Below are 115,343 nucleotides of genomic sequence, written 5' to 3' on the forward strand. Positions count from 1 at the left end.
TGCAACGTACACAGGCATAATCGCCAGCCTCCGGCACCACCGTAAAGCGTGGCGTACAGTGTTCAGGAAGAATGCTTAATCCCGGCTTCACGTCTTTATCTTCAAAGAAATAGACGCTAATTTGACCATTCGTCTCAAGGATGGCCAGCCTGATCTGCCCCAGTTGTTCAACGCCATTCAAACGAAGCTCCATAAAAAATTCAAACTCTGTCATATTCGAGCGTTGCAGTTTTTCCCACGCCAGTTCGCCGTCTTCAACAACGACCACTGACTTACCTTCCAGTAGATCCTCCAACTTTTCACTATGCGCCATCAGCCACATGACCAGACGATAGAGCAGCGCCAGGGTGATGAATACCACCAGAACGGGAAGCATCGGAACATCATCATAAAACGCGACGTCGCCTGCCGCAGATCCCAATGTCAAAATGATCAACACTTCAAAAAGCGACATTTGCCGCACGCCGCGTCGTCCTGTCACCTTTAAGAAGAGAAAGACCAGGACAAAGGTGTAAAAGCTACGTAGCGCCACTTCCCCCAAAAATGCTACCGGCACGTTATCCAGCGCCATTCGTTGCAAATCAAATGCCTTCATTTTTTATGCTCTTCCTGTGAATTCCTGTGTAAAAGCATAGCCAATACTTTTATTTCCGCCGATGTCCCGGCGAGATAGCGCCCGTCACATAAAACCCGTATCATTGCGCGCTTTCCGTACGACAAAAGTGATTTTCATGACGCAAACATTTATTCCCGGCAAAGACGCCGCGCTGGAAGACTCCATCGCCCGCTTCCAGCAAAAGTTACTCGACCTCGGCTTTCACATCGAAGAGGCCTCCTGGCTGAACCCGGTGCCAAACGTCTGGTCAGTGCATATTCGCGATAAAGAGTGCGCGTTATGCTTTACCAACGGAAAAGGCGCGACCAAAAAAGCGGCGCTGGCCTCGGCGCTGGGCGAATACTTCGAGCGTCTGTCAACCAACTACTTTTTTGCTGATTTCTGGCTTGGTGAAACGGTCGCCAACGGGCCGTTCGTGCATTACCCGAACGAAAAGTGGTTCCCGCTGACTGAAAATGACGACGTGCCGGAAGGCCTGCTTGATGCCCGTTTGCGCGCGTTTTACGATCCGGAAAATGAACTCACCGGAAGTCAGTTGATTGATCTTCAGTCCGGCAATGAAGCACGCGGCGTCTGCGGCCTGCCATTTACCCGTCAGTCCGATAACCAGACCGTGTATATTCCGATGAATATCATCGGCAACCTGTACGTCTCTAACGGGATGTCTGCCGGCAATACGCGTAATGAAGCCCGCGTTCAGGGACTGTCGGAGGTCTTCGAGCGCTATGTGAAGAATCGTATTATTGCGGAAAGCATCAGTCTGCCGGAGATTCCTGCAGAGGTGATGGCGCGTTATCCGGCGGTAATGGAATCAATCGCCACGCTGGAAGCCGAGGGTTTCCCGATTTTCGCCTATGACGGCTCGCTGGGCGGTCAGTATCCGGTTATCTGCGTCGTGCTGTTCAACCCGGCTAACGGTACCTGCTTTGCTTCTTTTGGCGCGCATCCTGACTTTGGCGTTGCGCTGGAACGTACAGTGACCGAGCTACTCCAGGGACGCGGTCTGAAAGATCTTGATGTCTTCACCCCGCCAACGTTCGATGATGAAGAAGTCGCGGAGCACACTAATCTGGAGACCCACTTCATCGACTCCAGCGGTCTGATCTCCTGGGATCTGTTCAAACAGGACGCCGATTACCCGTTCGCGGACTGGAGTTTCTCCGGCACTACCGAAGAAGAGTTCGCCACGCTGATGGCCATCTTCGCTGCTGAAGATAAAGAAGTTTACATTGCCGATTACGAGCATCTCGGCGTATACGCCTGTCGTATTATCGTACCGGGAATGTCTGATATTTATCCTGCCGAAGATCTGTGGCTGGCCAACAACAATATGGGTAGCCATCTTCGTGAGATTCTGCTTTCGCTGCCCGGTAGCGCCTGGAATAAAGAAGACTATCTCAATCTGATTGAACAATTGGATGAAGAAGGTTTTGACGATTTCACCCGCGTGCGTGAACTGCTGGGTCTGGCGACCGGAGCGGACAATGGTTGGTATACACTGCGTGTCGGCGAATTAAAAGCAATGCTGGCGTTAGCGGGCGGCGATTTGGAGCAGGCGCTGATCTGGACAGAATGGACGATGGAGTTCAATTCGTCGATCTTTAGTCCGACACGCGCGAACTATTACCGTTGCCTGCAAACGTTACTGTTACTGTCGCAAGAAGACTCGCGTCAGCCGCTGCAATATCTCAATGCTTTTATAAAAATGTATGGCGCAGAGGCTGTAGAAGCCGCCAGCGCCGCGCTTAGCGGTGAAGCGGCTTTTTACGGACTACCGACTGTCGACCACGATCTGCAAACGTTCCCGGCCCATCAGTCCTTGTTAAAAGCTTATGATAAATTACAGCGCGCGAAAGCAGCATACTGGTTAAAATAAGGCCATATGAGTGTCTTAGGGTAGGTTTACACTATCGGCTGCGTTATATTACGGGGCGCTTTCGGGCCCCCGTAATATTTATTTTCGATAGGCGGCAAAAATGTAATAACAAGGTTAAATATTGGTAGTTAATATTAAATTAATTAACATAGTGATGTTACTTTATTTGTTGATTACTCCATTTTAATTAACCGTGTAACAGGAGGATTAGGGAAAAGATTCAACTCACATTATAATTTTTAAAATTTATTTTTATTTGGATAATCAAAAAGTTACACCGTAATTGCATAAAAACCATGCGTCTTACGGGCCTATAAGCCAGGCGAGATATGATCTATATCAAATTCTCATCTATAATGCTTTGTTAGTATCTCGTCGCCGACTTAATAAAGAGAGAGTTAGTGTGAAAGCTGACAACCCTTTTGACCTTTTACTCCCTGCAGCAATGGCCAAAGTGGCTGAAGAAGCAGGCGTCTATAAAGCAACGAAACATCCGCTTAAGACTTTCTATCTGGCGATTACCGCCGGTGTATTCATTTCAATTGCCTTTGTTTTTTATATTACTGCGACAACCGGTACTGGCGCGATGCCTTATGGCATGGCAAAACTTATCGGGGGTATCTGTTTCTCTTTGGGACTGATTCTCTGTGTTATCTGCGGCGCTGATCTTTTCACCTCCACCGTTCTGATCGTTGTGGCTAAAGCCAGCGGTCGCATCACCTGGGGGCAACTGGCTAAAAACTGGTTAAACGTCTATTTTGGTAACCTGATTGGCGCTCTGCTTTTCGTGTTACTGATGTGGCTTTCCGGCGAGTATATGACTGCCAACGGTCAATGGGGACTGAACGTCCTGCAAACCGCCGACCACAAAATGCACCACACTTTTATTGAAGCTGTCTGCCTCGGTATTCTGGCGAACCTGATGGTTTGTCTGGCCGTGTGGATGAGCTACTCAGGTCGTAGCCTGATGGACAAAGCGTTCATCATGGTACTGCCCGTCGCCATGTTTGTCGCCAGCGGTTTTGAGCACAGTATCGCAAACATGTTTATGATTCCTATGGGTATTGTAATACGCGATTTCGCTACACCGGAGTTTTGGACCGCAGTCGGTTCGTCTCCGGAAAGTTTTTCTCACCTGACCGTGATGAGCTTCATCACTGATAACCTGATTCCGGTCACGATCGGTAATATTATCGGCGGCGGTTTGTTGGTCGGGTTGACATACTGGGTCATTTACCTGCGTGGTAACGATCATCATTAATCGTGATGTTCGCTATACGCAGTAAATAAAAAATCCACTTAAGAAGGTAGGTGTTACATGTCCGAGCTTAATGAAAAGTTAGCCACAGCCTGGGAAGGTTTTACCAAAGGTGACTGGCAGAATGAAGTAAACGTCCGTGACTTCATCCAGAAAAACTACACTCCCTATGAGGGTGACGAATCCTTCCTCGCTGGCGCTACTGAAGCCACTACCACTCTGTGGGACAGCGTAATGGAAGGCGTTAAACAGGAAAACCGCACTCATGCGCCTGTTGACTTTGACACCTCTGTTGCTTCTACCATCACTTCTCACGACGCTGGTTACATCAACAAAGCGTTGGAAAAAATTGTTGGTCTGCAAACTGAAGCTCCGCTGAAACGTGCGATTATCCCGTTCGGCGGCATCAAAATGGTTGAAGGTTCCTGCAAAGCGTACAATCGCGAGCTGGACCCGACTATCAAAAAAATCTTCACTGAATACCGTAAGACCCACAACCAGGGCGTATTCGACGTTTATACTCCGGACATCCTGCGTTGCCGTAAATCCGGCGTTCTGACCGGTCTGCCGGATGCGTATGGCCGTGGTCGTATCATCGGTGACTACCGCCGCGTAGCGCTGTACGGTATCGACTACCTGATGAAAGACAAATTCGCGCAGTTTACGTCTCTGCAATCCGATCTGGAAAACGGCGTAAACCTGGAAGCGACTATCCGTCTGCGTGAAGAAATCGCTGAACAGCACCGTGCTCTGGGTCAGATCAAAGAAATGGCGGCTAAATACGGCTGCGATATCTCTGGTCCGGCGACTAACGCTCAGGAAGCGATCCAGTGGACTTACTTTGGCTACCTGGCTGCGGTTAAATCTCAGAACGGCGCGGCAATGTCCTTCGGTCGCGTATCCACCTTCCTGGATGCGTATATCGAACGTGACCTGAAAGCAGGCAAAATCACCGAGCAAGACGCTCAGGAAATGATTGACCACCTGGTCATGAAACTGCGTATGGTTCGCTTCCTGCGTACCCCTGAATACGATGAACTGTTCTCCGGCGACCCAATTTGGGCAACCGAATCTATCGGTGGTATGGGCGTTGACGGTCGTACTCTGGTCACCAAAAACAGCTTCCGCTTCCTGAACACCCTGTACACTATGGGGCCGTCTCCGGAGCCGAACATCACTGTACTGTGGTCTGAAAAACTGCCGCTGAACTTCAAGAAATTCGCCGCTAAAGTATCCATCGACACCTCTTCTCTGCAGTATGAGAACGATGACTTGATGCGTCCGGACTTCAACAACGATGACTACGCTATCGCGTGCTGCGTAAGCCCGATGATCGTTGGTAAACAAATGCAGTTCTTCGGCGCGCGTGCAAACCTGGCGAAAACCATGCTGTACGCTATCAACGGCGGCGTTGATGAAAAACTGAAAATGCAGGTGGGTCCGAAATCCGAGCCGATCAAAGGCGACGTTCTGAACTTCGACGAAGTGATGGAACGTATGGATCACTTCATGGACTGGCTGGCTAAACAGTACGTCACTGCGCTGAACGTTATCCACTACATGCACGACAAGTATAGCTACGAAGCCTCTCTGATGGCGCTGCACGACCGTGACGTTATCCGTACCATGGCGTGTGGTATCGCAGGTCTGTCCGTTGCTGCTGACTCCCTGTCTGCCATCAAATATGCGAAAGTTAAACCGATTCGTGACGAAGATGGTCTGGCTATCGACTTCGAAATCGAAGGCGAATACCCGCAGTTTGGTAACAACGACGCTCGTGTAGATGACATGGCGGTTGATCTGGTAGAACGTTTCATGAAGAAAATTCAGAAACTGACCACCTACCGTAACGCTATCCCGACTCAGTCTGTTCTGACCATCACTTCTAACGTGGTTTATGGTAAGAAAACGGGTAACACCCCAGATGGTCGTCGTGCTGGCGCGCCGTTCGGACCAGGTGCTAACCCAATGCACGGTCGTGACCAGAAAGGTGCTGTCGCCTCTCTGACTTCCGTTGCTAAACTGCCGTTTGCTTACGCTAAAGATGGTATCTCTTACACCTTCTCTATCGTTCCAAACGCACTGGGTAAAGACGACGAAGTTCGTAAGACTAACCTGGCTGGCCTGATGGATGGTTACTTCCACCACGAAGCGTCCATTGAAGGCGGTCAACACCTGAACGTGAACGTCATGAACCGTGAAATGCTGCTGGACGCGATGGAACATCCGGAAAAATATCCGCAACTGACCATCCGTGTATCTGGTTACGCAGTACGTTTTAACTCCCTGACGAAAGAACAGCAGCAGGACGTTATTACTCGTACCTTCACGCAGACCATGTAATGGGTTTGACTGAAATTACGCCATAAAAAGCGTACAAAAAAGGCTCCATGTCAGTGGGGCCTTTTTAATTTTTTATAAAAGCATATTACGACAACCAGAATTTTTACTTATAAATAAAGTGTTATTATGTGATCTATATATTTTTTCCAGAATAGAATCAATTTCTCTTTTATTATTGTGATAATCATCATCATCCTTATTTAATGCATCAGATAACAGCATGGTGTTAGCTTCTGTAAAATCACATGACAATGACGGTGTATATCCTTGTAGCAGATAGATAAGTGTTGGATGAAACATATCAAACAGGACTTCCCCCTCTAATTCCCAGTAACCTATTTTAAAAAATTGGGTAGAAATCTCAAAAGACCCCATTTGAAGACAGCGTAGTTTATCCATCTCATCCTCAGTAAGCGTACCATTCCATTCAACACATGCCATTTTTCGATCTTCTCCAGACCGCATAAGCTTATAAACTTCATCCTTAATTTCATCATCCTCATTAACTTCCTGTCTAAGTTTAAAAGCAAAGTTTTGTAATAAGTCTGGATAGAGAGAAATTTTTTCTCCATACTTAATACATATTTTAAAAAACAACTCTTCTTCATCTTCTTCCATCACTTTAAAAATACAGTTTTCTGAAACATTGAGGAGACGATACAAATTACATTTCTCAATAACCTTGCCATCAATCTCAAATAAAACTTGTGTCTGACTCAGATCAAAACGCATAACAAAGCGGTCTTGTTGAGATGGATTAGTATATTTTTTTAATTGTACAAAGGCATGTATCTTATCCATGCCGTCTGTATCAACATTAAGTTCAGCTTGATTTTCACGTCTACATCCATGGATGAGTGTATATAATGCCTCCAGTGCCTCTTGTTTTTTTGTGTCCTGAAGTTGTCCTTAAATCTATCCCATACCCCCATATATAGCGCTTCTTGTTTGTCAGAACTCATCAAATGGGCTAGCCGTGAAGCATTAATTTCATAGTTATGATGATTACCAAAACTTAACGTAACTGGCATAATAACTCCTTTGATTATTTACCGCGAAAGCAAAATTCAATCCGTTGCTCTCATTTTTTGATTAAAGCCACACTCTATTTTAAGAGATTGAATCAGTCCGGCTTTAGAAATAACATCAGATTTAGACCTGATTGCATGTTGAATGCGACGCCAGGCGCTGGACAGGCATAGCGTTCTTTGGACGCATCTGAATTATGTTGAGAATTATTTTCGTTCTGACCAGGACAAAACGGCGCCAACCATTCGAAAAAAGAGGCGGGTCATAAACAGCAAAACCAGCACGCTATGGATGATACGCTTGCAGTATGTATTGCGGTTCAGGCGTTAAACAGAGGTTCAGAGCGGGTTAATGAACCAGAATTTCTGGCAGTGCAAGTTATGCAGCATAGATTTGCCGTATATTTTATACTGAATAGAGGTAAAATAGCGCCATTGCAGTACATTCTGGAACAGCCACACATTCTGTAGTCCAAAATTTACGCTCGCAGTACCGCTTTTTTACAGGATGCAACCCCCTTACCAGGGTGCTCAACATGCCCGGAATGTGTCCATAAACCCCACGTTATTTAGAGCTAGCCGAAGCGATATGAGTAACTTAACCAATTGTATTACAAAAGAAAATGTTGCAGTAACTGCTGATGAAAAGCCGGTTATTGGTCGCATTCACTCCTTTGAATCCTGTGGCACTGTTGATGGCCCGGGCATCCGCTTTATTACCTTTTTCCAGGGCTGCCTGATGCGCTGCCTGTATTGTCATAATCGCGACACATGGGATACGCACGGCGGTAAAGAAGTTACTGTTGAAGACTTAATGAAAGAGGTAGTGACCTATCGTCACTTTATGAACGCATCCGGCGGCGGTGTGACGGCATCCGGCGGCGAAGCCATTTTGCAGGCAGAATTTGTGCGCGACTGGTTTCGTGCCTGTAAAAAAGAAGGTATCCATACCTGTCTCGACACCAACGGCTTTGTGCGCCGTTATGACCCGGTGATTGATGAACTACTGGACGTTACCGATCTGGTGATGCTCGATCTCAAGCAGATGAATGATGAGATCCACCAGAATCTGGTCGGTGTCTCCAACCACCGGACGCTGGAATTCGCTCAGTACTTATCAAAGAAAAATGTGAAGGTCTGGATCCGTTACGTTGTGGTTCCCGGCTGGTCTGACGACGATGATTCCGCGCATCGCCTGGGCGAGTTTACCCGCGATATGGGCAATGTCGAAAAAATCGAACTGCTGCCCTATCATGAGCTGGGCAAACATAAATGGGTGGCAATGGGCGAAGAATATAAGCTGGATGGCGTGAAGCCGCCGAAGAAAGAGACCATGGAGCGCGTAAAAGGCATCCTTGAGCAGTATGGTCATAAAGTGATGTATTAATCGACAACTGTCTTATCCGCTTTTAAACGGCTACCTATAACGGTAGCCGTTTTGCTATCTGGATAACGCTCTTACCGCGAAAACACCAGTGACCTTAAAAGGCGCTCATATAACAGGAGCGCCGTGGAAAAGCGTATCGTTATGCGTGTCTACGCGCCAGTAACGGGAAAATTAAACCCAACCCGACCAGCACAAAAGGCGTCACAATATTCAACGTAAGCTGGAATATCCACTCCGGCGTGAACGCCTCCATTTTGGGGAAAATACCGGTAAGGCAGGCAAACGCAGTGAAGGAAAAACACCAAATCCCCACGGTTAACGCCAACGCCCGGTTGCGAATAAACACATATTCGGGTTTGTACTTTTGCGCCAGTCGAATGACGGCAATAAAGGCGACAAATACCCACAGATAGCGCAGCGGCATAACGACAGAGTTGAGATTAAGCAGCCATTTGTACAGGTTGTTCATATCGCCGATGCCAAGTGTTGGCAACATAATCAAGATAGCGACCAACACTAATGTCAGCAAATAACCGTTAACTGGCGTACCTGAAGCGTTAGTTCGACATAAGCGCTGCGGGATATATTTACTGTCTGCGTCACCCAGCAATACTTTCAGTGGTGCATCAATAGAAAACACCAGCGCGGCGATTTGACCCAGAGTATTGGCAATAGCATAAATCACCATTAATGTATTACCCATATGGTAATACTCACCCAATTTCTGGAACGCATAATACTGCCCATTGGTCATTAAATCGTCAGGTATATGCCGGGAGTCAAACATCATTCCCATCGCCAACGAACCGAGGATAGCGCAGACCGCAACCATGACGGCTAAAAAGAGCATCCCTTTCGGAAACTCTTTTCCTGGGTTCCGCGTCTGGTTGACGTAAGGTGAGATCTTCTCCGCCCCGCCAACCGCAAAGACCAACATAGATATGGTGGTGATATAGGTAAAATCGATATGGGGAATAAATGACTGCCAGGTGATGTTAGCGGTCGCAATTTCAACGTTTGTAATGGCCGGCGCGGTCACTGCCATCACAACGTATAAAATTGACATGATAAACATGGCAATCCCGGCCACAGACCCAACAACCTTTAGCGATTTCATCCCCCGGGAAGCAACCCACATAAAGAAAACAAACAATGCCAGCGTCAGCCCCTGCAAGGCAACGACGGTATACTCTTTTATCAACGAGCCGTCGCCTTTTAACGCCCATCCCAGAGCAATGAGTATCGCCTGCGGCTTTTGCGCCAGGTAGGGAATATGCACCACCCAATAGGTCCATGCCGCAAGGTAAGCCAGCCCCGGCCCCATCGTATGCTTAATCCAGGTACTGACGCCCCCTTTTCCCTCTTTGAAGGTTGAGCCCAGTTGGCCCACGATCAAGGCATAAGGAATAAAATAGAGCGCAAAAATAAACACCCAGGAGAAGACAACCACTAACCCCTGGTTAGCATAGTTATTGACAACATTGCCGAATCCCCAAACGGTAATAAACGACATCAAGGCAATGTTGTACCATCGCAACTGTTTTTCCTGCACATTCGGCATAACGCGATCCTTCGTGAATACAATGTTATTACTATAAATGAAGCGGGGAATTATGCGCGGTAAAGACGAGGAGAGAAAATAGAGGAACGCAAAATTATAACCTTCGACACATTTTATTTTTTAGCAAAGCAAGAAAATTATGCAGGTCAATTATTCTACGTAAAACATAAATAAAGAGTATGCAAGACTCACGTCCTGCATACGATTCAGAGAACAGTTAGATGTGGGCGACAGGATTGGGCGTCTGACCGGCGTTACGTAACAGCATCAGCAGATAAATAAACGATACGCTGGCGATCATAATAAACAGCAGATTATCTGAATAATTCTGCATTAACATCGCAGTAAAAGACGGCCCTAACAGGCTTCCTACCGTATAACTTAACAACAGCGCCTGGTTCATTGCCACAAGCTGGTGGTGTTCGACTTTTTCACAGGCCCAGGCCATTGCGACGGGATAAAGCGTAAAACCCGCCGCCCCCAGAATAAACAGAGCCGGCGCCATCGCCGCCTGGGTTAACATGGCGATACTGCCGAGTATTACAACGAATACCTGTACGCGTAACACCAGCAAGCGACCAAATTTGTCCGCCAGACGTCCCATTGGCCATTGCCCCAAAATACCGGCGCTAACCAGCACCGCCATCCAGAAACCGATGCTGGCGTTAGCCATCCCCTGATGCTTCAGATATAACGGCATCAGGCCATATAATGAACCAAGAACAATGCCGGAAATAATACAACCATTCACGCCAAGACGCGCCTGGCGTAGCTTCAGCATGGCGCTAATAGAAGTGGAATGACGCGCCTCCGTTTGCTGATTTACAATCCGGGTAAAGAGTAGCGGTAGAATTCCCGCCAGAATCATACCCGTAACCCAGGGAAGGACGTGCAGCAATTCACCAGACACTTTACTGACCAGTAATTGTCCAAGAAAGGTCCCCACGTAATAGACCATCATATAGGCGGCAAGCAGGCGCCCGCGATTATGCGAGGTTCCGCTGCACATCAACGCGCTTTCGACAACAACCCAAATCATGGCACAGCCGATGCCGGCAATAAAACGCCAGCTCATCCAGCTCCAGAACCCCACCATCACGCCCAATCCGACACAACCTGCGGCGAAGATCAACGAGGCAAGATAATAGCTACGGTTAAACCCAATGCGTTTAATTAAATACCCGGTAAATAATGTCCCGACCAGATTGCCGGTAAAATAAGACGAGCTGACCATCCCCACCTGCCAGGTAGGAAGGTTTGCCTGGGCAAGCCACAACGGAACAAGCGTATTCAGTACCGCAATGGCCAGAGTCAACAAAAGTAGCCCGCACAGCAAAAGCATGACGGGACGGGTATAGGTGGACATGAATAAAAACCGTGAGGAAGTTCAAATTTCATGCGCATCATGCCACCGCCAAAAACATTGTCAATCGGCTCCGCATGGGCGATCCGCAAGTTTTGAGACTATCGATTTGATTTACTGATTCTGAACGTGAATATATTGAACGGTTAAAAATTCATCTCCTTGTTTTTATTGATCTAACCCACAAAAGCGGCGTTTCGCTCAGTCGAAAAATTTCATGGTTCCTGCAGACGCATTTTTCCGGTCTATGCTTTCAGAGGAGGACTGCATCGCAAGGCTTTTGTTACCCCACTCCCCTTCCAATGGAGAAGATAATGGCCAGACCTTATGTTCGTCTCGATAAAAATAATGCCGCCGTGCTACTGGTTGATCATCAGGCGGGTTTACTTTCGTTGGTTCGGGATATCGAACCGGATAAATTTAAGAATAATGTGCTCGCTCTCGGCGATTTAGCAAAATACTTTAACCTGCCAACCATTCTGACCACCAGTTTTGAAACCGGGCCCAACGGGCCACTGGTCCCGGAGTTAAAAACACAGTTTCCGGATGCCCCTTATATCGCACGCCCCGGGAATATTAATGCCTGGGATAATGAAGATTTCGTCACTGCCGTCAAAGCAACCGGCAAAAAGCAATTAATTATTGCGGGCGTCGTCACCGAGGTATGCGTGGCATTTCCCGCGCTGTCGGCCATTGAGGAGGGTTTTGAGGTCTTTGTTGTGACCGATGCTTCGGGCACATTTAATGAAATTACCCGCCACTCCGCGTGGGATCGTATGTCTCAGGCTGGCGCTCAGTTGATGACGTGGTTTGGCATCGCATGTGAATTACACCGGGACTGGCGAAACGATATTACAGGCCTGGCTACGCTGTTTTCCAATCACATACCGGATTATCGCAATTTGATGACCAGCTATGATACGTTGACGAAACAGAAATAGAAAACCGGGGCGAAAGCCCCGATTTTACTCCACTGCCGGATAAAAAGCAGTATGTTAACTGGCTACTGCCATGCCCACAGTCATATGCAGACCATAGAATACGCCGCGGCCAATCAATTCCCCCGCCAGCATCAGAATGAAGGCGACAGAGAGCAACGGTACCGCAGGTTGATACCCTTTTAACTGCGGCACAATCCAGCAGCACAGCGCCGCCGCCAGCAGCACCATACGCCATGCCATCAGCGAACCATAATCCGGCACCAGCGCAGACGCCTGCTGAATGGAACTGTGAATCGTCGCCAGTTCCGCGCCCTGCATGGCCGCCATAATAGCGCTGACCACCAGCGCCAGCACCGAAACCGCAGGCAACAGGCGCATCGCCCAACCATTCACGCCCGCGATACGCAGCAGTAGATAACCCAGCAGCGGCCCCCCCATAAAGAGCGTCAGGAAGAAGCCTAGCGGCGTCCAGATGCTATACCATGTCGGTACTGTATCGATGCTGTTATACACGCGAACCATCATCCAGACGAAGACGACGCCCAGTACCATCGTGATAACCAGCCAGAGTACACGCAAGGCCGACGGCAGCTTTTTCAGTACCGCCAGCAGCCAGCCAATCCCGCCGATCGCAAAAAACACCGAGCCGCTGGCAATTTCATTGCTCAGTGCGGAAGCGCCCACGCGGTTAAGCGAGTTAAAGGCGCGCATCGGCGAACCCAGATGCAGCATCGAGGCGATAAAGCCAATCCCCATCAGCACCCACAGACCAAACATACAGGCGATTACCCGCTGCTGCGTTTCCGCGCGCAGATCGCCTTTCATCAGCGCCAGGGCCAGAACAATAAAACCACCAGCCACGCACTGACCAAAGACCGTGAAGATCATCAACGGCCATTCATGCCATCCACTTCCCATCTTATACCTCCTTCGGATTGGCCAGATAACCGGTGGTGTCCCCGGTCGGGCGGCTGTTGGCGTTGGGTTTTATCACAATATTCGGCTTCGTGAAGTGCGCGCGCGGCAACGGCGCAACGGCGGCCAGCTCACCGTGTTTTTTACGCAGTTCGTCTATCGGGCCGAAATCCAGCGCCCGCAGCGGGCAGGATTCCACGCAAATCGGTTTCTTGCCTTCCGCCACCCGGTCATAACAGCCGTCGCACTTGGTCATATGACCTTTGGCCGCGTTGTACTGCGGCGCGCCGTACGGGCAGGCCATGTGGCAGTAGCGGCAGCCGATACAGACCTCTTCGTTCACCACCACAAAACCGTCATCGCGCTTGTGCATCGCGCCGCTCGGGCAGACTTTGGTACAGGCCGGGTCTTCGCAGTGGTTGCACGAAATGGAGAGATAATAGGCAAAGACGTTCTGGTGCCAGACGCCGTTATCTTCCTGCCAGTCGCCGCCCGCATACTCATAAATGCGGCGGAAGCTGACATCCGGAGTCAAATCTTTGTAGTCCTTGCAGGCCAGTTCGCAGGTTTTGCAACCGGTGCAACGGCTGGAATCAATAAAAAATCCATACTGGGTTGTCATCGGTTACTCCTTACGCCTTTTCAACCTGAACAAGGTTCGTATGTGACGGGTTCCCCTTCGCCAGCGGAGAAGGACGTTGGGTCGTCAGTACGTTAATACATCCGCCCTGATCCACGCGTTTTGCATCCGGGTCGTACCATGCGCCTTCTCCCAGGGCGACCACGCCCGGCATCATGCGCGGCGTCACTTTAGCCTCGATATGTACTTCGCCGCGATCGTTGAAGATGCGGACTTTATCGCCATTGTTGATACCGCGTTTCTGCGCGTCCATTGGGTTAATCCACATTTCCTGGCGACAGGCAGCTTTCAGGACGTCTACGTTGCCATAAGTGGAATGAACACGCGCTTTATAGTGGAAGCCCGTCAACTGCAACGGGAATTTATCCGTTAGCGGATCGTTATAGTTTTCAAAACCTGGCGTGTAGATCGGTAATGGATCGATCACGTCGCCTTCCGGCAACTCCCAGGTGGCGGCGATATCCGCCAACGCCTGTGAATAGATTTCAATCTTGCCCGATGGCGTTGTAAGTGGATTCGCCTGCGGATCTTCGCGGAAGTCTTTATAGGCAACATGGTGGCCTTCGGGGTCGCGCTGTTTGAAGATGCCTTGCTTACGGAACTCCTCAAAGGTGGGCAGATTCGGAATGGATTTACGCGACTGTTCGTACAGATGACGCATCCACTCTTCTTGCGTCCGTCCTTCGGTAAACTGTTGCTCCACGCCAAGACGTTTCGCCAGTTCGCTGGTCATCTCATAAATCGTTTTACACTCGAAGCGCGGTTTAATCGCCTGGTCAGTGAAGATAACGTAAGACATGTTCCCGCAGGAGGCATCCAGCGCAAAGTCCATCTGCTCAGAAGCGGTGCAATCCGGTAACAGAATATCGGCGTATTTTGCCGACGAGGTCATATGACAGTCGATAACGACGATCATTTCGCACTTCTTGTCATCCTGTAAGATTTCGTGGGTGCGGTTAATCTCAGAGTGCTGGTTAATCAGACAGTTGCCAGCATAGTTCCAGATCATTTTGATCGGCACATCCAGCTTATCTTTACCCCGCACGCCATCACGCAGCGCCGTCATTTCCGGGCCGCGCTCAATGGCATCGGTCCACATAAACATGGAGATGCTGGTTTCAACCGGGTTTTCCAACGTGGGCATACGTTCAAATGGCAGGTCATAAGACCCTTCGCGCGCGCCGCTGTTACCGCCGTTAATCCCAACATTACCCGTCAGGATCGCCAGCATCGAGATGGCGCGCGTGGCGATTTCTCCATTAGCGTGACGCTGTGGTCCCCACCCCTGGCAAATATAGGCGGGTTTAGCGCTGCCGATTTCTCGCGCCAGCTTAATAATGCGATCCGCCGGGATACCGGTAATTTGCGCCGCCCACTCCGGCGTCTTCGCGACACCGTCTTTACCCTGGCCCAGAATATAGGCTTTATAGTGGCCGTTTTTCGGCGCGCTGGCAGGCAAGGTTTTTTCGTCATAACCGACGCAATATTTATCCAGGAACGGCTGATCGACCATGTTCTCGGTAATTAATACATATGCCAGGCCATTGACCAGCGCCGCATCGGTACCTGGGCGAATCGGAATCCACTCATCTTCACGACCGGCGCCGGTGTCGGTGTAACGGGGATCGATAATGATCATCCGCGCGTTTGATTTCTGCCGCGCCTGTTCAAGATAATACGTTACACCGCCCCCGCTCATGCGGGTTTCGCCTGGATTATTGCCAAACAACACCACCAGCTTACTGTTTTCAATGTCGGATGGACTATTGCCATCCGCCCAGCCGCCATAGGTGTAGTTCAGACCCGCTGCGATTTGCGCGGAAGAGTAATCGCCGTAATGGTTGAGATAACCGCCGCAGCAGTTCATCAGACGGGCGACCAGCGTTTTTCCCGGCGGCCATGAACGTGTCAGCGTACCGCCCAGAGTTCCCGTGCCATAGTTCAGATAAATGGACTCGTTGCCATACTCTTTGATAAGACGCTGCATATTGGTGGCAATGATATCGTAGGCTTCGTCCCAGCTAATACGCTCAAATTTACCTTCGCCGCGCGCGCCGACGCGCTTCATCGGATACTTGAGCCGATCCGGGTTATAGACGCGACGACGCATAGAACGACCACGCAGGCAGGCGCGAACCTGGTGCAGACCATCGTAATCATCGTTTCCGGTATTATCTGTTTCTACATATTTGATTTCGCCATCCATAACATGCATACGTAGCGGACAACGGCTGCCGCAGTTTACCGTACAGGCGCTCCAGACGACTTTCTCGCCCGTTTTCGCCGGGCTTATCGCCTCTGCGGCGTTAGCGATGCGGGTAAATGGCAGGGTAAATGCGCTACTGGCCATCGCCAGGCCGCCTATCGCAGTGGTTTTGACTAAACCACGACGGCTCACCTCGGCTGCCAGCACGGCATCAGGGATCTTAGTTTTCATAAGGGCTCACTCTGCTGCTCACAATAAAAACAATAAGTCGATGTATAGATTTTTATATAGCGATGACACCGTTATAAAGTCTGATATATATCGAAAAAGTAGAAAAATAGCGTTAAAAACTGACCTTCATTCGAAATCAGTATTACCCCTAATAGAGTAGGGATTATTGTCCGGTATCAAACTGGCATAAAAAAAGCGCCCGAAGGCGCCTTTTAGAAGAGGAGAAAGCGAGGATTAGCCGATATATTCCAGTCCGTTCATGTACGGACGTAATACTTCCGGCACTTCAATGCGACCATCAGCCTGCTGATAGTTTTCCATCACGGCTACCAGGGTACGGCCTACCGCCAGACCAGAACCATTCAGGGTATGGACCAGGCGGGTCTTTTTGTCGGACTTACTGCGACAGCGTGCCTGCATACGACGCGCCTGGAAGTCCCAGATGTTAGAGCAAGAAGAGATCTCGCGGTAGGTATTCTGCGCCGGAACCCAGACTTCGAGGTCATAGGTTTTGCAGGCGCCGAAGCCCATATCACCGGTGCACAGGATGATTTTACGGTACGGCAGTCCCAGTAGCTGGAGCACTTTTTCCGCGTGGCCGGTCATCTCTTCCAGCGCCGCCATGGAATCTTCCGGGCGAACGATCTGCACCATCTCAACTTTGTCAAACTGATGCATACGAATCAGACCACGGGTATCACGACCATAAGAACCCGCTTCAGAGCGGAAACAGGGCGTATGCGCCGTCATTTTAATCGGCAACTGATCTTCGTCGATGATTTCATCGCGTACCAGGTTGGTCAGCGGAACCTCCGCCGTCGGGATCAAAGCATAGTTGCTGCTGTCTGCTTCTTCTTCCAGCGGGCGAGTATGGAACAGGTCGCCTGCGAATTTCGGCAATTGACCGGTGCCATACAGCGTGTCGTGGTTAACCAGATACGGCACGTAGTTTTCGCTATAGCCGTGCTGTTCCGTATGCAGATCCAACATGAACTGCGACAATGCGCGATGCATACGCGCAATCTGTCCTTTCATCACCACAAAACGGGAGCCGGTCAGCTTAACCGCAGCGGCAAAGTCGAGGCCGGAGTGCATTTCCCCTAAGGTGACGTGATCGCGGATTTCAAAATCAAACTCACGCGGCGTACCCCAGCGGCTGACTTCAACGTTGTCGTTTTCATCTTTGCCTACCGGCACTTCATCCGCAGGCAGATTTGGAATGGTTAGCGCGATATCGCGGATCTCCGCCAGCAAGGAATCCAGCTCGGCTTTCGCCGCATCCAGCTCTTCGCCCAGTTTATTCACTTCCCGGCGTAAAGGCTCAATATCTTCCCCGCGCGCTTTCGCCTGGCCGATGGATTTCGATCGAGAATTACGCTCTGCCTGCAGGTTTTCCGTGTTGACCTGCAAAACTTTACGACGCTCTTCAAGAGCGCGCAGCTTATCTACATCCAGCTTAAAGCCCCGGCGTGCCAGTTTTTCAGCGACTGCGTCTGGCTCATTACGCAGCAGATTGGGATCGAGCATGCTTATCCTGTGCTTATCGAATAATAAAAGGAAACGCGATCAATTGATGATCGCATCTGATTATATTGATGAACGTAAAACCCGTTTATTTGATGGCGACGTTTTCGCCTTATCTGACCGACAACAGCAATAACGCATCCATTGCGCCATACCCGCGGACCTCATAAGCAACGCGCTATCAGGCATAACGAGATTCATCATCAACGCCATGATACCTGGAGCATCATATTTAGAGATAACCTTACCGCAACGTTTACCCTAGCGGTAGCGTTTTGTGGGGCTATTTTGATCCTGTTCAGCCAGCCAGGCGAGCTTTTCGCCAATCTTGCCTTCCAGACCACGATTTGTCGGATGATAATAGCGCGTTTGCGCGATTTCCGGCGGGAAGTACACTTCACCCGCAGCATAAGCATTGGGCTCATCGTGGGCATAGCGGTACTCCTGGCCATAGCCCATCTCTTTCATCAGTTTGGTTGGCGCATTACGCAGATGGACAGGAACGTCATAATCAGGACGTTCGCGCGCGTCGGCCAGCGCAGCCTTAAAGGCGGTATAGACGGCGTTGCTCTTCGGCGCGCAGGCGAGATAAACGATAGCCTGCGCGATCGCCCTTTCGCCTTCAGCCGGGCCAACGCGAGTGAAACAATCCCAGGCGGCAATGGCGACCTGCATCGCGCGCGGATCGGCATTACCAACATCTTCCGAGGCGATAGCCAGACAGCGACGCGCCACGTACAGCGGATCGCCTCCTGCGGTAATAATTCGGGCATACCAATAGAGGGCAGCATCCGGCGCGCTACCGCGCACTGATTTATGTAAGGCGGAAATAAGATCGTAGAAACGATCGCCTTTGTTATCAAAACGCGCGCTGCGCTCGCCGGCGATCTCGGTCAATAAGGCGGGTAATAAAACCCGTTTACCGCTGTCATCCGCCTCCGCCATATCGGCCATCATTTCCAGCGTATTTAAGGCGCGTCGCGCGTCGCCATTGACCAGCTCAGCAATCGCTCGCCGTGTCTCATCCGGTAACACGATATCCTGATCGCCGTAACCACGCGTTTTGTCCTGCATCGCCTGGTCCAGCACTTGCTCAATATCGTCGGTGGTCAATGATTTCAGCAGATAGACCCGCGCTCGCGACAATAGCGCCGAGTTCAGTTCAAAAGAGGGGTTTTCCGTGGTCGCGCCGATAAAGGTGATAGTGCCATCTTCGATATGCGGTAAAAAGGCGTCCTGCTGGCTTTTGTTAAAGCGATGCACTTCATCGACAAACAGGATGGTACGGCGTCCGGCATTACGATTCTGGCGGGCACGCTCGATAGCTTCACGGATCTCTTTCACCCCGGAAGTAACAGCGGAAATACGCTCGACATCAGCGCTGGCGTAGCGGGCGATCACTTCGGCGAGCGTGGTTTTTCCCGTGCCTGGCGGCCCCCATAAAATCATAGAGTGCAGATGTCCGGCCTCAATAGCGCGAGGCAACGGTTTACCTGCGGCCAGCAAATGCTGCTGGCCGATATACTGCGCTAAATTTTCCGGCCGCATCCGCGCGGCCAGCGGTTGAAAGGTATTATCAGAAAAATCGAGCGACAGATTGCTCACTCATCGCCTCTACTTACGTTGGTCGTCTATCGTTACCCCTTGCGGCGGAGTAAACGTAAATTTTGATGGATCAACAGCGCCGTTTTGCTGGGATTTTAACTGATAGGCGCTACGCTGATCGTCTTGTTCTATGGCGCTAAACTGATGGATAGTCCCGTCGCGTCCCACATTGATGGTGAACTGTTTCAGATTGCCGTTGCTGGCTTTCGGCGTCAGCACAAAATTATCGCCATCCTGCTTAATATTATACTGCTGCCAGTCGCTGGCCTGGTTGCGGGCAATTAGCATAAACGGTGTATTTCCGGTGGCATCTTTCAACCACGTGGCGGTAGCCTGTTCTACAAACGGGTTATAGAACCATAACGTTTTGCCGTCAGAAACCAGAATACTCTCGTCGGGTTGCGTCATATGCCAGTTGAATAAATTTGGCCGCTTAACCCATAAATCACCTTGCCCCTCCTGCACCGCAGCGCCGCTGCCATCGGTGACTTTTTGAGTAAAGCTGGCGTGAAAGCTGCTCACTTTATCCAGACGGCTTTTCAGAGAGCTGGCGGCGTCAGCCCATACGCTGCTGGCTACAACGCTTGAAAGTAATGCACAGGCGATTGCCATTTTTTTCATCATTATTCCTCAAGTTTCGACACTCCCGACCAGGAGCGCCTTTTGCTTTCTATTCCAGGCCAAAAATCAGCATGAGGAAAGAAGAAAATACTGAATTTTGTTACCGGATGGCAGCCTGAACGGCGCCATCCGGCTTACAGGTTTACTCAAAAGGCGGCGGAGCCAGCACTTCACGATTACCGTTATGTCCCTGAGCGCTGACAATACCCTGCGCTTCCATCTGTTCGATAATACGCGCCGCACGGTTATAGCCGATGCGGAACTGACGCTGAACGCCGGAAATGGACGCTTTACGCTTCTGGGTGACGAAATTAACAGCCTGATCGAATAGCGCATCTAATTCTTCGCCGCCGTCAAAACCGCCGCCACCACCTTCGCTTTCGCTGTCGGAGGTAATGCCATCCACATATTGCGGACGACCGCGCGCTTTCCAGTCCTGGACCACCGCATGGACTTCCTGGTCACGTACAAACGCTCCATGGACACGTACCGGCATGGTGGAGTTTGGTCCGGAGTAGAGCATGTCCCCCATCCCCAATAGCGACTCAGCGCCGCCCTGATCAAGGATGGTGCGGGAGTCGATCTTGCTGGATACGGTAAAAGCAATACGGGTTGGAATGTTGGCTTTAATTAAACCAGTAATCACATCGACCGACGGACGCTGCGTCGCCAGTACCAGGTGAATCCCCGCGGCGCGCGCTTTCTGTGCCAGACGCGCGATCAGTTCTTCAACTTTTTTACCGACGGTCATCATCAGGTCGGCAAATTCATCGACCAGTACCACGATATACGGCAGTTTTTCCAGAACCGGATGCTGAATATCCATACTGTCGCCCGGCTTCCAGTACGGGTCCGGAATCGGACGTCCCATGCGGGCCGCTTCGGCGATTTTCTCGTTGTAACCGGCCAGGTTACGCACGCCGAGCGCGGACATCAGCTTATAGCGACGTTCCATCTCATTGACGCTCCAGCGTAACGCGTTAGCCGCGTCTTTCATGTCGGTGACAACTTCGGTCAGCAGATGCGGAATACCTTCGTAGACCGAGAGTTCCAGCATTTTCGGGTCGATCATGATAAAGCGAACGTCTTCCGGCTGCGCTTTATACAGCATACTGAGGATCATGGCGTTAACCCCGACCGACTTACCGGAACCGGTCGTACCAGCCACCAGCAGGTGAGGCATTTTCGCCAGATCCGCCACTACCGGATCGCCCGCGATATCCTTACCTAACACCACGGTAAGCGGTGACGGATTCTCGCGGAATTTGGCGTTATCCAACACTTCGCGCAGATAAACGGTTTGCCGTTTCTTGTTCGGCAATTCCAACCCTACGTAAGGTTTGCCTGGAATGACTTCCACAACGCGTACGGCTACGGTTGACAATGAACGCGCCAGATCGCGGGAAAGGTTGGAGATACGCGCCGCTTTAACGCCCGGCGCCAGATTCAGTTCAAAGCGAGTAATGACCGGGCCTGGCGAATAGTTCACCACATCAGCTTTAATGCGGAAATCCGCCAGGCGCGCTTCAACCAGACGCGCCATTTGTTCCAGCGCAAAGGTATCTACCGGTTCAACTTCGCTCGGCGGCGGCGTCAGAAGATCTAACGAAGGCAGCGGCGTCGTCGGACGCTGTAATGGACGGCTGTCGCCGTTACGCATCAACAGCGGGTGGATCAGGCTGTCTTGCGGCGCTGCCGGTTGTTGCGGCTGCGGCGTAACCGACTGTTGCGGCTGCTGATAATGCGGCTGCGGCGCTACCGGCTGTTGCGGCTGCTGATAGTGCGGCTGCGGCGCTACCGGCTGTTGCGGCTGCTGATACTGCGGCGGCTGCGCTACCGGCTGTTGCGGCTGCTGATAGTGCGGCTGCGGCGCTACCGGCTGTTGCGGCTGCTGATACTGCGGCGGCTGCGCTACCGGCTGTTGCGGCTGCTGAACAGGCGCTGACTCGGGCATTACGCCCGGCGTGAACAACGGTTCGTGCGGGCCTTCATCAACCAATACTTTCATTGGCGAGAAATCAAGATCGTCCAGTGAGAACGGCTGCGCGCCAGCGGGTTGCTCGCCGGAATAGCGCTGCTGTTGCGAAGCAGCAAACTGACGGGCCAATTCAGCTTCCGCGGCGGTATCGTCATCATCTGTCTGCTGCGTATCGTGCTGATACGCCTCACCATAACGATGCTGCTGCGACTGCGCAAACTGACGGGCTAACTCGTCCTGATGCATTGCATCTATTTCTTCATCTGTTAACTGCGGGCCCGTCTCGTACTGATTGCGCTCCGCCTCGCGGGCTTTTTCTTCTGCAATCCTCTGCGACGGCAGTTTAATACCGTACGACGCCAGTTCCCGACGAGTCGGCACGCGAACGCGGTTCGGACGCGGCAGTTGCGGACCAATCCCCTCTTTCACCTGCGAACGCGGCGCGCCGCCGGTAGCCAGACCAAATGCAGGCGCAGCGGCTGCGGCGCCTGCTGCCAGGGCGCCACTCTTGATACCTGCGGCAAGCGGCGCGGCGGCGGCTACCGCTTCTACTGGCGGTATGGATGGCGCGACAGATACCGAAGGTTTGACCGGCGTGCTCTCTTTTACCGGCTCCGGAATCGGTTGGTACCATGCCGCCAGTTGTTCGCGCTCACGGGCGCGTTTCTCTTCCACCTCTTCAAAATAGTAAAGCGGAGGACGGGCGGGTCTGGTCTCTTCTATGCCAGGTTCAGGCTCGGTGGCAACCTGCTGTTCGATAACCGGCGGTGGCATGTGGGAAGGTTCAGCCGCTATCGGCTCCGGCTGATAAACTGGCGTCGGCTGATGGGTCGGCTCCGACTGCCAGTGTTGTTCGGCATCCGGCGCCTGCCATTGCGGCTGTGTTTCCTGCGGCGCAAGAGATTCATATTCTGCTGTGGTCGCTGGCGTCGCGGCGTATTGCGGCGCGGAGGCGACAGGAACAGGTTGCTGCCACGGCGCACCTTGCGCCTCCTGCGGTTGAGCATATTGCGGATGCGGCGGATACCCCTCCGGCGCAGGCGCGATAACCGGTTCGCCAGTTTGCGGCCCCGGTACGGGCTGCCACTCCACGGTCGGTTGCGCAGCAACCGGCTCCGCCCCCGGCATGGACGGCATTTGCATGATGGGATCGGCGGACGCCGCCCACGTCTGAGTGGCTGCGGTTGCGGCCGCAGCGGCGGCGACAGGTTCAACCACAGAGTGACCGTTTAGCAGAGGATCATAGTCATCATATTCCGACTGCGTCGCACGGTTGCCCGAAAACAGAACATCGTCGGGATCGGCAGCGACGCCGCGCGCGCTATACTGGATATCATCGTCATCATCCATCCGTTTGCCGGAAAAGAGCGCGGCATCGGTCTGACGGCCCCGTGGATTGCTGAATTTTTCAGCCAGTCGTTTACGACGCGCCAACGCGCCGCGCAGAATACGCGCCCGGCGAGATTCACGCTGCACACCGTCTGTTTCTTCATCGTATTCGTCATCATACTCTTCGTCGTCAACCCACGTATCATCACGCCGGGTACGGTTGCTGGCGAAAGTCAGTATATTAAGCAACCAGCCGCCTAATTTTTCGGCGATACTAACCCAGGACCAGCCGGTAAAGAGCGTCAGCCCGGCAGCCCAAATACAGAGAAGCGTTATCGTTCCGCCGCTACTATGCAGCAACGGCTGCAGCGTGGTGCTTAACAGGCTGCCAATTACGCCGCCGGAGGCGAAATACCAGATATCGTCGGCGTTAATGGCCGCCAGACCGCAGGAGGTGAGAATCAGCGCCAGCACGCCGATAAGGCGTAGCGACACGGCGAAATAATCGATGTAATCATCCGTAGACTGGTGACGCCACGCAAACCAGCACCCACCGGCAATAATGACAGGGATGGTGTAGGCCATCACGCCAAAAATAAAGAACAGAGTATCGGCCAGCCACGCGCCCGGCGCACCGCCTAAATTATGGATGGGTTCATGCCAGGCGGTTTGCGACCAACTGGGGTCCGAAGGGTTAAAGCTCAACAAGGCCGCCATCAACCAGACGGCAAAAAGGGCAATAAGTATCAACAACGCTTCCAGAAGTCGGCGCCCGCTGCTTAACTTCGTCAATGTGACGTCTTTGTCTTCAGTATATTCCTGGCTCAAAAAAGGCTCTCCAGGTTCCGGGCTTTTCCCGCCCGATGCTAAAACGGACAACAGCACCGGGTTACCCCGGCACTGTTGCTGTATGGATTAACAGGAGTGTAATCAAACTACGGCGATTTTGCACCTGTTCCGTGTTAGCGTGTCTTAATAACCAGACGATTACTCTGTTTTACCTCTTCCATCACTACGTAAGTTCGGGTGTCGTTCACACCTGGCAAGCGCAGCAACGTCTCTCCCAATAATTTTCGATACGCTGACATATCCGGTACACGGGTTTTCAACAGGTAATCGAAATCGCCGGAAACCAAATGACACTCCTGAATCTCTTCAAGCTTTTGCACGGCGGCGTTAAACTGTTCAAACACGTCCGGCGCGCCGCGATTTAAGGTAATCTCAACGAATACCAGAAGTGACGCATCCAGATAATGCGGGTTCAGCAGCGCCGTATAGCCCTGGATAAACCCCTGTCGTTCCAGCCGACGTACACGCTCAAGGCAAGGTGTCGGCGAAAGTCCTACTCGTTTAGAAAGCTCGACGTTGGAAATACGCCCATCCTTTTGCAGTTCATTAAGAATGTTACGATCGATACGGTCGAGATCTTTGCCAGGGCGCTTCTTGCTATCTACCATTATTATTGTCTCTCTGTATTCCTTCCCTACTCCTGCCTGACTCTACTCACATCACTGTTCAGAGTCGCTGCCCATCACAATAGACCGAAACCCAGAGGGATTAACGGCGCGCAATGCCTGGGTCTATGGTGAGAAGACCGTTGCCTCGCGGCAGCTATCAACATCACGAATGGCGTCTGTCCACGCCATGCGTAGATTTCACTAGCCCGGTAAACATGGTATTTACATGCATGATTATGCAGCACATACATAACACAGTTTTTTTCTTCCTCGAATGTTTTCGCAAAACAGCAGGTGATTGTCAAAGCAAAACATCGTTTTTTAGTACAACATGCCAGTTATTCATTAGAGAGGGCGGTAAACTGTCATTTTGTCACCTTATAAGTCACCGATTTTAAGTAAAATTTGTGATAATCACGCCGCTGTAGTGGTCGTTCATCGGTTCATGCTATTACACGTATTGTTAACAAAATCGTTATGCTCTTTTTTTACGTCTGTAAATTCCCTACAATTCTGCCCATTGTCTGCCAACAACTATGGGGATCTCATGGGCACGACCAAACACAGTAAGCTGCTTATTCTGGGCTCAGGACCGGCGGGATATACCGCGGCGGTGTATGCCGCGCGCGCAAATTTACAGCCGGTACTTATTACCGGTATGGAAAAAGGCGGTCAACTGACTACCACGACGGAAGTGGAAAACTGGCCCGGCGATCCAAACGATCTAACCGGTCCTCTGCTGATGGAACGCATGCATGAACACGCGGAAAAATTTGCTACTGAGATCATTTTCGATCACATCAATAGCGTGGATCTGCAACACCGTCCCTTCCGCCTGAAGGGCGACAACGGCGAGTATACCTGCGATGCGTTAATTATCGCGACCGGCGCTTCCGCGCGCTATCTGGGTCTGCCGTCTGAAGAAGCCTTTAAAGGACGCGGCGTTTCCGCCTGCGCAACCTGCGACGGTTTCTTCTACCGCAATCAGAAAGTGGCGGTGATCGGCGGCGGCAACACAGCGGTTGAAGAAGCGCTTTATCTGTCCAACATCGCTTCGGAAGTGCACCTTATCCATCGCCGTGACGGTTTCCGCGCTGAAAAAATCCTGATTAAGCGCCTGATGGATAAAGTCGAAAATGGCAATATCATCCTGCACACCAACCGGACGCTGGAAGAAGTGACCGGCAATCAGATGGGTGTCACCGGTCTGCGTCTTCGCGACACGCAGCAGAGCGATAATATAGAGACTCTGGACGTCGCCGGACTTTTCGTGGCCATCGGTCATAGCCCAAACACGGCGATCTTCGAAGGGCAGCTTGCGCTGGAAAATGGTTATATCAAAGTTCAGTCCGGCACCCATGGCAACGCCACACAAACCAGCATCCCTGGCGTATTCGCGGCGGGTGACGTCATGGATCATATTTACCGTCAGGCGATCACCTCTGCAGGTACGGGCTGTATGGCGGCGCTGGATGCCGAACGCTATCTCGATGGTCTGGCCGACGCGAGCAAATAGTTTTTACAAATCAGTAACAAAAGTAAAAAAGGCGACTATAAGTCGCCTTTATTTTTGCGTCGTTGTAACATTGCCCCAGCCTGAAATTCCAATAACTCACCTGCTAAGCGTGCAATGAATAAAACCCGTCAAAAAGAGCTGACCCTCTGGTTAAAACAGCAAAGCGTAATCTCCCAACGGTGGTTAAATATTTCCCGCCTGTTGGGGCTCATGAGTGGCGTATTAATTGTCGCTCAGGCCTGGATCATGGCGCGTATCCTGCAGCATATGATCATGGAGAATATTCCACGGGAAGCGCTGTTGCTCCCTTTTATCCTGCTGATACTGGTCTTTGTCCTCCGCGCCTGGGTGGTGTGGTTGCGCGAGCGCGTCGGTTTTCATGCCGGGCAGCATATTCGCTTTGAGATCCGCCGTCAGGTGTTGGATCGTCTGCAGCAAGCCGGCCCCGCCTGGATTCAGGGCAAACCCGCCGGGAGCTGGGCAACGCTGGTGCAGGAGCAGATTGACGATATGCATGACTATTATGCGCGCTATCTGCCGCAAATGGCGCTTGCCATTTGCGTACCGCTCTTAATCGTGGCGGCGATTTTCCCGTCAAATTGGGCGGCGGCGCTGATTCTGCTGGGTACCGCCCCGCTCATTCCCTTATTTATGGCGATGGTGGGGATGGGCGCGGCTGACGCCAATCGCCGCAATTTCCTGGCGCTTGCCCGACTAAGCGGCCATTTTCTTGACCGTCTGCGCGGGATGGAAACGCTGCGAATTTTCGGTCGCGGCGAAGCGGAAACCGACAGCATTCGCGCAGCATCACAGGATTTTCGTCAGCGCACGATGGAAGTACTGCGCCTCGCCTTTTTATCTTCCGGCGTGCTGGAGTTTTTCACCTCGCTTTCTATTGCGCTGGTCGCCGTTTATTTTGGCTTCTCTTACCTGGGCGAACTGAACTTTGGTCATTACGGTACCGGCGTGACGCTCGCCGCCGGGTTCCTCGCCTTAATCCTCGCGCCGGAGTTTTTCCAGCCGTTACGCGACCTCGGCACGTTTTATCATGCTAAGGCGCAGGCGGTTGGCGCGGCGGATAGTCTGAAAACTTTTCTGGAAACCCCCCTCGCCCACCCGGCGCGCGGCGAAGTTGAGTTGGCGGAAAACGAACCTGTAACCATTGACGCGATCGATCTCATTATCACCTCGCCAGAAGGCAAAACGCTTGCCGGGCCGCTGAATTTCTCATTAGCGGCAGGAGAACGCGCCGTCCTGGTAGGACGCAGCGGTTCCGGTAAAAGCTCTCTGCTGAATGTACTATCCGGTTTTCTCTCCTATCAGGGATCTTTGCGTATTAACGGTGTCGAGCTTCGCGAGCTCTCGCCGGAATCCTGGCGCCAGCATCTCTCCTGGGTCGGACAAAACCCGCAATTACCTGCGGCGACGCTACGCGAAAACGTATTACTGGCGCGCCCGGATGCCAGTGAGCAGGAACTTCACGCCGCGCTTGACGCCGCATGGGTAAGCGAGTTTTTACCGCTGCTACCGCAGGGAGTGGATACTCCGCTCGGCAATCATGCCAGCAGACTTTCTGTCGGCCAGGCGCAGCGTGTAGCGGTCGCCCGTGCGCTACTTAACCCCTGTCAACTGCTGCTGCTGGATGAACCGGCGGCAAGCCTGGACGCTCACAGCGAGCAGCGCGTCATGCAGGCGTTAAAAGCGGCGTCAAAACGCCAGACCACATTAATGGTGACGCATCAACTGGAAGACCTCGCCGACTGGGATGCTATCTGGGTTATGCAAGATGGCGCGATTGTCGAACAAGGCAGTTATGCCGAACTCAGCGCCGCCAACGGCGCTTTTGCGACGTTATTGGCTCACCGTCAGGAGGATATTTAAATGCGCGCGCTACTCCCTTATCTGACGCTTTATAAACGCCACAAATGGATGCTAACGCTGGGAATTGCGCTGGCAATCCTGACCCTGCTTGCCAGTATCGGGCTACTGACGCTTTCCGGCTGGTTCCTGTCTGCGTCCGCTATTGCAGGCTTCGCGGGAATTTACAGTTTTAACTATATGCTCCCGGCGGCAGGCGTTCGCGGCGCAGCCATTACCCGTACCGCCGGTCGTTATTTTGAACGTCTGGTAAGTCATGACGCCACCTTCCGCGTGCTGCAACATCTGCGTATTTATACCTTTAGCAAACTTTTACCGCTCTCCCCCGCGGGTCTGGCGCGTTATCAGCAAGGTGAACTGCTGAATCGCATCGTTGCCGACGTCGACACGCTGGATCATCTCTATTTGCGCGTCATCTCCCCGCTGGTCGGCGCTTTTGTGGTGATTATGATTGTCACCCTGGGGCTCAGCATTCTCGACGTTACGCTGGCGATCACGCTGGGCGGCATTATGCTGTTGACGCTGTTTATTATGCCGCCAGTGTTTTATCGCGCCGGCAAAAATACCGGCCAAAATCTGACGCATCTACGTGGTCAGTATCGCCAGCAACTCACGTCATGGTTACAGGGCCAGGCGGAACTCACCATTTTTGGCGCCAGCAAACGCTATCGGGCGCAAATGGAAGCCACCGAATTACAATGGCATGAGGCCCAACGCCGGCAGTCTGAACTGACCGCCTTATCGCAGGCGTTGATGCTGCTGATTGGCGCGTTGGCGGTGATGTTAATGTTGTGGATGGCCTCCGGCGGCGTTGGCGGCAATACGCAGCCCGGCGCGCTCATCGCGCTGTTTGTCTTCTGCGCGCTGGCGGCTTTCGAGGCGCTTGCGCCCGTTACTGGTGCATTTCAGCATCTGGGACAGGTTATCGCCTCCGCACTTCGTATTACTGAGTTAACGGAGCAAAAACCGGAGGTGGCCTTTCCGCAGACAGAATCTCTCGCGCTGGAAAAGGTCACGCTCACCCTGCGGGACGTTTCGTTTCGTTATCCCGACCAGCCGATTAATGCGCTCAGTGCCCTTTCATTACAGGCTACCCCTGGCGAACATGTCGCTATTCTGGGGCGTACCGGCTGCGGAAAATCAACGCTGTTGCAGCTACTCACCCGCGCCTGGGACCCGCAACAAGGCGAAATTCTGCTCAACGATCTTCCGCTATCCTCGCTGAGCGAATCCGCCTTACGCCGGACTATCAGCGTGGTGCCGCAGCGTGTCCACCTGTTCAGCGCCACGCTGCGTGATAATTTATTACTGGCGGCGCCCAATGCCAGCGACGAAGCCCTTTCCGACATGCTGCGTCGCGTCGGCCTCGAAAAACTGCTTGAAGATAGTGGGCTTAATAGCTGGCTCGGCGAAGGCGGTCGACTGCTATCCGGCGGCGAACTTCGTCGTCTGGCCATCGCTCGCGCGCTGTTGCATGATGCCCCGTTAATGCTGTTGGATGAACCTACTGAGGGATTAGATGCGACCACCGAGAGCGAAATGCTGGAATTACTTGCCGATGTGATGCGCGAGAAAACCGTCCTGATGGTGACTCACCGTTTGCGCGGTCTGGCCCGTTTTGATCAAATTATCGTAATGGACGACGGACGCATCATTGAGCGGGGTACTCATGCAGAATTGTTAGCCGGACAAGGGCGCTATTATCAGTTTAAACAACGTCTGTAAGCTATTATTGAACGATCCGACTTGCGTACTGGAGTTTCGCCGTCATGCGTCTGGTTCAGCTTTCCCGACATTCTATCGCCTTCCCTTCGCCTGAAGGCGCTTTACGCGAGCCTAACGGTTTACTGGCGCTGGGCGGCGATCTCAGCCCTGCCCGGTTGTTAATGGCCTACCAGCACGGGATTTTTCCGTGGTTTTCGCCGGGCGATCCGATTCTGTGGTGGTCGCCCGATCCGCGTGCCGTGCTGTGGCCTGAAAAGTTTCACCTCAGTCGCAGCATGAAACGCTTTCACAACGCCTCCCCTTACCGTGTGACGCTCAATTATGCTTTCGACCGGGTCATTGATGGATGCGCCAATCACCGTGACGAAGGCACCTGGATAACGCGCGGCATTGAGGAAGCCTATCGCCGATTACATGAATTGGGCCACGCGCACTCCATTGAAGTGTGGTGCGATCAGGAATTGGTCGGCGGGATGTATGGCGTCTCGCAGGGGGCGCTGTTTTGCGGCGAATCGATGTTTAGCCGCCAGGAGAATGCCTCTAAAACCGCACTGCTGGTTTTTTGCGCTGAATTTACTCATCACGGCGGAAAACTTATTGATTGTCAGGTACTTAATAGTCATACCGCCTCGCTCGGCGCAATTGAAATTCCACGTCGCGACTACCTCGATCACCTCGTGTGCTTACGCCAACAGCCGCTGACCTCCCATTTTTGGGTACCACGTACATTATTTTTGCCCCGGAAGTGAATGTTTTCGGCACATTTTTTATTGGGGTGTTATAATTGCTGCCGCAGAATTGGTTTAGCTCATTATCCCGCAGCCCGCTGTCAGGTAACGCCCATCGTTTATTTCACCGTTCCCTTATATGTTGCGCTTATGTCGATACATCAGGCGGTAGTATCAGGGAAAAGGTGTATAGCGCGGCGTTGTCGTGTGTCGCGGAATCATGCGCTAAACCTGGTTTGCTGTGTTTTAAACGCACAAATCTTTACTTATCAAAAGAACTTCGGCATTATCTTGCCGGTTCAAATTATGGTAGTGATACCCCAGAGGATTAGATGGCCAAAGAAGACAATATTGAAATGCAAGGTACCGTTCTCGAAACGTTACCTAATACCATGTTCCGCGTAGAGTTAGAAAACGGTCACGTGGTTACTGCACACATCTCCGGTAAAATGCGTAAGAACTACATCCGCATCCTGACGGGCGACAAAGTGACCGTTGAGCTGACCCCGTACGACCTGAGCAAAGGCCGCATTGTCTTCCGTAGTCGCTAATTGTCCCCCTACGCCCTGAAGGGCGACTGGATAAAAGGTCGGTTTAACCGGCCTTTTTTGCGTCCATTAAATAGATGAATGACGAGCAGGTTACTCTTCCACCATGCGCGCATACTCTTCTGTCAAAAAATCGACCAACGCGCGTACGGAAGGTAATAATCCTCGCCGGGATGGAAACACAGCATGAATCACCTCCCGCCGGGGCTCCCACTCTTCCAGCACTGCGACCAGTTCACCGGCGGCCAGTTGTTCTTTCACCATTAAAATAGGCAACTGAACAAGTCCCACGCCCGCCATCGCCGCCTCGCGTAGCGCCAACATGTCGGTGGTAATCATACGCGGGGTGAAATGGACTTCCGCACGCGCGCCCTGCGGGCCATAAAGTTCCCAGCGGTGGATATGCTTACCTGATGCAAGACTTAGCCCTGGCCAATGGCTCAACTCCGCCGGGGCGGAAGGGCTTCCCATCCGTGCGATGAGATCCGGGCTGGCAAACAGACGATGCCCTCTGTCGGCCAGGACGCGCATCACCAGATCGCTATCCTCAAACGGGCGTGGCCTGACGCGAATCGCCACATCCACCCCCTCCCCTACGACGTCCACCCGACGATTGGTCGCTTCAAGTTGTAGCGAAACATCAGGATAGCGCGCCATAAACTTCGCCAGCATTGGGCCGATGTGTACATGCAGCAGCGTCACTGGGCAGGTCAGCTTCACGATACCGCGAGGTTCTACCTGCAACGCGGCAATGGCATCCTGCGCCGCCTGAGCTTCCACCAGCATCGCTTTACAGTGCTCATAGAATGTTTGCCCCACTTCGGTAACGTTAAACTGCCGCGTGGTTCGCTGAATCAATCGCACGCCCAGCCGCTCCTCCAGTTGCGCAATACGCCGACTCAGTTTTGATTTTGGTTCATCAAGCGCCCGCCCCGCCGCAGCAAACCCCCCCTCTTCGACCACATGTACAAACCACGCAAAATCATTGAGATCCGTTTTTATCATTACATTGTCCTATTAATGGAACGGTATGAGCCATTTTAGCCACTACCGAACCTTTTGTCATGAATATAAGCTTATTCACATCAAGACAGCGCCATTGAGGAGAACACCATGAAACAGATTACAGGCGTCTATACCGCACCTCGCCCGCACTGGGTTGGCGATGGATTTCCGGTTCGTTCACTCTTTTCTTATCAGTCACATGCGCAGCAGTTGAGTCCATTTCTGCTGCTGGATTATGCCGGGCCGCACTCATTTACGCCAGGTAATGAAAAACGCGGCGTTGGAGAACATCCACACCGCGGTTTCGAGACCGTGACGATTGTTTATAGCGGCGAAGTCGAGCATCGGGACTCTACCGGTCGCGGAGGCGTTATCGGCCCGGGCGACGTTCAGTGGATGACCGCAGGCGCAGGTATTTTGCATGAAGAGTTCCACTCCGACGCCTTTACCCGTCAGGGTGGCGAACTGGAAATGGTGCAGTTGTGGGTCAACCTTCCAATGAAGGACAAAATGACCACCCCGGGTTATCAAAGCATCAACCACGATGTTATCCCGACCGTTACGTTGCCGGATGACGCCGGAACCGTGCGCATCATCGCGGGGCGTTATGAAGAGACAAAAGGCCCGGCGCATACTTTCTCGCCGCTCAATGTCTGGGATATGCGCCTGCAACGCAATCGCCAGCTCACGCTGTCTCAGTCGGAAGGATGGAGTACCGCGCTGGTGGTACTGAAAGGCAATATCACGGTGAACGGCACGACGCCGGTCAACGAAGCGCAACTGGTGGTATTGAGCCAGCAAGGGAAAACGCTGCACCTTGAGGCCAGCAGCGACGCCAGCGTATTGCTGTTATCAGGCGAGCCGCTGAATGAACCGATTGTGGGTTACGGCCCATTTGTTATGAACACGAAACAAGAGATCGCAGAAGCAGTACGCGATTTCAACTCCGGCCGTTTTGGCCAAATCTGAAAACATGAAGGAGAACACGATGTCCAGTCCTGCTAATTTTAATGGTTTGCGCCCAGTAATTGATGTTAACGATTCCGTGATGCTTTTAATCGATCATCAAAGCGGTCTTTTCCAGACCGTAGGCGATATGCCAATGCCGGAATTACGCGCTCGCGCAGCGGCGTTGGCGAAGATGGCGACGCTAGCGAAAATGCCGGTCATCACCACAGCATCCGTACCGCAAGGTCCGAACGGCCCGCTGATCCCGCAGATCCACACTAATGCGCCGCATGCGCAGTACATTGCGCGCAAAGGTGAAATTAACGCCTGGGATAACGAAGATTTCGTTAACGCGGTAAAAGCGACCGGTCGTAAGACGCTGATCATTGCCGGGACGATTACCAGCGTATGCATGGCATTCCCGGCCATTAGCGCGGTAGCGGAAGGTTATAAGGTATTTGCCGTGATCGACGCCTCCGGCACCTACAGCAAGATGGCGCAGGAGATCACCCTGGCACGTATCGTGCAGGCTGGCGTCGTACCGATGGATACCGCCGCGGTCGCCTCTGAGCTGCAAGGCACCTGGAACCGTGAAGACGCCGCCGCGTGGGCCGACGTTTATACTCAGGTATTCCCGGCATATCAACTGCTGATCGAAAGCTACAGCAAAGCGCAGGATGTGGTGAAAAACAACGAGATGTTGGATTCACAGCGCTAATTTGCCTCCCCGCGCCAGTTTGGGCGGGGATTATGTCTATTGCATGAGCAAACGACAGTGAATATGTAAATTCTGCTTGACCGTTTTAGCGCAACTCCCTATAGTAGCGCCCCGTTGCCCCCAAGCGGTCAGGCAGCAATACAATATGGTGAGGTGTCCGAGTGGCTGAAGGAGCACGCCTGGAAAGTGTGTATACGGCAACGTATCGGGGGTTCGAATCCCCCCCTCACCGCCATATTAAAGAAAGAGCTCGTACGAAAGTACGGGCTTTTTTTTCACATAAAGCCACCCTACAGGGGGGATGAGAACACCCGACCGGGGTTCGACAACTGGCGCAGCCAGTTGGACAGACGACGAGCCTGCGAGGAGTCTGCCCGCAGGGCGAGCGCAGCGAGTCAATCCCCCCCTCACCGCCATCTTAAAGAAAGAGCTCGTACGAAAGTACGGGCTTTTTTTTCGTATATTGCCCCATCATTGCCGGATGGCGGCACAGGCGTCTTATCCGGCCTACCGCGAGCACAGCGCCATCAGACATGAATACTATTATCCGGCGTAAAAAAACCGGGCGCTAAGGCCCGGTTTGTACGACAGTGAAACGAAGATTAATGCGCGGCTTCCGGCTTATGCTTTTGCGCACTCTGAAAGCCATACGTCAACGCATTTTTCTCTTTATCCAGCGCGACGGTGACCTGTCCGCCGTCAACCAGCGATCCAAACAGCAACTCATTGGCCAGTGGTTTTTTCAGGTTATCCTGAATCACACGCGCCATTGGTCGTGCGCCCATCGCCCGGTCATAGCCCTTTTCCGCCAGCCAGTCGCGCGCTTCCTGACTAACTTCCAGGGAGACGCCTTTCTGATCCAACTGAGCCTGCAACTCGACGATAAACTTATCGACAACCTGATGAATCACCTCGCCAGACAGATGATCGAACCAAATAATGTTGTCGAGACGGTTACGGAACTCCGGCGTAAACACTTTCTTGATCTCACCCATCGCATCGGTACTGTTGTCCTGATGAATAAGACCAATAGATTTACGTTCGGTTTCTCGCACGCCGGCGTTGGTGGTCATCACCAGCACCACGTTACGGAAATCCGCCTTACGGCCGTTGTTATCGGTCAGCGTACCGTTATCCATCACTTGTAGCAGCAGGTTAAAGACATCCGGGTGTGCTTTTTCGATCTCATCCAGCAGTAGCACCGCATGAGGATGCTTAATCACTGCATCCGTCAGCAGCCCGCCCTGGTCGAAACCGACGTATCCCGGAGGCGCGCCGATCAGACGGCTCACCGTATGACGTTCCATATATTCGGACATATCGAAACGCAGCAGCTCAATACCCAGCGCTTTTGAAAGCTGTACCGTAACTTCGGTTTTCCCTACGCCAGTTGGCCCGGCGAACAAGAACGAGCCGACAGGTTTATGCTCATGGCCCAGCCCCGCACGACTCATCTTAATAGCTTCGGTCAACGCCTCAATCGCGTTATCCTGGCCGAAAACCAGCATTTTCAGTCGATCGCCCAGATTCTTCAGCGTATCGCGATCGCTCTGCGAGACGCTCTTTTCAGGAATTCGCGCAATTCGCGCCACTACGGACTCAATATCCGCCACGTTGACCGTTTTCTTACGTTTGCTCACCGGCATCAGACGCGCCCGAGCGCCCGCTTCGTCAATCACGTCAATGGCTTTATCCGGCAGATGCCGGTCATTGATATATTTTACCGCCAGCTCAACCGCAGCACGCACCGCTTTCGCGGTATAACGCACGTCGTGGTGCGCTTCGTACTTAGGTTTCAAGCCGTTGATAATTTGCACCGTCTCTTCCACCGAAGGCTCGGTAATATCAATTTTCTGGAAACGGCGCGCTAATGCGCGGTCTTTCTCAAAGATATTGCTGAATTCCTGATAGGTTGTTGAGCCGATCACCCGGATCTTGCCGCTGGAGAGCAGCGGTTTAATCAGATTTGCCGCATCCACCTGTCCGCCAGACGCCGCGCCCGCGCCGATAATGGTATGGATTTCATCGATAAACAGGATGCTGTTGGTATCCTGCTCAAGCTGTTTCAGCAACGCCTTAAACCGTTTTTCAAAATCGCCGCGATATTTGGTGCCCGCCAGCAGCGAACCGATATCCAGCGAGTATAGGGTGCAATCGGCCATCACTTCCGGCACATCACCCTGTACTATACGCCAGGCCAGTCCTTCGGCAATCGCCGTTTTGCCGACGCCGGATTCCCCCACCAGCAACGGGTTATTTTTACGGCGACGACACAATACCTGGATCGCGCGTTCCAGTTCTTTTTCACGACCAATCAGCGGATCGATGCCGCCCACGCGAGCAAGTTGGTTAAGATTCGTCGTGAAGTTTTCCATACGTTCCTCCCCGCCAGCTTGTTCGTCGCTAGTTGGCTGATTGCCGAGATCGGAAGATTGGCTCGGTTCGTCTTTTCGCGTCCCGTGAGAAATAAAGTTCACGACATCCAGACGGCTCACTTCATGCTTACGCAGCAGATAAGCCGCCTGTGATTCCTGTTCGCTAAAGATAGCCACCAGCACATTCGCGCCAGTCACTTCACTGCGCCCGGAAGACTGAACATGGAAGACAGCGCGTTGCAGGACACGCTGGAAACTTAACGTCGGCTGCGTATCACGCTCTTCTTCACTGGCAGGCAGTACGGGTGTGGTTTGTTCAATGAAGGCTTCGAGTTCCTGACGGAGCGCCACCAGATCCACGGAGCATGCTTCCAGCGCTTCGCGAGCCGATGGGTTGCTGAGTAGCGCCAGCAACAGATGCTCGACGGTCATAAACTCATGACGGTGCTCGCGCGCTCTGGCGAAAGCCATGTTTAAACTGAGTTCCAGTTCTTGATTGAGCATAGGCACCTCCCCCAATTTTTATACCTGCATTCAGGCTTTTTCCAGCGTACACAGCAACGGATGCTCGTTCTCCCTTGCATACTTGTTCACCATCGCCACTTTGGTTTCCGCCACTTCGGCGGTAAACACGCCACAGATGGCTTTGCCTTGATAGTGAACTGCAAGCATCAATTGCGTTGCACGTTCTACATCATAAGAAAAGAATTTTTGTAACACGTCAATAACAAACTCCATCGGAGTGTAATCATCATTGACTAATATCACTTTATACATAGATGGTGGTTTCAGCGCGTCGCGCACGTTATCTTCCACCAACTGGTCAAAATCCAGCCAATCGTTCGTCTTACCCATTGTCAGTCGTCATTATCGGTTACGGTTGCCGGCAGGAAAATCTGCCGCTGACCAGAGTCTATGCACACAATCAATCTACCTCAATTGATAGATAACTAACATCTATCAGTACCATCCGCGACCTCTGTCACATTCCCGGCAATAGCGTTAACTGCTTCAAATTTTTGATTCATTTTTACCCGTTTCCCCCTGCCTGATGCTTGACGCCTCGCCTGATTTCTCTAAATTGTACTGTCGAGAGTTGGTGAGGTTTTGAACAGCCCCCACTCCGTCACCGGTTCATTCCATCTTACTTATATAAGATTTACGAAGGATGTCGAAGCATGGAAACGGGTACTGTAAAGTGGTTCAACAATGCCAAAGGGTTTGGTTTCATCTGCCCTGAAGGCGGCGGCGAGGATATTTTCGCCCATTACTCCACCATTCAGATGGATGGTTACAGAACGCTTAAAGCCGGGCAGTCTGTCCGGTTTGATGTACACCAGGGGCCAAAAGGCAATCACGCCAGCGTCATCGTGCCCATCGAAGCAGAGGCCGTTGCATAGCTCCTCTGTCTCATTGTGTACATCCAGGAGGCAAAATGCCAGCCCGATCGGCTGGCATTTTTATTTCTGGCTGATAACGCCATTGCCTGAAGGTGACGCTATTGCGTCTTGTCAGACCTACAAATGACGTCAGCAAGATTACTCCCTTGCCAGCGCATCCACCGGGTCCAGTCGCGCCGCGTTTCTCGCCGGTAGCCAGCCAAACAGTATCCCAGTAAACGTCGAACATAAAAACGCGCTCGCCAGCGCAGTCAGTGAAAAACCGATCTCCCAGCCGGGCAGGAAAAACTGTAGCATAAATGCGATTAACATCGACACGCTAATCCCCAGCGCCCCGCCAACCAGACAGACCAGCACCGCTTCAATAAGAAACTGCTGTAGCACATCGCTGGCGCGTGCGCCTACCGCCATACGGATGCCGATTTCACGCGTTCGCTCGGTGACGGAAACCAGCATAATATTCATAACGCCGATGCCGCCGACAACCAGCGAAATGACGGCCACCAGCGTCAGAAATAACTGAAGAGTATAGGTGGTTTTTTCAGCAGTTTTCAGGACGCTGTCCATATTCCAGGTGAAGAAGTCTTTTTTACCGTGACGTAATGTGAGCAGGCGGGTAAGCTGCTGTTCAGCCAGATCGCTATTAACGCCATCCTTCACACGAACGGTGATCGAATTAAGCCATGACTGACCCATTATGCGATCTGACATCGTGCTGTAGGGCAACCAAACTTGCAACAGATTGCTATTGCCGTACATGGACTGTTTCTCTTTCGCCACGCCAATAACAATAACCGGCATATTACCCACCAGCACCACTTCCCCTACGACATTCGCTTTATTTGGAAATAGCTGGCGTCGCGTGTTGGCATCCAGCACCACCACCTGCGCGCGATCCCGTTGCTGTACCGTATTGAAGGTATTCCCCTCGCTAAAGGACATGCCGTAAACGTTAAAATAATCGCCACTAACGCCATTAGCATTTACGGCAATATCAATATTGCCATAGCGAAGACGTAAGCTCTTTGAAACGCTGGGCGTCGCAGAGTTAACCCACGGCTGTTTCTGAATAGCGACCAGATCATCATATTTCAGCACCTGGCGATACTGTGGGTTGTCGTCACCGAAATCTTTGCCCGGATGAATATCAATCGTGTTAGTGCCCATTGCGCGGATATCCGCCAGCACCATCTGTTTTGCGGCGTCGCCGACCACCACAATCGACACCACCGACGCAATACCGATAATAATTCCCAGCATGGTAAGTAAAGTACGCATTTTATTAGCAGCCATTGCTAACCACGCCATCGCCAGCGCTTCGCGAAAGCTGCTGGCAAATTGACGCCAGCCGGAAGCCATATTAACCGCGGCAGTGGTAACGCCTTGTTCGCGTTTCTTTTCCTGCGCGAGCGGGTTATGGACAATCTTGCCATCGTGAATTTCAATAACGCGCTCAGCCTGGGCGGCAACCAGCGGATCATGCGTCACAATGATCACCGTATGTCCGCGATCGCGCAGTTGGTGCAAAATCGCCATCACCTCTTCGCCGGAGTGACTATCCAGCGCGCCGGTCGGCTCATCCGCCAGAATCACTTGTCCGCCGTTCATCAGCGCGCGGGCAATACTGACACGCTGCTGCTGTCCACCAGAAAGCTGCGAAGGATGATAATCGACGCGATCGCTTAGTCCCAATCGCTGGAGCAACTCCCTGGCGCGTGCCTGTCGTTTTTTGCATTCAATGCCAGCGTAGACGGCAGGGATTTCAACGTTTTGCGCCGCCGTTAAATGCGACAACAGATGGTAGCGCTGAAAGATAAAGCCAAAATGCTCACGCCGCAGCTGCGCCAGCGCGTCCGGGTCCAGAGTCGAGACGTCCTGCCCCGCCACCCGATAAGTGCCGCTGGTCGGTTTATCCAGGCACCCAAGGATATTCATCAGCGTTGATTTTCCAGAACCGGAAACGCCGACAATCGCCACCATCTCCCCGGCGTGGATTTGCAGGGAGATATCTTTCAACACCGCCACCTGCTCTTCTCCGGAGGGGTAGCTGCGGCTCACATTGCACAGTTCAAGCAATGCCGTCATGGCGTCGCTCCCGGCCTGTCCTCGCCGATGATCACTTCATCGCCCGCTTCCAGACCTTTAACCACTTCTACGTCTGTATCATTACGCTCGCCAATGACGACTTCACGCTCACGTTTTTCGCCGTTACGCAACAGCGCCACTTTATAACGATTGTCGCCCACCGGTTCGCCAAGCGCGGCGAGGGGAATAATCAGCACATTTTTTACATCCATGAGTTGAATATAAACCTGCGCGGTCATATCAAGACGCAAAATTCTTTTGGGGTTCGGGACTTCAAACCGGGCGTAATAAAAAATAGCGTCGTTGATCTTTTCCGGCGTCGGCAGAATATCTTTTAAAACGCCTTCATAGCGCGTTTGCGGATCGCCTGCAATGGTGAACCATGCTTTCTGCCCCGCTCGAAGGTGGATCACGTCCGCTTCTGAGACCTGCGCTTTTACCAACATGGTGCTCATATCCGCCAGCGTCAGAATATTAGGCGCCTGCTGAGCTGCAATCACCGTTTGTCCTTGCAGGGTAGTGATTTGCGTCACTTCCCCCGCCATCGGGGCAACAATACGGGTATATTCCAGGTTGGTTTTCGCGGTGTCCAAAGAGGCCCGATTACGTTTGATCTGGGCATCAATGGTGCCAATACGCGCCTGTTTAACCGCCATCTCCGTCGCGGCGGTATCCAGATCCTGTTGCGATACCGCCTGAGTCTTAGCTAACTGCTGCTGGCGCGTCAGCGTAACCCGCGCCAGTTTTAACTCAGCGGCCGCCTGCTGACGCTCCGCGTTCAGCTCCATCAGGGTGGCCTCGACCTCTTTTATCTGGTTCTCCGCCTGCTCGGGATCAATCACGCCGAGTAGCTGATCCTTTTTAACGTTATCGCCAATAGAGACCAGCAGCGTTTTCAACTGGCCGCTCACCTGCGCGCCGACATCCACTTTACGCAACGCGTCCAGTTTTCCAGTCGCCAGTACACTCTGTTCAAGATCGCCTGGCCGCACGATTAATGTCTGATAAGTTGGCAGCGGCGCATTTAGCATTCGCCAGCCAGCTATCCCCCCTACTAAAAGAATTAAAATAATGACCAGATAACGCTTTTTAAATTTCTTTCCCTTAGCACGCATAGAAATCCTGACGGCAAAATTTTAACCAGAAAGTAAACCGAATCTAAACAAACCTAACGTAATAAAGATAACGCCGGCCGTATTGACGATTGGTTAATGTTTCCTGTGGTTCAATCTCGACAATCTTATGTCGCGGATTACGATCATGACACAGCTTACAGATAATACCTGGTACACTTCAGATTACATCTCTCCTTTACAATTATTTATTCGTCTGACGCGCGGGCAATTACAGCCAGGAAAATTCTGGCGTAAAGCCAGCTTTCGTCGCAAGTTTTTAATCCGCTCATTAGTCATGCCGCGTGCGACCAGCCAATTACTGACGAATCTTACCCAGTGGCCGGAGTTAAATACTTTACTTGCTCGTCAGCCGCGTTTGCCTATTCGGCTACATCGTCCTTATATGGCTGTAAATATTAAACGCGATTTCGCCTTAGATGCTCTGTGTTTTCATTATCAACAGATGCGCCAGCTTTTATCGCGGGAACAACAAGTTAGCTATTTAAGTCAGTATGGCCTGAATCTTGCTAAATTTGAAACTAAAACCGGCGAGTTGTTTCAACTTGATTTAGTCAGTCTGGTCTCACTGGATAAAGAAGGTGAAAGCACCATTGTTGTTCGCGACGCACAGTTACGTATTCTGGCAGAGATCACATTTACCCTGTGTCGCTTTAATCAACAACGCACACTATTTATCGGCGGATTACAGGGCGCGGCAAACGACGTCCCTCACGATGTTATCCAGCAGGCGACCAAAGCCTGCCATGGTCTTTTTCCTAAACGCATCGTGATGGAGGCTCTCTGTCAGTTTGCGCAAGTCTTTCAGGCAGAGCAGATTATAGCCGTGAGTAACGATGCGCACGTTTACCGTAGCTGGCGATACATGGATAAAAAGACGCAAATGCATGCCGACTATGACGCGTTTTGGGAATCGTTAGGCGGTGAACGGATTAAAGGGAATTACTATGCACTACCGCTGGCGATCGCCCGAAAAAGCGAAGCGGAGATCGCCAGTAAAAAACGGGCCGAGTATCGTCGTCGCTATGCTTTACTCGATAGTATCGTCGAACAGGTTCCGGCCATATTCAAACGCTAATCCGCCCGGCCTCGCGCCAGCCAAACCACGCGCGAAAACATCTTTTTGAACAGCGGCGGCACGGCGTCAATTCCCCGCCGCCCGGCTTCCATCGCGACTTCAATCGCCAAATCCGGCTTTGACGAGCGATGGATAGCTTTAGTGATAATTTTTCGGGTATTCATCGGCACATTAGGCGGTAGCTGCGCAACCCGGTGAAAAACATCGGCAAAGCCCTGGCGGTACATAAAATGCTCCATATCCAGTGCAGGCAGCGCGGTGAGATGCTCGCGCTCTTCTTCCCGATCGTTATTGAGCAGGCTGCGGACCGTCGCGGCATATTTTTTCCCCGCTTCGTCGCCATCCACCAGGACATGCCACTCGATTCCCATACGACGAGCAAACTTCACCAGCGGTTTCAGACCGGACTGAGCAAACTCAATGACTTTAATGCCTTCCGCATCAAAATGATGTCCACACTGGCGCGCCAGCTCATTAATAACCCAGGTCTCCGTCTCGCCTTCCACCAGCAGCCAGCAACGCGCAAACAGCGACGACGCGCGATTAAAGCGGATATGAAAGGCGATGCGCCGTCCATCTTCTGCGCTTAATCCCCCCGGGCCCAGGCGCCAGGCGGCGACACGGGAAGACTCGCGCACCAGCCGTACGACATGCTCCACCGGCGTTAGCGAGAGCAGTTCGCCTGAGTTGGTTGTCGCTATCCGCTGTAGCGGTAACAGATTGAGCAATTGCCAGGCGACCGAGAGCATAATGGGATGTAAACGGGTTTCCGGATCTTCCACCAGCAATAACGGTCGCGCGTCTTTATGTAACCGCAGTGTCCCCTTCGCCTGTAACAACGTGGAGAAAAGCCCCAGCAGGATCACCCGATGCGACCGGCTGCCCGGTTTGTCGATCATCCGATTAATAATATCCAGATAGCGCCAGCTACGCTGTTCATTTTGCGAACGCCGGCGCATGAGTCGGTGACGGGCCTGTCCTGCGCCCTGCTCTGAAAAATAGTGTTCAAGCAGTTGCACCATCGCGGACAGTCCCTGACGAATCTGTCCATCGGTTAAATTTTGCGGCCGGGTCGCCAGCTCACGCGCCAGAAAATCCAGTTGCCGGGCCGTGACTTCAACATCCGGCACATTGGGCACCGTACCGTTGCGAATACGTCGCATAAAACGCGCATCGCGCAAGCGTAGCACTGGCATCAGACGAACCAGGTGGCGTACCTGATTGTTAATATTTTCAACCGGCAATGGCTGCCCATCGCTATTGAGAAAACTGCGCAGCGTCATCACGCTGCCATCGGCGCCGCATTCGCCCTCAAGCCGATAAAAAATACGATGAAAATCATCCTGGCAAGGCGACCAGCATGCTTCCAGCGCCCGATAACGACGTACCCGATGCCGCCCTGGCTGCGTTTCGCGAAAAGTCAGAATAATATGCAGGTGATGCTCGCGTCCTTTTATGTCGCCAGGCGGAAACCAGAAATCCTCACGGACAAAATGGTAGAGATCGAGTTCCGGAGACAGTAACAGAGTCAGCGCATCCAGCAGGCTGGATTTGCCCCAGGCGTTCTCCCCAATCAGCACGTTGTTTTGCTCCAGCATCAACGACAGCCGGTTGATACCGCGAAATCCTACTATTTCAACGCGTTCGAGAATCATACTTCCTCCAGAAAAGCGTCACCACTCCATTAAACTCACCGCAGTATAACGGCAAATGCTTCCGCCTGGCGTGATATTCCCCCCTTTGCCCGGGGCAACTGTCTGATAAATGTACGGCTGACGGTGTCGCTTTACTGATAGTCTGGAATTCGGTAGTGTCATGTACGCTACTCAAACAATAAAAAAGGGCCCGGCTGTTCATGTTTTCAGGACTTTTAATCATTCTGGTTCCACTGATTGTGGGCTATCTCATTCCACTGCGACATAAAGCCGCATTACAACTCATTAATCGACTACTGAGCTGGATCGTGTACCTTATTCTCTTTTTTATGGGAATAAGCCTGGCGTTTTTGGATAACCTCGCCAGTAATCTGGTCGCGATTTTTCATTATTCCGCCGTCAGTATTACCATCATTTTATTGTGCAATATCGCCGCATTATTCTGGCTGGATCGTACCCTCCCGTGGCGTCACCATCATCAGCAGGAAAAACTGCCTTCGCGTATTGCCATGGCGCTGGAGTCGCTGCAACTGTGCGGCGTGGTGGTATTGGGATTTGTTATCGGCCTGAGCGGACTCTCTGTTTTACAACACGCCACGGAAGCCAGTGAATATACGCTGATCTTTTTATTGTTCCTGGTGGGGATTCAGCTACGAAATAGCGGCATGACCTTAAAGCAAATTGTGCTTAACCGCCGGGGAATGATTGTCGCGGTCGTTGTCGTGGCAAGTTCATTACTGGGCGGCGTGATTAATGCGTTTATCCTCGACTTACCGCTAAAAACCGCTCTGGCGATGGCGTCAGGTTTCGGCTGGTACTCTCTTTCCGGTATTTTGCTGACGGAGTCGTTTGGACCGGTTATTGGTAGCGCGGCATTTTTTAACGATCTGGCCCGCGAACTTTTGGCCATTATGCTTATTCCCGGTCTGGTTCGCCGCAGCCGTTCAACGGCGTTGGGCCTGTGCGGAGCAACCTCAATGGACTTTACGTTGCCGGTATTACAGCGCTCCGGCGGCGTAGAGATTGTTCCGGCGGCCATCGTTCATGGCTTTATCCTCAGCCTGCTGGTACCACTCTTAATGGCGTTCTTCTCGGCCTGATACCTCTCTGGCGGTAGGCATCTACCGCCAAAATTGCGCTAAATCAATCTCCCTGCAAATTATGGCAGAAATCCCTTTTATCCCTTTGTTCACAGGCATAACCTTAAACATGTATATTAAATATAACTTTAAAGGGTGTGACCATGTTTTGTGTGCAATGTGAACAAACCATCCGTACGCCAGCCGGAAACGGCTGCTCCTACGCGCAGGGAATGTGCGGTAAAACGGCTGAAACGTCCGATCTGCAGGATCTGCTGATTGCGGCCTTGCAGGGTTTGTCTGCCTGGGCGGCGAAAGCCCGTGAATATGGCATCATTAATCACGACGTTGATAGCTTTGCACCGCGCGCGTTTTTCTCCACGCTGACCAACGTTAACTTCGACTCTCCGCGTATCGCCGGCTACGCCCGTGACGCTATCGCCATGCGTGAAGCATTGAAAGCCCAGTGCCTGAGCGTGGATGCCAATGCGTATTGCGACAATCCGATGGCTAATCTGCAACTGGTTAGCGACGATCTGGGCGAGCTGCAACGTCAGGCGGTAGAATTTACCCCGAATAAAGATAAAGCCGCCATTGGCGAGAACATCCTCGGCCTGCGTCTGCTGTGCCTGTACGGTCTGAAAGGCGCGGCGGCTTACATGGAGCACGCGCACGTTCTTGGGAAGTCAGACAACGATATCTACACCCAGTACCACAAAATCATGGCCTGGCTAGGCACCTGGCCTGCCGACATGAACGCGCTGCTGGAGTGCGCAATGGAAATCGGTCAGATGAACTTTAAAGTGATGAGCATTCTGGATGCCGGTGAAACCAGCAAATATGGACACCCGACGCCGACTCAGGTCAACGTCAAAGCGACTGAAGGCAAGTGCATTCTGATCTCCGGTCACGATCTGAAAGATCTCTACAACCTGCTGGAGCAGACCGAAGGCACCGGCGTTAACGTCTATACTCACGGTGAAATGCTGCCCGCACATGGCTATCCGGAATTGCGTAAATTCAAGCATCTGATCGGTAACTACGGCAGCGGCTGGCAGAATCAGCAGGTCGAGTTCGCCCGCTTCCCTGGCCCAATCGTGATGACCTCGAACTGCATTATCGACCCGACCGTGGGCAGCTATGACGACCGTATCTGGACCCGTAGCATCGTCGGCTGGCCGGGCGTTAGCCATCTTGAAGGCGACGACTTCGGGCCGGTAATCGCCCAGGCGCAGCAGATGGCGGGCTTCCCGTATAGCGAAATCCCGCATCTCATCACCGTCGGTTTTGGCCGTCAGACCCTGCTCGGCGCTGCCGATACGCTGATCGATCTGGTCAGTCGTAAAAAACTGCACCACATCTTTCTGGTCGGCGGCTGTGACGGCGCGCGCGGCGAGCGCAACTACTTTACCGATTTCGCCACCAGCGTACCGGATGACTGCCTGATCCTGACTCTGGCGTGCGGTAAATACCGTTTCAACAAACTGGAGTTTGGCGACATCGAAGGGCTGCCGCGTTTGGTCGATGCCGGTCAGTGTAACGATGCTTACTCCGCGATTATCCTGGCGGTGACGCTGGCGGAAAAACTGGGCTGCGGCGTAAACGATCTGCCGCTATCACTGGTGCTCTCATGGTTTGAGCAGAAAGCGATCGTTATTCTGCTGACGCTGCTGTCATTAGGCGTGAAAAATATTGTCACCGGTCCGACCGCGCCGGGCTTCTTCACGCCGGATCTGCTGGCTATCCTCAACGAGAAGTTCGGTCTGCGTTCCGTGACCACCGTTGAAGAAGACATGAAGCAATTGCTGAGCGCGTAAGGAGGTCAATGATGACGATGCCAGCCTCACAATGTCCCTGGCGAATGCAGGTGCATCACATCCGCCAGGAGACACCAGATGTATGGACGATTGCGCTATTATGCCATGACTACTACCCTTACCGCGCCGGGCAGTATGCGCTGGTGAGCGTACGTAACTCAGCGGAAACGCTGCGCGCCTACACCCTTTCATCTACGCCGGGCGTCAGTGAATATATTACGCTGACCGTTCGTCGGATTAAAGATGGCACGGGTTCACAGTGGTTGACCCATGACATCAAGCGCGGTGATTACATCTGGCTGTCTGATGCAATGGGCGATTTTACCTGTGACGATAAAACAGAAGATAAGTTTCTGCTACTCGCCGCCGGTTGTGGCGTGACGCCAATCATGTCGATGCGTCGCTGGCTGGCGAAATACCGCCCGCAGGCCGACGTACAGGTCATTTTTAACGTCCGCTCGCCGGAAGATGTGATTTTCGCCGACGAGTGGCGGCAGTACCCGGTCACGCTAGTGGCGGAAAATCATGCCACGGAAGGTTTTGTTGCGGGCCGTCTGACCACGGAATTGTTACAGCGCGTACCGGATTTGGCGTCGCGCACCATCATGACCTGCGGCCCGGCGCCCTATATGGATTTCGTCGAACAGGAAGTGAAAGCACTTGGCCTAACGCGCTTCTTTAAAGAGAAGTTCTTCACTCCGGTGGCGGAAACAGCAACCAGCGGCCTGAAATTCACCAAACTACAGCCAGCGCAGGAATTTTATGCCCCGGTCGGTACTACGCTGTTGGAGGCGCTGGAGAGTAATAAAGTACCGGTTGCCGCTGCCTGCCGGGCAGGCGTTTGCGGCTGCTGTAAAACCAAAGTCGTTTCCGGCGACTATACGGTGAGCAGCACCATGACGCTGAGCGAGGCGGAGATCGCCGAAGGTTACGTACTGGCCTGCTCCTGCCATCCGCAGGGCGATCTTGTTCTCGCATAATCGGTAAACGTTCCATCATAGGCCCGGTAAGCGTTAGCGCCACCGGGCGATTTGCCGCTCGCTTCATCCTTTCGCTCCTCTCTCTCCGCCAAAGAAAAACGTCATCGCCATCTTCAACTAAACTTGTAACCGTTATCACATTTAAGGAGATGGAAAACCATGAAACAAACCGTTGCCGCTTTTATCGCCAAAACGCTGGAACAGGCTGGCATAAAACGAATCTGGGGCGTCACTGGCGACTCCCTGAACGGCCTGAGCGATAGTCTTAATCGTATGGGAACCATTGAATGGATGCCAACCCGCCACGAAGAGGTCGCCGCTTTCGCCGCCGGCGCGGAAGCGCAGCTTACCGGCGAGCTGGCGGTATGCGCCGGCTCATGCGGCCCCGGCAACCTGCACCTGATCAATGGCCTGTTTGACTGCCACCGTAACCACGTCCCTGTTCTGGCGATCGCCGCCCATATTCCGTCCAGTGAAATCGGCAGTGGTTATTTCCAGGAGACCCACCCGCAGGAGTTGTTCCGTGAATGCAGCCACTATTGCGAGTTGGTTTCCAGCCCGGAGCAGATCCCGCAGGTACTCGCCATCGCCATGCGCAAAGCGGTGCTAAACCGCGGCGTCTCCGTGGTGGTACTTCCGGGCGACGTGGCGCTAAAACCCGCGCCTGAAAACGCCGTCACCCACTGGTATCATGCCCCGCACCCCCTCGTCACGCCGGCGGAGGAAGAGCTGAAAAAACTGGCGCAACTGCTGCGCTACTCCAGCAATATCGCATTGATGTGCGGTAGCGGCTGCGCGGGCGCGCATGAGGAGTTGGTCGAGTTTGCGGCAAAACTAAAAGCGCCAATCATTCATGCCCTGCGTGGCAAAGAGTACGTTGAGTATGATAACCCTTATGATGTGGGAATGACGGGCCTGATTGGCTTCTCTTCTGGCTTCCACACCATGATGAACGCCGATACGCTCATCCTGCTCGGCACCCAGTTTCCCTATCGCGCCTTTTATCCGAGCGATGCCAAAATCATTCAGATTGACATCAACCCAGGCAGTATTGGCGCCCATAGCAAAGTCGACATGGCGCTGGTGGGCGATATTAAAGCCACGCTTCACACTCTGCTGCCGCTGGTGGAAGAAAAAAGCGATCGTAAATTCCTCGATAAAGCTCTGGAGCACTATCGGGACGCCCGTAAGGGGCTGGATGACTTAGCCAAACTCAGCGATAAAGCCATCCACCCGCAATATCTGGCGCAACAAATTAGCCATTTCGCCGCTGACGACGCCATTTTTACCTGCGATGTCGGTACGCCGACCGTCTGGGCGGCCCGCTATCTAAAAATGAACGGCAAGCGCCGCCTGCTGGGCTCGTTTAACCACGGGTCAATGGCCAACGCCATGCCGCAAGCGCTCGGCGCTCAGGCCACCGCGCCTGGCCGTCAGGTTATCGCGATGTGCGGCGATGGCGGCTTCAGTATGCTGATGGGCGATTTTCTCTCGGTGGTACAGATGAAGCTGCCGGTAAAAATCGTGGTCTTTAATAACAGCGTGCTGGGCTTTGTGGCGATGGAAATGAAAGCCGGCGGCTACCTTACCGACGGTACGGAACTGCACGACACCAATTTCGCGCGTATCGCCGAAGCCTGCGGCATTACTGGTATTCGCGTGGAAAAAGCCGCAGACGTGGACGGAGCGCTACAGCGCGCGTTTTCCATCGACGGCCCGGTACTGGTTGACGTGGTCGTGGCAAAAGAAGAGCTGGCGATCCCGCCACAGATCAAACTGGAACAAGCTAAAGGATTTAGCCTGTACATGCTACGCGCCATTATTAGCGGCCGCGGCGATGAAGTGATCGAACTGGCGAAAACGAACTGGCTAAGGTAAAACAGTGCACATCACCTTTTAAAATCCAGGGATGTGCCATGATTGATTTACGCAGTGATACCGTTACCCGACCGGGCCGCGCCATGCTTGAGGCTATGATGGCCGCCCCGGTCGGGGACGACGTATACGGCGATGACCCTACCGTTAACGACCTTCAGCACTATGCTGCCGACCTTTCCGGCAAAGAAGCGGCGCTTTTTTTACCCACCGGCACCCAGGCCAATCTGGTCGCTCTGCTTAGCCATTGTGAACGCGGCGAAGAGTATATCGTCGGTCAGGGCGCGCATAATTATCTCTATGAAGCTGGCGGCGCTGCGGTACTCGGCAGCATTCAGCCGCAACCCATCGATGCCGCCGCAGACGGCACGCTGCCGCTGGAGACCGTGGCGGCGAAGATTAAAGCGGATGACATCCACTTCGCGCGCACGCGCTTGCTCAGTCTGGAAAATACGCATAATGGGAAAGTGCTGCCGCGTGCGTATCTGAAAGACGCCTGGACGTTTACCCGTGAACGTGGGCTGGCACTGCACGTTGACGGCGCCCGAATTTTTAACGCGGTGGTCGCCTACGGCTGTGAGCTAAAAGAGATTACGCAGTACTGCGACTCTTTTACCATCTGCCTGTCAAAAGGTCTCGGGACGCCGGTCGGTTCGCTGCTGGTCGGCAACCGCGACTACATTAAACGCGCGACGCGCTGGCGTAAAATGGTCGGCGGCGGAATGCGTCAGGCAGGGATTCTGGCAGCGGCCGGACTGTATGCGCTAAAGCATAACGTAACGCGCCTGCAAGAGGATCATGATAACGCCGCCTGGCTGGCGCAGCAGCTTCGCGAAGCGGGCGCGGAGGTCATGCGCCACGAAACGAATATGCTATTTGTTCGCGTTGGCGAAGCACAAGCCGCCGCGCTTGGCGACTATTTGCGGGAACGGAATATCCTGATTAACGCCGCGCCGATTGTGCGTCTGGTAACGCATCTGGATGTCTCTCGCGAGCAGCTTGTCAACGTCGTCGCCCACTGGCGCGCCTTTTTAGCCCGCTAAGGAGAGCAACGTGGCGCAACGCATTCTGGTTCTCGGCGCCAGCGGCTATATCGGCCAGCACCTGGTCTTTGCGCTAAGTCAGCAAGGGTATCAGGTGCGGGCAGCGGCGCGGCGCGTCGAACGTCTGGAAAAACAGCGCCTTGCCAACGTCAGTTGTCATAAGGTCGATCTGCACTGGCCGGAGAATTTACCCGCGCTGCTTCGCGACATTGATACCGTTTACTATCTGGTACACGGCATGGGGGAAGGCGGCGATTTTATCGCCCATGAGCGCCAGGCGGCGCTCAATGTGCGCGACGCGCTGCGCCAGATGCCGGTTAAACAACTTATTTTCCTCAGTTCATTGCAGGCACCGGAGCATGAGCAATCCGATCACCTGCGCGCCCGCCAGCTTACGGCTGACACGCTGCGCGACGCGGGCGTACCGGTGACGGAATTACGCGCCGGGATCATCGTCGGTGCAGGCTCCGCCGCCTTCGAAGTCATGCGTGACATGGTTTACAACCTGCCAATACTCACGCCGCCACGCTGGGTGCGTTCGCGCACCACGCCTATCGCCCTGGAAAATTTACTCAACTACCTGGTCGGCTTACTGAACCATCCCGCGTGCGAGCACCGCATTCTGGAAGCCGCCGGGCCGCAGGTATTAAGCTATCAGCAGCAGTTTGAACGTTTTATGGCGGTCAGCGGTAAACGGCGTCCGCTGATCCCGGTTCCTTTTCCGACCCGCTGGATTTCGGTCTGGTTTTTAAACGTCATTACCTCCGTGCCGCCGACTACCGCAAAAGCGTTAATCCAGGGGCTAAGGCACGATTTGCTGGCCGATGACGCCGCGTTAAAAACGTTGATCCCCCAAACGCTTATCACCTTTGACGACGCTGTTCGCCGCACGCTGAAAGAAGAAGAAAAACTGGTGAACTCCAGCGACTGGGGCTACGACGCGCTGGCCTTCGCCCGCTGGCGTCCCGAATACGGCTATTTTCCAAAGCAGGCGGGCTTTACCGCGCAGACTCCGGCCAGCCTATCGGCGCTGTGGCAGGTCGTAAACCGGCTGGGCGGCAAAGAGGGCTATTTTTTCGGCAATATTTTGTGGAAGACGCGCGCCGCGATGGACCGTCTGGTGGGGCATAAACTGGCGAAAGGCCGCCCGTCGCATCCCTTTCTCAAGCCTGGCGATACGGTAGATAGCTGGAAAGTGATCATTGTCGAACCAGAAAAACAGCTCACGCTCTTGTTTGGCATGAAAGCGCCGGGTCTGGGGCGGCTTAGCTTCACGCTGCACGATAAAGGCCGCTATCGCGAAATTGACGTGCGCGCCTGGTGGCATCCACACGGAATGCCGGGCCTGATTTACTGGCTACTGATGATCCCGGCGCACCTGTTTATTTTCCGGGGAATGGCAAAGCGTATTGCCAGACTTGCAGAACAAATCACAGAAAAATGAGAAAAACTTGCTGTATTCTTTCATGTTTCCCATTGCATACAGACGTAATTCACGGAAGAATGCGCACGACGGTTTATTAAACACAGTGGATTGATATGAAGGTACTGGTTACCGGCGCCACCAGCGGCTTAGGTCGAAACGCGGTTGAATTTTTGCGCAATAAAGGCATCAGCGTCAGAGCGACGGGTCGCAATGAAGCGATGGGTAAGTTGCTTGAAAAAATGGGCGCGGAATTCGTCCATGCGGACTTAACCGAACTGGTCTCCTCACAGGCTAAGGTGATGCTCGCCGGAATCGACACGTTGTGGCACTGCTCCAGCTTTACCTCGCCCTGGGGAACCCAACAAGCTTTCGATCTGGCGAATGTTCGCGCCACTCGCCGTCTGGGTGAATGGGCAGTCGCCTGGGGTGTGCGTAATTTTATTCATATCTCCTCTCCCTCGCTCTATTTTGATTACCACCATCACCGTGATATCAAAGAAGATTTCCGTCCACATCGGTTTGCTAATGAGTTCGCCCGCAGCAAAGCCGCCGGCGAAGAGGTGATTAATCTGCTGGCGCAGGCCAATCCGCAAACACGTTTTACGGTATTGCGTCCGCAAAGCCTGTTTGGCCCGCACGATAAAGTATTTATCCCGCGTCTGGCGCATATGATGCACCATTACGGTAGCGTCTTATTACCGCACGGGGGCAGCGCGCTGGTCGATATGACCTATTATGAAAATGCGATCCACGCCATGTGGCTGGCCAGCCTGCCGGGTTGCGATCATCTGCCTTCTGGCCGCGCTTATAACATCACTAACGGTGAAAATCGCACCTTACGCAGCATCGTACAAAAGTTAATTGATGAACTCACTATCGACTGCCGCATTCGCTCTGTGCCTTACCCGATGCTGGATATGATCGCCCGCAGTATGGAGCGCTTCGGCAAAAAATCCGCCAAAGAGCCCCCGCTAACGCATTATGGCGTGTCAAAACTGAATTTTGACTTTACGCTCGATACGACTCGCGCGCAGGACGAACTGGGCTACCAGCCCATCGTCACGCTGGACGAAGGCATTGAGCGCACCGCCGCCTGGCTGCGCGATCACGGAAATTTACCGCGTTAATCCTGGCCGTACTTCTCCAGTAATGCTTCGGCAATCGCCTGCGTTTCGGCATCTGCGATACCGTTCCATTGCGCCGGACGGAAGTGCATCTGGAACGCCATAATCACCCGTTGCTGCTCGCGCGCCGTCATATCGGCTTTGACTTCATAGCCATAGCGCGAGAGTAACGCAAGCATCGTTGCGGTATCGACTGGCGTATACGGCGCGCGTCCGGCCAGATAAAACGCCACACGCTGGGCGTCAGGCCAGGCGCCAATACCCTGCGCCGCCAACTCGCGCCACGGGAAGCGCGGGCCGGGATCATCTTTACGCTGCGGCGCGATATCCGCATGGGCCACCACGTTCTGCGGCTTGATGTCATAGCGCGCGATAATGTCCTTCGCTAACGGAATTAATGCCTGAATTTGCGCGGATTCAAACGGCGCGAAAGATTTCACCCCGCCGGACATTCGCCAGCCGCGATTTTCCAGCTCAATGCCAATAGACGTATCATTGAGACGCGTGGCGCCTCGCCAGAAACTGACGCCCGCATGCCAGGCCTGATCCTGTTCCGGCACCAGTTGCCAGATGCGCGGTTTACCGCCATATAATGGCGGGATCGCGGGAATCAGGTAATGCGAACTAACGTTGCGACCCGTTAACGTCGCCAGCGAAACGTCAAAGTTTTCCGCCGTATAGTGAATAACCAGGACTTTAATGCGCGGATAAGCCGCCTGCGCCCGATGTCGGGTATCAAGCTGATATCCGCCTTTGTCGATAATCCCTTTTTCGCTCGCGCAACCCGTTAGGAGCAACGCGAGACTGACCAGCCACAGTAGCGCTTTCATCGGCGCGTTTTCACCGCCGTTCCGCTGACGCTGACCATGAGCATACTGCCATCCTTGCCGACGGTTTCGTAATCAATATCAATGCCCACAACGGCATCGGCGCCCAACGCTTTAGCCTGCTCGCCAAGTTCCTGAAAAGCGATTTCACGCGCTTTACGCAGCTCTTTCTCATACGCGCCGGAACGTCCGCCGACGATATCCCGAATGCCGGCGAAAAAATCGCGGAAAATATTAGCGCCTAAAATGGCTTCGCCCGTCACCACACCGCAATACTCTACGATGCTTTGTCCTTCCAGCGTTGGGGTAGTTGAAAACTGCATAGTGAATCTCCCGGGTTAGCTAAGCACACGATCTCAAACGCATTATCAAGCTGATACGCTATCATTGAAAGGATATAATTGATTATCGTAGATCGGTTTTTGCTCGATCGCCTATAAGGAAATCATCATGCGCTATTCTAAACTCTCTTTGCTCATCCCGTGCGCGCTTCTGCTTAGCGCCTGTACGACCGTCACTCCCGCCTACAAAGATAATGGCCCGCGTATCGGCGCGTGTGTAGAAGGTGGCCCGGACAGCGTGGCTCAACAATTTTACGACTACCGTATTCAACACCACAGCAACGATATCACCGCGCTTCGCCCTTACTTGAGCGATAACCTGGCGAAATTGTTGACCGACGCCAGCCGCGATACGGAACACCGTCAGTTGATGAGCAGCGATCCGTTCTCCAGCCGCGCTACGCTGCCGGATAGCGCCAACGTCGCCAGCGCATCAACCATTCCGAACCGAGATGCGCGCAATATTCCTCTGCGGGTGGCGTTAAAACAGGGCGATCAAAGCTGGCAAGATGAAGTGCTTATGATTCACGAAGGCTCATGCTGGGTGATTGACGACGTTCGCTATCTGGGCGGAAATGTCCATGCCCCTGCCGGTACGCTACGCCAGTCGATAGAAAACCGTTAACAGACAGTATTCCCCGCTTCTGCACTCATAACCCCCGTAAATTGTCTGGCATTCTGCACGGAATGCCGACAATTCTTCTTACCGTCTATCCCTCCTGCTATTTTGTGCTATGTTTAGGGAAGAATGTGGGATATATTTAACTTTTAACGCATAAATATTGCATAACTATTCTGTCAAAGGTACTATCTGCGGCTTCAATAGCTATCAGACTGCCAGTATACGAGTGTCAATGAGTATTCAATTAAACGGCATTAATTGCTTTTACGGCGCGCATCAGGCGCTGTTCGATATCACGCTGGATTGCCCCGAAGGCGAAACGCTGGTGTTGCTTGGCCCAAGCGGGGCGGGTAAAAGTTCGCTGCTGCGTGTACTCAATCTGCTTGAGATGCCGCGCTCCGGCACTCTGACTATCGCCGGGAACCATTTTGACTTTACGAAAACGCCGTCCGATAAGGCGATTCGTGAGCTGCGTCAAAATGTTGGAATGGTCTTTCAGCAATATAATCTTTGGCCGCATCTCACCGTTGTGCAGAATCTGATTGAAGCGCCCTGCCGCGTACTGGGTCTGACAAAAGATCAGGCGCTGGCGCGCGCAGAAAAGCTGCTGGAGCGTCTGCGTCTGAAGCCATATAGCGATCGTTATCCGTTGCACCTTTCCGGCGGTCAGCAGCAGCGCGTCGCGATTGCCCGCGCGCTGATGATGGAGCCGCAGGTGCTGCTGTTTGATGAACCGACCGCCGCGCTGGACCCGGAAATTACTGCTCAAATCGTCAGTATTATTCATGAACTGGCAGAAACGAACATTACTCAGGTGATCGTTACGCATGAAGTCGAAGTGGCGCGTAAGACCGCCAGTCGTGTGATTTATATGGAAAATGGTCACATCGTCGAGCACGGTGATGCGGGTTGCTTTGCCCACCCTCAGACCGAAGCATTCAAAAACTATCTCTCTCACTAAGATTCGGGACAATGACAATGAAAAAAGTTCTGATTGCCGCGCTAATTGCAGGCTTTAGCCTTTCCGCTACAGCAGCCCAGACCATTCGTTTTGCGACCGAAGCATCCTATCCTCCGTTCGAATCGATGGATGCTAATAACAAGATTGTCGGCTTTGACGTCGACCTGGCCAACGCGCTATGTAAAGAGATCGACGCCACCTGTACCTTTACCAATCAGGCGTTCGACAGCCTGATCCCCAGCCTGAAATTCCGCCGCTTCGACGCTGTAATGGCGGGAATGGATATCACGCCGGAACGTGAAAAGCAGGTGCTGTTTACTACGCCATATTACGACAACTCCGCGCTGTTTATTGGTCAGCAGGGTAAATATACCAGCGTCGATCAACTGAAAGGTAAGAAAGTCGGCGTACAGAACGGTACGACGCACCAGAAATTCATCATGGATAAACATCCGGAAATCACCACCGTACCGTATGACAGCTATCAGAACGCGAAGCTGGATCTACAAAATGGCCGTATCGACGCCGTTTTCGGCGACACGGCGGTCGTGACCGAATGGCTGAAAGCCAATCCTAAGCTGGCACCGGTCGGCGATAAAGTCACCGATAAAGATTATTTCGGCACTGGTCTGGGTATCGCGGTACGCCAGGGCAATACCGAGCTGCAGCAGAAATTCAATACTGCGCTGGAAAAAGTGAAGAAAGATGGGACTTACGAGACCATCTATAACAAATGGTTCCAGAAGTAATCTTTGATGAACGAATTTTTTCCTTTAGCAAGCGCCGCCGGGATGACCGTCGGCCTTGCCGTCTGCGCGCTGATCATTGGCCTCGCGTTAGCCATGTTCTTTGCCGTCTGGGAGTCCGTAAAATGGCGCCCGATTGCCTGGATGGGTTCCGCGCTGGTTACTATTTTGCGCGGCCTGCCGGAAATTCTGGTGGTGCTGTTTATCTATTTCGGCTCCTCGCAGCTCCTGCTTACGCTGTCTGACGGGTTTACCCTCCATCTCGGCTTTGCACAGATCCCAGTGCAAATGGAGATTGAGAACTTTGATGTCAGTCCTTTCCTGTGCGGTGTGATTGCGTTGTCCCTGCTGTATGCGGCCTATGCGTCGCAGACGCTACGCGGCGCGTTGAAAGCCGTTCCGTCGGGTCAGTGGGAGTCGGGTCAGGCACTGGGATTATCAAAGACGGCAATTTTTTTCCGTCTGGTGATGCCGCAGATGTGGCGTCACGCCCTGCCAGGGCTGGGTAATCAGTGGCTGGTGTTGCTAAAAGATACGGCGCTGGTCAGCCTTATCAGCGTTAACGATCTGATGTTGCAGACAAAAAGTATTGCCACCCGCACCCAGGAACCGTTTAACTGGTACATTATTGCGGCGGCTATTTACCTGGTCATTACGCTGATCAGTCAGTACATTCTCAAACGCATAGACCTGCGCGCGACACGTTTTGAGCGGAGGCCGAACTAATGCTTGAGTATTTACCTGAACTGCTAAAAGGGCTACACACCAGCCTGACGTTGACCGTGGCTTCTATTGCCGTCGCTCTGGTGCTGGCGTTAGTTTTTACCATCATCCTGACGCTAAAAACGCCGTTCGTGGTGTGGCTGGTGCGCGGCTATATCACGTTGTTTACCGGCACGCCGTTGTTGGTGCAAATTTTCCTGATCTACTACGGACCCGGCCAATTCCCGACGCTGCAAGAGTATCCAATACTCTGGCATCTACTGTCTGAACCGTGGCTATGCGCGCTGATCGCGTTGTCGCTAAACAGCGCCGCTTACACCACGCAGCTATTTTATGGCGCGATTCGCGCGATTCCGGAAGGTCAGTGGCAGTCCTGCGGCGCGCTGGGGATGAGTAAAAAAGATACGCTGGCGATCTTGTTGCCCTATGCGTTTAAACGCGCCCTCTCCTCTTACTCTAATGAGGTGGTACTGGTCTTCAAAAGTACCTCGCTGGCCTATACCATCACCTTGATGGAAGTCATGGGTTACAGTCAATTGCTCTATGGTCGCACCTACGATGTGATGGTATTTGGCGCGGCAGGCGTAATTTACCTGGTCGTCAACGGTCTATTGACGCTGATGATGCGTTTGATTGAGCGTAAAGCCCTGGCGTTTGAGCGGCGCAATTAACCAGGCAGGATAAGACGTTCGCGCCGCCATCCGGCAATTGTCTAATGGCGCTGCGATTATCAAGTCTCCGATGCATAATATTGAATAAATCAGACGGACAAGTGGTTAACCTGTCCGTCTTTTTTCATTCTCAATAAAATATTTAATCATTTATATTGCATATAAATTCAAATAATGGCATTGTAAATCTATGCCGCAGATACGGCGCATAATCATAAGATTACGGGAGTGACATCATGAAAAAGTTAGTTCTGGCTGCATTACTCGCCTCTTTTGCCACTGGCAGCATCGCCGCTGAAAAAATCAATTTCGGTGTTTCCGCCACCTATCCACCGTTTGAATCCCTGGATGCGAGCAATAAAATTGTGGGCTTTGATATCGATCTGGCGACCGCATTATGCAAACAAATGCAGGCAGAATGTACTTTTACCAATCATGCTTTCGATAGCCTTATCCCGGCGCTGAAATTCAGAAAATATGATGCGGTAATTTCCGGAATGGACATTACCCCGGAGCGCAGCAAACAGGTCGCCTTTAGCAACCCCTATTATGCAAACTCCGCGCTGGTGATTGCGAAAAAAGAGACGTATAAAACCTTTGCCGACCTAAAAGGTAAGCGTATCGGTATGGAAAACGGCACCACGCATCAGAAATATCTCCAGGATAAACATCCGGAGGTCAAAACCGTGGCCTACGATAGCTACCAGAATGCGATTATCGACCTGAAAAATGGCCGTATTGACGGCGTCTTTGGCGATACCGCGGTGGTCAATGAGTGGCTGAAAACGAATCCGCAACTGGGTCCGGCAACAGAGAAAGTGACTGACCCGCAATACTTCGGCACCGGGCTTGGCATCGCGGTGCGTCCGGACAATAAAGCGCTGCTGGAAAAACTGAATAATGCGCTGACGGCCATTAAAGCGGACGGCACTTATCAGAAAATCAGCGATCAGTGGTTCCCGCAGTAAGACGCATGTTATTAGCCCATCGTATTGCCAAATGACAGCGTAAATGCCTTATTCAGCCCACGGGTCGCAATCAGGAAATCATCCAGGCCTGATAAGCGCAGCACCATCGGGCATTCTATAATTTGTCATCAGTCTCAATCGCCTGCATCAACAGGCGATTCGCACTAATACCTGCCGGGTGGCGCTGACGCGTACCCGGCTTACAACGTTGTAACGTTCTTAGGCAATGTCCAGACCCAGACGGCGATACTGCTCCGCCGGGGCATCATTTTCTTTCATCAAGCGAATAAGTAAGTTGATCATCCTTGCTTCGATGGCCTCATCACGAATGGGATGTTGCTGCTGCGGATCGTCTCTGAGATCAAACAAGAGATGACCAAAGCTATTCACACCTTTATATTTTTCCCTGGCCGGAATACGTAATACCTGAAGCCCTTTAGTAAAGTTAAACGGAGGTGCCAAAGATAATTTTCCCAGTTCATCCACGTCATAACGCGCATTCATCTTGATCGGCATTAACGTGTAGTTCGCAATATCATGCTCACGCCCCGGCTGTGCGGCCCGCATGTAAACGTAGCGTCCGTCGGTAACATTGACATGCCCGCTAAACACGCCAAACAGCGCGCCTTCCCTGACGGATTCATTACTGGCAATCACTTTCGCCAACGCTTGTCCCTGAACGTCCGCGGGAATGGGTTGCTGAAAATAATCCAGTAGCGTTGGTGCCCAGTCAATCATCTGTACCAACGATTGCCGTCGCGCTCCGCATACCGCGCTGCGCGGGTCCCAGATAAACAGCGGGCTATTCGCCACCTCGTTATAATAGGGCATCTGATTTTTAGCCCACCAGCCGTGCTCTCCCAGTAAGAAGCCGTGATCGGTACCGACAATCAGCATCGTATCGCGCCAAAGATTGCGTTCATCCATAAGATCAAGAATGCGTCCCAGATTGCGGTCGCACATGGAAACCAGGGCCCGATAACGACAGCGAATATGCGCAATCGCCTCCTCACTTTCACTGACTTTGCCACGCGGCCAGTCATAGTGTGGGCCTTGCCACTCATCGTCATAGAGCGATAAATATTCCTCGGTGGTATAAAACGGTTCATGCGGATCGAACGTCTCAACCTGCAATAACCAATTATCTTCGGCATGATTTTTATGGATAAAATCGCACCCGGCGTCAAAAACTTTTGTCTGAGGAAAATCGGCTTCCTGCTGAATATATTCGCGATTTGCCCAGTCTTGACGCCACAACCCGGAAACACCGCCTCCGGTTTGTTTTTGTGGGATGCGCAGCACTTCCGGAATGGGCGGCTCGCCAACGCTCGCCTTCCAGTGGTCGCCCTCCTGCCCGCGCACTACGTCCCAGGAGCTATAGCGGTTATGGTAGTTACCGCCGCCATCTTCCCAGTAATGCAAGTGATCGCTGATAAGATGGGTGTAGATACCCGCTTTTTTCAGTAATTCCGGCATAGAATCATCAAAGGGTTCCAGCGGCCCCCACTCACGATGCAGGAAATTATAGCGCCCGGTGTGCAGCTCCCGACGGGCTGGCATGCAGGGCATACTGCCGACATAACTATTGTCAAAGGTGGCGGCATGTGTCGCCAAACGTTGAAAATTAGGCGCTTTTGTTAGTAAATCGCCATAGGGCGGCAAATAGTTTTTATTCAGACTGTCAAACAGCAGAATAATCGCTTTCATGACTCACCCTCATTTGTTGAGCAGGTGCGGAAAATTTTTCTCTACCACGTCGTAAATCTGTTTACCTATTGATTCACCATCCATGATATTTTCAATGGGAATGAGATATTGTCCGTGTTTAGGATCGAGGCTGACAACATCAAGCAATTTTTTCGAAATTGCATAAATATCAGCCCAGTCGGTAAATCCACCGACCTCTCCTGCCGCCGTATGTTCCATAGCAAAAGAGAAGTTATATTTTACTAGCGCTTTTTTAACAACAGTCTGTAGCATTACGCTACTACCTACGCCATAACCACATACGAATAAAATATTTACAGAATCTTTCATAATAAAATCCTTTATATAAACCGAATCAATTAAATGGAATAAGGACCAAGATGGAACGTTGAAGCAATAAATTTCAGTAATTCACAAATCGCCGGCCACAAAGTTGCCCAGTCAAATATTCCCGTCCAGCCCACACCTTCTTTTGCCAGCCCGCTTAAAGGAATGGCCCATACCGTACCGAAAGTCTGAATAATTCCTAACAAGAAAGTACAAATAATAACGGAACGATATCCCCCCATCCGGTTGGCTAATACGCCGATTGGACCGCCGGAAAAGAAGAGTGGAACAAAACCAGGCAATACCATAATAGGGCTATGAGTGAGCAGCAGAATGCCCATGGAAAAAATCGTGCCGAAGGTACAAAAGACGAATCCCAGAGTGGCCGCGTTCGGCGAGAAAGGTAATAAGGCAGCAACATCCACAGCCGGTATGGCGTTAGGAATAAAGCGATCCTGCCATCCTTTAAACGAGCCATTAATTTCACCCACCATCATCCGCACGCCCTGCAGCAAGATGACCATATACATAGAGAATTGCAGGCCCAGATTGATAATATAGATATACCAGGGTTTGCCTTTCGCCATTAGCTGTACGTTATCGATCCCTGTCGCCAGTAAAAAACCACCAACGAAGAGCGTCATCACAATGGCGATTGCCGTAACATTGTGGTTAAAAATAGCTAACCAACCGGGAAGTTTCAGGTTTTCAGCATCATGCTTTTGCGGATCGCCGAATTTATGCGCGAATTTCGAGAAAAACCACAGTCCCAGCATCTGGTTATGCGCGATGGTAAAACCTGCGTTATTGGTCACTTTGGCGATGGGCTTAACAATGAGCGTGGTTGAAAACGCCCAAAATACCCCGGTCAATATCCCGGCAATCACAATTGATTGCACCCAACCGAAACCCAGCCAGAAGACGATTAACCACAGTACCGCTTGCGAATGAGAGACCCCGGTATTGCCGGTAAGAAATATACCTTTTGCACCGGTATAACGCCCGAATAAAACTAATACCAGGTTAGTAAAAAACGCCAGTACAAAAACGTATCCGACATAACCGAAATTATCACCCAGAGCTATTTGCGTCGCGGCTTTCATCGCGTATGAATCCATTAAGTATCCATGCACGCCATAAGCCTTACTTACTGCCACTGCAACCGGTTTAAAAGTAGCTGAAAATTGAAAGCCGCCAAATAGCACCATCATCAAACCGACCATCGCGCTGATCATACCGGTAATAATTTTTATAGGCGTCTTTTTATCCAGTGTATAGCCAATACCGACTAATATCCCAATTAATATTGCAGGTTCAGTTAAAAACGTTTGAATAACATCTATAAATTTGGCAAACATCATCTGAACGCCCTCCATAAGCGTACCTATTCGTTGTCATAATTGACCCCTTTACTGACGTTACGTATTGCTTCGCTGATGCTATTAAAATTTATTCGATAAACCGCCTTATCTCATTTTGCCTTATACGCACTGTAATAATCAAAAATAGTCATTGAAAGATTCAAAGTGACTATTTGTGATTTGATTTGCAAAAATAGAGCAATATATAACCATGATCGATCGGTGTTTTTTATCGATCGATTATGGTTATTATTATTTATGGATAATTAAACAGTTAGTATAGATATTTTGTATGCATAACTTCTGGCGCTACAGCCTGCAAAGCAATGTTAACACTTCATAATGCGCGGTATGGGGGAACATATCGAAAAGCTGAACACGTTGAATACGGTAGTTCGGCAGATGGCGAATATCCTGCGCCATTGTCTTTGCGTTACAGCTTGAATAAATGATAAAACGCGGTGCCATTTGTGCAAGGTAATCGCACAACGGCTTGCCAATGCCGCGGCGGGGAGGATTCACCAACACCAGATCGGGCGTTTCGCCTTGTGCGGTGGCGAACTGGGTGGAATCCAGCGCCTGGAAATGAAGGCGGGTTAATCCCAGCTCGGCCGCAGATTGCTTCGCGCAGGCAATCGCCTCCGGCGCGATCTCAATACCGGTTAATTGCATCTGCGGCGTCGCGCAGTGCAGGCCGAATCCGCCCACTCCGCAAAAAAGATCCCACATATGGCGTACCGGCAATTGCCCTACCCAGTCGCGCGCCGTCGCATATAATCGGCTGGCAACCGTAGGGTTAGTTTGAAAGAAACTTTGCGGGCGAACCCACAGCGGCACATCGTTAAAACGTTCCGCCAGCGCCTGCTGATCCGTCAGGTAGATTTCCGTCTCTCCTTCCATAATCGCCATATGTACCGGCTGAATATTCGCGGTAATCACCCTGAGCTGCGGCAGTTGCGCGCGCAGCCTCGGTAACGCCGCGCGCAGTTGCCTGAGCTTGTTTTCTGAACGCAACACGAAGCGTAGCATCATGCCGCCATCAAATTGACTTTCCGTCAGCAACAGGTATTTCAGTTCGCCGCGTTTTCGCGCCACGTTATAAGGCGTGAGCCCGGCGCGGGCGATAAAGGGTTTTAGCGCGCTGAACACGGGGGCAAAGGAAGCGGGATACAGCGGGCAGCCGCAAAGATCAACCGGCGTACCGTCGCGATGCAGCATCCCGAATAGCGGTTTTTCTACACTACCGCTCACGACCATTTTCGCTTTATTACGGAAACCCTGCTCCGGGCCGCCAATCGGCGCACACCACTGTTCAACAGGCAGTCCGGTCAGCAAACGATGTAAATCGGCTGTTTTTGCGGAAAGTTGCTCGTTAACCGGCTGCGTAATCCATTGACAGGAACGGCAGCGACCCGCGTCATAGAGTGCGCACTGCATACCAAAAAACCTTCATATTATCCGGGGCGACGATTATACACATTATTGCAGCCGGAAGAACCGACGGCTGGGAGCGGGAATAAACAGCAGAAACAGAATTAAAAGATCGGGGAGTTTTTGCATGACCAGTGAATGCAGGATATCACGCTTCGATTCTCCCGCGATACTAAACAGCTCCGGATACCCGTAGCCCAACGAGGCCGCCCACAGATAGCCGCTCACAATAATTTGTGTCGCCATGTACGCCCAGCGCGCCCAGCTACGCCCTTTCACCAGCGAAAACGCGCAATAAATTTCAATAAAGACCAATACTAAGCTTGCCAGAAAGACCAGGGTTAAGCTCCACGTCTGCACGCTGCGATGAATAAACTCGCCCATCCCGCGTATGCCGAGGGTATGCATAATCATCAGCACATCGAGACCGCGAATCAAAATAATCGCCATAGCCGCAACCTGCACCAGCGTAGGCACATTTAGACGAGCATGTGATGAGGTTGATTGCTTTAAAAATCCCAATGAATGTCTTCCCTGAAAATGATGCCGCGACCCGCGCGGCAACGCATTGCCATAGTGGAAGATTTTAGTGGCTTCAACCGCGTCTTGCACGCTGGATATCGCGAATCCGCTGTTTTTCCGCTCGCGCCATCAGGTACCAGGCAATAAATCCGACGATTCCTACCACGCCGAGGATTAACGTCGCCAGCGCGTTGATTTCCGGGTTCACGCCCATGCGCACGCTGGAGAAAACCAACATCGGCAACGTGGTGGCACCGGGACCGGAAACGAAGCTGGCAATCACCAGATCGTCAAGGGAGAGCGTAAAGGCCAACAGCCAGCCCGAAATCACCGCTGGCATGATCATTGGTAGCGTAATGACAAAAAAGACCTTCAGCGGCGCTGCGCCAAGATCCATCGCCGCCTCTTCAATAGAGCGATCCAGTTCGCGTAATCGCGAAGCGATCACCACCGCCACATAGGCGGTACAGAAAGTGACGTGCGCCAGCCAGATGGTCAGCATACCGCGATCGGAGGGCCAGCCGATGGCATGACCGAGCGCGACAAACAGCAGCAGCAGCGACAGTCCGGTAATCACATCCGGCATCACTAGCGGCGCGGTGATCATAAACGCAAAGCCGTTTACGCCGCGAAATCGTCCAAATCGCACCATCACCACCGCGGCGATAGTACCGAGAATCACCGCCATCGTCGCCGCGCAGGCGGCAATCGTCAGGCTTAATCCCACCGCGCTCATCATGGCGGTATCCCGAAACAGCTCGCCGTACCAGCGCGTCGACCATCCCGCCCACACCGTCACCAGCTTCGAACTGTTAAACGAGTAAATCACCAGCATTAACATCGGCGCATAGAGAAAAGTAAACCCCAGCACCAGAATCAGAATGCGCCAGGGCGAGCGAGCGAGCGGTAAGTTATTCATCCGTGCTCTCCCACACTTTTTTGCTGATGTTTATGGAACCACATGATTGGTACTATCAGCAGCAGCAACATAATAATGGCGACCGCAGAAGCGACCGGCCAGTCGCGGTTATTGAAAAACTCCTGCCACAGGACGCGACCAATCATGATACTGTCCGGCCCGCCAAGCAATTCCGGGATCACGAACTCGCCCACCGCCGGGATAAAAACCAGCATCGAGCCGGCGATGATTCCGCCTTTGGTGAGCGGGACAATGATGCTAAAAAACGTTTTCAGCGGTCGGGCACCGAGATCCAGCGACGCTTCCACCAGCGAATAATCAATGCGCGTCAATGCGGTATAAATGGGCAGAACCATAAACGGCAGATAGGCATAAACAATGCCAATATAGACTGCCAGGTTAGTGTGCAGGATAGTCAGCGGCTGATCGATAGCCCCGAGCCACAGCAACACATTATTCAGCACGCCGTTGTTTTTCAAAATGCCCATCCAGGCATAGACGCGAATTAAAAAAGACGTCCACGAGGGCAGAATCACCAGCAGCAGCAGGATATTGCGCGTGGAGGGTTTGCTATGCGCCACCGCCCACGCCAGCGGGTAGCCCAGCAGCAAGCAGCAGATCGTGGAAATACCTGCAATCTGTAAAGATTGCAGGTAGGCCTCAAAATAGAGAGGATCATCGGTCAGTTGCAAAAAATTGCCGAGATTGAGTGTAATCGACAACTGACCGCCGGCCCATTCCAGTAAATCGGTATACGGCGGGATCGCCCGCGCCATTTCCGCCAGGCTTATCTTAAAGACAATGAGAAACGGCAGTAAAAACAGCAGAATGAGCCAGATATAGGGCAAGGCGATAACCAGCTTACGCCCATGTTTCATTTGCATTCGCGCCAACCATAGCGCCGCGCCGCCAGGGTTGCTGTTGCGCGCCGAAGGTTCAAGTGTGCTCATGTTTCCCCCTTATACCGTCAGGACCACGCAACTATCCGCTTCCCAGCACAAACGCACTTCGTCGCCCCAGGCTGGTAACCCTTTCCGGTAACGGTGCGCATTCTGCAGTTGAGCGCTGATCATCTGCCCACTTTTTAGCCGCACATGATAAATAGACAGATCGCCAAGATAGGCAATATGCGCCACTTCGCCGACGGCGAAGTTATAGCCATCGGCAGGCGGCGCATCACACAACATGATTTTTTCCGGACGTAGCGCCACATATACCGGCACATTATCAACGATAGAGGCATCCGCATCGACTTTTAACGGATGTATCAGACCGGGCGCGTCAATGACCAGACCGTCCTCTTCACGCGCTTTTAGTAAGCCCTCAAAAACATTTACCGATCCGATAAATTCGGCGCTATAGCGGGTCGTCGGATGCTCGTAAATCTCCTCCGGTTCGCCAATTTGCACAAACTTGCCACGGTTCATGATGGCGATGCGCCCCGCCATCGTCATCGCTTCTTCCTGATCGTGTGTCACCATGACGCAGGTCACGCCGACGCGCTCAAGGATATCAGCCACTTCAAGCTGCATCCGGTCGCGTAATTTTTTATCCAGCGCGCCCATCGGTTCATCTAACAAGAGCAGCTTAGGACGTTTAGCCAGGCTGCGCGCCAGAGCCACGCGCTGGCGCTGACCGCCGGAAAGCTGATGCGGCTTACGTTTCGCGAACTCCTGCATGTGTACCAGACCCAGCATCTCTTTGACACGGCTGGCAATCTCCGCCTTCGGCAGTTTGTCCTGCTTCAGACCAAAAGCGATGTTCTGTTCTACCGTCATATGCGGAAACAACGCATAGGATTGAAACATCATATTAATCGGGCGCTGATATGGCGGAACATGCGCCAGATCGACGCCGTCGAGCATAATTTGCCCGCTGCTCGGCACTTCAAAACCTGCCAGCATCCGTAGCAGGGTCGATTTTCCACATCCTGACGCGCCCAGCAGAGCAAAAATCTCGCCTTTATAGATAGTCAGACTGACATCATCGACAGCATGTTGCCCGTCGAATGACTTCGTCAGGTTGCGAATTTCCAGAAGCGGCGTCAGCGCTTTACGGGTTTTCACCTGCGGGCGGTGGGGGGCATCATTCACAAGGCGCTCTCCGGCATAACACAATCAAACGATACAAACGGTGGAATGCCCGATAGCGCACGCTTATCAGGCCATACCGTTAATAAATTACTTACCGCTTTTCACCTTCGTCCATGCGCGGGTGCGGACGCGATCAATCTTCGGCTCCTGAACTTTCAGGGTAAACAACTTGGCCCGCACATCCGCCGGCGGATAAATTCCCGGGTTATCGCGCACCTGCTGGCTGACCAGCGCCGTCGCCTCTTTATTCGCATTGGCGTAGAAAACGTGATCGGAAATATGGGCAATCACATCAGGGCGCAGCAGATAATTAAGGAACTGGTAGGCCTCGTCTTTATTTTTGGCGTCAGCCGGCATGGCAAACACATCAAAAAATGCCATTGCCCCCTCTTTGGGGATCGAGAAAGAGATATTGACGCCATTTTTCGCCTCTTTCGCCCGGTTAGCGGCCTGCCAGACATCGCCCGCCCAGCCGATGGCCACACAGGTATCGCCATTAGCCAGATCGTTAATGTATTGCGAGGAGTGGAAATAGCGAATGTTTGGCCGTAGCTTCAACAACAGATCGGTTGCCGGGCCGGTGTAGTCATCCGCTTTGCTGCTATTCGGATCTTTACCCAGATAGTTCAGCACGGTAGCAAAAATTTCTTCAGGCGCATCAAGGAAAGAGACGCCGCAGCTTTTTAGCTTCTCCAGATTTTCCGGCTTGAGGACTAAATCCCAGCTATTCACTGGCGCATCATCCCCCAGCACCGCTTTCACTTTATCAACGTTATAGCCAATGCCCGTCGTGGCCCACATATAGGGCATGGCGTATTTGTTGTCAGGATCGTGCTTCGCTACCAGTTTCAGCAGTTCAGGATCGAGGTTTTTCCAGCCGGGAAGTTTGCTTTTATCCAGCGGCTGAAAAACGCCCGCGGTGAGCTGGCGCTCAAGAAAACTGGCCGATGGTACCACCAGGTCGAACCCGGTGCTGCCTGCCATTAACTTGCCTTCCAGCACTTCGTTAGAGTCAAAGACATCATAGATAACGTTAATCCCGGTCTCTTTTTCAAAGTTCGCCACCGTGTCCGGCGCGATATAATCTGACCAGTTATAAATGTGCAGCGTTTTTTGTTCGGCAGCGAGCGTGCCGACAGAGACGACCATCAGCGCACCCGCAACCAGACCCGATAGGCATTTTTTCTTTAAGGCGGTCATCATCGCTTTCCTTCTGAAATCCGTTAACAAATGAACCCATTAGGCGTGGTTTAAAACATGCCTGAAATGTGCATACCTTTTCATTTGATGCCAATGAAGAAGAGAGGTCGCCCCCCTGCCATCAAGCTCGCTATAGAAGCTTCGCAAGAATAACTTTAGCTAAGGTTTGAGGCTATAGCCCAGATTAAAAAACGCCTTTTATCAATTTTTTATGCAGGTTTTGTCTATGTGATAAAGCGAAATGGTCAGAAAGGAGGTGAATAATTCTTTAAATAAAGGTTAACGGCAGCATAAAAAAACGTAAACAGCAGCCGCGCTGGCAGCGACTGCCTGATTATCGGGAGGGATCAGTGAAGAAAATGGTCAACTGCGCTGGTTTTTTGCGCGTCTTCTTCCGCGTTAAACAGAAGCTTATGCGCCCCGGCCTCAAGGATCACCATAGAGATCTGCTCTTCACTTTGGCGAACAAACCATTCGAATTGTTCGTAGGTGACACCCTGCATAACGGATAAAGACTGGCACACAACCAGTTTTGGCAGATTATCATCCTGCATATCGAGAAAAGCTTTTACCGTCAACGAACTGGCGTTGATAGCGGAGAGATCGGCCGCCAGCGGCAACAACGCGGAAGGCCTGACTTCCGCCATCGCGGAAAAAAGGACGGTGTTGTCCACCAAATCGATTTTAGCATCGTAGACGCCGTCAAAATTCTGCATATGCGGCAAATGCAGCGCCTGGCAGGTATCACATTCGAAGAAATTCATGCCCAGGTCGTCGAGCCATTGACGCAACGTATCCAGAGTGGGAACGACCAGTGATATCATAATAATGTGCTACCTCTTACGATGACGATGAAAAAATTACCGGCACAGCTTACGCAAAAAGCGTGCTTCGTACTACGACGGAATCCACGATTGCGATTAGCCGCCGATTTTAAGGCAAAATTCAGGGGTGGCGTGGCGTTCTATCCACTGAATCATTCGCCCCGCGATATCCACGCCCGTGGTCTTTTCGATGCCTTCCAGTCCCGGTGAGGCATTCACTTCCATAACCAGCGGCCCGCGCGCGGCGCGTAAAATATCAACGCCCGCCACATCCAGCCCCAACGTCTGTGCGGCTTTGATGGCGATATCCCGTTCACGGGGAGTGATCGTCGCGATGCTGGCCACCCCGCCGCGATGAAGATTGGAGCGAAAATCGCCTGCTTTCGCGCACCGCTCAATCGCCGCCACAACCTCATTGCCGACGACCAGACAACGAATATCGCATCCTTTAGCTTCGGCAATGTATTCCTGAACCAAAATATGGGCATTAAGCCCCCGGAACGCATCAATGACACTTTCAGCAGCCTGGCGCGTCTCCGCCAATACCACGCCGATCCCTTGCGTGCCTTCTACCAGCTTCACGACCAGCGGCGCCCCGCCGACCATATCAATGAGATCGCTGGTATCATCCGGCGAATGGGCGATCCCGGTAATGGGAAGATCGATACCCTGGCGCGCCAGAAGTTGTAGGGATCGCAGCTTATCGCGCGCGCGGGTAATGGCGACGGATTCATTCAGCGGATAGCTACCCAGCAGCTCAAACTGACGTAGCGCAGCGGTACCATAAAAGGTAATGGCCGAACCAATACGGGGAATAACGGCGTCAAAATGGGGTAGACGACGTCCCTTGTAATGGATCGACGACGCTGCCGGGTTAATATTCATATAGCAGGAAAGAGGATCGAGTATCTCTACCAGATGGCCGCGCCGCATCGCGGCTTCGCGCAGACGTTTGCAAGAATAGAGCGTTCCATCCCTGGACAATATGGCAATTTTCACCCTGCACCTCGCTGAAAACCCTGAAAAGCCCGCGTATCATACACTGGCCCGCAGGTTTTAGCGCGTCGCCCAGCCCTGTTTATGCAAATATTCGAGAATAAATGGGCGATTTTCTTTAATCAGGGTGCGACGGATATGATCGCTCCAGGTATCGCGTCGCGTATTGCTGCCGCGGTTCAGATAATACTCAGCCAACTGCTCGTCATAGCGCGCCAACAGCTTTTCATCAAGCGGTTGATACCGGTTCTCATGAACCACCAGCGCGGCAGGCAGGCGCGGTTTCAGATCCGGATTATCCGCAGGCCAGCCCAAACACAAACCAAACAGCGGCAATACATACTTCGGCAATTTCAACAGTTCGGTAACAGACTCAATATTATTACGGATGCCGCCGATATACACGCCGCCTAACCCCAGCGATTCCGCCGCCGTCAGCGCATTTTGCCCCATCATCGCTGTATCAACTACGCCGAGCAGCAGTTGTTCGGCAAGCCCCAACTGCGCGTCAGGGCAGATTTGCAAATGACGATTAAAATCGGCGCAAAATACCCAAAACTCAGCGGCCTGCGCCACATGCTTTTGCCCGCCCGTCAGGGACACCAACGCCTCGCGCAGCGCCTTATCGCTAATACGGATAATAGAACTGCACTGTAAAAAACTGGAACTGGACGTGCTGCGTGCAGCGGCAATAATGGCCTCTCGCTGCGCGTCAGTCACGGGTTCATCGGTGAAATGGCGAATAGAACGATGGCCACAAAGAAGTTCAATGGTCGGACTCATTATGCTTTTCTCTATCTGAACGGGAAGAAATGTCGGGTGGACGTTTCATCAATTGCGGCGCCAGTAACTGCGCAATACGCCACATCATCGCCACCGCGGCGGGGAGGATCAACACGACGCCCAGGAAAACCATCAATACGCCAGCCAGAGGCGTATTGCACGGCGCTGGCAGCGTAAGGTAATGATTAAGCGATAGCAAAGCGAGCGCCAGCAAAATCATACCGAGGCATTCCAGTATCAGTATGCTTTTGGGTAACACGCCAATTGTGCGCATATCAAGCCTCCCGGTAAACTGAGGCACAGTGTAGAACGTTCTGGTCCGGCGTGTTTAGCAGATATAGTCTTAGATTATCAAAGGAACAGGCGTAACCTGCTTTTCATCCACCGTAAATCGCGGCATGATAACGTCTGTTTGCCGTCTGGCTTTATGTTCGAGGAGAGATATGTTTACTGTTATTTTTGGCCGCCCAGGGTGCCCTTATTGCGTGCGTGCAAAAGAGTTGGCGGAAAAACTGAGCAAAGAACGCGACGATTTCAACTACCGCTATATTGATATCCATGCTGAAGGCATTACTAAAGCGGATTTGGAAAAAACCGTAGGTAAACCTGTAGAAACCGTACCGCAGATTTTTGTCGATCAAAAACATATCGGCGGCTGTACGGACTTTGAAGCATGGGCAAAAGAAAATCTGAATCTTTTCGCCTGATTGCTCTGGCAACGCCCTCTGCCGGAGGGCGTTATCGGTGTTTTTTTCGCCGGTGACTAAACAGGGTGCTAATAAACAAATAACAGAGCGCGCCTAAAGCACACCAGAATACGGCGCTAAATAACCACGCCAGTTCTTGCCATAACGATCGGGTTGGCATAAATACAACACGCATTAGCACCAGGCAAAATGGCGCCGCCAGCATCGCCCCGATCAGCGGTCGGATCACTTCGCGTCGGTGAGAATAAAAACTGGCCACCGCACCAGGCAACGTAAAAAATAACAGCCCAATCTCAGGATGCCCTGCCGCGCGAAAAGCGCCTTGCATATGCATAGTTAATGAAAGACACACCACAATAAAGAGTACAAAGCAGCAGACAACGCCTGCCCACCCCTGTTTATGTTTCAATCGTTCCTCCTGACACTCTCTATCGAACACGCTTTCCGCCGTGAGGCGTCCAGTCAGATAAAGTCATGTGGCATTCCATGCCAAAAACACACCTGCACGATTCTTATAGCCGTTAGTACGCAATAAGATTAAACTAGCAGGATATATTGTTGTGTTGTTTTTATTTGGATGCTGCATGCAATACGATTGCACCCTTAATTCATGATAAAAACAGTAGCGTAAATTATCATTTCTTTCAACAGCTTACTCGTAAACAAGAAGTTAGTCTCCGTGAATATAAACGTCGCAGATTTGTTAAATGGGAATTACATCCTGTTATTATTTGTGGTCCTGGCTCTTGGCCTGTGTCTTGGCAAGTTACGTCTGGGTTCAGTCCAACTTGGTAATTCCATTGGCGTTTTGGTGGTCTCTCTATTATTAGGGCAGCAACATTTTAGTATTAACACCGACGCGCTAAATCTGGGATTTATGCTGTTTATTTTTTGCGTCGGCGTCGAAGCTGGTCCCAACTTTTTTTCGATTTTTTTTCGTGACGGTAAAAATTATCTGATGCTTGCCCTGGTCATGGTCGGTAGCGCTCTGCTAATCGCCTTAGGCCTTGGTAGGCTATTCGGCTGGGATATCGGCCTGACGGCCGGTATGCTGGCCGGCTCAATGACATCTACGCCAGTGCTGGTTGGCGCAGGGGATACCCTGCGACATTCCGGCATCGCCAACACGCAACTCTCCTCCGCCCTTGATAATCTGAGTCTGGGCTATGCCCTGACCTATCTGATCGGGCTGGTCAGTCTGATCGTGGGCGCGCGCTACTTGCCTAAATTACAGCATCAGGATTTGCAAACCAGCGCCCAGCAAATTGCTCGCGAGCGCGGCCTGGATACCGATGCTAATCGCAAGGTTTATCTGCCAGTTATCCGCGCCTATCGGGTTGGCCCGGAACTGGTGGCCTGGACTGACGGCAAAAATCTGCGCGAGCTGGGTATTTACCGCCAGACAGGCTGCTATATCGAACGTATTCGCCGTAACGGTATTCTGGCGAACCCGGATGGCGATGCGGTACTGCAAATGGGCGATGAGATTGCGCTGGTCGGCTATCCGGACGCGCACGCCAGGCTCGATCCCAGCTTCCGTAATGGTAAGGAAGTGTTTGATCGCGATCTGCTTGATATGCGCATCGTGACGGAAGAAATTGTGGTGAAAAACCACAATGCGGTCGGTCGCCGCCTCGCTCAGCTCAAGCTGACCGATCATGGCTGCTTCCTTAACCGCGTCATCCGCAGCCAGATCGAAATGCCTATCGACGATAACGTAGTGCTGAATAAAGGCGACGTGTTACAGGTGAGCGGCGACGCCAGACGCGTAAAAACCATCGCTGATCGCATTGGTTTTATTTCGATCCATAGTCAGGTGACTGACCTGCTCGCTTTCTGCGCTTTTTTTATCATCGGTTTAATGATCGGGATGATTACCTTCCAGTTCAGCAATTTTAGTTTCGGCATCGGCAACGCGGCCGGATTGCTGTTCGCCGGGATCATGCTCGGTTTCCTGCGCGCCAACCATCCTACCTTTGGTTATATTCCGCAGGGCGCGCTTAACATGGTGAAAGAGTTCGGCTTGATGGTATTTATGGCAGGCGTTGGTTTAAGCGCCGGCAGCGGTATCAGCAACGGGCTGGGCGCGGTCGGCGGACAAATGCTGATTGCCGGGCTTGTCGTCAGCCTGGTACCGGTGGTGATCTGCTTCCTGTTTGGCGCTTATGTACTGCGCATGAACCGGGCACTGCTGTTCGGCGCCATGATGGGGGCGCGTACCTGCGCCCCGGCGATGGAAATCATTAGCGATACAGCGCGCAGCAATATTCCGGCGCTGGGTTATGCGGGGACTTACGCCATCGCCAACGTTCTGCTGACACTGGCGGGAACACTTATTGTCATCATCTGGCCGGGATTAGGATAAAACTGAAGTTTGCCTTTGAGTGAAAAAATTTTGCCAATAGGTAGAACTTTTCATTAAAGCATCAGTCATACCTATTGCCACTGCTTTTCTTTGATGTCCCCATTTTGTGGAGCCCATCAACCCCGCCATTTCGGTTCAAGGTTGATGGGTTTTTTGTTGTCTGACGCAGAGTGGGGCAACATTGACTCTCCGGCGATTCGCTTTACCATCCGTAAAATCTCTTCACGCGCCAGCGGTGTTCGATCCGTTACAAAATGCAGCGTCATCCCCTCAATAAACGCATCCAGCGCGCGGGCGGTCTGCACGTCAAACCACTGCGCCAGCGTATTCTGGCTACGCTGCATCCAGTTTTGCATGACTATTTTTAACGCTGGCTTACCGCTGGCATAGGCATATAACTGATACATTAATGCCATATTATCCGGCGTCGTAAGCTGCGAGCCGTAAATCATTTCCGTTATTGCCTGGCACGCCCCCTCCGCATCCGTCACCTGCGCAAAAAAGTCCTGGTATTGACGCGACATGTTCTCGGTGAAAAGCGTGAAAGCTTCACTTAATAACGCATCCATACCGGCAAAATAGTAGGTCATCGAGCCAAGCGGCACCTGAGCGATAGCGGCGATTTTCCGGTGCGTCACGGCATGAACGCCATATATTTTTACCGCTTCCAGTGTGGCCTGAATAATTTTTTCACGTCGCTTAGGGTCATTGACGCGTCGTACGGTATTTTCTTTCATGATAAGTTTCCACAGCTCATTCAGGATACAGGCGATAGTAGCCTGCCGCTTACGCTGAAAAAACAGGCAGCAAAAACATCTGTACAGCGAAGTATGATGACGATATGTACAAATGTACACAAGCTTGCTAATGTTAACCTCTCGCTTCTATTTTCTGGCCTGACGCTATGACCGTCCTCTCCTCACGCAACGCCTTAAAACGTCGTACCTGGGCGCTGTTTATATTCTTCTTTTTACCCGGCCTGCTGATGGCCTCCTGGGCAACCCGAACGCCTGCTATCCGGGACATTCTTTCCATCTCTATCGCGGAAATGGGGGCAGTCTTATTCGGGCTTTCTATCGGTTCAATGAGCGGTATTCTTTGTTCCGCCTGGCTGGTGAAACGATTTGGCACCCGGAAAGTTATTCGCACGACGATGGCCTGCGCAGTAGGCGGGATGGTTATTCTTAGCGTCGCGCTGTGGTGCGCCTCGCCGCTGATTTTTGCCCTGGGGTTAGCCGTTTTCGGCACCAGTTTTGGCGCCGCCGAAGTGGCGATTAATGTCGAAGGCGCGGCGGTCGAACGCGAGCTGAATAAAACCGTTCTGCCGATGATGCATGGTTTTTACAGTTTCGGCACGCTGGCGGGCGCTGGTGTCGGCATGGCGTTAACCGCATTAAGCGTCCCGGCTAACATTCATATCATCCTCGCGGCTACCGTGGCTATCGCGCCCATTTTTATCGCCATTCGGGCGATCCCTGACGGTACGGGTAAAAACGCATCGGAAGGTTCTCACTTTCAGGAAAAAGGATTACCTTTTTATCGGGACATCCAGCTTTTACTCATTGGCGTGGTGGTGCTGGCAATGGCATTCGCCGAAGGCTCTGCGAATGACTGGCTGCCGTTACTGATGGTAGACGGACACGGTTTCAGCCCAACCTCCGGCTCTCTGATCTACGCCGGTTTCACGCTTGGCATGACCGTTGGTCGCTTTAGCGGCGGCTGGTTTATTGACCGCTATAGCCGTGTGACGGTTGTTCGCGCCAGCGCGTTGATGGGAGCACTGGGCATTGGCCTGATTATTTTTGTTGATAGCGCCTGGGTTGCCGGCGTATCAGTCATTCTTTGGGGCTTAGGCGCCTCGCTCGGCTTCCCGCTGACCATTTCCGCCGCCAGCGATACTGGTCCCGACGCGCCGACGCGCGTGAGCGTTGTCGCCACGACCGGCTATCTGGCGTTTTTGGTCGGACCGCCGCTGTTGGGCTATCTGGGAGAGCACTATGGATTACGCAGCGCCATGATGGTCGTGTTGGCGCTGGTTATTCTGGCGACGCTGGTAGCGAAAGCCGTCGCCAAACCTGTATTGACTCCGCAACCAGTAATGGAGCATAACGCATGAGTATCAAATTAATCGCCGTCGACATGGACGGCACTTTTCTGAGCGATCAAAAAACCTATAACCGTGACCGGTTTATGGCGCAGTACCAACAAATGAAGAGGAAAGGCATTCGCTTTGTCGTGGCCAGCGGCAACCAGTATTACCAGTTAATCTCCTTCTTTCCGGAAATTGCGCACGAAATCGCTTTTGTCGCGGAAAACGGCGGCTGGGTGGTCAGCGAAGGAAAGGATGTTTTTAATGGCGAGCTGACAAAAGCCGACTTCCAGACGGTTGTCGAACACCTGCTCACACGCGCCGATGTGGAGATTATCGCCTGTGGAAAAAACAGCGCCTACACGCTGAAACAGTACGATGATGCGTTAAAAACTGTTGCGGCGATGTATTACCATCGCCTGGAGTTTGTAGATAATTTTAATAATATCAACGATGTCTTTTTCAAATTTGGCCTTAATATTACCGATGAGCGGATACCGGAAGTACAGGCGGCGCTGCACAACGCCATTGGCGATATCATGGTCCCGGTTCATACCGGCTATGGCAGCATCGATTTAATTATTCCCGGCGTCCATAAAGCCAACGGTCTGCGTCTGTTACAGCAGCGCTGGGGCATTCGTGATAATGAAGTGGTAGTGTTCGGCGACGGCGGCAACGATATTGAGATGCTACGTCAGGCCGGGTTTAGTTTTGCGATGTCACACGCCAGCGAAGCAGTCGCGGCGGCGGCGAAATACCGCGCCGGATCGAACAACCAGGAAGGCGTGCTGGATATCATCGACGGCGTATTAAAAAACGAGCCGCCATTCAACCTCTAGCGGATGGCCTCTCTATGCCTGATAGCAGAAAGCTTATCAGGCATAGCCGCTCTCTGGGTCTGTTTGCGAATCCCCCGCCCGCTTATCTTTTAAGAAGACCAGCATCAGCAACAGCCAAAGAATACCGTTTGCCAGATTAAACAGGCTAAATAGCCCATTGCCGCCGCTTAACCAGGCGTGTTTACTTACTTCAATGCCAACGGTAAAAATCAGCATTTGTAGCATTCCCATCGCCGCCGAGACCGTTCCTTTACTCATATCGCTGGAGAAAAGCGTCAGACGCACCAGTCCGGCATTCGCCAGCCCAATGCCAAAAGCGTATAGGCTTAATCCCGCCGTCATCCATAAATAAGCATGGGATGAGACCACCGTCGCCGCCGCGGCGATGATCAGCCCCGCGACGATAGGCCAACCACCCATAACGATCAGCGAGCGAACCGTACGTCGGGAGGTTAAACGCGCCAACACCAGGTTACCGGCGATCAGCGCGCCAAAAACGGGCACCTGTAGCAGACCATATTCATAACTGCTGAGCTGTTCGCCGCTAATAATGATAATCGGCGACTGCGCAATCCAGGCCAACAGCGGCAGGCTGACAAATCCCAGCGCTAACGCCCCTGCGACAAACCGCCGGTTTTTTATCACCAGTCGATAATCCCGGCCCAGCGCCTTGAGCGATAGCGTTTCACCCCGCCGCGTGGCAGTCTCCGGCATTGCGCGCTGTAGCCCGAAAAAGGCGATAGCGGCCAGCGCGGCAAACAGAATAAACATCCCCTCCCACGGCAGGACATGTACCCATGCCGCCCCGACCAGTGGTCCCAGTAGCGGCGCGATTAACGCCACGTTTGCCATCAACGCGGTAATTTTTATACATACCGCTTCCTCAAAGGATTCCTGAATCGCGGCATACCCTACAGCGCCGATAAAACACAGACTAATCCCTTGCAAAAAACGCAGGAACGTAAATTGTTCAATGTTTTTCGCCAGTAGCGTCGCCAGGCAGGTGACAATAAACCACACGACGCCCGCCAGCATCACGGGACGACGGCCAATACGGTCTGACAACGGTCCAAGCAGCCACTGTAAGAACATGCCGCCCGCCAGATAAGCGGTCATAGACGTAGGAACCAGTCCAGGCTCGCCTGATACTGCTCAACCACCGCCAGCATACCCGGCTGTATCATGTCATTGCCAATATAAGTAGAAAATTCGTACAGCACCAGACAGAGAGGAAAAAGCAGAGCCTGACGTCCCAGCCTGGCGCCTGATTGTAAACGGTTATGCATACCATCTCTTCGCCAATAAAAAACCGCGCAGAGTGTAATGAAAGTCCGGGAACTGAGATAGCGAATTATGAGGCTGCAAGGGAAATAGCGCACATTTTTACAGAAAGCCGCTTAGCGCTTGCGTACTTTAAGGTTAATTTAAGTTTGCGCCGTTATCATGGAAGTTGTTTTATGCCATTGTCTTAAATCTCTTCATGTTGCAGCCAAATAAGACAATACCGCTTTTCCTCCCTGTTACGCTGCATTTATGCTCAGTTTGCACGGGGATGAGTTGGCTGTCCCTTTTGATTTCATTGCTCTGAGCCTGGATGTTATGCTGGAAAACCTTAACGACTCGCTGTTTTATGTTATTAACGCCACGCCTGATTCCGCGCAGTGGATGATTTCGCTCGCTATCTTTATCGCCAAAGATGCCATCAACATCGTCCCGCTTTTAGTTGTTGTGCTCTGGCTGTGGGGCCCGCGCGATCAGGTCTGCGCTCAGCGCCAACTGATCGTTAAAATAGGCATCGCGCTGATTATCAGTCTGGCGGTCTCCTGGACAATGGGACACCTTTTCCCGCACGACCGTCCTTTTGTCGATCATATCGGCTACAACTTCCTGCATCATGCCGCCGATGACTCTTTCCCCAGCGATCACGGTACGGTGATTTTTACCTTTGCGCTGGCGTTTTTGTTCTGGCACCGCCTCTGGTCAGGCATCGTGATGATGGCGATAGCTATTACCATCGCCTGGTCGCGCGTCTATCTCGGCGTACACTGGCCGTTAGATATGATTGGCGCGCTACTGGTAGCGATGCTTGGTTGCCTGAGCGCGCAACTGATCTGGCAACGGTACGGCGCGCCGATCTACCAGGCGCTGCAACGTTGTTACCGTTTCTGTTTCGCGCTGCCCATTCGAAAAGGCTGGGTACGTGACTAAACAGCGAAAAAAAGAGTAATATTAAGCGCTCTGTATGGTGCGGAGCGCTTATTTAACTCTCCAGGAGAACTATGGAAACGCGACGCGACGAGCGTATTGGTCAATTGCTGCAGGCCTTAAAACGCAGCGATAAACTTCACCTTAAAGAAGCCGCGACCCTGTTGGGCGTCTCTGAAATGACCATTCGTCGCGACCTGAACCATAAAAGCGCGCCTGTCGTGTTGCTGGGCGGCTATATCGTACTGGAGCCCCGCAGCGCCAGTCATTATCTGTTAAGCGATCAAAAATCTCGTCTGGTGGAAGAAAAACGCCGAGCCGCTCAGTTGGCTGCGGGCCTGGTACAGGCGCATCAGACGGTATTTATTGACTGCGGCACCACCACGCCGTGGATCATTGAAGCCATTGATAATGACCTTCCCTTTACGGCGGTGTGCTATTCACTTAATACCTTTCTGGCGCTGCAGGACAAACCACATTGTCGCGCCATCCTCAGCGGCGGGGAGTTTCACTCCAGCAACGCCATTTTCAAACCGCTTGATTTCCATGAAACGTTAAACAATATTTGTCCGGATATCGCGTTTTATTCCGCCGCCGGCGTTCATACCAGTAAAGGCGCTACCTGCTTTAATCTGGAAGAACTGCCGGTAAAACATTGGGCAATGACGATGGCGCAGTGCCATGTGCTGGTGGTGGATCACAGTAAATTCGGCAAGGTACGTCCGGCGCGAATGGGGGAATTATCACGCTTTGATACGATTATCAGCGACCGCCGGCCCGATGAGACATTTGTGGCCTACGCCAAAGCGCAACAAATTAACCTGATGTATTAACCGCAGGTCGCCGGATGAGACGCACACCCGGCAACGAGGTTATTTTACGAGAACCAACCGCCAAACCATTGATGGAATTTCATCAGCACAAAATCCCACATCCGGCTAAAAAATCCGCCCTCATCGACGTTTTCCATCACCATTAACGGACGTTGCTCAATGGATTTTCCGTTGAGCTGGAAATCGATGGCGCCGACAACCTGCCCTTTCTTCAACGGCGCCGTGAGCTGTGGTTCATTCAACGTAAAACTGGCCTTCAGGTTTTTAAGCTGCCCACGCGGAATCGTCACAGACCCCGCGTCGCCCGCCCCTAAATTGACCTCACGCTTATCGCCAAACCAGACCCGTTGCGTCACGAATGTCGCGTCAGGTTTAATCGGCGTGACCGTTTCAAAGAAGCGAAAACCCCAGGTCAGCAGTTTTTCTGACTCATTAAAACGAATACGATCCGTTTTCGCCCCCAGCACGACGGAGATCAGACGCATATCGCCCTGAGTGGCGGAGGCGACAAGGTTATACCCAGCGCCTGTCGTTGTCCCCGTTTTCATGCCGTCGACATGCAGATTGGTGCTCCACAACAGGCGGTTGCGGTTTGGTTGACGAATATTATTAAAGGTAAACTCTTTCTCTTTATGAATGGCGTATTCGTCAGGCACGTCGTGAATCAAGGCTTTGCCGAGCAGCGCCATATCGCGAGCGGTACTGAACTGCCCTGGCGCATCAAGACCGTGCACCGTCTGGAAGGTTGTATTCGTTAACCCCAGTCGTTTCGCATAGGCGTTCATCAGGCCGATAAAGGACTCCTGGCTTCCGGCAACGTAGTCGGCAAGCGCGATACAGGCATCGTTACCTGACTGAATGATGATGCCTTTATTAAGATCCGCAACCGACACCTGATCGCCCGGCTTCAGAAACATCACCGACGACCCACGTAGCGCCGGGTTCCCCGTCGCCCAGGCATCTTTGCCCACCGTCACCATATCGGTCAGCTTGATTTTCCCTGCCTTCAGCGCCTGGCCCACCACGTAGCTGGTCATAATTTTTGTCAAACTGGCAGGGTCGAGTTTCTCATCAGCGTTGCCTTCCGCCAGCACTTTACCGCTGGCGTAATCCATTAAGATCCAGGCTCGCGCATCAACGCCCGGCGGCGCGATCGTTTGTTCCTCTGCCTTTACAGGCGAAACGAAAAGGAATAAGAGAACCGAACCTGCCGCGAGGCTACGAAGGGAAGAAGCGTATTGCGTCATAGTACCACCCGAGTATCCATTCCAAAAACACACGTCACACCACCGTGTAATAAGTGCGGTGAGTAATAACGCACTCACAACGTTAAAGAAACCGTAACTTGGTAAAGTTTTTAAAGTTTATGCAATAACATCCCGTTACGCTTCCTTCATAACGATTTTTTTACAGAATGTTGTGTAAATGTTAGGTTTATCTCATTGTAGGCCGATTACTGTCATCATCCTGATAAAACAGAAGGGGTTAATATGATTACGCTGTGGGGCCGGAACAACTCGGCTAACGTTAAAAAAGTGTTGTGGACGCTTGAAGAGCTGGAACTGCCATACGATCAAATTCTGGCAGGCGGAAAATTCGGCGTTAACCAGGATGCCGACTATCTGGCGATGAATCCTAATGGGCTGGTGCCGCTGCTTAAAGATGATGAAACCAACCTGTTATTGTGGGAATCCAATGCCATTGTCCGCTATCTGGCGGCGCAATACGGCCAGAACCGGCTATGGGTTGATAATCCGGCGCGGCGTGCGGAGGGCGAAAAATGGATGGACTGGGCGAATCAAACGTTAAGCCCGGCGCACCGCGTGATCCTGATGGGACTGGTCAGAACCCCGCCGGAAAAACGCGATCGGGCGGCAATTGAAGCCGGTATCGAAAAGTGTGATAGCCTGTTCGTGCTTCTTGATGATACTCTGGCCCGCCAGCCGTGGTTCTCCGGGGATAACTTTGGCACCGGCGATATCGCCATTGCGCCTTTCGTCTATAACCTGTTGAACGTGGGTCTGAAGTGGACGCCACGCCCGAATCTGGAGCGCTGGTATCAACAGCTCACCGAGCGCCCTGCTTTTCGTAAAGTGGTGATGATCCCGGTTACCTAACGCGTGGCTGCGGTATCGGGTGAAGGACTTACCTTGAGTAACTGCCCGTCGGACTCATCGGTTAACACATATAAGTAGCCGTCAGGTCCGACACGTACATCACGGATACGCTGCTTTCTGTCACCCAGAATACGGCCTTCTTCCGTCACCGTATTTCCATCGACGCGCATCACAATAACCTCTTTATCTTTTAGCGCGCCGATAAACAGTTTGTGCCGCCACGGCGCAAAAACATCGCTGGCATAAAAAGCCATTCCGCTGATCGCCGGAGAATCCTTCCAGTAGTAAACCGGTTGCTCTGTCCCCTCCACAATTTCACCTTTAGCTTCCGGCACTTTCAGACCGCTATAGTTGATGCCCCATGTGGCCAGCGGCCAGCCATAATTTTTGCCTTTTTCCGGGATGTTAATTTCATCGCCGCCGCGCGGGCCGTGTTCATGCAGCCATAGCGCGCCGCTCCAGGGATTGATGGCCAGTCCCTGCGGATTACGAATACCGTAAGACCAGATTTCCGGACGCACGCCCGCCTGATGTACAAACGGATTATCCGGCGGGATTTCGCCCTGCCCGGTCAGGCGCACCAGCTTACCCTGTAATTTATCCAAATCCTGTGCGGTAGCGCGCTGGTTATTTTCACCCAGGGCAATAAAAAGAGCCCCTTTCGCATCGAATACCATACGTCCGCCAAAATGGTTGCCGGTAGACAACTTAGGCATCTGGCGAAACACGGTACGAAAATGCTCCAGACGCTGAAGATCGTCGCTCAGCCGCCCAAAGCCGACTGCCGTACCGGCGTTTCCTTCGCGGTCAGCTTCAGCATAGCTCAGCCAGACGCGGCGCGACTGGGCGAAATCAGGTGCCAGCACGACGTCCAGCAAACCTCCCTGCCCGTTTGCCCACACTTTCGGTACGCCAGCCAGCGGATCGGAAAGTCCCCGCCCCGCCTGCCAGTGGCGCAGTTGTCCCCCTTTCAGGGTAATGAGCATCCCACGATTATCCGGCAAAAAAGCCAGCGACCACGGGTGATCGAGCCGGGTTTGCAGTACCTCAACATTCACCGGCGCAAGATTCGCGTTTGCCCACGAAGAGAAAAGAGAGAATGAAACTACCGCGAGAAGTATTCGACGCATACCACCTCCTTCAGTGCTCTGCGTTAAAGCGTAGCCAGCATCGGAAGAGGTCGATTTATTTTTACAAAACATTAAGCGGCACGGTCCGGTAAAAAGGGGGAGTCGCCTCCCCCCTTGTTCAGACCTGTGTAAGCGGTGAATGTGCTTTCAGACTCTGAATACTCAGCGTCAAAGTTGTCAGACAGTTTTCAAGTTTATCTGCGTTGACGGCAATAAAGGTCGGACAATCATGGTGTCCGCTCATTAAACAAACGGCGGCGGCTGCGAGCGCGCCTTCGGCACGGCGCAGCGCGTTCCACTCTTCCTGATCGAGATGCAGTCCCTGCCGTAAAGCTTGATCGTGGAGCTCGCGATTCAGTTCAAAAAAATTGTCACGCAGAGTGTCACTTTCGCTGACTGACATATACCCCTTCGCTTTTCGCAATTGCAGATAAGCGGCAAGATCGATGCGCGCGTTTATCAGCTTGTTGAGAAGATCGGTTCTCAGTCTGTCAACGACCATACCTTTTTTCCTCCTCTTTTCTACCAGGGTTCAACATAATAGTATGGTCGTTTTTTAGACAAAGGGGTGTCAGAGATCAAGAATTTTCTTAGAATTAGCCTTTTTCACCTTTTGCTGATAACCACAGCGGTTGACGCCGACGTTCCCGATGAGATTGCGATACAATTTTTGTCCGGATATCTGTAGAATCCCTGCCCTGACCATTCCAATAAATGAACACTTTTTAAGCTATGAGTAATGTAACCCACCAGCCAAAGATCGGCTTCGTTTCCCTGGGCTGTCCGAAAAACCTCGTTGATTCGGAACGCATCCTGACTGAACTGCGTACCGAAGGCTATGACGTTGTACCACGCTATGACGATGCGGATATGGTTATCGTTAATACCTGTGGCTTTATTGACAGCGCGGTACAAGAGTCACTGGAAGCCATTGGCGAAGCGCTGAACGAAAACGGTAAGGTAATCGTCACCGGCTGCCTGGGCGCAAAAGAAGATCAGATCCGCGAAGTGCATCCGAAAGTACTGGAAATCACCGGGCCGCATAGCTATGAGCAAGTTCTGCAGCACGTCCATCATTACGTACCGAAACCGAAGCACAATCCATTTTTAAGCCTCGTACCGGAACAGGGTGTAAAACTGACGCCGCGCCATTATGCGTATCTGAAAATTTCTGAAGGCTGTAATCACCGCTGCACGTTCTGCATCATCCCGTCGATGCGCGGGGATCTGGTCAGCCGTCCAATTGGCGACGTATTAAGCGAAGCGAAACGTCTGGTTGATGCCGGGGTCAAAGAGATTCTGGTGATTTCGCAAGATACCTCCGCCTACGGCGTAGATGTAAAGCACCGCACCGGATTCCACAATGGCGAACCGGTGAAAACCAGTATGGTGAGCCTGTGCGAGCAGTTATCAAAACTGGGCGTCTGGACGCGTCTGCACTACGTCTACCCCTACCCGCACGTCGATGATGTGATTCCGCTAATGGCGGAAGGCAAAATCCTGCCCTATCTGGACATCCCGCTGCAACATGCCAGCCCGCGGATTCTTAAACTGATGAAACGTCCAGGTTCCGTTGACCGCCAACTGGCGCGCATTAAGCAGTGGCGCGAAATCTGCCCGGAACTGACCCTACGATCCACCTTTATTGTCGGCTTCCCCGGCGAAACGGAAGAAGACTTCCAGATGCTGCTCGACTTCCTGAAAGAGGCGCGTCTCGATCGCGTAGGCTGCTTCAAGTACAGCCCTGTGGAAGGCGCAGGCGCGAATGACCTGCCGGATCAGGTGCCGGAAGAGGTGAAAGAAGAACGCTGGAACCGCTTTATGCAACTGCAACAGCAAATCTCCGCTGAACGCTTGCAGGAAAAAGTGGGCCGCGAAATTCTGGTGATCGTTGATGAGGTTGACGAAGAAGGCGCTATTGGGCGTAGCATGGCGGATGCGCCGGAAATTGACGGCGCGGTCTATTTGAACGGCGAAACCAACGTCAAACCGGGCGATATCGTGCGCGTGAAAGTAGAAAACGTCGACGAATATGATTTGTGGGGCAGTCGGGTTTAACGCCTCCTCCCCCGGCGCGGGTGCCGGGCAGTACCGCAGAAACTTATCCTTTAATCTTCGGGTCCAGCGCATCGCGCAGCCCGTCGCCTAACAGGTTAAACGCCAGCACTGTCAGGAAAATCGCCACCGCCGGGAAGAGCGCTACGTGCGGCGCGATGACCATATCCGCCCGCGCTTCATTGAGCATCGCTCCCCACTCCGGCGTTGGCGGCTGCGCGCCTAATCCGAGAAATGACAGGCTTGCCGCGGAAATGATTGACGTACCGATACGCATCGTAAAGAAAACCACAATTGACGAGACCGTTCCCGGCAAGATATGGCTAAACAAAATCGTCGTGTCGCTGGCGCCGATACTGCGGGCAGACTCAATAAACGTCTGCTGTTTTAAGACCAGCGTATTTCCGCGCACCAGACGAGCAAACGCCGGAATAGAAAAAATCGCCACCGCAACGATCACATTAGCGATACCGCTGCCTAACACCGCCACAACGGCAATCGCCAGCAAAATGCCGGGGAAGGCAAACAGCACATCGCAAATGCGCATAATGAAACGATCCCACCAGCCTTCATAATATCCCGCCAGCAATCCCAACACCGTACCGATTATCGCGCCGATAAATACCGCGAACACGCCCGCCGCCAGTGAGATCTGCGCCCCAACGAGAACCCGGCTAAAGATGTCTCTTCCCAGCGAGTCAACGCCAAACCAGTGCTGCAAAGAGGGGCCATTGTTCAGGCTATCGTAGTCAAAATAGTTTTCCGCATCGTAGGGCGTCAGCCAACGGGCAAAAATCGCCACCAGAATTAACGCCAGGACAAATCCCCCAGCGACCAAAGCGACATGCTGGCGGCGAAAACGACGCCAGAACTCCCGCCACGGCGTGCGTATCTGTTCGGGTTTTACCACCGGCATAGCATGTAAAATCGCCTGACGGCGCCAGTTAAATAATCGCATCCTTACTTATACCTGATAGCCGGATTAATGGCAGCATAGAGGACATCCACCACTAAGTTGATAAGAATAAATTCCAGAGAAAACAACAGCACTTCTGCCTGAATCACGGGGTAGTCACGCATTTCGACGGAGTCCACCAGTAATCGCCCAAGCCCCGGCCAGTTAAACACTTTTTCGACGACGATCGATCCGCCAAGCAGAAAACCAAATTGCAGGCCCATCATGGTGACGACCGGAATCATCGCATTGCGCAAGCCATGTTTTAACACCACCCACGTTTCACTAACGCCTTTCGCCCGCGCGGTCCTCATGTAATCTTCGCTCAGGACATCGACAAACGAGGAGCGCGTAAAACGCGCCATGACTGATGCCACCGCCGCGCCAAGCGTCAGGGAGGGTAAAATATAATGTTGCCAGCTATCCGCCCCCACGGTCGGTAGCCAGCCCAGCTCCACGGAAAAAATCTGCATTAACAGCATTCCCAGCGCAAAAGCCGGAAAAGAAATACCGGTCACAGCAAGCGTCATTCCTACCCGGTCAGGCCAGCGATTACGCCACACGGCGGCGGCGATGCCGGTCGCCATGCCAAACAGAACCGCCCATATCATACTGGTTATCGTCAGCCACAGAGTCGGCAAAAAGCGGCTGGCGATCTCCTCAGAAACCGGGCGATGGGAAACCATTGACGTACCGAAATCGCCTTGTAAAACATGGGTGATGTAATGCCAAAACTGGACGTGAAGCGGTCGATCAAGACCAAGCTGCTGACGAACCAGCGCGATCACCTGCGCGTCGGCCTCCGGTCCGGCTATCAGCCGCGCCGGGTCGCCGGGCAACAGATGAACAAATAAAAATACCAACACTGCCACAATCAACAGCGTAGGAATTAATCCCAGCAGGCGCTTGAGAACATAGTTAAGCATCACACAAACCTTTTACCGGATGACGGACAACGCACGCGCCATCCAGCCCCATCGCATTACTTACTTCAAATCCGCATCGTCAAAGCTGAAACCGGTATCCGGCATAATCCAGAAACCGGTCAAATTTTTACTGTGCGCAGAAACCAATTTCTCCACCACCAACGGTATCCATGGCGACTCTTTCCAGATAATATCCTGCGCCTCTTTGTACAATCGTGTTTTCTTCTGCGGATCGTTGGTCTTTAATGCCGCCGCCAAATCGCTGTCGACCTGCTTGTTGCTGTAAAAGGCGGTATTAAACTGCGTCGGCGGCCAATTTTGTGATGCGAAGAGCGGCGATAACGCCCAGTCAGCTTCGCCCGTCGACGCCGACCAGCCGGTATAGAACATTCGCACGCCACTCTCTTTTTGCCCTTTGCCCTCAACTTCCGCAGCGCGCTGGCCAGCATCCATCGATGTTATCCGGGCTTTAATGCCAATCTGCGCCAGTTGCTGCTGGGTAAACTGCAACACTTTTTGCGCGGTGCTATGGTTATGCGATGACCACAGCGTGGTACTGAAACCGTCTGGATATCCCGCCTCTTTCAACAGTTCGCGCGCTTTAGCCGGATCATAGGGCCACGGCTGATAGCTTTGCGCATAGGCTATCGACGGCGGCACCACACCCGTCGCCGGCGTGGCGTATCCGGCAAACGCCACTTTAACCAGCGCCTGACGGTTGATGGCGTAATTCAACGCCTCACGCACCTTAGGATTATCAAACGGCTTCTGCGTCACATTCATACTGATATAGCGCTGCATAATGGACGGGCTGGCGACCAGTTCGAGGTTTTTATTTTTCGCCAGTAATGCGGCCTGCTCATAAGGGATAGGAAAAGCAAATTGCGCTTCACCGGTTTGCAGCATCGCCGCGCGGGTATTGTTGTCAGTGACCGGACGCCAGGTAATAGAATCCAGCTTGGGTAATCCCTGCTGCCAGTAACCAGCGAACTTTTTCACTTTGACAAAATCGGTCTGATTCCATGTTTCAAGCTGGTATGGGCCGGTACCCACCGGATGAAAACCAATATCCTTGCCATATTTTTCCAGCGCTTGCGGCGAGATCATCGCCGTCGCCGGGTGCGCCAGAATATTAATGAAGGCGGAGAATGGCTGTTTCAGGGTAATTTTTACCGTTACCGGATCGACGACCTCCGTTTTCGCGATATTTTTATACAGGTTATAACGCTTGAGATGGTTATGCGGATTGCTGGCGCGATCAAGGTTCGCTTTCACCGCCGCCGCATCAAAATCAGCGCCGTCCTGAAATTTCACCCCCTGTCGTAGCGTAATGGTGTAGGTCAGGCCGTCATCAGAAACGGTATAGCCCTCCGCCAGCACGTTTTTTACCTTCATGTCTTTATCCAGGCCAAACAACCCTTGATAAAATGACTTCGCTACCGCCTGCGAGAGCGTATCGTTAGCGTCATACGGATCGAGCGTGGTGAAATTAGACCCTACCGCCACCACCACATCTTTGGCCGCCAGGGCCGGAAAAGCCGCGATGGATGAGGCCAGTCCCAGCGCCGCCAGCCATTTATGCGTAATAAATTGCGTCATGTTGTTCTCCTGAAACCCTGCCAGTCTGAATGTTATAAGCGCGAGAGCGCATTATCCTGCAGGGGCCGCGCAACATAATGTCCCGGCCCGACCAACTGTAATGAAACGGCGGGCGTCTCTTCGCCACGTTTATGAATATTGCTGGGTATATCATCTGATAGCAAAACGCGCCGAGGCCGGTGTCTGGAGGGATCGGCAACCGGCACCGCCGCCATCAATTTACGCGTATAAGGATGCTGCGGATTTTCAAAAACGGCGCGCCGCGTCCCCATCTCAACAATTTGACCAAGATACATCACCGCCACGCGATGGCTAATTCGCTCCACGACCGCCATATCATGCGAAATAAACAGGTAGGCGATCCCCATTTCCCGTTGTAAATCAAGCAGTAAATTAATGATCTGTCCGCGAACGGAAACATCCAGCGCGGAGACTGCCTCATCAGCAATAATCACTTTAGGATTCAATGCCAACGCGCGAGCAATACAGATGCGCTGACGTTGACCGCCGGAAAACTCATGCGGATAACGCCAGGCATGTTCAGGACGTAATCCGACACGCTCAAGCAGCCAGGCCACGCGCTTTGCCGCGGCGTCCCCCTGTCCCAGGCCATGAATCCGTAACGGTTCCATAATGGAATACCCCACGGTCTGACGCGGGTCGAGCGAGGCGTAAGGGTCCTGGAAAATACACTGAATATCGCGGCGCAACGGCTGGAGTTTACCCGCAGACAGCGTGTCAATGCGCTGGCCGTTAAAGACAATCTCTCCTTGCAGGGATTCAACCAACCGCAGTAACGCGCGTCCGGTCGTCGATTTTCCGCTACCGGACTCGCCCACCAGCGACAGCGTTTCGCCGGGCCAGAGATCGAAACTGACATTCTCCACGGCATGAACTTCACGCGTAATGCGGTTAAAGAGACCGCTACGCAGCGGGAATCGCGTCACCAGCCCCCGAACCTGAAGAATAGGTTCGCCTTCCACCACCGTGTCTTGCTCAATCTGCGATTCATAAAGTGCCTCGTCAGCGGAAATCAACGGGAAACGGCGTGGCAGCGAGTGGCCGCGCATCGCGCCAAGCTGAGGGACGGCGGCCAGCAACGCTTTGGTATAAGGATGCGCTGGCGCATGGAAAATCTGCTCTACGCTGCCGGTTTCCACGGCCTCGCCCTGATACATCACCAGCACGCGATCGGCGATATCCGCCACGACGCCCATGTCGTGAGTGATAAAAATCACGCCCATCGACATCTCTTGCTGCAATACTTTGATAAGTTGCAGAATTTGCGCCTGGATAGTGACATCCAGCGCCGTAGTGGGTTCATCGGCAATCAAGACCGCCGGACGGCAGGATAGCGCCATCGCGATCATGACTCGCTGGCGCATCCCACCGGAAAGCTGATGCGGATAACGCGATAAAATCGCCTGCGACTCCGGGATCCGTACCTGATCGAGCATACGTTTCGCTTCCGCCAGCGCCTCTTCGTGGCTGGCGCCCTGATGCAAACGAATAGATTCGGCAATTTGCTCGCCAACGGTAAATACCGGGTTGAGCGAGGTCATTGGCTCCTGGAAAATCATGGCGATATCCGCGCCGCGCACACGCCGCATCTGCGCGTCACTCTGCTCAGACAGCTCAATCACCTGACGATTACGCCGACGCAACAGCATTTCGCCGCAGCGCACGTTCGCACCCGACGGCTCAATCAGCCGCATTAACGCCAGCGCCGTCACCGATTTTCCCGATCCCGACTCGCCGACAATCGCCAGAGTCTCTCCACGCTTCAGGCGTAATGACAAATTACGCACGGCGTCTACCTGCTGCTCTTCGTGGTGAAACGCGATATTCAGGCCACTGACGGACAGAACATCGCGGCTATCCAGTTCATCGCTGTGCGGCACCTGCGACTCCTTATTCCCGGTAAATTCCTGTGCCAGGCGTATCCCTATTCAGGCGCTGTTCACGGTGGCACACAACTTTTACTATAACTATCAGAATTGTTGTGAGTTATTCATTCGATTTTTGAATATAGAAAGATGCGTAAGGTATGTAAAGGCGCAAGGCCGCCACTAAGACCGAGGTAGCATACTGCCCGCCGCTGTTTTCTGACATAATAGACGGATTCGATTTTGCCTCGCAGGAGTGTGTTCATGGAATTTTCCGCCGGATTGATGCCGCTTGAAACAGCGCTGACTCAGATGCTTTCACGTATTACCCCGCTCACCGCCGTAGAAACGTTGCCGCTGGTGAACTGCTTTGGCCGCATCCTGGCGACCGATATCGTTTCTCCCCTCGATGTCCCCGGCTTTGATAATTCAGCTATGGATGGTTATGCGGTACGTGTCGCGGATCTGTCCGCCGATAAGCCGTTACCCGTCGCCGGCAAAGCATTTGCCGGTCAGCCTTACCAGGGAGAGTGGCCTGCGGGAACCTGTATTCGCATTATGACCGGTGCCCCGGTGCCGGCAGGTTGCGAGGCGGTCGTCATGCAAGAGCAAACGGAACAAACCGATGGCGGCGTGCGTTTTACCGCCGGGGTTCGTTGCGGGCAAAACATCCGTCGCCGCGGCGAGGATATTCGTCAGGATGCGGTGGTCTTTCCGGCCGGTACGCGCCTGACTACAGCCGAACTGCCGGTGCTGGCGTCGCTGGGAATTGCCGATGCGCAGGTAGTACGTAAAGTGCGCGTAGCGCTGTTCTCGACCGGCGACGAGCTCCAGCTTCCGGGCCAGCCGCTGGGCGCGGGGCAAATTTATGACACTAACCGTTTAACTATACATTTGATGCTGCAACAGCTTGGCTGCGAAGTTATCAATTTAGGCATTATTCCTGACGCTCCTTGTAAGCTTCGCGCCGCGTTTATCGACGCCGACAGCCAGGCCGATGTAGTGATCAGCTCCGGCGGCGTCTCGGTCGGTGAAGCGGACTATACCAAAACCATCCTTGAGGAGCTGGGCGAAATCGCCTTCTGGAAGCTGGCTATCAAGCCAGGCAAACCGTTTGCCTTCGGCAAACTCAATAATAGCTGGTTCTGTGGCCTGCCGGGGAATCCAGTCTCTGCAGCGCTCACCTTTTATCAACTGGTTCAGCCCTTACTGGCGAAGCTTGGCGGCAACACGGCAAGCGCTGTGCCGCCGCGCCAGCGTGTACGCACAGCATCTCGCCTGAAGAAAACACCGGGTCGTCTCGATTTCCAGCGCGGCATACTGCAACGTAACGCCAACGGCGAACTGGAGGTCACGACCACCGGGCACCAGGGTTCACATATTTTCAGCTCGTTTAGTCTGGGCAACTGCTTTATTGTGCTGGAGCGTGAACGCGGCAATGTTGAGCCGGGAGAATGGGTGGAAGTCGAGCCGTTTAATGCTCTGTTTGGAGGCCTGTAATGGCGGAACTTAGCGACCAGGAGATGCTGCGCTATAACCGACAAATTATTCTGCGCGGCTTCGATTTTGAAGGGCAGGAAGCGTTAAAAGATGCGCGGGTATTAGTGGTCGGACTGGGCGGACTCGGCTGCGCGGCAACGCAGTATCTGGCCGGCGCTGGCGTCGGGCAACTGACGTTACTCGATTTTGATACCGTTTCCGTTTCCAATCTCCAGCGTCAGACCCTGCACAGCGACGCGACGGTCGGGCAGCCGAAGGTAGAGTCCGCCCGCGACGCGCTGGCGCGAATCAACCCGCATATTACCATTACGCCAGTTAACGCGCGGCTGGACGACGACGCTATGACCAGACTGATTGCCGGGCATTCGCTGGTGCTGGACTGTACCGATAACGTTAGCGTACGTAATCAACTTAACGCCGGGTGCTATACCGCGAAAGTACCGCTAATCTCCGGCGCGGCAATTCGTATGGAAGGACAAGTTACCGTCTTTACGTATCGGGAAAACGAACCCTGTTACCGCTGCCTGAGCCGTCTGTTTGGCGAAAACGCTCTGACCTGCGTAGAGGCAGGGGTGATGGCGCCGCTGATTGGCGTGATCGGTTCGCTACAGGCAATGGAGGCCATTAAGCTGCTGGCGCATTACGGTCATCCCGCCAGCGGAAAAATCGTCATGTACGATGCGATGACCTGTCAGTTTCGCGAAATGAAATTGATGCGCAACCCCGGCTGTGAGGTCTGCGGGCAGTAGTCACTTTGCGGATAAACATACCGAAGCACGGTTTATGGCCGTGCTGCATCAACAGATAATTAAGCAGCGTTTTAAGCTGGCTGTCATTAGCGCAACCTGTCATCAGAAGCGAAGCCAGCTTACCCACTACGCCCATGAGCTCCCACTGACGATCGGCTTAAGCAGCGCGATACGCCAGTGCGGCATAATCCTAAACGCCATACCACAGTCTCAATCCGTGATGTTATACCTCGTTTAACACCTCTCTGTCAGAACCACTCCATTCGTTGATGTACATCAAGATAACTTTCATTCGAAAGTAATTTAATCTTTATATGAAATAAGAGAGGCCGTTTATGATCTTCAATATTCAGCGCTATTCTACCCACGATGGCCCCGGCATCCGTACCGTAGTATTTCTCAAAGGTTGTTCGTTGGGCTGTCGCTGGTGCCAGAACCCGGAAAGCCGCGCCCGCGCTCAGGATCTGTTATACGATGCGCGCCTGTGTCTCGAAGGATGCGACCTGTGCGCGCAAGCCGCGCCGGAAGTCATTGAGCGCGCGCTAAACGGCTTGCTCATCCATCGCGAGAAACTGACCGACGCCCATTTTTCTATCCTGGCGCATTGCTGCCCCACGCAGGCGTTAACCGTGTGCGGCGAAATAAAAAGCGTAGATGAGATCATGGCGACAGTACTGCGCGATAAACCTTTTTACGATCGCAGCGGCGGCGGTCTTACGCTTTCCGGCGGCGAACCGTTTATGCAGCCAGAACTGGCGGCAGAGCTGTTTAAAGCCAGCCATGACGCCGGTATTCATACTGCGGTTGAGTCCTGTCTGCATGTCCCATGGAAATACATTGCGCCCTCACTGCCTTATATCGATCTGTTTCTGGCTGATTTGAAACATGTCGCCGACGGGCCGTTTAAGCAGTGGACCGATGGCAGCGCCTCGCGGGTGCTGGAAAATCTCAGGAAACTCGCCGCCGCGGGTAAAAAAATGATGATTCGCGTCCCGCTGATTCAGGGATTTAATGCCGATGAGGAGGCCATTAAAGCCATTACCGACTTTGCCGCCGACGAACTGCACGTCGGGAAAATTCATTTTCTGCCCTACCACACGCTGGGCATCAATAAATACCACTTACTCAGTCAGCCCTATCATGCCCCGGATAAACCACTGGATGCGCCGGCGTTACTTGATTTTGCCCAGAAGTACGCCTGCCAAAAAGGTTTAACCGCGACCCTACGAGGATAATTATCATGACCCAACTGAAACTGGACACGCTCAGCGACCGCATTAAGGCGCACAAAACCGCGCTGGTACATATCGTGAAACCACCGGTCTGTACCGAACGCGCGCAGCATTATACCGAAATGTATCAGCAGCATCTGGATAAACCGATTCCGGTACGCCGTGCGCTGGCGCTGGCCCATCACCTGGCGGAACGCACTATCTGGATTAAGCATGATGAACTGATCGTCGGCAACCAGGCAAGCGAAGTTCGGGCCGCGCCAATTTTCCCGGAATATACCGTCTCGTGGATTGAAAAAGAGATCGACGCCCTGGCGGACAGGCCCGGCGCGGGTTTTTCCGTAAGTGAAGAAAACAAACGTATTCTGCATGACGTCTGCCCGTGGTGGCGCGGCCAAACCGTCCAGGATCGCTGCTACGGTATGTTTACCGATGAACAAAAGGGGCTGCTGGCGACTGGCATTATCAAAGCCGAAGGCAATATGACCTCCGGCGATGCGCACCTGGCGGTGAACTTCCCGCTGCTGCTGGAAAAAGGACTTGATGGCCTGCGCGATAAAGTCGCCGAACGTCGATCACGCATCAACCTGACCGTACTGGAAGATCTGCATGGCGAGCAGTTCCTGAAGGCGATTGATATTGTGCTGGACGCGGTAAGCCAGCACATCACGCGCTTTGCCGAGCTGGCGCGCCAGATGGCGGGCGAAGAGACCCGCGAAAGCCGTCGTAAAGAGCTACTCACCATCGCGGAAAACTGCGAGGCGATTGCTCACGAACCGCCGCAGACTTTCTGGCAAGCATTGCAATTGTGCTACTTCATCCAACTGATTCTGCAAATTGAGTCTAATGGTCACTCGGTGTCGTTTGGTCGTATGGACCAATATCTCTACTCCTATTATCGTCGCGATGTCGAGCTAAACCAGACGCTGGATCGTGAACACGCCATTGAACTGCTGCATAGCTGCTGGCTGAAACTGCTGGAAGTAAACAAGATCCGTTCCGGTTCGCACTCTAAAGCTTCCGCGGGCAGCCCGCTATATCAAAACGTCACCATTGGCGGTCAGAATCTCACCAACGGACAGCCAATGGACGCAGTGAATCCGCTCTCTTACGCCATTCTGGAGTCCTGCGGTCGTCTGCGTTCTACCCAGCCAAACCTCAGTGTGCGTTATCACGCCGGAATGAGTAACGATTTCCTCGACGCCTGCGTCCAGGTCATCCGCTGTGGCTTTGGGATGCCGGCGTTTAACAATGATGAAATCGTCATCCCGGAATTTATCAAGCTGGGGATCGAACCGCAGGACGCTTACGATTACGCGGCGATTGGCTGTATCGAAACCGCCGTCGGCGGGAAATGGGGCTATCGCTGCACTGGCATGAGCTTTATTAACTTCGCCCGCGTCATGCTGGCGGCGCTGGAAGGCGGTCGCGACGCCACCAGCGGCAAGGTATTTCTGCCGCAGGAAAAGGCGCTTTCCGCAGGCAACTTCAACAATTTTGATGAAGTGATGGCTGCCTGGGATACCCAAATACGCTACTACACGCGCAAATCGATCGAAATTGAGTATGTGGTCGACACCATGCTGGAAGAGAACGTCCACGATATTCTCTGCTCGGCGCTGGTAGATGACTGTATTGAGCGCGCGAAGAGTATCAAGCAAGGCGGCGCTAAATATGACTGGGTATCCGGTCTCCAGGTCGGTATCGCCAACCTGGGCAACAGCCTCGCCGCCGTGAAAAAACTGGTCTTCGAACAGGGCGTTATCGGTCAACAGCAGCTTGCCGCCGCGCTGGCCGATGACTTTGACGGGCTGACCCATGAACAGTTGCGCCACCGTCTGATTAACGGCGCACCGAAGTACGGCAACGATGATGATAGTGTCGATACTCTGCTGGCGCGCGCTTATCAGACCTATATTGATGAGCTGAAGCAATATCATAACCCGCGCTATGGTCGTGGCCCTATCGGCGGCAACTATTACGCCGGTACGTCATCTATCTCAGCAAACGTGCCGTTTGGCGCCGCGACCATGGCAACCCCGGATGGTCGCAAAGCACATACGCCGCTGGCGGAAGGCGCAAGCCCTGCGTCAGGTACGGATCATCTCGGCCCGACGGCGGTGATTGGTTCCGTAGGTAAATTACCTACCGGTTCAATTCTCGGCGGCGTGCTGCTCAACCAGAAACTAAACCCAACGACGCTGGAAAACGAATCCGACAAACAGAAACTGATGGTTCTGCTACGGACGTTCTTTGAGGTGCATAAAGGCTGGCATATTCAGTACAATATCGTATCGCGCGAAACACTGCTGGATGCGAAAAAACATCCTGACCAGTACCGCGATCTGGTCGTGCGTGTGGCAGGTTACTCCGCTTTCTTCACCGCGCTGTCGCCGGATGCGCAGGACGATATCATCGCCCGTACCGAACATATGCTGTAATGTACCCTGGCGCCATCCGGCAATATGTCCGAACTGCCTGATGGCGCTGCGCTTAACAGCGCCTACGCAGGTCTGTTAATCAGAAGGGAGCGGTGCCGTCAAGCACGGCTTGAATGACGTTGAGCGCGCCTTGATGGTTATTATCATCAGTGTGATAACGTGAAAGCGCTTTGATATTGTCTGCGGCATTGCCCATGGCAAAAGAGTAATGCGCCATTTTCAACATTTCCGCATCATTACCGCTGTCGCCAATGGCGACGACATTCTGTGGTGACCTGTTCCAGCGCTTTAACAGGCGACTGATGCCATTCGCTTTATGCAGTCCCGGGATAATCAGGTCGATAAAACCAAAGCCGCTGGTGACGGGCTTCATGATGCCATCCAGAGATACGTGCAGTTTGTCGATAACCAGCGGAATTTGTTCATCGGGCAAATTCAGGGAAAACTTAAACAGGATATCGTCAATGTCGTGATAATCGTTTACCGGCTGCAGGCGGTGATAATGTTTGGCCATCAGCGCCACGAAAGTATCGGGAGCATTTTCGCTGACATAAGCGCTTTTCAGACCACAGGCGACGAAGTTAAGCTGCTTATCTTTCAGCAGTTCGCCAATCACAATACGCGATTCATGCCGGGTTAGCTCCCCGTGAAACAACTGCTTGCCATGTTCATACACCAGCGCGCCATTTTCTGCGACGAAGGAAATTTCGTCTTTCAGTTCGGGGAAGAAGGAGATCAACTGGTAGTACTGGTTACCGCTGGCGACCACAAATTCGATATTACGTTTTTTCAGTTCCTGATACTGCGCCATGAAGCGTACACGATCGTACTGCTTGGCATCGTCGAGAAAAGTGCCGTCCATATCGGTAACGACAACGTTAACGGTCATACTTAAGCTCCTGGCTGTAACTGCGACCAGAAACATTTTAATAACAATGTGAGCAGAACCACAAATTTATTTCGAATGAAAAGTGGCTGAACGAAAGGAATAGCCGCATAAGACATTAAAGCGTCCTACCCCCCCTACGTTTTCATCTCGCTTTCCGCCTTGTGATCCCCTGCAATATTTTAAACTTGCATTAACTTTATTTTAACTTAAAGTATCACATGTAATGAATTTTACCTTCGAACGAAAGTTAGTGAGGTTAATATGACGATTCCTTTTACCCACGAAACGCTGCCCACCGACCCAAAAGCGGCTATTCGTCAGATGAAGCAGGCGCTACGCGCGCAAATCGGCGACGTGCAGGCAGTGTTCGACCGTCTGAGCGCCACCATAGCAGCCCGGGTGGCGGAAATTAACGATCTAAAGGCGCAGGGACAGCCGATATGGCCGATGATACCTTTTAGCGAACTGGCGATGGGCAACATTAGCGATGCCACCCGCGACGAGGTTAAGCGCCGCGGGTGCGCGGTAATTAAAGGTCATTTTCCACGCGAACGTGCGCTGGCATGGGACCAGTCGATGCTCGACTATCTGGACAAGAACCATTTTGACGAGGTGTATAAAGGACCGGGGGATAATTTTTTCGGTACGCTGAGCGCCTCCCGGCCTGAAATCTATCCTGTCTACTGGTCGCAGGCGCAAATGCAGGCCCGCCAAAGTGAAGAGATGGCGCTGGCGCAGTCGTTCCTCAACCGCCTGTGGCAGGTAGAACGCGACGGCAAGCGATGGTTTAATCCGGATATCAGCATAATTTACCCGGATCGTATCCGTCGCCGCCCGCCGGGCACCACGTCCAAAGGGCTGGGAGCGCATACCGACTCCGGCGCGCTGGAACGCTGGTTGTTGCCAGCCTATCAGCAGGTATTCGCCAGCGTGTTTAACGGCAATGTCGAGCAGTACGATCCTTGGAATGCGGCGCACCGTACCGAAGTTGAAGAGTATACGGTGGATAACACCACAAAATGCTCGGTATTTCGCACCTTCCAGGGCTGGACCGCGCTCTCCGATATGCTGCCCGGTCAGGGCTTGCTTCATGTCGTCCCTATCCCGGAGGCGATGGCGTATATTCTGCTGCGCCCGCTACTGGATGATGTCCCGGAAGATGAATTATGCGGCGTCGCGCCAGGCCGGGTGCTGCCGGTTTCGGAACGGTGGCATCCTTTACTGATGGCGGCGTTAACCAGCATTCCGCCGCTGGAAGCCGGGGATTCCGTGTGGTGGCATTGCGATATCATCCACTCCGTCGCCCCCGTCGAAAATCAGCAGGGCTGGGGTAATGTGATGTACATTCCTGCCGCACCAATGTGTGAGAAGAATCTGGCCTATGCGCGTAAGGTAAAAGCGGCGCTGGAGACAGGCGCATCACCGGGCGATTTCCCGCGCGAGGACTATGAAACAACCTGGGAGGGGCGCTTCACGCTGCGCGATCTGAATATTCACGGCAAACGGGCATTAGGTATGGACGTTTGACTGTCGTACAGCCCCTCGCCTGTGACAATGGTGTGTCCTTTGCCTGGGCGCACCCGTCGTACCGACTCCCGTACCACCAGACGCCCATGCAACAATAACGAGCCGATGGGCGCATGCGGGCGGATCAGGCGCTGTTGCAGCATCTGTACCGCCTCCACGCCCAGCTCATCGCGTGGCACGTGCACCGCCGTAAGTGGAACATCTTCGATCGCCGCCAGATTAAACGCGTCAATACTCATAATTGAAATATCCTGCGGCACGCGCAGGCCGCGAAGACGTAACGCATTAATAGCGCCTGCCGCCATAAAATCACCGCCGACCAGCAAGGCGGTCGGCAACCGCCTTCCATCGGCTGCATCCAGCCAGGCTCCAACCTTGTCTTCCGTTTCTTTAGCGCTGAAGTTGCTGATATTCAGTAAATCTCGCTCGTCCAGAAAATCCAGGTTGTGCTGCCGCCATGACTCTTTAATGCCCGCCAGACGCTGTTCCATCGTGTAACGGCGCAGGCACATGACGTTCATTACCTCCCGATGTCCCATCTCAAAAAGATAGCGGGCGGCAAAAGCGCCAATCAGACGATGGTCTGGCGCAATTAAGGGCAGCCGCATCCGATCATCGCGACAATTGATCAATACGCAGGGTTTAGCGAGATCCACCGCCAAATCGTGAATATGCGGATCATCAATACCAATCAGGATCGCCGCCTGAGTCTCCGCATCATTCATTCTGGCCAGAAACAGCGCCGGGTCACTGTCGTTCTCTTCCAGCGCACAGTAGCGCAGGCGTACTTCATGCGGCGCGAGCGCTTTACTGATGCTCTGGATTACGCGGTAGTAAAAAATATCCAGTCGCTCATCAAACGCCCGCGGCGGCGCGAAAACAAGCAAATTGTTAAGCAACAGGCGGCCTGCGGCCATACCTTCCATTACCCCCAACTCGCGGGCGCAGGCCAGAACCTCTTTACGCGCGTGGTCGCTGGTATTTGATTTCCCGGACAACACGCGCGACACCGTACTGGCAGACAGTCCGGTGCGTGCGGCAATTTCTGCGATTTTCAGCTTCTTTTCCATTTTGTGATCCACTTCAAATTCAGAAATGAAAGAAATTTCATAGCCAAAAAAACCCGGCTTGCCTGACCTGAAAAAGGTGTTTGTACCCTAGCGTAGCGCGTGATGAAAAAACGTGCACAAAACCCGCTTTTCGGCGCTTTTTCACTCTCTTATTGTGAACTGACAGAACAGCTTCCCCCAGTAATAGTGGAAATTTCAAAAAATAAAATAATAAAAATCAAAACGTTAAATAATGTGGTGTAACCGTTTTCTCAACAACTGTTCCGCCGCGCCCTATACCATTACGTGGAGACCCTTATGAGCCAGGGCATCAATAATAATATGGCCGCCAGCAAACCCCGCCGCGTAGTAAAAAATCTGCGTTGGTGGATGCTGATCCTCTTTTTGCTTGGCGTCACCGTTAACTACATCACTCGCAATTCGCTGGGCATTCTGGCGCTGGAACTGAAAAGCAGTCTGGGGATCACCACCGAGCAGTATTCGTGGATTGTCGGTGCGTTCCAGCTAGCCTATACCTTGTTCCAGCCGCTGTGCGGTTGGCTAATTGACGTGATTGGCCTCAAGCTGGGCTTTATGATCTGCGCCGGATTGTGGGCGCTGGCCTGCTTACTTCATGCTGGCGCTGGTAGCTGGTTACAGCTTGCTATTCTGCGTTTTTTTATGGGCGGCGCGGAGGCGGCTGCGACCCCGGCCAATGCTAAAACCATTGGCGAATGGTTCCCGAAATCCGAACGCCCTATCGCGTCGGGTTGGGCAGGCGTCGGCTTCTCTATCGGCGCAATGTTGGCGCCGCCCATCATTTACTTTGCCCATGCATCTTTTGGCTGGCAGGGCGCGTTTATGTTTGCCGGCGTGCTGGCGATGTTGTGGGTCATACTGTGGTGGATATTCTATAACACGCCGGATAAACACCCGAACCTGAGCCAGAGTGAACTGGACTATATTCACCAGGATAATGAAGCTCCGGCGATAAAATTACCGTTCCTCACTGCGTTAAAAACGGTCGCCAGGGATAAACGTTTCTATGGGATCGCTATCCCGGCTTTTATGGCGGAACCCGCCTGGGCAGTACTGAGCTTCTGGGTGCCGTTATATCTGTCAAAAGAGCTGGGTATGGATCTTAAGCAAATCGCCATGTTCGCCTGGCTGCCATTCCTCGCCGCCGATCTCGGTAGCGTTGCCAGTGGTTATCTGACCAGGCTCTATACCCGTATTTTCGGTTTTACCCGCATCAACTCGGTCGTCGCGAGCTCCGTTACCGGCGCATTTCTGATGATTTCACTGGCGATCGTCACCTTCACCAAAAGTCCCTATATCACCATCATCCTGATTTCCATCGGCGGCTTCGGCCATCAGATCATCTCCTGCATGTTAAGCGCGCTGGTCGTGGAGTCGTTCGATAAGGGACAAATGGCGACCGTTAACGGTATGCGCGGTTCTGCCGCATGGATCGCGAGCTTTCTGTTTTCCCTGATTATCGGGGTGACAGCCGACAAAATTGGCTTCAACCCGCTGTTTATCGCCATGGGCTTCTTCGACCTGATTGGCGCCTTCTTCCTGGTCGCTTTTATTGCTGAACGTCGCGCAAAACGCGCCTGAGAGTGAATGTAAATATGAAAACGCTGAAGAACTGGGTATTGCAAAAACAGTTATCCCACCACGTTGAACTACAGGTCGACGGCCAGCATACGCTGTGTCTTTACGTGCTGGAGGAGAATCTGTTTCGTGTGCTGATAAAACGCAAAGGCGAACTGGCGCTGGACCGCACCTGGAGTATCGCTCCTGCGCAGGATGTACCGTGGAAAGGCCGCAAGCGAGAAGACCTCAGCGGCTTTACCCTGCCCGCCTGGACACTACGCCAGCAAGACGGTACGCTGATTGTCGCTACCGAATCGCTGCGCGCTACCGTCCACCAGCCGCTGTGGATTGAATGGCAGTACCGCAATAACGAAGGCAAGTGGCAGCCATTGGTTAACGACCGCCCAACCGGCGCCTATCTGCTGAACGCCCACGGCGACGGCGTGGCCCACTATCAACACCGCCGTAAGGACGAGCGTTTTTATGGTTTGGGCGATAAAGCAGGCGATCTACAGCGTACCGGAAAACGCTATGAAATGCGCAATCTTGACGCGATGGGTTACAACGCAGTCAGCACCGATCCGCTGTATAAACATATTCCGTTTACCATTACCCGCCGCGATGACGTTAGCTTCGGGCTGTTTTATGACAACCTCAGTAGCTGCTGGCTGGATCTGGGCAATGAAATTGATAACTACCACACCGCCTACCGTCGCTGGCAGGCGGAAGCGGGCGATATCGACTATTACCTGTTTACCGGCGAGCGTGTGCTTGACGTCACCAAAGCCTTTGTTCGCCTGACCGGGAAAACGCTGTTCGGGCCGAAGTGGAGCCTGGGCTACAGCGGTTCGACTATGCATTACACCGATGCGTCGGATGCGCAAAACCAGTTGATGAAATTTATTCGCCTGTGCGACGAACATGCCATTCCGTGTGATTCCTTCCAACTCTCTTCAGGTTATACCTCGATTAACGGCAAGCGCTACGTGTTCAACTGGAACTACGACAAGGTGCCGCAGCCGAAGGTGATGAGTCAGGCATTCCACGACGCGGGACTACATCTGGCGGCCAACATCAAACCGTGCCTGTTGCAGGATCACCCGCGCTATCACGAAGTGGCGGAACAAGGGTTATTTATCCGCGACTCCGAAAACGATACGCCGGAACGCTCCAGTTTCTGGGATGATGAAGGCTCCAATCTCGACTTTACTAACCCGCAAACTGTCGCCTGGTGGCAGAATGGCATTACCACGCAATTGCTGGAGATGGGCATCGACGCCACCTGGAACGATAACAACGAATTTGAAGTGTGGGACGGCGAAGCGCGCTGCCACGGCTTTGGCAATGAGATAGCCATTAAACATATTCGCCCGGTGATGCCGCTGTTGATGATCCGCGCGTCGATGGAAGCGCAGCAACGCTTTGCGCCGACAAAACGCCCGTATCTGATCTCCCGTTCAGGCTGCGCCGGGATGCAGCGCTACGTACAAACATGGAGCGGCGATAACCGCACTAGTTGGGATACCCTGCGCTACAACATTCGCATGGGGCTGGGGATGAGCCTCTCCGGGCTGTATAACCTGGGCCACGACGTCGGCGGTTTCTCCGGCGATAAACCAGACCCGGAGCTATTTGTGCGCTGGGTACAGAACGGCGTGATGCACCCACGCTTTACTATCCATTCGTGGAACGACGACCATACGGTCAACGAACCGTGGATGTATCCGGGCGTCACACCAGCGATTCGCAGCGCCATTGAGCTACGCTACCGTCTGTTGCCCTACTTCTACACTCTGTTATGGCTGGCGCATGCCGACGATGAGCCGATGCTGCGCCCTACTTTCCTCGACCACGAGCACGACGCGCAGACTTTTGAGGAGTGCGACGACTTCCTGCTGGGACGCGATATTCTGGTCGCAAGTGTCGTCATACCGGGCGAACGTCAGCGCCGCCTCTGGCTGCCGGACAACGAAACGGGTTGGTATGATTTCTACACTGGCGCGTGGTTCAGCGGCGGTCAGTGGATTATCGTCGACGCGCCGCTGGAAAAACTGCCGCTGCTGGTACGCGCAGGCGCGGGACTGCCGCTGAGCGATCGCATCTCCTACACGAACGCGGCTAAAGATACCTCGCGTGAGCTAAAACTGTTCCCGGTGAAAGGCGCAGACGTATCGTCAGGACTACTGTTTGAGGATGACGGCGAGTCATGGGGGTATAAGGAAGGTCACGCGCTGTGGCTGGAATGGGAGATGGTCTGTACCGCCACGACGATTGATCTGACGATAAACGCGCGCGGCGATTATCGCCCGGCGTGGCAAACACTGCAGGTATCATTACCGCCAGGAGAAAAACGCAAGCTGCGGGTAAATAATGAAGACAGGAGTGAGTGGGCACGGTAGTAAATATTGTCGTTTTACCGGACCTACGCGTCAGGATACGTAGGTCCGGTAAGCGTAGCGCTACCGGGCGTCAGTTTTTAGCTTTCAATCCCTTTACTACGCAAATAATCGTCGTAGTTGCCGCTAAAGTCCACCACGCGCTCCGGCGTAATTTCAATGACGCGGGTCGCCAGCGAGCTGACGAACTCACGGTCGTGTGAAACAAAGATCAGCGTGCCCTGATACAGCTCCAGCGCCATATTCAGCGACTCGATCGACTCCATGTCCAGGTGGTTAGTCGGTTCGTCCATGATCAGGATATTCGGCTTTTGCATCATCAACTTGCCGAACAGCATACGGCCCTTCTCGCCACCGGAGAGTACTTTCGCAGGCTTTTTGATGTCATCCTGGCTAAATAGCAGGCGGCCCAGAATACTGCGCACTGCCTGCTCGTCGTCGCCTTCCTGCTTCCACTGACTCATCCATTCAAACACCGTCAGGTCATTTTCGAATTCATATTCGTGGTCCTGCGCGTAGTAACCAATACGCGCGTTTTCCGACCATTTAACGGTGCCGTGATCGGCGTCCAGATCGCCAACCAGCGTCTTCAGCAGCGTAGATTTACCCACGCCATTGGTGCCGAGTACCGCCAGCTTCTCACCGACTTCGAGCAGCAAATTGACATTTTTAAACAGCGGACCGTTATCAAAACCTTTCGTTAGCGCTTCCACTTCCAGAGCGTTACGGAACAGTTTTTTATCCTGCTCAAAACGGATGAACGGGTTCTGACGGCTGGAGGCTTTCACCTCTTCCAACTTGATTTTATCGATCTGCCGCGCGCGCGACGTTGCCTGACGCGATTTAGAAGCGTTGGCGCTAAAACGGCTGACGAAAGATTGCAGCTCGGCAATTTGCGCTTTTTTCTTCGCATTATCGGCCAACAGACGTTCACGCGCCTGGGTCGCCGCCGTCATATACTCATCATAGTTACCCGGATAGACGCGCAAATCACCGTAATCCAGATCCGCCATATGCGTACAGACCATGTTCAGGAAGTGACGGTCGTGCGAAATGATGATCATCGTGCTGTCGCGCTCGTTCAGCACCTGCTCCAGCCAACGGATAGTATCAATATCCAGGTTGTTGGTCGGTTCGTCGAGCAACAGGATGTCCGGATTAGAGAATAACGCCTGCGCCAGCAGCACACGCAATTTCCAGCCTGGCGCGACTTCACTCATCAGACCGTAATGCTGCTCCAGCGGGATGCCCACCCCCAGCAGCAGTTCGCCCGCGCGCGCCTCAGCGGAATAACCGTCCATCTCGCCGTATTTTACTTCCAGATCGGCGACTTTATAACCGTCTTCTTCGCTCATTTCCGGCAAGGCGTAGATACGGTCGCGCTCCTGTTTGACTTCCCACAGTTCGCCATGTCCCATAATGACAGTATCAAGTACGGTGAACGCTTCAAAAGCGAACTGGTCCTGACGCAGCTTACCGATGCGCTCATTCGGATCGAGGGAAACATTGCCCAGCGTCGGCTCCAGGTCGCCGCCGAGGATTTTCATAAAAGTGGACTTTCCGCTACCGTTGGCGCCGATCAGGCCGTAACGGTTGCCGCCGCCAAATTTGACGGAAATGTTTTCGAACAGCGGCTTACTGCCGAACTGCATGGTAACGTTGCTGGAAACTAACACAGGCTTATCCTGAAAAAAGATGTGACAAACCGCTTATTATGCCACAAGTCTGAAATAAGATCGCGCCCTGTGACAAAGGGCTACACTGAACCGTAAGGGGAAAAAAACGTGATTTCGTACACATCTGAATTCCCTGTTTACTGGAATGCACCTATAATGCGCTCCCAACATGACAGAATTCTCAACCCACTAGCCTGCTTGGCACAGAATCTCGCATAACATGAATATGAAATTAACAACGCTTTTCGCGGCGGCTTTCGCTGTAGTTGGTTTTTGTAAAACAGCCTCAGCAGTCACTTACCCGCTGCCTACCGATGGCAGTCGTTTAATTGGGCAAAATCAGGTCATCACCGTTCCGGAGGGCAATACCCAACCGCTGGAGTATTTCGCCGCGGAGTATCAGATGGGACTGTCCAACATGCTGGAAGCCAACCCTGGCGTGGATACCTTCCTGCCGAAGGGCGGTACTGTGCTGAATATTCCGCAACAACTGATCCTGCCGGATACCGTCCACGAAGGCATTATCATCAATAGCGCGGAAATGCGCCTCTATTACTACCCTAAAGGCACGAACACCGTTATCGTCCTGCCGATTGGGATCGGTCAGTTAGGTAAAGACACGCCTATCAACTGGACGACCAAAGTTGAACGTAAAAAAGCCGGTCCGACCTGGACGCCTACGGCGAAAATGCACGCTGAATACGCCGCTGCCGGCGAGCCACTGCCTGCCGTAGTGCCTGCGGGCCCGGATAACCCGATGGGCCTGTACGCGCTGTACATTGGTCGCCTGTATGCTATTCACGGCACCAACGCCAACTTCGGCATCGGGCTTCGCGTGAGCCACGGTTGCGTGCGTCTGCGCAACGACGATATCAAGTTCCTGTTTGAAAATGTGCCGGTCGGCACCCGCGTGCAGTTTATTGATGAACCGGTAAAAGCCACCACCGAGCCGGACGGCAGCCGTTACATTGAGGTGCATAACCCGCTGTCAACGACGGAAGCGCAGTTTGAAGGTAAGGAAGCGGTGCCGATCACGCTTAATAAGAGTATCCTGGCCGTCACCAACGAGCCTGACGTTGATCAGACCATCGTACAACAGGCGGTTCAGGATCGTTCCGGGATGCCGGTTCGTCTGAACTGACAGGCTCTGCCTACGAAGCCCGATAGATACTATCGGGCTTCTCTTACGACATCAGTTGCAATAATCCATATCCCACCAGCGCCGCCCATGCCAGCATCGGCAGCGAATAAAGATGAAATCGCCACCAGATTCGGCGATCGTTCGCCATTCGTAAAGCAATAAGATTCGCCAGCGACCCCGGCAGCAGACCAAAACCGCCGATATTCACCGCCCACGCCAGCAGCGTCGAGGCCGGTACATAGTTCAGCAGGAGAATGGTACTGGGCACATTACTGATAACCTGCGACAGGCCGATAGCGGTTAGCCAAAGTCCCAGGTGAGACAATGCGCCAACCTGGTTGAAAACGCCCTGCAACGCAGGCAGTTGCGTCAGCAGATGGACATCAATAAACATCGCCATAAATACCAGCAGCAGCGTCCAGTCCACGCTGACTATCACCCTGCGCGCCAGCGCAATAAACCCGACCGCGACCAACACCAGTCCCCATAACTCTTGCCTGAACTCCAGCGCGGTAAGAAAAACGATATATAATCCCAGGCAACTCCACACCAGACGGGGCTGCCACTGCGGCGAACGCGTACCGGTATGGTACTGTAACGCCCTACCCGGAAAACAAAACCAGCACAAGAGCAGTAACGTCAGCATCATCATGACGGCAAGCGGTGCCATTTGCCCGCTAAATTCAGCAAAGGTTAAGCCGGAGCGTCCCCACAACAGAATATTTTGCGGATTACCGACAGGCGTCAGCAGCGAACCGGCGTTCACCGCCAACGCTTCAAAAATAATCAATCGGTTGACCGGAATCGCGCACAGTTTTTTCAACGTTATCGTCAGCGGCACAACGATAAACAACGCAACATCGTTTGTCAGAAAGGTCGACAGTGCCGCCGCAGCCAGCACCAGGAACATCGCCAGTTGCCGCTCGGTATGAAATCGGCGCGTCATCTTGCGCCCCAGCACATCAAAATAGCCGCTTAACTCAACGCCTTTGGTGAGCAGCATCAAACCACTGAGGGTAATAATGGTGTGCCAGTCAATCGCGTCAGGCCAGGCACGAGGCGCAAAAGGAACAAACAGGCTTAACGCAATACCCACAATGATCAACAACTGAAAAAAACGGTCTCGCCGCAGCGCCCGTAAAAAAGCCAGATTCATTCTACAGGCGTTCCATGCTGTTGCGTGAAGGCCAAAAAGGCATCCAATGTTTCCTGGCTGACATGATGTTCCATCCCTTCCGCATCACGACGCGCAATTTCCGGACTTACGCCTAACACCAGCAAAAAATTTTCGACGATTTGATGCCGCTCGCGGCTTTCCTGCGCCAGTTTCTCCCCTTCCGGCGTCAGAAAAACGCCGCGCCAGGGGATCATTTGAATAAATCCTAACGATGCCAGGCGTTTAAGCATTTTGGCCACGGTTGGCTGGGACACGCCGAGCCGCGCCGCCATATCCACCTGACGCGCTTCCCCTACCTCAATAATTAAATCGGAAATCAGCTCAACGTAGTCGTCTATCAACTCACGGCGATGCGCCTCTCTGACCTGACGAAATCCTTCAACGTGTTCTTCTACGTTCACCAATTGCGTCACTTTTTTTGTTGTTGGCGTACCTGCGCGACGACTCATTTTGCTTCCTCGTTTCTGTGACGCGTTAACGCGTCAACTGACAGAGCGCTCATTGTAAACCAGAGTTGTCCGGGCACAAAAAATTAACGTTTTAGCAATAGCTATAAAACATAGCCTGTGCTATATCTGTATGTAATGCAGACATCCCTCACGGATCGATGGGATAGAAACATCAGGAGGTTTATATGAACGAATTTAAGAGGTGTATACGCGTGTTCAGTCACTCTCCCTTTAAAGTCCGGTTAATGCTGCTCTCTATGTTGTGCGATATGATCAACGGCAAACCGGAGCAGGATAACTCTTCCACGAAATAAGGCGGCGTCGCGGTACGCCGCCTTATTTTGCATCCTCAACGGAAATGGCGCTCATTTCCCCTGTTTTTTTGTGGTTTTGTTATTCTCTTCGCAAAACATTTTCTTTCCGGCGGTTGACCTTCTTACCCACACGCTCTATCTTCTGGCAGCCCTGAATATTTTGCGACTCGCCGTTGCGAACCCAATACATTTTTTACGCATAATCAGGCAGGTAATGACCCTTCGCGCCAGGGTTAGCACATGGCGTTTTTGCAATAGTGGCATATGAATTCAACCCTTATCGATTCACTTCTGGCCCGTCGTCGGGCTGTAAGCCCGTGGGCGGGTCTCTACTTTTTACAGTCGCTGCTGATTAACCTCGCGCTCGGCTACCCCTTTAGCTTGCTTTATACTGCGGCGTTTACCTGCCTGTTGCTGCTGCTCTGGCGCTACCTGCCCCGCGGACAAAAAGCACTGCTCGGCATCTGTTCGCTGGTAGCCGCTTTCTATTTTCCCTTTGGCCAGGCTTACGGCGCGCCGAACTTTAATACTCTGCTGGCGCTGCACTCCACCAATATGGAAGAGTCAAGCGAAATCCTGACCATCTTCCCGTGGTATAGCTACCTGACCGGGCTTTTTATTTTCGCGCTGGGTATTATTGCGCTTCGCCGCCAAAAAGAAGAGGTCAGGCCGCGCTGGAATAGCCTTGATAGCCTGTGTCTGCTGATTAGCGTCGCGGCATTTTTCGTCGCGCCGGTACAAAATCTGGCCTGGGGCGGCGTTTTTAAGGTTATTGATACCGGCTATCCGGTTTTTCGCTTCGCCAAAGACGTCATCGTCAATAACAACGAAGTCATTGAAGAGCAGCACCGTATGGCGCAGTTATCCGACATAAAAGATAGCTGGACCGTTACTGCGGTGAAACCCAGATATCACATCTATGTCGTGGTGATTGGTGAAAGCGCGCGACGGGATGCGATGGGCGCTTTCGGCGGCCACTGGGATAATACCCCCTTCTCCAGCCATGTGAATGGCGACTTCTTTATGGATTACATCGCCGCCAGCGGCTCAACGCAAAAATCGCTCGGTTTAACGCTTAATCGCGTGGTGGATAACAAACCGCAGTATCAGGATAACTTCGTCACGCTGGCTAACCGCGCCGGTTTTCAGACATGGTGGTTTTCCAATCAGGGGCAAATCGGCGAATACGACACGGCCATCGCCAGTATTGCCAAACGCGCCGATGAAGCGCATTTCCTGAAAAACGGCGATTTTGAAGCGGATAAAAATACTCGCGACGACGCGCTGTTAACCATGACGGCGCAGGTATTGGCAACAGAACGCACGCAACCGCAGTTGATTGTGTTGCATTTAATGGGGTCACATCCCCAGGCCTGCGACCGTACTCAGGGAAAATACGCGACGTTTGTCCAGTCGAAAGAGACGTCTTGTTATTTATACACAATGACGCAAACCGACGATTTGCTCCGTCAGCTCTATACTCAGCTTCGTCATAGCGGCGACAGTTTTTCGCTCGTCTATTTCTCCGATCACGGGCTGGCGTTTAAAGAACGCGGCAAAGCGGTACAGTACCTGGCGCATGACGACAAATTCCAGCAAAACTTCCAGGTGCCGTTTATGGTGTTATCCAGCGACAGTAAAGCGCACAGGATCATTAAAGCTCGCCGTTCCGCGAACGATTTCCTGACTTTTTTTTCGCAATGGACGGGAATTAGCGCTAAAGAGATCAAAAATCGCTATCGGTTTATTTCGGAACAAAAAGCCGGGCCCGTTTATATCACCAATTTCAAATTACAGAAAGTGGACTATAACCATCTGGGCACCGATATATTTTCACTAAAATAATGTATGTTTCAGGCAAAAAAAATCCGCCCCGAAAGGCGGATTTTTCATTTTCACCGAAATGATTAGAAGCGGTAACCCACGCCAGCAATCCAGGTGCCAACGTCAACGCTACGAATACGGCTCTGCTCGTAAGAGAAGTCCAGCGCAACATTTTCCATCGGGTTGAATTGCAGACCAGCGCCATAGGAGAAGCCATAATCGCTGGTGTCATGTTTGTAGGTTGGGTAGTCGGTAGTCTGGAATTTACCGTAACCCACACCGACCACACCGTAGATGCTCGCCCAATCGTTCAGACGATAAGCCGGGCCGGCAGTGATGCCGTAGTACTGACCTTTGTTGTAATCGCCCGCACCGTTAGTACGATCTTTTTCGGTGTAGGTGAAGGAACCGATTACGCCCAGCGGGTTGTTATCCTGCTCGTAACGATACTTCAGGTTAAAACCGTTCATTTTGTTCGCTACGCCCTGCGCATCGCTCTGAGCGTAACCACCGGTAACGGTAGAAGTAGCAGCTACTGCAGTACCTGCGGAAAAAGCCAGAACAGCGGCCAGTGCTGAAAGACATGCAATTTTTTTCATAACCACCTCAAATGTGCTTCAAGTAAGTCCTAAGTTTTAAATATATCAAAAATTAATGGGAAACTCTTTGCGATTCACGGTGTCTAAGAGCGCCTTTCATGTAACAGAACGTTTCCATACCGCGCTATCTTGTTCAATTAACATCACTTTTCCGGTTGATTGCACCAATAATGCGCGTGCGGCGCGATACATTCATCCAGATTATTCCTAAACTATCAGTCTATTTATCCATCAATTAAAGTTCATTTTATGGAATCCTGGAAATTTTTTTCAACGAATCCTGAACTACCCTGGGGAATTTCCATTACACTGCCACTTTTACTCGTACTGACATTTTTTGACAGGAGAAAGGATGCCGGGGTCGACACGTAAATTACCAGTCTGGTTGCCCATTTTGGTTTTGCTCATTGCCATGTCTTCTATTCAGAGTGGCGCTTCACTGGCAAAATCGTTATTTCCTCTTGTCGGCGCGCCGGGCGTAACGGCGCTTCGTCTGGCGCTGGGAACGCTTATCCTTATCGCCTTTTTCAAACCCTGGCGCTTGCGTTTTGCCAAAGAACAGCGGCTGCCTTTACTGTTTTATGGTCTGTCGCTGGGCGGGATGAACTATCTATTCTATCTGTCGATTCAGACGGTGCCGTTAGGTATTGCAGTCGCGCTGGAGTTCACCGGTCCTCTGGCGGTCGCGCTGTTTTCATCCCGGCGGCCGGTAGATTTTATTTGGGTCGTACTGGCGGTGCTTGGACTGTGGTTTCTGCTGCCATTAGGACAAGATGTGTCTCACGTTGATCTTACCGGGGCGGCGTTAGCGCTCGGCGCTGGCGCGTGCTGGGCTGTCTATATTCTTACCGGCCAGCGGGCAGGCGCGGAACATGGTCCGGCCACGGTAGCGGTAGGCTCGCTGATTGCAGCCCTCATTTTCGTGCCGATTGGCGCAGTTCAGGCTGGCGACGCGCTATGGCACTGGTCGATTCTTCCCTTAGGGTTAGCTGTAGCTGTACTTTCTACGGCGCTACCTTATTCACTGGAAATGATTGCACTGACGCGGCTGCCAACCCGCACTTTCGGTACGCTGATGAGCATGGAACCCGCGCTTGCCGCCGTTTCCGGAATGATTTTTCTGGGCGAAACGCTTACGGGCGTACAAATGATGGCCCTGTGTGCCATCATTGCCGCCTCTATGGGGTCTACCCTAACGATTCGACGCGAACCGCAAATTAAACAGATTGAAGTAAAATAGTTTCTTATTCTGCATGATATGCATAATCATGCAGAATATCACCTCATTATTCACCGTTTATTATCGCTCTATTACTTCGTCATTTTTTGTCATATTTTTTCTCATTTTTACATTAAAATGAGAATTATTACCCACCAAACAACACCTTCACATAACCCATTGATTTAAAATTAGAATAAATATTAAACCTTGTCTGTACTATTAAAGTGATAGGTAAATTCAGAAAAGCAAAGTGAAAAACCGGTGCTATACTTACTTTCGTTAATTACCTGGGACACAAACATCAAGAGGATATGAGATTATGAGTACCGCTAAACTGGTAAAAACAAAAGCGTCTAATCTGCTTTATACCCGTAACGATGTATCAGAGAGCGATAAAAAAGCGACGGTTGAGTTGCTTAATCGTCAGGTGATCCAGTTCATTGACCTGTCGCTGATCACAAAACAGGCCCACTGGAACATGCGCGGTGCTAACTTTATTGCCGTACATGAGATGCTGGATGGCTTCCGTACTGCGCTGACCGATCATCTGGATACTATGGCCGAGCGCGCTGTACAGCTTGGCGGCGTGGCGTTAGGCACTACGCAAGTTATCAACAGCAAAACCCCGCTGAAAAGCTATCCGCTCGACATTCATAATGTGCAGGATCACTTAAAAGAACTGGCCGATCGCTACGCCGTTGTAGCTAATGATGTTCGCAAAGCTATCGGTGAAGCCAAAGATGAAGACACTGCCGATATCTTTACCGCCGCATCACGCGACCTCGATAAATTCCTGTGGTTTATCGAATCCAACATCGAATAAACCTATCTCTACCCTGAATAATTCGAGTTGCAGGAAGGTACAAACGCAGCGAATCCCCGGGAGCTTGACTTCCGTCAATGACTGGGGCGAACGCACCTGCAACTTGATGTATACGGGTAGATAAGTAATCCCTATACCCCTGCCAGGCACAGGGGTTTTGCACTTAAATAGTGCACACTTCTTGTACTCCCCTCCAGCAAAAGTGAATTATTTGTAATAATTACATCACACAATCGTTAACTAAAGATTGTTTTAACAACAATTTTTACGCTAAATAGACCCTGTGTTTCTACGCTGTTATTCATGCACTAAATCAGTGCCCCAAAACGGTGCGGTATACTGGTTTTGCCCGACTTATTGTGCACAGGAATGATTCATGCTTCTGTTAAAACAATGGGTTACAGAATTGGCATGATTTTTTCATTACGCTAAATGTTCTCGCAGGGGATCGCCCTATGGATAGAAAAGGAAATGCTATGAAGTCTCTATTAAAAGTTTCACTGGCTGCACTTACCCTGGCTTTTGCGGTGTCCTCTCATGCCGCGGATAAAAAACTCGTTGTGGCAACCGATACGGCGTTCGTGCCGTTTGAATTTAAACAGGGCGACAAATACGTTGGCTTTGATGTTGATCTGTGGGCCGCTATCGCGAAAGAACTGAAGCTGGACTACACCCTGAAACCGATGGATTTCAGCGGCATTATTCCGGCGTTACAAACCAAAAATATCGATCTGGCGCTGGCGGGTATTACGATTACAGACGAACGTAAAAAAGCGATCGACTTTTCCGATGGCTATTACAAAAGCGGTCTGCTCGTGATGGTTAAAGCCAACAATAACGACATTAAAAGCGTTAAAGACCTGGATGGCAAAGTCGTTGCCGTGAAGAGCGGGACCGGGTCGGTGGATTACGCGAAAGCAAATATCAAAACCAAAGACCTGCGTCAGTTCCCGAACATTGATAACGCGTATATGGAATTAGGCACCAACCGCGCAGACGCCGTTCTGCATGATACGCCGAACATCCTGTACTTTATCAAAACCGCAGGCAACGGACAGTTCAAGCCGGTAGGCGAATCGCTGGAAGCACAGCAATACGGAATTGCCTTCCCGAAAGGTAGCGATGAACTGCGCGAGAAGGTCAACGGTGCGCTGAAAACGCTGCGTGAGAATGGCACCTATAACGAAATCTACAAAAAATGGTTCGGTACAGAACCTAAATAAAACGGCCTGATGTTGGCTTGTGGCCCGGTAGTGAGGACGCTCACCGGGCCTACGGCTCTTTTCCGTGACGGGTAAGACACTTTCACTCCATATCGCGTCGGATAGAGCATTTGACTATTTACACCACGGTAACAGGAACAACATATGCAGTTTGACTGGAGCGCCATCTGGCCCGCCATTCCGCTTTTGCTTGAGGGCGCTAAAATGACCCTGTGGATCTCGGTCCTCGGTCTGGCTGGCGGCCTGGTTATTGGACTGGCGGCAGGTTTTGCCCGTACGTTTGGCGGCTGGTTCGCCAACCACATCGCCCTGGTTTTCATTGAAATTATTCGCGGCACGCCCATCGTTGTCCAGGTCATGTTTATCTACTTTGCCCTGCCGATGGCATTTAATGATTTGCGTATTGATCCGTTCAGCGCAGCGGTCGTGACAATTATGATTAACTCCGGCGCTTATATCGCGGAAATTACTCGTGGCGCAGTACTATCCATTCACAAAGGTTTTCGCGAAGCGGGCCTGGCGCTGGGCCTTTCTCGCCGGGAAACTATCCGCCATGTTATTTTACCGCTTGCTCTGCGCCGTATGCTGCCGCCATTGGGCAACCAGTGGATCATTAGCATCAAAGACACCTCGTTGTTTATTGTTATCGGCGTAGCCGAGCTGACCCGTCAGGGCCAGGAAATTATTGCCGGTAACTTTCGCGCCCTGGAAATCTGGAGCGCCGTGGCCGTCTTCTATTTGATCATTACGCTGGTGCTGAGCTTTATTTT

Annotated in this window: 96 protein-coding genes, 1 tRNA gene and 3 pseudogenes (2 of these 100 only partly in view); 51 read left to right on the forward strand and 49 right to left on the reverse strand. The window is 52.5% G+C overall.

Translation table 11 applies throughout. The features are described 5' to 3' along the window. A protein-coding gene (locus F4V72_RS13960) for a DUF421 domain-containing protein (protein WP_023247065.1) crosses the window boundary here: on the reverse strand, positions 1–595 show its 5' portion. The gene continues 98 nt to the left of window position 1, outside the view; only the first 595 of its 693 coding nucleotides appear in the window; the start codon lies at positions 593–595; its stop codon lies beyond the left edge, outside the window. Between the two features lie 136 nt (positions 596–731). Between F4V72_RS13960 and ycaO the strand changes: the two genes are divergently transcribed. The 3 genes from ycaO to pflB all read left to right on the forward strand — a co-directional run bounded on the left by ycaO (position 732) and on the right by pflB (position 6,093). Then, on the forward strand, positions 732–2,492 hold the full coding sequence (ycaO, locus tag F4V72_RS13965) for a 30S ribosomal protein S12 methylthiotransferase accessory factor YcaO (RefSeq protein WP_080070818.1): 1,761 nt from the start codon (positions 732–734) through the stop codon (positions 2,490–2,492). 403 nt (positions 2,493–2,895) lie between these two features. Then, positions 2,896–3,753 (forward strand): formate transporter FocA, encoded by an 858-nt coding sequence (gene focA / locus F4V72_RS13970; RefSeq protein WP_023247067.1) that lies wholly within the window; start codon positions 2,896–2,898, stop codon positions 3,751–3,753. 57 nt (positions 3,754–3,810) lie between these two features. Next, positions 3,811–6,093: a formate C-acetyltransferase gene (gene pflB, locus F4V72_RS13975; RefSeq protein ID WP_023247068.1), complete on the forward strand. Its 2,283-nt coding sequence runs from the start codon at positions 3,811–3,813 to the stop codon at positions 6,091–6,093. A 72-nt stretch (positions 6,094–6,165) separates the two neighbouring features. On the opposite strand, the pseudogene sopD2 reads toward pflB, so the two are convergent. Further along, a pseudogene (sopD2, locus tag F4V72_RS13980) lies at positions 6,166–7,124 on the reverse strand (type III secretion system effector SopD2). 131 nt (positions 7,125–7,255) lie between these two features. Between sopD2 and F4V72_RS24450 the strand changes: the two are divergent. Beyond that, positions 7,256–7,592, forward strand: a pseudogene (locus tag F4V72_RS24450) (cytoplasmic protein). Between the two features lie 118 nt (positions 7,593–7,710). Further along, positions 7,711–8,508 (forward strand): pyruvate formate lyase 1-activating protein, encoded by a 798-nt coding sequence (gene pflA, locus F4V72_RS13990; RefSeq protein WP_023247070.1) that lies wholly within the window; start codon positions 7,711–7,713, stop codon positions 8,506–8,508. A gap of 139 nt (positions 8,509–8,647) precedes the next feature. Here the strand turns inward: pflA and F4V72_RS13995 are convergent, their stop codons facing one another. After that, positions 8,648–10,069, reverse strand: coding sequence for an APC family permease (locus tag F4V72_RS13995; RefSeq protein WP_023247071.1), 1,422 nt, complete (start codon positions 10,067–10,069; stop codon positions 8,648–8,650). A gap of 217 nt (positions 10,070–10,286) precedes the next feature. Then, on the reverse strand, positions 10,287–11,435 hold the full coding sequence (locus tag F4V72_RS14000) for an MFS transporter (RefSeq protein WP_000109276.1): 1,149 nt from the start codon (positions 11,433–11,435) through the stop codon (positions 10,287–10,289). A gap of 311 nt (positions 11,436–11,746) precedes the next feature. Here F4V72_RS14000 and ycaC point away from each other — a divergent pair, with 311 nt between their 5' ends. Beyond that, on the forward strand, positions 11,747–12,373 hold the full coding sequence (ycaC, locus tag F4V72_RS14005) for an isochorismate family cysteine hydrolase YcaC (protein WP_053509607.1): 627 nt from the start codon (positions 11,747–11,749) through the stop codon (positions 12,371–12,373). 54 nt (positions 12,374–12,427) lie between these two features. On the opposite strand, the gene F4V72_RS14010 is transcribed toward ycaC, so the two are convergent. The 8 genes from F4V72_RS14010 to lrp all read right to left on the reverse strand — a co-directional run bounded on the left by F4V72_RS14010 (position 12,428) and on the right by lrp (position 24,879). Continuing rightward, complete coding sequence (locus F4V72_RS14010) at positions 12,428–13,291, reverse strand: dimethyl sulfoxide reductase anchor subunit family protein (protein WP_023247073.1); 864 nt, start codon at positions 13,289–13,291, stop codon at positions 12,428–12,430. A 1-nt stretch (position 13,292) separates the two neighbouring features. Continuing rightward, entirely contained in the window at positions 13,293–13,910 is a 618-nt protein-coding gene (gene dmsB / locus F4V72_RS14015; RefSeq protein ID WP_000213069.1) for a dimethylsulfoxide reductase iron-sulfur subunit DmsB, read from the reverse strand. A gap of 10 nt (positions 13,911–13,920) precedes the next feature. Next, positions 13,921–16,365, reverse strand: coding sequence for a dimethylsulfoxide reductase subunit A (dmsA, locus tag F4V72_RS14020; protein ID WP_111764477.1), 2,445 nt, complete (start codon positions 16,363–16,365; stop codon positions 13,921–13,923). Positions 16,366–16,599: 234 nt separating this feature from the next. Continuing rightward, positions 16,600–17,892 (reverse strand): serine--tRNA ligase, encoded by a 1,293-nt coding sequence (gene serS, locus F4V72_RS14025; protein WP_023248443.1) that lies wholly within the window; start codon positions 17,890–17,892, stop codon positions 16,600–16,602. 258 nt (positions 17,893–18,150) lie between these two features. After that, on the reverse strand, positions 18,151–19,494 hold the full coding sequence (gene rarA / locus F4V72_RS14030) for a replication-associated recombination protein RarA (protein WP_000067785.1): 1,344 nt from the start codon (positions 19,492–19,494) through the stop codon (positions 18,151–18,153). A gap of 9 nt (positions 19,495–19,503) precedes the next feature. Continuing rightward, positions 19,504–20,115, reverse strand: coding sequence for an outer membrane lipoprotein chaperone LolA (lolA, locus tag F4V72_RS14035; RefSeq protein ID WP_023183251.1), 612 nt, complete (start codon positions 20,113–20,115; stop codon positions 19,504–19,506). A 142-nt stretch (positions 20,116–20,257) separates the two neighbouring features. Beyond that, positions 20,258–24,250 carry a DNA translocase FtsK gene (ftsK, locus tag F4V72_RS14040; RefSeq protein ID WP_136058383.1) on the reverse strand — a complete coding sequence of 1,331 codons (3,993 nt, stop codon included), beginning with the start codon at positions 24,248–24,250 and terminating at the stop codon, positions 20,258–20,260. A 134-nt stretch (positions 24,251–24,384) separates the two neighbouring features. Next, the gene (lrp, locus tag F4V72_RS14045) at positions 24,385–24,879 is read right to left on the reverse strand and encodes a leucine-responsive transcriptional regulator Lrp (protein ID WP_000228469.1); all 495 of its coding nucleotides are present in this window, start codon (positions 24,877–24,879) and stop codon (positions 24,385–24,387) included. Between the two features lie 547 nt (positions 24,880–25,426). Between lrp and trxB the strand changes: the two genes are divergently transcribed. The 5 genes from trxB (at position 25,427) to infA (ending at position 31,277) form a co-directional block, all read left to right on the forward strand. Next, positions 25,427–26,395 carry a thioredoxin-disulfide reductase gene (gene trxB, locus F4V72_RS14050; protein ID WP_023248445.1) on the forward strand — a complete coding sequence of 323 codons (969 nt, stop codon included), beginning with the start codon at positions 25,427–25,429 and terminating at the stop codon, positions 26,393–26,395. A gap of 114 nt (positions 26,396–26,509) precedes the next feature. After that, positions 26,510–28,276, forward strand: coding sequence for a heme ABC transporter permease/ATP-binding protein CydD (gene cydD / locus F4V72_RS14055; protein WP_136058384.1), 1,767 nt, complete (start codon positions 26,510–26,512; stop codon positions 28,274–28,276). Beyond that, a complete protein-coding gene (gene cydC / locus F4V72_RS14060; protein WP_023248447.1) occupies positions 28,277–29,998 on the forward strand; it encodes a heme ABC transporter ATP-binding protein/permease CydC in 1,722 nt (573 codons plus the stop codon). It begins immediately after the preceding gene. Between the two features lie 44 nt (positions 29,999–30,042). Next, the gene (gene aat, locus F4V72_RS14065; RefSeq protein ID WP_023248448.1) at positions 30,043–30,747 is read left to right on the forward strand and encodes a leucyl/phenylalanyl-tRNA--protein transferase; all 705 of its coding nucleotides are present in this window, start codon (positions 30,043–30,045) and stop codon (positions 30,745–30,747) included. A gap of 311 nt (positions 30,748–31,058) precedes the next feature. Beyond that, complete coding sequence (gene infA, locus F4V72_RS14075; protein WP_001040187.1) at positions 31,059–31,277, forward strand: translation initiation factor IF-1; 219 nt, start codon at positions 31,059–31,061, stop codon at positions 31,275–31,277. A gap of 90 nt (positions 31,278–31,367) precedes the next feature. Here infA and F4V72_RS14080 read toward each other — a convergent pair whose 3' ends face one another. Further along, positions 31,368–32,279 carry a LysR family transcriptional regulator gene (locus tag F4V72_RS14080; RefSeq protein ID WP_053509596.1) on the reverse strand — a complete coding sequence of 304 codons (912 nt, stop codon included), beginning with the start codon at positions 32,277–32,279 and terminating at the stop codon, positions 31,368–31,370. A 108-nt stretch (positions 32,280–32,387) separates the two neighbouring features. On the opposite strand from F4V72_RS14080, the gene F4V72_RS14085 reads away from it, so the two are divergent. The 3 genes from F4V72_RS14085 (at position 32,388) to F4V72_RS14095 (ending at position 34,180) form a co-directional block, all read left to right on the forward strand. Continuing rightward, the gene (locus tag F4V72_RS14085; RefSeq protein ID WP_053530125.1) at positions 32,388–33,248 is read left to right on the forward strand and encodes a pirin family protein; all 861 of its coding nucleotides are present in this window, start codon (positions 32,388–32,390) and stop codon (positions 33,246–33,248) included. A gap of 19 nt (positions 33,249–33,267) precedes the next feature. Then, the gene (locus tag F4V72_RS14090; protein WP_053530124.1) at positions 33,268–33,945 is read left to right on the forward strand and encodes a hydrolase; all 678 of its coding nucleotides are present in this window, start codon (positions 33,268–33,270) and stop codon (positions 33,943–33,945) included. A 147-nt stretch (positions 33,946–34,092) separates the two neighbouring features. Continuing rightward, positions 34,093–34,180: transfer RNA gene (locus F4V72_RS14095), tRNA-Ser, on the forward strand. 367 nt (positions 34,181–34,547) lie between these two features. Here F4V72_RS14095 and clpA read toward each other — a convergent pair. Both clpA and clpS read right to left on the reverse strand, forming a co-directional pair. After that, positions 34,548–36,824 carry an ATP-dependent Clp protease ATP-binding subunit ClpA gene (gene clpA, locus F4V72_RS14105; protein WP_023249478.1) on the reverse strand — a complete coding sequence of 759 codons (2,277 nt, stop codon included), beginning with the start codon at positions 36,822–36,824 and terminating at the stop codon, positions 34,548–34,550. 30 nt (positions 36,825–36,854) lie between these two features. Further along, on the reverse strand, positions 36,855–37,175 hold the full coding sequence (clpS, locus tag F4V72_RS14110; protein ID WP_000520786.1) for an ATP-dependent Clp protease adapter ClpS: 321 nt from the start codon (positions 37,173–37,175) through the stop codon (positions 36,855–36,857). 323 nt (positions 37,176–37,498) lie between these two features. On the opposite strand from clpS, the gene cspD reads away from it, so the two are divergent. Next, a complete protein-coding gene (gene cspD / locus F4V72_RS14115; RefSeq protein ID WP_000447499.1) occupies positions 37,499–37,720 on the forward strand; it encodes a cold shock-like protein CspD in 222 nt (73 codons plus the stop codon). Positions 37,721–37,858: 138 nt separating this feature from the next. Here the strand turns inward: cspD and macB are convergent, their stop codons facing one another. After that, the gene (gene macB / locus F4V72_RS14120; protein WP_023249477.1) at positions 37,859–39,805 is read right to left on the reverse strand and encodes a macrolide ABC transporter ATP-binding protein/permease MacB; all 1,947 of its coding nucleotides are present in this window, start codon (positions 39,803–39,805) and stop codon (positions 37,859–37,861) included. After that, the gene (gene macA, locus F4V72_RS14125; protein WP_023249476.1) at positions 39,802–40,920 is read right to left on the reverse strand and encodes a macrolide transporter subunit MacA; all 1,119 of its coding nucleotides are present in this window, start codon (positions 40,918–40,920) and stop codon (positions 39,802–39,804) included. Before macA ends, macB begins: the two co-directional genes overlap by 4 nt. 145 nt (positions 40,921–41,065) lie before the next feature. Here macA and F4V72_RS14130 point away from each other — a divergent pair, with 145 nt between their 5' ends. Next, positions 41,066–42,016, forward strand: coding sequence for a VirK/YbjX family protein (locus F4V72_RS14130; RefSeq protein WP_023249475.1), 951 nt, complete (start codon positions 41,066–41,068; stop codon positions 42,014–42,016). Here the strand turns inward: F4V72_RS14130 and F4V72_RS14135 are convergent. Then, positions 42,013–43,671 carry an ATP-dependent endonuclease gene (locus F4V72_RS14135; RefSeq protein WP_023249474.1) on the reverse strand — a complete coding sequence of 553 codons (1,659 nt, stop codon included), beginning with the start codon at positions 43,669–43,671 and terminating at the stop codon, positions 42,013–42,015. The two genes, F4V72_RS14130 and F4V72_RS14135, sit on opposite strands and share 4 nt — an antisense overlap. A gap of 200 nt (positions 43,672–43,871) precedes the next feature. Here F4V72_RS14135 and F4V72_RS14140 point away from each other — a divergent pair, with 200 nt between their 5' ends. The 7 genes from F4V72_RS14140 (at position 43,872) to F4V72_RS14170 (ending at position 53,018) form a co-directional block, all read left to right on the forward strand. After that, entirely contained in the window at positions 43,872–44,771 is a 900-nt protein-coding gene (locus F4V72_RS14140) for a lysine exporter LysO family protein (RefSeq protein ID WP_023249473.1), read from the forward strand. Positions 44,772–44,914: 143 nt separating this feature from the next. Further along, positions 44,915–46,567, forward strand: a complete 1,653-nt coding sequence (hcp, locus tag F4V72_RS14145) for a hydroxylamine reductase (protein ID WP_136058385.1) — start codon at positions 44,915–44,917, stop codon at positions 46,565–46,567. Between the two features lie 11 nt (positions 46,568–46,578). After that, complete coding sequence (gene hcr, locus F4V72_RS14150) at positions 46,579–47,547, forward strand: NADH oxidoreductase (RefSeq protein WP_023249471.1); 969 nt, start codon at positions 46,579–46,581, stop codon at positions 47,545–47,547. Between the two features lie 159 nt (positions 47,548–47,706). Then, positions 47,707–49,425: a ubiquinone-dependent pyruvate dehydrogenase gene (gene poxB, locus F4V72_RS14155; RefSeq protein WP_136058386.1), complete on the forward strand. Its 1,719-nt coding sequence runs from the start codon at positions 47,707–47,709 to the stop codon at positions 49,423–49,425. Positions 49,426–49,463: 38 nt separating this feature from the next. Further along, positions 49,464–50,465 carry a low-specificity L-threonine aldolase gene (ltaE, locus tag F4V72_RS14160; RefSeq protein WP_053510030.1) on the forward strand — a complete coding sequence of 334 codons (1,002 nt, stop codon included), beginning with the start codon at positions 49,464–49,466 and terminating at the stop codon, positions 50,463–50,465. Positions 50,466–50,475: 10 nt separating this feature from the next. Further along, positions 50,476–51,909: an SDR family oxidoreductase gene (locus tag F4V72_RS14165; RefSeq protein ID WP_070801951.1), complete on the forward strand. Its 1,434-nt coding sequence runs from the start codon at positions 50,476–50,478 to the stop codon at positions 51,907–51,909. 95 nt (positions 51,910–52,004) lie between these two features. Beyond that, a complete protein-coding gene (locus F4V72_RS14170) occupies positions 52,005–53,018 on the forward strand; it encodes an NAD-dependent epimerase/dehydratase family protein (RefSeq protein WP_023249467.1) in 1,014 nt (337 codons plus the stop codon). On the opposite strand, the gene F4V72_RS14175 is transcribed toward F4V72_RS14170, so the two are convergent. Together F4V72_RS14175 and F4V72_RS14180 are read right to left on the reverse strand one after the other, a co-directional pair. Then, complete coding sequence (locus F4V72_RS14175; protein WP_023249466.1) at positions 53,015–53,845, reverse strand: N-acetylmuramoyl-L-alanine amidase; 831 nt, start codon at positions 53,843–53,845, stop codon at positions 53,015–53,017. The genes F4V72_RS14170 and F4V72_RS14175 overlap by 4 nt on opposite strands. Next, positions 53,842–54,165 carry a heavy metal-binding domain-containing protein gene (locus tag F4V72_RS14180; RefSeq protein WP_001160725.1) on the reverse strand — a complete coding sequence of 108 codons (324 nt, stop codon included), beginning with the start codon at positions 54,163–54,165 and terminating at the stop codon, positions 53,842–53,844. Before F4V72_RS14180 ends, F4V72_RS14175 begins: the two co-directional genes overlap by 4 nt. Before the next feature lie 127 nt (positions 54,166–54,292). On the opposite strand from F4V72_RS14180, the gene F4V72_RS14185 reads away from it, so the two are divergent. The 6 genes from F4V72_RS14185 (at position 54,293) to artJ (ending at position 58,874) form a co-directional block, all read left to right on the forward strand. Beyond that, positions 54,293–54,808, forward strand: coding sequence for a lipoprotein (locus tag F4V72_RS14185; protein WP_023246554.1), 516 nt, complete (start codon positions 54,293–54,295; stop codon positions 54,806–54,808). Between the two features lie 229 nt (positions 54,809–55,037). Beyond that, positions 55,038–55,766 carry an arginine ABC transporter ATP-binding protein ArtP gene (gene artP, locus F4V72_RS14190; protein WP_000027186.1) on the forward strand — a complete coding sequence of 243 codons (729 nt, stop codon included), beginning with the start codon at positions 55,038–55,040 and terminating at the stop codon, positions 55,764–55,766. 17 nt (positions 55,767–55,783) lie between these two features. Beyond that, positions 55,784–56,515, forward strand: a complete 732-nt coding sequence (gene artI / locus F4V72_RS14195) for an arginine ABC transporter substrate-binding protein ArtI (RefSeq protein WP_053510036.1) — start codon at positions 55,784–55,786, stop codon at positions 56,513–56,515. Positions 56,516–56,521: 6 nt separating this feature from the next. Continuing rightward, the gene (gene artQ, locus F4V72_RS14200) at positions 56,522–57,238 is read left to right on the forward strand and encodes an arginine ABC transporter permease ArtQ (protein WP_023246552.1); all 717 of its coding nucleotides are present in this window, start codon (positions 56,522–56,524) and stop codon (positions 57,236–57,238) included. Next, positions 57,238–57,906, forward strand: a complete 669-nt coding sequence (artM, locus tag F4V72_RS14205; protein ID WP_023246551.1) for an arginine ABC transporter permease ArtM — start codon at positions 57,238–57,240, stop codon at positions 57,904–57,906. The genes artQ and artM overlap by 1 nt, the downstream gene beginning before the upstream one ends. Before the next feature lie 236 nt (positions 57,907–58,142). Continuing rightward, the gene (gene artJ, locus F4V72_RS14210; RefSeq protein ID WP_000737540.1) at positions 58,143–58,874 is read left to right on the forward strand and encodes an arginine ABC transporter substrate-binding protein ArtJ; all 732 of its coding nucleotides are present in this window, start codon (positions 58,143–58,145) and stop codon (positions 58,872–58,874) included. Between the two features lie 219 nt (positions 58,875–59,093). Here the strand turns inward: artJ and F4V72_RS14215 are convergent, their stop codons facing one another. The 13 genes from F4V72_RS14215 to F4V72_RS14275 all read right to left on the reverse strand — a co-directional run bounded on the left by F4V72_RS14215 (position 59,094) and on the right by F4V72_RS14275 (position 71,311). Next, positions 59,094–60,581: a sulfatase gene (locus tag F4V72_RS14215; protein ID WP_023246549.1), complete on the reverse strand. Its 1,488-nt coding sequence runs from the start codon at positions 60,579–60,581 to the stop codon at positions 59,094–59,096. Positions 60,582–60,590: 9 nt separating this feature from the next. Further along, entirely contained in the window at positions 60,591–60,911 is a 321-nt protein-coding gene (locus F4V72_RS14220; protein ID WP_023246548.1) for a PTS sugar transporter subunit IIB, read from the reverse strand. Between the two features lie 29 nt (positions 60,912–60,940). After that, positions 60,941–62,284 (reverse strand): PTS sugar transporter subunit IIC, encoded by a 1,344-nt coding sequence (locus F4V72_RS14225; RefSeq protein ID WP_053510038.1) that lies wholly within the window; start codon positions 62,282–62,284, stop codon positions 60,941–60,943. Between the two features lie 294 nt (positions 62,285–62,578). Next, positions 62,579–63,706 carry a 23S rRNA (uracil(747)-C(5))-methyltransferase RlmC gene (rlmC, locus tag F4V72_RS14230; protein ID WP_150342468.1) on the reverse strand — a complete coding sequence of 376 codons (1,128 nt, stop codon included), beginning with the start codon at positions 63,704–63,706 and terminating at the stop codon, positions 62,579–62,581. A gap of 42 nt (positions 63,707–63,748) precedes the next feature. Next, positions 63,749–64,222 (reverse strand): YbjO family protein, encoded by a 474-nt coding sequence (locus F4V72_RS14235; RefSeq protein ID WP_023246545.1) that lies wholly within the window; start codon positions 64,220–64,222, stop codon positions 63,749–63,751. 73 nt (positions 64,223–64,295) lie between these two features. Beyond that, positions 64,296–65,141, reverse strand: a complete 846-nt coding sequence (gene potI, locus F4V72_RS14240) for a putrescine ABC transporter permease PotI (protein ID WP_136058387.1) — start codon at positions 65,139–65,141, stop codon at positions 64,296–64,298. Further along, a complete protein-coding gene (potH, locus tag F4V72_RS14245; protein WP_070804198.1) occupies positions 65,138–66,091 on the reverse strand; it encodes a putrescine ABC transporter permease PotH in 954 nt (317 codons plus the stop codon). Before potH ends, potI begins: the two co-directional genes overlap by 4 nt. 9 nt (positions 66,092–66,100) lie before the next feature. Beyond that, the gene (potG, locus tag F4V72_RS14250; RefSeq protein ID WP_023246542.1) at positions 66,101–67,234 is read right to left on the reverse strand and encodes a putrescine ABC transporter ATP-binding subunit PotG; all 1,134 of its coding nucleotides are present in this window, start codon (positions 67,232–67,234) and stop codon (positions 66,101–66,103) included. A gap of 87 nt (positions 67,235–67,321) precedes the next feature. Beyond that, entirely contained in the window at positions 67,322–68,434 is a 1,113-nt protein-coding gene (gene potF, locus F4V72_RS14255; protein WP_136058616.1) for a spermidine/putrescine ABC transporter substrate-binding protein PotF, read from the reverse strand. Positions 68,435–68,781: 347 nt separating this feature from the next. Further along, the gene (locus F4V72_RS14260; RefSeq protein WP_136058388.1) at positions 68,782–69,258 is read right to left on the reverse strand and encodes a YbjN domain-containing protein; all 477 of its coding nucleotides are present in this window, start codon (positions 69,256–69,258) and stop codon (positions 68,782–68,784) included. A 96-nt stretch (positions 69,259–69,354) separates the two neighbouring features. After that, positions 69,355–70,257, reverse strand: a complete 903-nt coding sequence (gene rimK, locus F4V72_RS14265) for a 30S ribosomal protein S6--L-glutamate ligase (RefSeq protein ID WP_023246540.1) — start codon at positions 70,255–70,257, stop codon at positions 69,355–69,357. A 57-nt stretch (positions 70,258–70,314) separates the two neighbouring features. Continuing rightward, entirely contained in the window at positions 70,315–71,037 is a 723-nt protein-coding gene (nfsA, locus tag F4V72_RS14270) for a nitroreductase NfsA (RefSeq protein ID WP_053510042.1), read from the reverse strand. Then, positions 71,021–71,311 carry a YbjC family protein gene (locus F4V72_RS14275; protein ID WP_023246538.1) on the reverse strand — a complete coding sequence of 97 codons (291 nt, stop codon included), beginning with the start codon at positions 71,309–71,311 and terminating at the stop codon, positions 71,021–71,023. Before F4V72_RS14275 ends, nfsA begins: the two co-directional genes overlap by 17 nt. Before the next feature lie 169 nt (positions 71,312–71,480). Between F4V72_RS14275 and F4V72_RS14280 the strand changes: the two genes are divergently transcribed. Next, complete coding sequence (locus F4V72_RS14280; RefSeq protein ID WP_000495513.1) at positions 71,481–71,744, forward strand: GrxA family glutaredoxin; 264 nt, start codon at positions 71,481–71,483, stop codon at positions 71,742–71,744. Positions 71,745–71,775: 31 nt separating this feature from the next. Here the strand turns inward: F4V72_RS14280 and F4V72_RS14285 are convergent, their stop codons facing one another. Next, positions 71,776–72,153: an inner membrane protein YbjM gene (locus tag F4V72_RS14285; RefSeq protein ID WP_023246537.1), complete on the reverse strand. Its 378-nt coding sequence runs from the start codon at positions 72,151–72,153 to the stop codon at positions 71,776–71,778. A 270-nt stretch (positions 72,154–72,423) separates the two neighbouring features. Here F4V72_RS14285 and F4V72_RS14290 point away from each other — a divergent pair, with 270 nt between their 5' ends. Next, positions 72,424–74,109, forward strand: coding sequence for an aspartate:alanine antiporter (locus F4V72_RS14290; protein ID WP_023246536.1), 1,686 nt, complete (start codon positions 72,424–72,426; stop codon positions 74,107–74,109). Positions 74,110–74,225: 116 nt separating this feature from the next. Here the strand turns inward: F4V72_RS14290 and F4V72_RS14295 are convergent, their stop codons facing one another. Continuing rightward, positions 74,226–74,846 carry a TetR/AcrR family transcriptional regulator gene (locus F4V72_RS14295; protein ID WP_136058617.1) on the reverse strand — a complete coding sequence of 207 codons (621 nt, stop codon included), beginning with the start codon at positions 74,844–74,846 and terminating at the stop codon, positions 74,226–74,228. A 167-nt stretch (positions 74,847–75,013) separates the two neighbouring features. On the opposite strand from F4V72_RS14295, the gene F4V72_RS14300 reads away from it, so the two are divergent. Both F4V72_RS14300 and F4V72_RS14305 read left to right on the forward strand, forming a co-directional pair. Continuing rightward, positions 75,014–76,225 carry an MFS transporter gene (locus tag F4V72_RS14300; RefSeq protein WP_136058389.1) on the forward strand — a complete coding sequence of 404 codons (1,212 nt, stop codon included), beginning with the start codon at positions 75,014–75,016 and terminating at the stop codon, positions 76,223–76,225. Then, positions 76,222–77,037: a Cof-type HAD-IIB family hydrolase gene (locus F4V72_RS14305; protein ID WP_023246533.1), complete on the forward strand. Its 816-nt coding sequence runs from the start codon at positions 76,222–76,224 to the stop codon at positions 77,035–77,037. Before F4V72_RS14300 ends, F4V72_RS14305 begins: the two co-directional genes overlap by 4 nt. A gap of 36 nt (positions 77,038–77,073) precedes the next feature. Here F4V72_RS14305 and F4V72_RS14310 read toward each other — a convergent pair. Further along, positions 77,074–78,323 (reverse strand): annotated as a pseudogene (locus tag F4V72_RS14310) (MFS transporter). Positions 78,324–78,636: 313 nt separating this feature from the next. On the opposite strand from F4V72_RS14310, the gene ybjG reads away from it, so the two are divergent. Continuing rightward, complete coding sequence (gene ybjG / locus F4V72_RS14315) at positions 78,637–79,245, forward strand: undecaprenyl-diphosphate phosphatase (RefSeq protein WP_053510137.1); 609 nt, start codon at positions 78,637–78,639, stop codon at positions 79,243–79,245. 71 nt (positions 79,246–79,316) lie between these two features. Continuing rightward, positions 79,317–80,075, forward strand: coding sequence for a DNA-binding transcriptional repressor DeoR (gene deoR, locus F4V72_RS14320; RefSeq protein ID WP_136058390.1), 759 nt, complete (start codon positions 79,317–79,319; stop codon positions 80,073–80,075). Positions 80,076–80,119: 44 nt separating this feature from the next. Here the strand turns inward: deoR and dacC are convergent, their stop codons facing one another. Continuing rightward, a complete protein-coding gene (gene dacC, locus F4V72_RS14325) occupies positions 80,120–81,322 on the reverse strand; it encodes a serine-type D-Ala-D-Ala carboxypeptidase (protein ID WP_023246529.1) in 1,203 nt (400 codons plus the stop codon). A gap of 243 nt (positions 81,323–81,565) precedes the next feature. Between dacC and F4V72_RS14330 the strand changes: the two genes are divergently transcribed. Then, complete coding sequence (locus F4V72_RS14330; RefSeq protein ID WP_136058391.1) at positions 81,566–82,192, forward strand: glutathione S-transferase family protein; 627 nt, start codon at positions 81,566–81,568, stop codon at positions 82,190–82,192. On the opposite strand, the gene F4V72_RS14335 is transcribed toward F4V72_RS14330, so the two are convergent. Both F4V72_RS14335 and bssR read right to left on the reverse strand, forming a co-directional pair. After that, complete coding sequence (locus F4V72_RS14335; RefSeq protein WP_053510052.1) at positions 82,189–83,322, reverse strand: PQQ-dependent sugar dehydrogenase; 1,134 nt, start codon at positions 83,320–83,322, stop codon at positions 82,189–82,191. The two genes, F4V72_RS14330 and F4V72_RS14335, sit on opposite strands and share 4 nt — an antisense overlap. A gap of 118 nt (positions 83,323–83,440) precedes the next feature. Then, positions 83,441–83,824: a biofilm formation regulator BssR gene (bssR, locus tag F4V72_RS14340; RefSeq protein ID WP_023246526.1), complete on the reverse strand. Its 384-nt coding sequence runs from the start codon at positions 83,822–83,824 to the stop codon at positions 83,441–83,443. 230 nt (positions 83,825–84,054) lie between these two features. Here bssR and rimO point away from each other — a divergent pair, with 230 nt between their 5' ends. Then, a complete protein-coding gene (rimO, locus tag F4V72_RS14345; RefSeq protein WP_023246525.1) occupies positions 84,055–85,380 on the forward strand; it encodes a 30S ribosomal protein S12 methylthiotransferase RimO in 1,326 nt (441 codons plus the stop codon). Between the two features lie 43 nt (positions 85,381–85,423). Here rimO and gsiD read toward each other — a convergent pair whose 3' ends face one another. The 4 genes from gsiD to gsiA are packed head-to-tail and all read right to left on the reverse strand — an operon-like array spanning position 85,424 to position 90,758. Further along, a complete protein-coding gene (gsiD, locus tag F4V72_RS14350; protein ID WP_001236028.1) occupies positions 85,424–86,335 on the reverse strand; it encodes a glutathione ABC transporter permease GsiD in 912 nt (303 codons plus the stop codon). 2 nt (positions 86,336–86,337) lie between these two features. Next, positions 86,338–87,258, reverse strand: a complete 921-nt coding sequence (gsiC, locus tag F4V72_RS14355; protein ID WP_023246524.1) for a glutathione ABC transporter permease GsiC — start codon at positions 87,256–87,258, stop codon at positions 86,338–86,340. Positions 87,259–87,318: 60 nt separating this feature from the next. Next, positions 87,319–88,857: a glutathione ABC transporter substrate-binding protein GsiB gene (gene gsiB / locus F4V72_RS14360; protein WP_023246523.1), complete on the reverse strand. Its 1,539-nt coding sequence runs from the start codon at positions 88,855–88,857 to the stop codon at positions 87,319–87,321. Between the two features lie 32 nt (positions 88,858–88,889). Next, positions 88,890–90,758: a glutathione ABC transporter ATP-binding protein GsiA gene (gsiA, locus tag F4V72_RS14365; RefSeq protein ID WP_070801877.1), complete on the reverse strand. Its 1,869-nt coding sequence runs from the start codon at positions 90,756–90,758 to the stop codon at positions 88,890–88,892. Positions 90,759–91,007: 249 nt separating this feature from the next. Here gsiA and moeA point away from each other — a divergent pair, with 249 nt between their 5' ends. From moeA to F4V72_RS14390, 4 genes are all read left to right on the forward strand, one after another. Further along, positions 91,008–92,243: a molybdopterin molybdotransferase MoeA gene (gene moeA / locus F4V72_RS14370; RefSeq protein WP_023246521.1), complete on the forward strand. Its 1,236-nt coding sequence runs from the start codon at positions 91,008–91,010 to the stop codon at positions 92,241–92,243. Further along, a complete protein-coding gene (gene moeB / locus F4V72_RS14375) occupies positions 92,243–92,992 on the forward strand; it encodes a molybdopterin-synthase adenylyltransferase MoeB (RefSeq protein WP_023246520.1) in 750 nt (249 codons plus the stop codon). Before moeA ends, moeB begins: the two co-directional genes overlap by 1 nt. A 335-nt stretch (positions 92,993–93,327) precedes the next feature. Further along, entirely contained in the window at positions 93,328–94,227 is a 900-nt protein-coding gene (locus tag F4V72_RS14385; protein ID WP_136058392.1) for a glycyl-radical enzyme activating protein, read from the forward strand. Between the two features lie 5 nt (positions 94,228–94,232). Further along, positions 94,233–96,665, forward strand: a complete 2,433-nt coding sequence (locus F4V72_RS14390) for a glycyl radical protein (RefSeq protein WP_023246517.1) — start codon at positions 94,233–94,235, stop codon at positions 96,663–96,665. Positions 96,666–96,744: 79 nt separating this feature from the next. On the opposite strand, the gene F4V72_RS14395 is transcribed toward F4V72_RS14390, so the two are convergent. After that, positions 96,745–97,554 carry a Cof-type HAD-IIB family hydrolase gene (locus F4V72_RS14395; protein WP_023246516.1) on the reverse strand — a complete coding sequence of 270 codons (810 nt, stop codon included), beginning with the start codon at positions 97,552–97,554 and terminating at the stop codon, positions 96,745–96,747. 261 nt (positions 97,555–97,815) lie between these two features. Here F4V72_RS14395 and F4V72_RS14400 point away from each other — a divergent pair, with 261 nt between their 5' ends. Beyond that, positions 97,816–99,081, forward strand: coding sequence for a DUF1479 domain-containing protein (locus F4V72_RS14400; RefSeq protein ID WP_023246515.1), 1,266 nt, complete (start codon positions 97,816–97,818; stop codon positions 99,079–99,081). Here F4V72_RS14400 and F4V72_RS14405 read toward each other — a convergent pair. Next, on the reverse strand, positions 99,048–100,151 hold the full coding sequence (locus F4V72_RS14405; protein ID WP_023246514.1) for a LacI family DNA-binding transcriptional regulator: 1,104 nt from the start codon (positions 100,149–100,151) through the stop codon (positions 99,048–99,050). The genes F4V72_RS14400 and F4V72_RS14405 overlap by 34 nt on opposite strands. A 297-nt stretch (positions 100,152–100,448) precedes the next feature. Here F4V72_RS14405 and F4V72_RS14410 point away from each other — a divergent pair, with 297 nt between their 5' ends. Together F4V72_RS14410 and F4V72_RS14415 are read left to right on the forward strand one after the other, a co-directional pair. After that, entirely contained in the window at positions 100,449–101,750 is a 1,302-nt protein-coding gene (locus F4V72_RS14410) for an MFS transporter (protein ID WP_136058393.1), read from the forward strand. A gap of 14 nt (positions 101,751–101,764) precedes the next feature. Further along, on the forward strand, positions 101,765–104,128 hold the full coding sequence (locus tag F4V72_RS14415) for a glycoside hydrolase family 31 protein (RefSeq protein ID WP_085347530.1): 2,364 nt from the start codon (positions 101,765–101,767) through the stop codon (positions 104,126–104,128). Positions 104,129–104,205: 77 nt separating this feature from the next. On the opposite strand, the gene F4V72_RS14420 is transcribed toward F4V72_RS14415, so the two are convergent. Beyond that, positions 104,206–105,801 (reverse strand): ABC-F family ATPase, encoded by a 1,596-nt coding sequence (locus F4V72_RS14420; RefSeq protein ID WP_000961434.1) that lies wholly within the window; start codon positions 105,799–105,801, stop codon positions 104,206–104,208. 220 nt (positions 105,802–106,021) lie between these two features. Between F4V72_RS14420 and ldtB the strand changes: the two genes are divergently transcribed. Continuing rightward, positions 106,022–106,942, forward strand: a complete 921-nt coding sequence (ldtB, locus tag F4V72_RS14425; protein ID WP_023246511.1) for a L,D-transpeptidase — start codon at positions 106,022–106,024, stop codon at positions 106,940–106,942. 43 nt (positions 106,943–106,985) lie between these two features. Here the strand turns inward: ldtB and F4V72_RS14430 are convergent, their stop codons facing one another. Both F4V72_RS14430 and mntR read right to left on the reverse strand, forming a co-directional pair. Then, positions 106,986–108,098, reverse strand: a complete 1,113-nt coding sequence (locus F4V72_RS14430) for an anion transporter (protein ID WP_063390284.1) — start codon at positions 108,096–108,098, stop codon at positions 106,986–106,988. Continuing rightward, positions 108,095–108,568 (reverse strand): manganese-binding transcriptional regulator MntR, encoded by a 474-nt coding sequence (gene mntR / locus F4V72_RS14435; protein WP_023246509.1) that lies wholly within the window; start codon positions 108,566–108,568, stop codon positions 108,095–108,097. The genes F4V72_RS14430 and mntR overlap by 4 nt, the downstream gene beginning before the upstream one ends. Before the next feature lie 185 nt (positions 108,569–108,753). Between mntR and mntS the strand changes: the two genes are divergently transcribed. Both mntS and F4V72_RS14445 read left to right on the forward strand, forming a co-directional pair. After that, entirely contained in the window at positions 108,754–108,882 is a 129-nt protein-coding gene (gene mntS / locus F4V72_RS14440) for a manganase accumulation protein MntS (RefSeq protein ID WP_023246508.1), read from the forward strand. 264 nt (positions 108,883–109,146) lie between these two features. Then, entirely contained in the window at positions 109,147–110,727 is a 1,581-nt protein-coding gene (locus tag F4V72_RS14445) for a phosphoethanolamine transferase (RefSeq protein ID WP_053510068.1), read from the forward strand. Between the two features lie 62 nt (positions 110,728–110,789). Here the strand turns inward: F4V72_RS14445 and ompX are convergent, their stop codons facing one another. After that, the gene (gene ompX / locus F4V72_RS14450; protein WP_023246506.1) at positions 110,790–111,305 is read right to left on the reverse strand and encodes an outer membrane protein OmpX; all 516 of its coding nucleotides are present in this window, start codon (positions 111,303–111,305) and stop codon (positions 110,790–110,792) included. Positions 111,306–111,657: 352 nt separating this feature from the next. Here ompX and rhtA point away from each other — a divergent pair, with 352 nt between their 5' ends. The 4 genes from rhtA to glnP form a co-directional block, all read left to right on the forward strand. Then, positions 111,658–112,545 carry a threonine/homoserine exporter RhtA gene (gene rhtA / locus F4V72_RS14455; protein ID WP_023246505.1) on the forward strand — a complete coding sequence of 296 codons (888 nt, stop codon included), beginning with the start codon at positions 111,658–111,660 and terminating at the stop codon, positions 112,543–112,545. A 301-nt stretch (positions 112,546–112,846) separates the two neighbouring features. Beyond that, positions 112,847–113,350, forward strand: coding sequence for a DNA starvation/stationary phase protection protein Dps (dps, locus tag F4V72_RS14460; protein ID WP_000100805.1), 504 nt, complete (start codon positions 112,847–112,849; stop codon positions 113,348–113,350). A gap of 476 nt (positions 113,351–113,826) precedes the next feature. Then, on the forward strand, positions 113,827–114,573 hold the full coding sequence (gene glnH, locus F4V72_RS14465) for a glutamine ABC transporter substrate-binding protein GlnH (protein ID WP_000838670.1): 747 nt from the start codon (positions 113,827–113,829) through the stop codon (positions 114,571–114,573). Between the two features lie 144 nt (positions 114,574–114,717). Then, positions 114,718–115,343, forward strand: the 5' portion of a protein-coding gene (gene glnP / locus F4V72_RS14470; RefSeq protein WP_001159076.1) for a glutamine ABC transporter permease GlnP. The gene runs 34 nt beyond the window's last position; the window shows 626 of its 660 coding nt (coding positions 1–626); its start codon is at positions 114,718–114,720; the stop codon falls past the right edge of the window.

Origin of the sequence: Salmonella enterica subsp. diarizonae (assembly GCF_008692785.1) — a bacterium.
In the GTDB taxonomy this organism is placed as follows: domain Bacteria; phylum Pseudomonadota; class Gammaproteobacteria; order Enterobacterales; family Enterobacteriaceae; genus Salmonella; species Salmonella diarizonae.

Coding starts and splice junctions, on each gene's coding strand:
- ycaO (WP_080070818.1), top strand. CDS start 732: ATGACGCAAACATTTATTCCCGGCAAAGACGCCGCGCTGGAAGACTCC.
- pflB (WP_023247068.1), top strand. CDS start 3,811: ATGTCCGAGCTTAATGAAAAGTTAGCCACAGCCTGGGAAGGTTTTACC.
- pflA (WP_023247070.1), top strand. CDS start 7,711: ATGAGTAACTTAACCAATTGTATTACAAAAGAAAATGTTGCAGTAACT.
- F4V72_RS13995 (WP_023247071.1), bottom strand. CDS start 10,069: ATGCCGAATGTGCAGGAAAAACAGTTGCGATGGTACAACATTGCCTTG.
- F4V72_RS14000 (WP_000109276.1), bottom strand. CDS start 11,435: ATGTCCACCTATACCCGTCCCGTCATGCTTTTGCTGTGCGGGCTACTT.
- ycaC (WP_053509607.1), top strand. CDS start 11,747: ATGGCCAGACCTTATGTTCGTCTCGATAAAAATAATGCCGCCGTGCTA.
- F4V72_RS14010 (WP_023247073.1), bottom strand. CDS start 13,291: ATGGGAAGTGGATGGCATGAATGGCCGTTGATGATCTTCACGGTCTTT.
- dmsB (WP_000213069.1), bottom strand. CDS start 13,910: ATGACAACCCAGTATGGATTTTTTATTGATTCCAGCCGTTGCACCGGT.
- dmsA (WP_111764477.1), bottom strand. CDS start 16,365: ATGAAAACTAAGATCCCTGATGCCGTGCTGGCAGCCGAGGTGAGCCGT.
- serS (WP_023248443.1), bottom strand. CDS start 17,892: ATGCTCGATCCCAATCTGCTGCGTAATGAGCCAGACGCAGTCGCTGAA.
- lolA (WP_023183251.1), bottom strand. CDS start 20,115: ATGAAAAAAATGGCAATCGCCTGTGCATTACTTTCAAGCGTTGTAGCC.
- lrp (WP_000228469.1), bottom strand. CDS start 24,879: ATGGTAGATAGCAAGAAGCGCCCTGGCAAAGATCTCGACCGTATCGAT.
- trxB (WP_023248445.1), top strand. CDS start 25,427: ATGGGCACGACCAAACACAGTAAGCTGCTTATTCTGGGCTCAGGACCG.
- cydD (WP_136058384.1), top strand. CDS start 26,510: ATGAATAAAACCCGTCAAAAAGAGCTGACCCTCTGGTTAAAACAGCAA.
- cydC (WP_023248447.1), top strand. CDS start 28,277: ATGCGCGCGCTACTCCCTTATCTGACGCTTTATAAACGCCACAAATGG.
- aat (WP_023248448.1), top strand. CDS start 30,043: ATGCGTCTGGTTCAGCTTTCCCGACATTCTATCGCCTTCCCTTCGCCT.
- infA (WP_001040187.1), top strand. CDS start 31,059: ATGGCCAAAGAAGACAATATTGAAATGCAAGGTACCGTTCTCGAAACG.
- F4V72_RS14080 (WP_053509596.1), bottom strand. CDS start 32,279: ATGATAAAAACGGATCTCAATGATTTTGCGTGGTTTGTACATGTGGTC.
- F4V72_RS14085 (WP_053530125.1), top strand. CDS start 32,388: ATGAAACAGATTACAGGCGTCTATACCGCACCTCGCCCGCACTGGGTT.
- F4V72_RS14090 (WP_053530124.1), top strand. CDS start 33,268: ATGTCCAGTCCTGCTAATTTTAATGGTTTGCGCCCAGTAATTGATGTT.
- clpA (WP_023249478.1), bottom strand. CDS start 36,824: ATGCTCAATCAAGAACTGGAACTCAGTTTAAACATGGCTTTCGCCAGA.
- clpS (WP_000520786.1), bottom strand. CDS start 37,175: ATGGGTAAGACGAACGATTGGCTGGATTTTGACCAGTTGGTGGAAGAT.
- cspD (WP_000447499.1), top strand. CDS start 37,499: ATGGAAACGGGTACTGTAAAGTGGTTCAACAATGCCAAAGGGTTTGGT.
- macB (WP_023249477.1), bottom strand. CDS start 39,805: ATGACGGCATTGCTTGAACTGTGCAATGTGAGCCGCAGCTACCCCTCC.
- macA (WP_023249476.1), bottom strand. CDS start 40,920: ATGCGTGCTAAGGGAAAGAAATTTAAAAAGCGTTATCTGGTCATTATT.
- F4V72_RS14130 (WP_023249475.1), top strand. CDS start 41,066: ATGACACAGCTTACAGATAATACCTGGTACACTTCAGATTACATCTCT.
- F4V72_RS14135 (WP_023249474.1), bottom strand. CDS start 43,671: ATGATTCTCGAACGCGTTGAAATAGTAGGATTTCGCGGTATCAACCGG.
- F4V72_RS14140 (WP_023249473.1), top strand. CDS start 43,872: ATGTTTTCAGGACTTTTAATCATTCTGGTTCCACTGATTGTGGGCTAT.
- hcp (WP_136058385.1), top strand. CDS start 44,915: ATGTTTTGTGTGCAATGTGAACAAACCATCCGTACGCCAGCCGGAAAC.
- hcr (WP_023249471.1), top strand. CDS start 46,579: ATGACGATGCCAGCCTCACAATGTCCCTGGCGAATGCAGGTGCATCAC.
- poxB (WP_136058386.1), top strand. CDS start 47,707: ATGAAACAAACCGTTGCCGCTTTTATCGCCAAAACGCTGGAACAGGCT.
- ltaE (WP_053510030.1), top strand. CDS start 49,464: ATGATTGATTTACGCAGTGATACCGTTACCCGACCGGGCCGCGCCATG.
- F4V72_RS14170 (WP_023249467.1), top strand. CDS start 52,005: ATGAAGGTACTGGTTACCGGCGCCACCAGCGGCTTAGGTCGAAACGCG.
- F4V72_RS14175 (WP_023249466.1), bottom strand. CDS start 53,845: ATGAAAGCGCTACTGTGGCTGGTCAGTCTCGCGTTGCTCCTAACGGGT.
- F4V72_RS14180 (WP_001160725.1), bottom strand. CDS start 54,165: ATGCAGTTTTCAACTACCCCAACGCTGGAAGGACAAAGCATCGTAGAG.
- F4V72_RS14185 (WP_023246554.1), top strand. CDS start 54,293: ATGCGCTATTCTAAACTCTCTTTGCTCATCCCGTGCGCGCTTCTGCTT.
- artP (WP_000027186.1), top strand. CDS start 55,038: ATGAGTATTCAATTAAACGGCATTAATTGCTTTTACGGCGCGCATCAG.
- artI (WP_053510036.1), top strand. CDS start 55,784: ATGAAAAAAGTTCTGATTGCCGCGCTAATTGCAGGCTTTAGCCTTTCC.
- artQ (WP_023246552.1), top strand. CDS start 56,522: ATGAACGAATTTTTTCCTTTAGCAAGCGCCGCCGGGATGACCGTCGGC.
- artM (WP_023246551.1), top strand. CDS start 57,238: ATGCTTGAGTATTTACCTGAACTGCTAAAAGGGCTACACACCAGCCTG.
- artJ (WP_000737540.1), top strand. CDS start 58,143: ATGAAAAAGTTAGTTCTGGCTGCATTACTCGCCTCTTTTGCCACTGGC.
- F4V72_RS14215 (WP_023246549.1), bottom strand. CDS start 60,581: ATGAAAGCGATTATTCTGCTGTTTGACAGTCTGAATAAAAACTATTTG.
- F4V72_RS14220 (WP_023246548.1), bottom strand. CDS start 60,911: ATGAAAGATTCTGTAAATATTTTATTCGTATGTGGTTATGGCGTAGGT.
- F4V72_RS14225 (WP_053510038.1), bottom strand. CDS start 62,284: ATGGAGGGCGTTCAGATGATGTTTGCCAAATTTATAGATGTTATTCAA.
- rlmC (WP_150342468.1), bottom strand. CDS start 63,706: ATGCAGTGCGCACTCTATGACGCGGGTCGCTGCCGTTCCTGTCAATGG.
- potI (WP_136058387.1), bottom strand. CDS start 65,141: ATGAATAACTTACCGCTCGCTCGCTCGCCCTGGCGCATTCTGATTCTG.
- potH (WP_070804198.1), bottom strand. CDS start 66,091: ATGAGCACACTTGAACCTTCGGCGCGCAACAGCAACCCTGGCGGCGCG.
- potF (WP_136058616.1), bottom strand. CDS start 68,434: ATGACCGCCTTAAAGAAAAAATGCCTATCGGGTCTGGTTGCGGGTGCG.
- F4V72_RS14260 (WP_136058388.1), bottom strand. CDS start 69,258: ATGATATCACTGGTCGTTCCCACTCTGGATACGTTGCGTCAATGGCTC.
- nfsA (WP_053510042.1), bottom strand. CDS start 71,037: ATGAGTCCGACCATTGAACTTCTTTGTGGCCATCGTTCTATTCGCCAT.
- F4V72_RS14275 (WP_023246538.1), bottom strand. CDS start 71,311: ATGCGCACAATTGGCGTGTTACCCAAAAGCATACTGATACTGGAATGC.
- F4V72_RS14280 (WP_000495513.1), top strand. CDS start 71,481: ATGTTTACTGTTATTTTTGGCCGCCCAGGGTGCCCTTATTGCGTGCGT.
- F4V72_RS14295 (WP_136058617.1), bottom strand. CDS start 74,846: ATGAAAGAAAATACCGTACGACGCGTCAATGACCCTAAGCGACGTGAA.
- F4V72_RS14300 (WP_136058389.1), top strand. CDS start 75,014: ATGACCGTCCTCTCCTCACGCAACGCCTTAAAACGTCGTACCTGGGCG.
- F4V72_RS14305 (WP_023246533.1), top strand. CDS start 76,222: ATGAGTATCAAATTAATCGCCGTCGACATGGACGGCACTTTTCTGAGC.
- ybjG (WP_053510137.1), top strand. CDS start 78,637: ATGCTGGAAAACCTTAACGACTCGCTGTTTTATGTTATTAACGCCACG.
- deoR (WP_136058390.1), top strand. CDS start 79,317: ATGGAAACGCGACGCGACGAGCGTATTGGTCAATTGCTGCAGGCCTTA.
- dacC (WP_023246529.1), bottom strand. CDS start 81,322: ATGACGCAATACGCTTCTTCCCTTCGTAGCCTCGCGGCAGGTTCGGTT.
- F4V72_RS14330 (WP_136058391.1), top strand. CDS start 81,566: ATGATTACGCTGTGGGGCCGGAACAACTCGGCTAACGTTAAAAAAGTG.
- F4V72_RS14335 (WP_053510052.1), bottom strand. CDS start 83,322: ATGCGTCGAATACTTCTCGCGGTAGTTTCATTCTCTCTTTTCTCTTCG.
- bssR (WP_023246526.1), bottom strand. CDS start 83,824: ATGGTCGTTGACAGACTGAGAACCGATCTTCTCAACAAGCTGATAAAC.
- rimO (WP_023246525.1), top strand. CDS start 84,055: ATGAGTAATGTAACCCACCAGCCAAAGATCGGCTTCGTTTCCCTGGGC.
- gsiD (WP_001236028.1), bottom strand. CDS start 86,335: ATGCGATTATTTAACTGGCGCCGTCAGGCGATTTTACATGCTATGCCG.
- gsiC (WP_023246524.1), bottom strand. CDS start 87,258: ATGCTTAACTATGTTCTCAAGCGCCTGCTGGGATTAATTCCTACGCTG.
- gsiB (WP_023246523.1), bottom strand. CDS start 88,857: ATGACGCAATTTATTACGCATAAATGGCTGGCGGCGCTGGGACTGGCC.
- moeA (WP_023246521.1), top strand. CDS start 91,008: ATGGAATTTTCCGCCGGATTGATGCCGCTTGAAACAGCGCTGACTCAG.
- moeB (WP_023246520.1), top strand. CDS start 92,243: ATGGCGGAACTTAGCGACCAGGAGATGCTGCGCTATAACCGACAAATT.
- F4V72_RS14385 (WP_136058392.1), top strand. CDS start 93,328: ATGATCTTCAATATTCAGCGCTATTCTACCCACGATGGCCCCGGCATC.
- F4V72_RS14390 (WP_023246517.1), top strand. CDS start 94,233: ATGACCCAACTGAAACTGGACACGCTCAGCGACCGCATTAAGGCGCAC.
- F4V72_RS14395 (WP_023246516.1), bottom strand. CDS start 97,554: ATGACCGTTAACGTTGTCGTTACCGATATGGACGGCACTTTTCTCGAC.
- F4V72_RS14400 (WP_023246515.1), top strand. CDS start 97,816: ATGACGATTCCTTTTACCCACGAAACGCTGCCCACCGACCCAAAAGCG.
- F4V72_RS14405 (WP_023246514.1), bottom strand. CDS start 100,151: ATGGAAAAGAAGCTGAAAATCGCAGAAATTGCCGCACGCACCGGACTG.
- F4V72_RS14410 (WP_136058393.1), top strand. CDS start 100,449: ATGAGCCAGGGCATCAATAATAATATGGCCGCCAGCAAACCCCGCCGC.
- F4V72_RS14415 (WP_085347530.1), top strand. CDS start 101,765: ATGAAAACGCTGAAGAACTGGGTATTGCAAAAACAGTTATCCCACCAC.
- ldtB (WP_023246511.1), top strand. CDS start 106,022: ATGAATATGAAATTAACAACGCTTTTCGCGGCGGCTTTCGCTGTAGTT.
- F4V72_RS14430 (WP_063390284.1), bottom strand. CDS start 108,098: ATGAATCTGGCTTTTTTACGGGCGCTGCGGCGAGACCGTTTTTTTCAG.
- mntR (WP_023246509.1), bottom strand. CDS start 108,568: ATGAGTCGTCGCGCAGGTACGCCAACAACAAAAAAAGTGACGCAATTG.
- mntS (WP_023246508.1), top strand. CDS start 108,754: ATGAACGAATTTAAGAGGTGTATACGCGTGTTCAGTCACTCTCCCTTT.
- F4V72_RS14445 (WP_053510068.1), top strand. CDS start 109,147: ATGAATTCAACCCTTATCGATTCACTTCTGGCCCGTCGTCGGGCTGTA.
- ompX (WP_023246506.1), bottom strand. CDS start 111,305: ATGAAAAAAATTGCATGTCTTTCAGCACTGGCCGCTGTTCTGGCTTTT.
- rhtA (WP_023246505.1), top strand. CDS start 111,658: ATGCCGGGGTCGACACGTAAATTACCAGTCTGGTTGCCCATTTTGGTT.
- dps (WP_000100805.1), top strand. CDS start 112,847: ATGAGTACCGCTAAACTGGTAAAAACAAAAGCGTCTAATCTGCTTTAT.
- glnH (WP_000838670.1), top strand. CDS start 113,827: ATGAAGTCTCTATTAAAAGTTTCACTGGCTGCACTTACCCTGGCTTTT.